The organism is Chitinophaga sp. ARDCPP14, from assembly GCF_051362515.1.
Classification (GTDB): Bacteria; Bacteroidota; Bacteroidia; order Chitinophagales; family Chitinophagaceae; genus Chitinophaga.
Map to the genome: position 1 here is coordinate 57672 of NZ_JBKIXB010000008.1, position 115343 is coordinate 173014.

The window sequence follows — 115343 nt, forward strand, 5'->3', positions numbered from 1 at the left end:
GCGCTTTGTTCCTGGTGGGCCTCCATTTGTTCGCTCACCAGTTTCTGCAACCTGGCGTTTTTAGCGGCCAGCTTGAAGAAGTCCATCGCTTTATTGTAAGCCACCTTGAACAGGAACGCGTCCATATTTTGGATATGGGTGATCAGCTCCCTGCCCGTCCACAACTTCAGGAATACGTCAATCACAATTTCCTCCGCTACCTCCCTTGATTTGGTAACAGCCAGCACATAGTGATAGAGCTTCTTTCTATGGTGTTCGAAAAGTTGTTTGAAGGCAGCTTCATCTCCTGCCGCGATGTTGGTCAGTAATTCAGTTTCATTATACATGGAATTCTTCTCTTAGTTGATATCCGGAACGTGGTTCGACAAATATATTTTTTTTCCGGAGAATAATTTTTAAAATCTCGGGGAGATGGCCGCGTCGCCTTCGGCGACTTTAAAATTGTCTTGGAGCAGGATTACACTGATTATGCTGATTTTTCGGATTTGATCATTTGGATTTTATAAATGATTTTGGGAGATATCAGCGAAAATATCCGCTTATACCTCCCAAAATCATTTATAAAATCCAAAAAGTAAAATCAACGTAATCAGTAAAATCAGTGTAATCCTGCTCCGAGACAATTTAGAATCGCCGAAGGCGATATCAGGAGAATCCGCTTAATTTGCAAGCCAATGAACAATACTTATATGACACAACCGATAAAACTACTGGCTATCTGTGGAAGCACCCGGCAATCTTCTTCCAATCACCATCTTATAAAAGCGATCACGGAACTGGGCAAGGGCACCTTTACGGTACAACTGGTGGAAAGTCTCACCACCATCCCGCATTTTAATCCCGACCAGGACATGGACGCCAACAGCGCACCGGAGGAAGTGCAACATTTCCGGGCACAACTGGCCGCCGCCGATGCCGTGCTGATATGCACCCCGGAATATGCAATTGGTGTGCCGGGAACACTTAAAAATGCCATCGACTGGACCGTCTCCTCCATGCACTTCTCCAAAAAGCCCGTCGCCCTGATCACCGCAGGTACTTCCGGCCATAAAGCGCACCAGTCGCTGCTCGGCACCTTACTGATCATCGAGTCAAAGATCGCTGAGGCAGCGCAACTCGTTATCTCCTCAGTAAGAACAAAAATCAACGACCAGGGCGTGATCACCGACCCACCCACGGAAATGCAGGTACGAAAACTGATCCAGACCCTGGCCGATGTGGCAACCGGCAAAGCAACAGACCTGTTGCCGGCGCCGTCGCTGCTCTGAATCACGTTCGGCGCGTAGGTTGTCTTACTCAGGATTAAACTTATTTCACTGATTACCCTGATTTGATCACTTTTGGATTTTAAAAGATTCGGGGAGATAGAAGCGGAAACGCGGATTTTGTCTTTCTCACTGATTACGCTGATTTTACTGATTATATCTTTTAAAAGATTTTGGGAGATATAAGCGAAAATATCCGCTTATATCTCCCAAAATCCATTAAAATCAAAAAGTGATCAAATCAGGGTAATCAGTGAAATAAGTTTAATCCTGAGTAAGACAACCTTCGCGTTTCCGCTTCTATCTCCCCGAATCCTTTAAAATCAAAAAGTGATCAAATCAGGGTAATCAGTGAAATAAGTTTAATCCTGAGTAAGACAACCTTCGCTGCATTATTTCACGCTGTACTTCACTTCTTCGGTCACGCCTTTCCAGGTGTCGGTGCGGAAAGGTGCTGCCGGGAAGCCTTCTTTGTTAAAGAGGTTGTCTTCCAGGTTATCATCTGCCCAGCCGTAGCGTACTGCTACCGGTGTGCTTACTTCGTCTGCATACACTACTACTTTATCGCCGTCAACGAATGCTTTGGCGTAGTGGAATTGCTTGTCGGCGCCGGCTACTTCAAATCCGCGGATATAGCCATATTTATCTTTCACCATAAGGCCGCTGCCGGTGCTGGTAAAGCTGAGGGTTGCCTTGTTGCCGTTTACCTGTATGGATTGGTATATGGGGCCGCTGAAAACGTTGTTTTGTCCGTAGGTGTCATGTAATGCTACGGCTGCCAGCCTTTTGCCTACATCCTGTTTGTTTTTTGGATGGATATCTTTGGATTCGCCGATGTCGGTAGTAACGGCCATGCCGGTATTAGGTACCTGCAGGGTGAGGGTTTGGGCTTCTCTCAGCTCCGCCCACTTGCTGCCTTTCTGGCTGGTGCCGTTGCTGGAGTTGAAGCTGGCCAGCTGTACAAAGTAAAAGGGAAAGTCGCCCTGGTGCCACAGCCGGCGCCAGTCGCTGATCATCAGCGGGAACGCTTTGCGGTACTGGTAGGCGCGGTCGGCATTGCTTTCGCCCTGGTACCAGATGGCGCCTTTAATGGCAAAAGGCAGTACCGGGTTAATCATGGCGTTAAACAGCAACGATGGGTAGCTGTTGGGGCCAACGGCGGTGCCGGGGTTCAGCGCCTTTTGGATGCGGAAGGACCAGTCGCCCGTAAGGGATTGCTTCTGGCTGCCTGTTTGCAGAAAAATATTCTCTGCATCTCCATAAAAACCACCGCCGCCGGTATTATCTTCTATGCTTACTGCAATTACATTAGTACCGGCTTTTAAAACACCGGCCGGGATGTGATAGGTACGGGCGGCATCATAGCCTTTGGTACTGCCTACCTGTGTACCGTTGATGTACGTAATATCGTTGTCGTCGATGGTGCCCAGGCTGAGTTCTGCTGGTTTGCCGGCATCTGCTGCAGATACCTGGAAGCTTTTACGGAACCATACGATACCGTCGAAGTCGGGGAGCAGCTGCTCTTCCCAGAGGCCGGGGACTTTCATTTTTTTCCAGGACTGGTCATCCGTATTGGCGGCAGACCAGGTGGCCACGGTGGCGGCATTGGGCAGGCCGCCCTGTAAATTCTGGATAAGCTGTTGCTGCCTGTTTTTGGCGGCGATGGCAGAGGAGTCCATGTTCAGCGTGGGAATACGTTGCATCATGTCGCCGAACTCGTCGCTGCTGGTCAGCCCCTCTTTGCTGATCCAGGTTTCCACGATGGTGCCGCCCCAGGAAGTATGTATTAACCCGATAGGTACGTGTGTTTGTTCATTCAATGCTTTGGCAAAGAAGTAGCCTACTGCCGTGAAATCGGCCGTGTTTTCCGGTGAGGCCGGTAACCAGGCGCTTTTATTCACATCATCCAGCGGCGTCACCGACATCGCTTTGGGCAGGTAAAAATGCCGGATGGCAGGGTTGGCGGATTGGGCAATTTCCTTGTTGGCGTTGGTTACGCCGTTTACATGGAATTCCATGTTCGATTGCCCGCTGCAGATCCATACGTCGCCCATCAGGATGTCGTGAAAACTGATATCATTTTTGCCTTTTACGGACAGGGTATAGGGGCCGCCTGCTTTTTCCGGCTGCAGGAATACCTTCCATTTACCGTTCTTATCGGCCTTTACCGTTTTTTCCTGTTGATTGAACCGGATAGTGACCTTTTCATTCTTATCAGCCCAACCCCATACCGGGATCGGCTTGTCGCGCTGCAGCACCATGTTGTCGCCGAAAACGTTGGGTAAACGAACGTCGGCAAAACTGAAGGAACTTATCATGGTTGCCGCCAGCAATAAAACTGTTTTTTTCATAATTGTGGTATTGTCTGTATTGTGGGGTACGCCCCTGTTGAATCATGTGCGTATAAATGTAAGGAAGACAGGCATTATTTTATAATTTTTCAGGAGAAGCCGGTAAAAATGACGCATGTACCCCTGAAAGAGGCCCAGCCACGGCCATAAGAATTATGTAAAAGATAGCATGAATTGTATAACAGTCCCGCCTCCCGGGCATCGTAATTTTACATCATCAAATTAATTATTCATCACCAGATAAAAGAATCAACATGAACGCAACACAATTCAAAACCAACATCAAATGCTCCGGATGTATTGCAACGGTAACGCCTGTATTAAATAAACTGGTGGGCGCAGATAACTGGGAAGTAGACCTGGCCAGCCCCGACAAAATACTCACCGTTACAAAAGAAAACCTGGATAAAAGCGAAATCAGGGTGGCGATAGAAAAAGCCGGTTACAAGGCAGACGCCTTATCGTAATAACAGGCAGCATGGAGTATATTATCAACAAGTAAAAACTAACAGACATGAAAAAAATATTAATGGCAGGCATCGTATTGGTAGCTGCATTTATGCAACAGGGTATGGCACAGGATAAAACTGTTTCCACACAGTTATCTCCCTTACTTTCTTTATACTACAATATTAAAGATGCACTCGTGAGCAGCAATGCGGAAGTAGCAGCCGCCAAAGCAGATGAGTTTGTAAAAGCCGCCGCCCAGGTTGATATGTCATCCATGCCGCCTGCTGTTCACAATGCCTACATGCCGCTGGCAGCAAAGCTCACGGCGGATGCAAAAGCAATAGCTGAAGCAAAAGGTATCAGTAAACAACGCGAACATTTCAAAACATTCTCTGATAATTTCTATCAGCTCGCAAAAGCTACACCGCTTTCCGCACAGCCGGTATACCAGGAATACTGCCCTATGAAAAAGGCTTACTGGTTAAGCAGCAGCAATGCTGTTAAAAATCCTTACTACGGCAACCAGATGCTTACCTGTGGTAAAGTAAGCGATACCATTAAATAGTCTTTAATCATTCGTATGAAAGCAGTATTCCTGTATATAACATTGATGAGCCTGTGTAGTATGGTTGCTGCACAGGCTTCTTTAAACACTGCGCCAAAGGTAGTCCGCTACGATTTATACGTAGGCGACAGCATGGTATACTACTCCGGTAAAATGAGCCATGCACTTACTATCAACGGCACCATCCCCGGACCCGTCCTGCACTTTACAGAAGGAGACACTGCAGAGATTTATGTACACAACACATTGAAAGAAGAAACGTCTATACACTGGCATGGGCTCATCTTACCCAATCAGTACGACGGCGTTTCCTATCTGACCACGCGGCCTGTTAAAGCCGGTGAAACACACCTCTACCGCTTTCCCGTGGTACAACACGGCACCTATTGGTACCATAGCCATACGATGTTCCAGGAACAAAGCGGTATGTATGGCGCAATTGTTTTCCATGAACGGAAAGAAACTACCGCTAAAGAATATACGTTATTGCTGAGCGACTGGACCGATATGCATCCGCATACCGTAAACCGGTACCTGCACAACGCCAACGACTGGTTCGCCATCAAAAAAGGATCGGTGCAGAGCTACGCCGAAGCCATACAGCATAAGCATTTCAAAACAAAAGTGACCAATGAATGGAAACGCATGAATGCAATGGATGTGAGCGATGTATATTACGAACGCTTCCTGTCGAACGGTAAAGAAACAGATGAACAGCCGCAATTTAAAGCCGGTGATAAAGTAAGGTTACGCATCATAAACGGCAGCTCCTCCACTTATTTCTGGCTGAACTATGCCGGCGGGAAACTCACCGTAGTGGCCAATGACGGCGCCGATGTGGAACCCGTGGAAGTAGACAGGCTCCTCGTGGGCGTATCTGAAACCTACGACGTAATAGTGACCATCCCGGATAATATGCAGTATCAGTTCCTTGCTACTGCGGAAGACCGTACCCGCTCCACTTCGCTGTGGCTGGGACAGGGCATGAAGATGCCCGCTAAGCCATTACCCCGCCTGAAATATTTCGAAGGCATGAAGATGATGAATGATATGATGAAAATGGATGGCAACCTCGATACCAGCACTGGTATGCAAATGAGTAACCAGGTAATGGATATGAACACGGTCATGTATCCTGAAATCACCGGTGATGATAAGCGGGTGAAACACGCAGGTCATGATATGCAAAACATGCAAATGGATAGCACTGCCGGAGATATCGTAACCCTGAACTACGGTATGCTGCGGGCGCCGGAAAAAACAACGCTGCCGCCCGGTCCCGTTAAACTCCTGCATTTTGAACTAACGGGGAACATGAACCGTTATGTATGGAGTATCAATAACAAAGTAGTATCTGAAACAGACAAGATCTTAATAAAGAAAGGCGAAATTGTACGGATCGTGTTGTACAACAACACCATGATGCGGCATCCCATGCACCTGCACGGGCATTTCTTCCGGGTGCTGAACGGACAGGGCGAATACTCGCCGCTGAAAACCGTACTGGACATTATGCCGATGGAAGTGGATACGATTGAGTTTGCCGCTACCGAAAGCGGCGACTGGTTCTTCCACTGTCACATTTTATATCACATGATGAGTGGCATGGGACGGGTGTTTAGTTACGAAAATTCACCGTCGAATCCGGAAGTGCCGGACCCTGTTAAAGCCTACCGCATGTTGAAGAAAGACGACCGTATGTTGTACCCGATGGCGCGCGTAGGGCTGGAAAGCACCGGTAGTGATGGTGAAATCGTAGTAGCGAATAGCCGTTACCGTTTGTCTACCGAATGGCGTGTAGGATTAAACGACCGGGATGGTTATGAAAGTGAAAGCCATTTCGGGAGATATCTCGGTAAGAACCAGTGGCTGTTCCCTTACATCGGTTGGGACGTGCGTTACCGCAAAATGGATGAACCGGAGAAAAATCTCTTCAGCCAGAAAAATACAAAGGATTTCAGGCAGGTATTTCATGTGGGCGTGGAATACACTTTACCCATGCTGATCGTGGCAGATGCTTCTGTAGACACAGATGGTAAAATAAGGGTGCAGTTAACAAGAGAGGATGTGCCACTTACAAGAAGGTTACGTTTTGGTTTTATGGTGAACACCGATAAAGAATACATGGCGGGGTTCCGGTACATTGTTACAAAGAACTTTGCATTTTCTACACACTATGACAGTGACATGGGACTTGGAGCAGGTATTACATTAAGCTATTAAAATATACAGCAATGGAACATCAGCATCAGCACAACACCATGAAAATGGAGCATGCGCATGCATCCATGAATCACGGTGCACATCACGATCATCATGCCATGATGATCGCCGATTTCAGGAAACGTTTTTATGTAGTGCTGGTGCTGACGGTACCGGTGATGTTACTATCAGAAATGATTCAGCACTGGCTGGGCATTTCTTTTACATTTCTGGGAGATGGATATGTTTTGCTGGTATTATCTTCTGTTGTGTTTCTTTATGGCGGATGGCCTTTCCTGAAGGGGTGGTGGGAAGAAATGAAAAGCCGGGAGCCGGGCATGATGACGCTCATCGGCTTTGCTATTACAGTAGCCTATGTGTACAGCGTGGCTACCGTATTCGGTTTGCCCGGCATGGATTTTTTCTGGGAGCTTACCACCCTGATTCTCATCATGCTGCTGGGACACTGGATTGAAATGAAATCGGTGATGGGCGCCTCGCGGGAGCTGGAGCTGCTGGTGCAGCTGATGCCGGATGAAGCGCACCTGGTACATGGCGATCATGTGATGGATGTAAAAACCGCGGAACTGAAAGCGGGAGATGTTATCCTGGTAAAGCCCGGGGAGAAAGTGGCGGCAGATGGTACCATCCTGGAAGGCAACACGTCGTTGAATGAAAGTATGCTTACCGGCGAATCCAAACCGGTGGAAAAGCAGGCGAACGATAAAGTAATTGCCGGTTCTATCAACGGCAATGGCGCTATCAGGGTCACTGTTACGCATGGTGTGGCCGACTCCTATCTTTCGCAGGTAGTGAAGCTGGTGCAGGATGCGCAGCAATCCCGTTCGAAAACCCAGCTGCTGGCCGACAAAGCCGCGCGCTGGCTTACAGTAATTGCCATTTTATCCGGTATTGCCACTTTCTTATACTGGTGGTTGAGCGGCCGGGAGTTGTCGTTTGCCATAGAGCGCATGGTAACGGTGATCGTGATCTGTTGCCCGCATGCGCTGGGCCTGGCGGTGCCGCTGGTAATTGCGAAATCCACCGCTTTATCCGCACGGCATGGGTTGCTCATAAAAAACCGCACCGACTTTGAGAATTCGAGGAAGATTACCACTATTGTTTTTGATAAGACAGGTACCCTCACCGTAGGCCGTTTTGAAGTGGTGAGGTTTGATTCATTGCAGCAGGGTATTTCCAAAGAAGAGATCCTGGAAATGGCGGCTGCGCTGGAAGGCAGTTCCGAACATCCCATTGCTGCGGGGATTACAGGTAAAGCAAAAGAAATGCAGCTTACCCCGCCGGCGGCGGAAAATGTAACGGCCATCACCGGGAAAGGTATCACCGGCAATATTGCCGGGAAAGAAGTGCAGGTGGTGAGTCCTGGTTATGTGGCCGAACAGTTCAGGGATGCCGCTACCGCCTCCATTGAGCCGGGAGAAACCCTGGTATATGTGATAAAGGACAACAAGGTAGCGGGCTTTATTGCGCTGGCGGACCAGATCCGGCCGGAATCGGCAGGCGCCATTGCCACGCTGAAGGAAAACCGGATCAAAACGGTGCTGCTCACCGGCGATAACAAAGTGGTAGCAGAAAGCGTAAGTAAGACGCTTGGTATGGACAGCTATATTGCTGAAGTGCTGCCGCACCAGAAACTGGATAAGATTAAAGCATTGCAGCAACAGGGCGAATTTGTAGCCATGACCGGCGACGGTATCAACGACGCCCCCGCGCTGGCGCAGGCCAACGTGGGTATTGCCATCGGCAGCGGCAGCGATGTGGCGGCAGAAACGGCCGGCATCGTACTGGTGAACAGCAACCCGCAAGACGTAGTAAACCTGATTTTATTTGGTAAGGCCACTTTCCGGAAAATGATCCAGAACCTCGCCTGGGCAACGGGTTATAATATTGTGGCGCTGCCATTGGCCGCCGGCGTGCTTTATAAAGAGGGAATTATGCTGAGCCCCGCTGCAGGAGCGGTGTTGATGACAGTAAGCACCGTGGTGGTAGCCATTAATGCCAGCCTGTTGAAAGTGAAAGGTTCCGGGAAATAAATAATCACTAAATTGCAATAGGATTATGAATGTGATATAACTGATTTTACAACTGTATTGCTTTGTCAGCTATCCCGCGAATGCCTCTCAAAATATAGCCATATGAACATCGGTCAACTTTTTCACCGTGTTGTAAATACCGGAACCTTCCGCCAGGAGGAATCGCTGGCAAAGGTGACCAGGATGGTTAATACTTTTTCTGTTGTTACCACCACGCTTTGCCTTTTATTCGGCATCCTTGCTTACATGGGTACCGGGAAATTTGACCTGCTGATCCCTGCTTATATAGAAGCCGGACTTTTCCTCGGCGTATTTTTCCTTAACGCTGTAAATAAACCCGTTTTAGCCAGCATCGCCTTCATTGCCATTAACAATATCGCCATCGTTTATTTCAGCGCCGTAATGGGCATGTTAACGGAAGTACACCTGTTATTCCTGTTCCTGCTCGGGGCGTCGCTCATGATTTTCAGAACACGCGCGCTGGTGGTGGCCAGTATTGTGGTGGCGGTGGTGTCGGTAACGGCCTGCGAAATCAATTATTACTATACACTGATCACTCCCATGGAAATGGGGCATAGCCAGCAATTTATGATCCGCTGGATAACGCTACCGGCGATCCTCCTGCTGGATGTAGCTACTATCTTCCTGTATGTAAGAAAACTAAAAACGCTCAATATAAAACTGGCAAAAGCAACGGATGAGAAAACGATCTTTGTCAGGGAAACCAGCCATGAAATCCGGAACCCGCTGAATGCCATTTATGGTATCAGCCAGGACCTGATGATGAAAGCGCAGAAAGAGGAACGTTATAGTGATATCCGCCCGGAAATAGAGCACCTGTATTCCGCTACGCATAATGTTTTACAGATCATCAATAATGTGCTGGCCATTTCTAAAATAGAAGACGGCGCAGCCCATGCTATTCACCCCGAATCATTTAATATCCGCGAACTGATTTCCGACAAGATCATCGTATACCAATACATTGCTGATCTGCGGGGAATAAAGATCAGGGCAGATATTGCAGAAGATATGCCCTGCTATATACTGGCAGATAAAAACAAGCTCGCACAGGTGCTGAATAACCTGCTGTTTAACGCCATCAAATTTACCCGCACCAACAGCCTGATTTCAGTTGGCGTTTTGTGCGAAGAAGCACAGTGGCAGTTCATGGTAAAGGACCAGGGCCAGGGTATTCCAGCAGCGGACCTGGTGACCCTGTTCACACCGTTTAAATCAGGTAAAAGCGATTTTGAAGGAACGGGTCTTGGATTACCGATCACAAAAAAATATGTGGAAATGATGAGTGGAAAGATTACTGTTACCAGTATACCGGAAGAAGGAGCCACCTTTATTGTGCGGTTACCATTAACGGTGAGTTCGGCGCCGTCGCCTGCCCAGGGAGGCTGGATGGAGTTAACGCTCCATAAAGGGCTGAAAAGCCTGGTAATTGATGATAATGAGATGAGCCAGCTGGTATTGTCCAGCTTTCTGCGCAGGCTCGGCTTCACTACCATAGTGGCCGGCAGCGGGGCAGAAGGTATTAACAAAGCAATGGATGAAAAACCGGATCTTATTTTCATAGATAGTTATATGCCGGGACTTAGCGGGAAAGATACCCTTCAACTGCTCGGTGATATACCTGCTTTAAAAAATATTCCGGTGATCGCCGTATCGGGCGATGCATTCCAGGAGTCGATCGATGATATGCTTGGCGCGGGCGCCAGGGAATATATCTCTAAACCTATTGATCTTAAACTGTTGAACAGCACCGTAAATAAAGTGTTGTTCCAATAGTTACGCATATACGTACTGATAGCGGGTAGTATCTTTACCACTCCAGTCGATGTTGCCTTTCATCATTTGTCCCAACGTTAAAATATACTTTTCCAGTACCGGCCGTACGCCAGCTGCGCATACAGCGGTGAGCACATCGGCGGTGTTGTTGAACAATGCAACTTCGGAGTTGTGGATCTTCACGGCCTGTTCTACCGCCTGGTCCAGCGTAAGCTGCTGGTGATGTTTCAGCAGCATAACCAGGTTCAGTTCATCGCCGAGTTCTGATTCTTTCGAGAAGGAGTAGAGATCGTTGGCCCAGCAAATGGTACGGCTGCAATATAATCCCATGTTTTTTACCTGCGGGTTGGCGCGCAGATCGGCGGGCAGATGGATGGCGCCCATCAGGGTAGCCAGTTCCAGGAAAAAGTTGGCGCCGCCGATCTGGGGGCGGAAGCGCATATAATCTTTCAGGGAAATATTGCGGGCATGATCTACGTGTTGCATACGCCACAAATTGGCCGTAAAGGCATCTTTCAGGCTGCGGGCGAAACGCGTCTGCCAGGCCCGGTTGCTGATCCGGCACATCCGCTGCCAGATATCGCTCATGGCAGCCAGCAGGGGACCGCCGCTTTCCAGCGTAAACGTCCGGCCGGTTTGCAGTATCTGCATCATGTGATGCGCCATACGCTCAAAGCCGGTGTTGAATTCATTAGGCGCCAGCGCATCGAGATGATCATCCCACAAAAAAAGAAGCGTGTTAAAATCGCTCGCAATACATAAAGAAAAGAAAGGTGCATCCGGGAACATCCTGGCTACCATCCAGGTGAACTTCTGATCATGATAAGCATTCCAGGAGCTTTCGTCTGTAGCAAGATGAAAAGTATGCACCCAACCAGTGGTATGCGCATCCGCTTCATGTACCTGCGGGTGCAGGCGCTGAGGATAGGGACAATAAAGGTCCGGACGGGAAATAGTTGTAAACATGACACATTGTATTTAAAAGTGAATAGATAAAAGTTGACGTTGATAGCTGGCTTTCGATTACTTTTACAAAAATCTCAATGTACCTGGCGACGTGTGAAAAAATAGCAGGAACGCTTCTGCAACAATGAACAATTGACCAATTCAGCCGTTATAGTTATAAGCAAATTATCAACCGTTACTGTAATCAACCATCATAAGCAAGTGAACAAATCGCGCAATTCAAATCAGTCAATAGCATAAGTATTATCAACCTTAAAACTCACATGTATGTGGACTTGTTTACGTTCCTGCAAACGCGGAACATTTTCTTTATACCTCATGCTCTGCTGTACTGCTGCAGCCTTTGCCCAAAACATTAAAGTCACCGGAACAATTACTTCCACCAAAAAGGAAGTGATACCTGGCGTTTCTGTATTACTGAAAGGTACTAAAACAGGCAGCGTTTCCGATGCAGCCGGTAACTATTCCATCAACGCACCGGCCAACGGCGTACTGGTCTTTAATGCCATCGGCTACCTGCGCCAGGAAATTCCCATTAACAACCAAACCACTATCAACGTCACCGTAGTGGAAGACAACAAACAGCTGGGAGAAGTAGTAGTCACCGCTTTGGGTATCACCAAAGCTAAAAAGAGCCTGGGCTTTTCGGCCACTGAAATTAAAGGCGGCGACCTGGCCATGACCAATGAAGTAAACCCGGTGAATGCCCTGCAGGGAAAAGTAGCCGGCGTGCAGATCGACCAGGGCGCAGGCGGACTTTTTGGAAGCACCAAGATAGTGATCCGCGGTAACTCCACCCTCCGTAGTAACAACCAGCCCATTTTTGTGATCGATGGCGTAATCGTGGATAATGGCACGTTCAGCGGTACGGGCCGCGACTTTGGTAATGACCTGAAGAACCTGAACATGGAAGACTTTGAGTCGGTTACCGTGCTGAAAGGATCATCCGCTGCCGCATTATACGGTTCCCGCGCTATCAACGGGGTCATCCTCATCACTACCAAAAAAGGGCATGAAAGAAAAGGTTTAGGCATTAACGTTAGTCAGACGTTTAATGTATTCAAACCTTACTCCGGCCCCGACTTCCAGAATGAATTCGGCGGTGGCACCGTAGGCAATTTTTTTACTGATAACCGCGATCCCAATTACAAACCGAACGAACAATGGAGAACAAAAGTGTTCCCCACAGACCCGGCCACCGGTAAGCCGTATATCGACCGGCAGATAGGACGGGAACTGGAGAACTGGGGACCCCGCTTTGCCGGCCAGGACGTTATCAACTACGACGGCACCCCCACAAAATATGTAGCGCAACCCAATAATTTCCTCGACGCATTTCAAACCGGTCATGGTTCCGCTACCAACGTGTCGCTAGATGGCGGTAACGACCGCTCCACCTTCCGCGTGTCTTACACCCGCGACCAGAGCGAAGGTATTGTAGCTAAAAACAGCCTGCTCAAAAACAGCGTGGAAGCACGCGTTACCCATGTGATCAATAAATTCCTGAGCGCTGATGTAAGCACCAACTACACCTACTTCACCGGAAGGAACCCGCCACGGCTGGGTGGCCTGGATGCCTTTGCTTCCTATAACTTCGGTAAACTGTTTACCTGGATCCTGCCACGTAACTATGATACCAGGTACTGGATGCAAAAACAACATTACACCAGCGCACTCGGCGGCGCTCCCAACCCGGCAGATCCTAATGAAACGAACAAGTCGCCGGAATCCCGCTTCTGGTTTAATTTATATGAAAACGATTATTTCCAGAATGAGCAAACCATCCGCGGGCGTGTAGCCATTACCGCTAAGCTCACCCCCTGGGCTAACCTGGTACTGGAAGGCAACGTAAATAACCTGTACACCAAAAATGAAAACAAGGAACTGGGACAGGGACAGAATTTCACCGGTGGCTTATACGGTCTCGGACATACGAGCAAAGAAAGTTATTTCTTTAAATGGATGGGAACCATTAATAAAACCCTCACCAAAGATCTTGACCTCAGCGGTTACATAGGCGGTGAAACCCAACGTTTCCAAACTACCTACAATTACAGCGAAACAGTAGGCGGACTCAGTTACCCCGGCAATTACTTCCTGGCAAACTCTGTAGAGAAGCCAAGAGCAGAAGGCGGGCTGAAAAGTAAGAAAGCCTTTAACTCTATTTATGCAAGCGTGGACCTGGCCTGGAAAAACCAGCTGTTTGTACAGGGTACCTTCCGCGGCGACTGGTCATCCGCACTTACCTATACCGATGGCAGCGGTAATTTCTTTTACCAGTACCCGGCTGTCAGCGTTTCCTGGCTGTTCTCCGAAACCTTTAAACTGCCTGCATGGATTTCCTATGGTAAGTTAAGAGGTAATATCGCCGGACTGGGTAATGACACCGATCCTTTTAATATCAACCCCGGATTTGCGTTTAACGGTTACACTTCTTCCGGCGGCCTGGATCTGCCCATCTCTACTTACAGCCGGTACCCCGATCCGCTTACCGGTAAATTTATTGCACTGGTACCCGATCTGAAACCCGAAAGAAAAGTAGCAAAGGAACTGGGTGCGGAAATGCGTTTTCTCAAAAACAGGGTAGGCTTTGATGTATCTGTTTACCAGGATAATACCAAAAACCAGATCCTCGATATTGGCACTCCGCCGGAATCCGGACTGGAAGGCATTATCATCAACGCCGGAAATATCCAGAACAGGGGACTGGAAGTGATGATCGATGGAACACCGGTGAAAATAAACAGCTTTGAATGGAACACCAGCGTGAACTACTCCCTTAACAGGAACCTCATTAAATCGCTGTACCCCGGCAGAACAGAGTACGACCTGAAAGCCAATGTAGGAGAAATCAGTACCTGGGCTATTGTAGGTAAATCCTACGGTACCCTCCGTACTACCATCCATTCAAAAGCATACCAGGCCACCGACGCCAATGGCAACCCGGTAGCCGATCCCAATAACGGCAAACCTGAACTGGCCTGGCGCTCCGATGCACGCGCCGGATTTCCTGCCCGCAGCAATACCCTGCAGGATGTAGGTGATATCAATGCAAAGTTCCGTGCAGGATGGAGCAATACTTTCCGGTTTAAAAATCTTTCGCTGAATGTATTACTGGATGGCAAATTTGGCGGCGACTTTGTACTGCTTACCTACCGTTATGGCACACATACCGGTGTATTGCCCAACACGCTCCAGGGAAGGGATGCAGAACATGGCGGCATCACCTGGACGAGCAAGTATGATCAGCAAACCTACGACGACGGACTTATTCCAGACGGCGTATTTGCCAAAGGCCAGATGGTGACCATGCCCGATGGCTCTCAGGTAAATGTAGGCGGCATGACCTATCAGCAGGCTTATGAAAAAGGTTTTGTAGAACCTACGCACGCCCCGCAGTTTTATTATCGCTATGGTTCTTCTTCCACCGGTGTTTCCGATTACTGGATCAAAAAGAATTCCTGGATTTCATTAAGACAGGTGTCTTTAGCATACCAGTTTTCACCGGCACTGTGCAAGAAGCTGATGCTGAATAATCTCAGCGTGGCGATTATTGGCCGCGACTTACTATACCTGTACAATTCATTGCCTTTTAATTACAATCCTGCTTCCAACAACTCCAATAACACGGCCTTCTCCGGTGAAGAAGGATTTCTGCCGATGGTACGCTCCATTGCAGGCACTATCAGGGTTGGGTTCTAAGGGGAATTAAATTGTACAAACAAAAAATCAAGATCATGAAAAATACATTTCAATATATAAGAACCGGTTTGTTGCTGGCACTGCTGGGCGTTAGTTCGTGCTCTAAAAATTTCGGGGATATCAATACCAACCCCAGTCTCGTTTCCAAGCCGGATGTGAAGTTCCTTTTAAGTTATTCGCAGGATAAGATCATTACCTACCAGGGTACAGAATGGGTGTGGGAAAGCATGGAACAGCTGATGCGTTTTACGCAGCATGTTACTTCCAGTCCGTACGAAATCACCAACAATGTAAATACCCGCTATAATAACTACTACCTGCAAATCTTACCTAATCTTTTTGAGATAAGAAAGCAGGTAGAGGCGATGCCGAATAAAGATGCGTACCAGAAGGTTGCTATGGCCACCTACGTATTACAGGTGCTCCACGGGATTAAAGTAACGGATATGAACGGCTCCATTCCTTATTCACAAGCCATTGAAGGCCGTTACCAGGCGCAATACGGACCGGTATACGATGAGCAGCCCGCCCTGTTCAATAACTGGCTTTCACAACTCGATGCGGCCATTGCGGTGCTGTCCAATAATTCACTGCCTGCGCAGGTAGGCTACGGTCAATCGGACATTTTTTACCAGAGCGACTGGACTAAATGGGTGAAGCTGGCCAACACGCTTAAACTTCGTATAGCCGCCAGGTTAGAGAACGCTGATAAAGCAAAATGCCAGGCCATTTTTCAGCAGGTATTAAAAGACGCTACCGGGCCTATTGATGGTGACGATTCACAGGTGAAGTATCTCAACAGCACCTATACGCCCTTTGGCAACGGGGGAGACATAGATTACCGCAGCCGCCGCTATGCCACCACTTCCATCATGGCGTTCCTGAAAAAGAGCCAGGACCCGCGTTTACCGGTATATTTTGAAAAGAACGACCTGGTAGGCGGTTATAAAGATTCGCTGACAAAATACAATGTTACATTGCCTGCTTTCATTAATCCCAACGATCCGCTGATCATGTACCAGGGCGGTCCGGCCGACTGGACCACCAATCCCGCTGTGGCAGCGTATATCGGGAATGGATTTATTGTGAGTCAGTATACCAAATACAACCTGATATCGCCCATCAACCGCAGGTTCTTTTCTCCCAAACTGAACTCGGCTACGGGCAATTTCCTCGATGTACCGGTTACCTACGCCGAAACCTGTTTTTATATAGCAGAGTTTATACAGAAAGGATATGCCGGTGGAGCGGATACCAAAGGAACGGCGGAAGACTGGTATAAGAAAGGTATTACATCTTCCATTCAAACTATGAATGCGATTGCGGTGGCAGCCGGTTCTACTACCGCCTACACGGGCACCGGTTTAACTGAAATCAATGCCTATCTGAATAATGCGCAGGTGAAATTCAATGGCGTTAATAACCTCGAACGGATCTACATACAGGCTTACCTGAGTATGTACCGGCAGGCTAATGAAGCGTATGTATTTTGCAGGCGCACCGGGTATCCTAAAACGGGCTCTGCTTACTATGGCAGGGAAACTTTTAATGAGCTGATACCGCGCCGGTTCTGGTTAACAGATCCAGGCGAAGTAAACAGGGCCAACTGGAATACGGCGATGCAGCAGCAGGGCTTTACGCCCAATGCGCAGGATTTGCCTACACTGAGTTCGCAAAGGATCTGGTATGATAAACAGGCGCCGGATTTTGGAAAGGGATTGTAGAGAAGTGGTGTTACCCAAAGGAGCTGCCTCATTTATAAATGAGGCAGTTTTTTTATTTTGCGGTTGAAAGAGAATTAATATGGTAAATTTGAATTTCAGTGGCCGATTAATAAGTCTCTTTATTACTTCTCCAATACTTCTCGGATACATCTCCAATACTTCTCAGATACTTAGGACTCGTCTATGTGTCGTATTCCCCATACAGTCCCCATACAGTCCCGATACAGTTCCCATACTCTCACAATACTCTCATGATACACTCCCCATACACTCCCCATACACTGGGACTATTTCTGACCGCAACAGATTCCGGCATAATCCGGCAAAAAGCGGCAAAACCGGCAGGTTTATTTTTATGCATTTATGCAGAAGAGTAACTTCGAATCTCAAACTTTCGGCAGGGTACTATAACGTGGCGGCTATCCTGTTAACGGTTTCTTTCAGCGCTGTTAAAGAAGAGGTACTCGTCACCTTATTGACTTTCATCCGGATAATTTTATCCTTCTTTCTTACCATGATCAGCTGGAAGTTATCGCTGTCGGTTTGAAAGAAGCCTTCATCGCCGGTGTTATCGAGTAGCTGGATGTTGCCATTGCGGCGGTTGTCGTCCAATATACCGGTGTAGGTTTTTTGTGCAGCAGCTACTGAACGGTACTTTTCATAGTTGTAGTACACATTACCGGTTTTCCCGGAAACGGGGTCCGATTCCACGGCTGTAAAAGCGCAGCGGTACTTCAGTGCATCGCGTTCCTGTTTTTCTGATTTCAGGGTGAGTAATGCAGGCTGGCCCAGTATTTTGGCGGCGTCTGCGGGAGTGAGGTAGAAGTAGGGAACAGTATCTGTGGCAAAGCCTGATGAAATCAGGGGAAGCAGCAGGAATAGAAAGAGCAGTGTTTTCATAACAGTATCAGTTAAGAGGAATTTTACACGGTTGCTACTTTTCTTGTATCACAATGTCTTATTGCTAAAGCGTCTTGTTGTATTGTTAATGAAGTTACAACTTCCTGTTTGATAAGACTAATAAGTTTCCCGGTAAGTCAGAAGCCGGATACATCAATCCGGCACGGCGTGAAAATTCTTAATGCTTTCTTTTTTTGCTGGACGCTTCGGTGTTGATTTTTTCTTTCTGCCCCACCAGATGAGAAAACCTGTAACAGGTAAAGAAGCGGCAATCAGGGCGGCGAAGAACATCAGGAGCCGGCCCGGGAGTCCGGCGATGCTGCCCACATGGATGTCGTAATTCATGCGTACCGCTTTCTCTGCCACGGTGGCGTCTTTATACTTACCGAGATAGGAAGGCGTAATTTCCCGGCCGGTATGCTGATCGAAATAGAGGTAGTCGGCATCATAAAACTGGTGGCGACCAGGGTAGGCCCTGGCAATGATGGCTGCGGAATCGTTGGCGGGCAGGGAAATGCTGTAGCCTGCGGCCTGCGGATAATGGTCCATAAAGGATCCAAATACCTGGTTAATGAGGGTGCTGTCTTTCACCGGCGCATGATTACCGGATTTCACCGGCACGGCACCCGGCCTTTTCTGGCCGCCGCTGAATACCCAGAATTCAGCCTGCGCCATCCAGGTGAAGCTCCATACCAGGCCGGTTAAGGCGGCGAAAATAACGATCCAGCTGGCATAAAATCCCAGCACATTATGGAGATCATAGTTCAGTCTTTTTGGTGAAGCATCCAGCTTAACGCGGAAGCTGACTTTCCGGCGGGCCTTGTTGCGCGGCCACCACAGCACGATGCCGGTTACCAGCATCAGGAAGAACACCAATGTACTGCATCCGACTATAACGCCGCCGGTTTCCTGCGGGAGCCACAGGTGCATATGGCCTTGCAGGATAAAATGAAAGAACTCATCGTCGCGGTTAAGCACCTTCTGCACTTTGGCCGTATAGGGATTTACGTATACGTTGTAGTAGTGATAGGGTTTCTTTTGGAAGAACTGAACCACGGCCGCTTTGTCTTTCCCCTGGTACAGGATGCGGAATGCCTTTTCGCCACCCATGCTGGCTTCTCCCGCTGTACGGATGGCGGTTACAGGCTGAAAGGGCTGGTCCTGCGGAGTTACGTGCTGATAGGAAGCCGTGTATTCAGACAATTCCGGTTCCCAGGCGTAAATGGCGCCGGTGATGGAAATGATGAATACAATGATCCCGGAAACGAGTCCCAGCCAGAGATGCAGCCAACCGAATATTTTTTTGATGCGCATGTGTTAAAATGTAAAATGAAAGCACAGCGAACCGTGCTTTCATGGATGTATGAATGGCGAAAACCCTATAGTTTGATCACGAGGTTCACCGCATAGTTACGTGGCGGCTGCGGCTCGCCCCATGGACCCCAATACATCGTATTTGAAACATTATCCAGTTTTATACCGATGCGGTAACCAGGCCGGTCGTAGAACACGGTGCTGTTTACGAGTGCATAGGCAGGGAAGAACAAGGTATTGGCATCGTCAAAAGGCGTTTCGCTGTTGTAAAACAATCCGCCGCCAATGCCGAGGCCCTGTAGTTTCCCTTTCACCAGCCGGTAGCTGATCCAGGTGTTGGCCATATGCTTACCGCCGGAGCGCGCAGGTCGTTTCCCTACGTTAGCATTGGCTTTGGTGATCTCGCTTTCATTGAACCCGTAACCGGCTGTAATGTTAAGTCCAGGGAAAGGATTGGCGATCACTTCGGCTTCAAAGCCTTTGCTTTTCTGCGATCCATCCTGTATTGAAAAGGCCGGGTCTTCGGGATTTGAGCGCAGCTTGTCGGTCACGTTAATGTCGTATGCGCTGAGGGTAACGTTTAATTTGCGCTCAAACAGTTCTGCTTTCACGCCGCCTTCCCATTGGTTGGCCTGTTCCGGCTTGAAGAGGTTACCCTGTTTATCTGTTTGGGCGCTGTAAGTAAAGCCGTTCTGGTAGTTGGCGAAAACAGACAGCTGGTCTTTGATCAGCTGGTATACTACGCCGAATTTTGGAGAGAAAGATGATTTGCTGTAGCTGCCGGTTACATTGCCGTTCAGCAGGTTGGTGGTGCCCTGGTTATCTACTTTATCCCAACGGAGACTTAACATCAACAGCAGGCGATCCGTAAAATTGATCACATCTGAAGCATAGATGCCGTAGCGGTCAAGATGGCTTTTATAGAAGTTATTCGCCTGTGCAGTAGGAGTAGGGAACATAGGATAAATTTTTTCCATCATCAGGAACCTGGTAGGTGCTGAAGCGCTCACCGTATCGAGGATGAAGCGGGAAGTATAAGTTGGCTGCGTGATATCAGCCAGGTAATCCAGACCCACCAGTATACGGTGTTTGATGGAACCGGTATGGAAAGTACCATTCAGGTTCTGCTGGAGCTGAATAGTATTGTAGTTGTGACTATACTTCTGAAGCTGACGGGTGATGCTATCTTTTCCCGGCAGCCAGTTGCCGGAGAACTGGTACTGTTCGCGGGCGTTCACACCGCCGGTGGAGAATACGGTGGTGGTGTTCCAGTTACTGTTGATCTTATAATTCATTTGTGCGAATACGTTATATCCGGGGAAAGTAGATATAAGATCATTGGTATAAAAGGTCCGCTTATAGTATTTACCCATTGCCTCTTTGTAATCAGTAACACCGGCTGCCGGGTTCAGATAGGCGATGGACGGTGTTCCGCGGTTACGGAACGTTTCGAGGTCTACGAGGAAGCTCAGTCGCTCATTAGCCTGGTAAGAGAAGGCGGCAGACAGGAAATAGTTTCTTTTGAAGCCTGCTTCCTGGAAGCTTTCCTGGGCATGCCTGCCGAAGTTTACGCGCAGCAGTGCTGTTTTTTCCTTATTCAGTGGTGCATTCAGATCGATGGTAATGCGATTCAGGTTGTAACTTCCTGCGGTCAGGCTAACATCTGTTTTGAAGGTATCGAAAGGTTTTTTGGTCACACGGTTTACCAGCCCGCCATAAGATACGGCGCCGGTGCCAAATAATGTGCCGGAAGGACCTTTGATCACTTCAATCCTTTCCAGGTTGGATACGTCTACCGTTACCAGCTGGTTGGCCATCATACCATTTCGTATATAGTTCTGCGTGCGGAAGCCACGGATAATAGTAGAGGTACGGCCATTGCTCACCGTTTCAGTGGAATTCACGCCGGCTACATTCTTGATCGCATCTTTATAATCCACGATAACCTGCTCCTGCATCAACTCGGATCCTACAATGCTGTATACCTGGGGATTTTCCAGGTTCTTCAACGGCATGCGGGCTACGTAATCTGTTTCTTTTTTTGCAAATTTATTACGACCGCTTGCTACAATCACTTCCTGCAAAGTTTGTTTGGAAGCACTGAGTTGGAAATCGGCTTCCGCAGTTTCTCCTGCTGTTACGGTCACTGAACGGCTGATCACATCACGGCCGGTTATAAAAACCTCCACGGTATATGTGCCGGGAGTAATATTGCGGAGTGTATACGTTCCATTTTCGTTGGAGGTAGTTTGTTTGCGGGAATCTTTCAAACGGAGTCCCACACCAGGAACCGGTGTGCCGTCTTCCACTGTAACGCGGCCTTTGATGGCGCCGTGTGCCGGATGCTGCGCTTTAACAGCCGTGCTTAACAAGGCCAGTAACGCGCATGCCATTGCCAATGCAATAACTCTCATGATCAGTTTTTAAGATTTAGGGAATAGTGGGAATGCTACAACAGACGAACATAGTATTTATGTTCGCAAAGGTAGGAGGCAGGAGGGGCACAAAGGAATCGGATCGGGAATTTGGTTTACTCAATCGGGAAAAAAAAGATAGCAGGAATCAGGTCCATATAAAAAGAGGGTTTACTTCTTTATAAGGACCTTTAGTTTAGCGGTATAAAGGATGCTGTACTACCGTTGCGACTGGGTTCTTCCCACAACAATTTACAAAGTTTACATTTTAAGTTACAATCAGGATCCTTGAAGTTAAAAGGATTAAAGTAGGTTCGCTGTATCAAGCTTTAATAGGATATGAAAAATAAAGGAACCTTTTTGAATAGCCTGCTCACTATGCCCGCTGAACTAATTCACTCTTCTGTACAGGCTCAACAGAAACATGGCGCTAAGGATGTCGTTAACTGGCTACATGTCTATGAAAGCAATGCAGCGATGTTTCTGTTCCCGATAATTAAATAGAAAAAATTATGAAATATGCACACGTATATGTCCTCTTCCGGATGCTTGTTTTTCATACTTCCTGCGGACAAAACCAAACAAACGTACCACAGGATAATTTCAGTAAAGAACATAATGGCTACTCCGAGTCTCAACTTAAAGAGTTGGCTACCTCCAAGGTACCTATGAGTCAGGTTCGGCATGTAAAGCAGGCCAGAACATTTTACAACCAGGGAGGGGCTTGCCAATAACATGGTTATGTCTATTTATGAAGATAAAGGAGGTAATATCTGGTTCGGCGGAAATGGGCTAAGCCGTTACGACGGGAAATCCTTTCAAAATTTTACAACGAAAGACGGACTTCCCAATAATGGTATTAAGGCTATCATGGAAGACAAAACAGGGAAATTATGGATTGCCACATGGGACGGGCCTTGTTTTTATGATGGAAAAACATTTACCGTTTTAAAAGACAAAGATGGCAAAGTGTTTAAAAACGTTTGGTCAATAATCGAAGATGAAAAAGGAAACATCTGGACTACAGGTAGCATAAATCCTCCTGGTGGGTCAGTCTGGGCGCTTTCACGTTATGATGCAAAGTCCTTGTACAACAAAAAACCTGCTGTAACCGAAATCTTGTCAAGACCACCAGCTTTTTTGGGACTTTTAGAAGCTAACGATGGAAGTATTTGGTTTGGATCCGGAGGCGGGGTGCATCGTTATGATGGAAAGACCTTTACAGACTTTAAAAAGTAAAGAAAGTCAGAAATAAAGTAATAGCCAGCCATTTTAAGATGGAATTGTGCTTCAGGCGGCACATTTTTCAGCATCGGCAAGTGGCTGACTAGTATTTATCTCTGACTTAGAATACCTTTATTGCTACTCCAGTCCTTCAAATATTTTTCCTGCGGCCACACTCAACGCATCTTGTGCAGTGCGGTCGGCTTCATTCGTTAATATCACAATACCGGTATTCCGTTCAGGGTAAACGACGCAGTAACTGGAAAATCCAAACGTGCCGCCGCTTTGCCAGATCCTTCTTATACCGTTGCTGGTTTTATTCATCTGCCAGCTTAACCCCATCGCATAGCTATTGATATCGCCCCAGGCAGGTTGGTGTGTTAATTTTACTACCGGGTTGTTTTCATCGGTTTGCAGGCGGACATATTGCAGCATATCGGCCACGGAAGAATAGATGCCGCCGGCAGCCAGCAACAGCGGGGGATTGTATGGCATGATCCGTCCCTGTTGATTATAGCCTTTCGCCGCATTATCAGGAAGTGCCGCAGTGGTGTATTTCATCTGCTGCGGACGGGTAATATATTTTCTTACCAGTTGGGCGTACGGCATGCCGTATATGCGTTCCAGTATGAACCCAAGTAGTTGTGCCCCTGCATTGGAATATTTGAAATGATAACCGGGAATGGTATCCAGTTGTACCTGGTGAAGATCATTGAGGAAAGCAGCCATGGAATAGTCGTGCTGCAAACTATCGATCACGCCTGGGATGGAATCATCAGGGCGCTGGAAAAGATCGCGACGGTCGGGCAGCATGAAGGGTAAGCCGGAAACGTGTGCAATCAGGTGTTTCAGCTGGATAGCATGTGCTTTGTATTGCAGGTTGGGATAGTCGCCGTTCAGGTAAAAGCGGATGTCATCATCCAGTTTCACTTTTTTATCTGTTACTGCTTTGGCCAGTAAATAGCCGGTAAATGTTTTGGAAACGGAACCTATTTCGTAGGGTGTGTTGGGAGCGGGGAGGTTTGTTTTACTGTAACGGTAGATATAGGTCTGTCCGCCGGTATATACCCCTACTTCTGCACTAACGCGGGCGTTGTCCTGCATAAAAATGGTGAGCGCAGATTGAACAAGACTGTCCACTTTTGTTTTATGAAGATTATCTGTTGTTACCTGCGCCTGCGAAAGAAGCGTTGATAAGCATAAAAGAAATGCGGGGATAAAATGTTTCATGTTGGTTTTTTGAAAACACTTATCCTAAGAGAATGCCATTTGGCACAGCCTTCACTGTTATCTTCTTATATATTTTAAAATAAAAATACCTGTATCGAAAATGAACACCGGGTGTACGCAGGCGCACTACACTACGGGTGCAGTGGCCCTTTACTTACTTCTTCGCCTGCTTTGTATACCGCTGCTATTTTCCGGGTATTCTTAATATCCTGTGCAGGGTTGGCGTCCAGGATGATCAGGTCGGCCGTTTTACCTTTTTCTATAGTGCCATAGTGCTGATCTATTTTCAGCGCAGCCGCTGCATTTTTAGTGGCAATGGTAATGGCCTGTAAGGGAGTCAGGCCGGCCTGTACGAGCAGTTCCATTTCCAGGTGTTCGGAGAATCCCTGTGTGCGCACCGGTTGCGCGCCGGAGTCGGTACCCAGTGCTACGATGATGCCGGCATCCGCTATTCTCTTTACATTTTTCATCGCTGTTTCAAATGCATGGACATTCCGTTGGTAGGAGGGGGAGTTCTTTAACTTATCCTGATAGGCAGGCGAAGTAATCATTTCATATACGCCTGGTTCTAACGACGCTTTGAAGAAAGGATCATTGATCCACTCCGGCTTACGGGCATAGATATACGCATATTCATCCAGTGAAAGGGTGGGGATGTAAATGACTCCCTTGGCTTTCATCTGTTGTAGTAATGCTGCGTCAATTTCCTGGTCACGGATGCTGTGGGCAATGATGTCCAGCCCGCTGGCAACAAGACCTTTCGCATCTTCCAGATAGTAAAGATGTGAGGCCACAGGGATATGATGTGCATGGGCACGGGTGATGAGCGCCTTGTAAATAGCAGGGTCCATTTTAGGAGCAGAACCGCCAAAATCATCTACCCACATTTTTATTACCGTTGGCTTTACCAGCGCCACGCTATCCAGTTGTGTAGTAGCCTGTGCCACCGTAGCGGGGTGATATACATACTTCATCGGCGGACCCCCCTGTGTACCGGCAAATCCATAACCGGCTGAAAACAGGCGGGCGCCTGGCAGCAAGCCGTTTACAGAGGAGTCGCGTAACCCGGATGCAAACAGCATCGGCTGATCAGATCCCATCACGAGGATGTTGGTGATGCCATAGTCCGCGTACTTTTTCAGTTGTGATAATATGTTTTCGCGGGTATACGGATCGGTGCTGTTATCGTTGCCTTTCATCATGCCAATATGCACATGGCCGCTGGTGATAGCGGGCATAACGGTTTTGCCGGTGCCATCAATTATTGTGGCACCACCGGCTGGTAAATCCTTTCCGGTTGCAGCAATTTTTCCATCTTTGATGAATATATCTGTATGTTCCGTTGGTACGCCACCGTTACCATCGATCAATGTCACGTTCTTCAACAGGATGGCTTTAACAGGTGGTGTTGGCTGAAAGGCAGCCAGCGGTAACAAAGCGAGGAGGAGTAACAGATAATTTTTCATATCGTTGGGCTTTATGGAGAAATAAAGATAGGAAAATCTCGCTACCCCACTATCCCCATTATAAAACCAATCGCCTCTTCCGAATGCAATGCCGCCGTCGACTCCATCGTCATCCTCGCCGTTTCACCCGCTCTGGCGCGCATTTGTTTTTCATACGCGGCGATGGCAGCATGCACATCCGGGAAGTTTTCCCCGGTAAGCAATTGTCCTAATTCAAGGGCATCCAGCATCGCCATGTTTACGCCTTCGCCGGCATAGGGAGGCATCAGGTGTGCAGCATCGCCAAGCATAGTAAGGTTTGGTAATGCTTCCCAGGTTTGATCAAACGGCATGCAGTATTGCGGGCGTACTATAAAATTAGCATTGGCATTTTCAAACAGTTCCAGCCAGACGGGATCCCAGCCGGTAAAGGTGGCTTTAAACCAGGCCAGTACCTGTGTTTTATCTGAAAAATTGAGGCCACTGGTTTTATACCAGTTTTCGGCGGTGTTTATCCCGGTATAAAATACAAGGCTGCCGTCGCCTTTGGAACTTACGATTAAAGATTGCGCGTCACCCAGTGCAAATACTTTTCCTCCTTTTACCAGTGCATGGATGTTAGGGCAGGTGGTTGCTGCATCATATACGGCGCCTTCCACGATGGTAACGCCTGCATAAAAAGGCTGAATGGGCGTGATATACGGACGGATCTTTGAGTTGGCGCCGTCTGCTGCAATCACGATGTCGGCCGTGGCAGTGCTGCCGTTTTTAAATACCAGCTGCCAGCCGTGGAGGTGTGGCGACATAGACACAAACTGGCTGTCCCATACAACGGTGTCGGGTTCCAGCGAATCCAGCAGTATTTCTTTGAGCGGACCACGGTCAATTTCGGGACGCGACCTGTCCTCTCCGCCATTTTCATGGTCATCCAGGATAATGGCGGCGTGTTTGTCCACAATGCGTAGCCGGTCGGCGCCGGGGCGGTAGTTGGCCCTGAATGCTTCCGTCAGCCCCGCTTCTTCCAGTGCCTTTAATCCTGATTCCTCGTGGAGATCCAGTGTAGCGCCCTGTACCCGTGCTTCCCTGTTAATATCCCGCTCGTATACTTTTACGTCTGCATGGTTCATCTGCAGTATCCTGGCCAGTGTTAATCCACCCGGACCTCCGCCTACAATGGCTATTTTTTTGTGTTGAATGATGCTCATGTTGTTGTTTAATTTATTTCAGCATTCCTTTGATCACTGCGTTGCAGCATTCCAGTATCACTTTTTCTGTGATGAGTTGTTTGGGTCTTTGGGTATAATCAAAATATTCATTTACCAGGTCCAGCAGCGGGGCAAATAATAGGGCACGGAGAATATCGGGATGAAAATTCGGGATCACGCCTTGTTTTACCTGTTGCTTAAAAAACTGGTGGATGGGTTTAAAATACTGTCCCTGTTGTATGTTAGCCTGCTGGTATGCTTTATTCAGCAGGGGGGAGGTTTTCCCGTTTTGAAGCAATGCAAAATGCGTCCTGTTAAGGGTCAGGTACCGGAAGCTGTTTTGCCAGAGCTTTTTTACGCCGGTCGCAAAGTCCATACCCGCGTGAAAGTTTTCCAGCACGGCTTTTTCATACGTCTCCAGTACTTCTTCTATATAAAGTTTTACCAGGAGATCTTCTTTATCCCTATACTTTATATAAATCGTTCTGGGCGATATGTTGGCCGCTTTTGCCAGCTTCTGCATGGTGAGGTTTTCCAGTCCCTCTTCAGCAATGATCTGCAATGCAATGGTGCGGATGGCTTCCTCCTTCTCCAGGTTTTTAGGTCTCATGCAATAAATGTTACTGCAAAGTAAGTAAATGTTTGTTTACTTACGAAATCTTTCTTCCTGGAGATAATAAAAAAAGCTGCCCCGGAACATGCTTGTTCCGGAACAGCCTTGTCTTTCAGGTGCCACTATTAATTTTTTATTTCGCCGGGAATTACTTCCACTACCTGCTTCCTGCCACCCCGCAGTATGTCTACCGGGATCTTCCTGCCGATCTGTTTGTCGGATAATAGAAGATGCAGGTCATCAACTGAAGTAACCGGTTTATTGTCGAATGCAATAATGATATCGCCGATATGCAGTTCGCTGTTGTAGAAATTACCATCGGGAACGGTTTCAAACACGTATACACCCGTGTGAATATTGAGTTTGTTGGCGGCAATCATCCTGCTGCTCAGGTTTACCGGCTGTGCGGCAATACCCAGCTGCGCCCTGCGGATCTTCCCGTGCAGGATCAGCTGACCGGCAATCTGCGCTGCCAGGTTGGAAGAAATGGCAAAGCAAAGTCCCTGTGCGGAAGCGATAACTGCTGTATTCACGCCAATTACCTGCCCCAGGGAGTTGACCAGCGGTCCGCCGCTGTTGCCCGGATTAAGGGCGGCATCGGTCTGGATCACATTGTCGATCAGCCGGCCATTGCTGGCCCGCAGCGTACGCCCCAATGCGCTCACCACACCAGCGGTAACGGTATATTGCAATCCCATCGGGTTACCAATGGCAATCGCAATCTGCCCTACCTGCAGCGTGGAGGAGTCTGCCAGCGGCATCGCTTTCAACCCCGTTTCGTCGATCTTCAATACGGCAATATCCGTGGAAGGGTCGGCCCCCTTAATTTCTGCGTTTACGCGCCTGCCGTCAACAAACGACACCTTAATACTGTCGGCGTTTTCTACGACGTGGTTATTGGTAATAATAAAACCATCGGAAGAAATAATGAAGCCGGAACCAGTGCCTCCCTGCGTTCGCCTTTCCCGCGTTCGCTGGTCGCTTACTTTTTTCTGTACTTCTATATGTACCACCGATTCGGCTACAGTACCCACTACGCCGGTAACGGTTTGAGAATAGGCATCCAATAAACTCTTATCGTCCGACACCTGTTGTGTGAGAAATGAAATTGAGTTATCCATAATGTACAGGTGGCTCAAATATATCTCCAGTTTATTCCGGATGCCGTTTTGACATTTGATGAACCGGCTTTATGCCATCTTTACTTTTTCTGCACTTGAAAATTATAATTATTTGGCTATTTTGACGGGGAATGTTTTTCGTCTAATAAGGAACTATGCCACAGGCACAACCGGATGCCAATCCCAACCCGGGGCAGAACCCGGGTTACAAATTATAAATCATACCGCGGAGGGAAAGCGATTTCCCTCCGCTACTCAAACCATAATGTAATACAGTTGCCGATAGCATCAATCAGCTTCTTGTCTTTTACAAGATCCATTTTCCACCCGCTTTTCGCGCAACGTATAATGCCAATGGCTTCATCATTGAGCATCACTTCTGCTTCATAGCACACCCCTTTGGCACAGGTTTCCGATATAGGCACCGCTTCTCCTTTATAGCTTTTACCATTCAATTCAAATTCAATCGGGATCACCGTGCTCTCCAGCTGTGCCACAAATTTTTTCAGGAAGGCAATCAGGTGCTTTCGTTGTGTAGGTCCCGAAGTGCTCCATTTGCCTTTATCCGCACGCTTGTGCGCAATCTTGAATTTGAGGCCCGTCATGGTAGTGGCATAGTCGTTGGCATCAAGCTTCACCGCACTTTGATGGGCAAGGATATACCAGTGATACGCCGTACCCACCGGCACACCGGATCCTTCCGGCGCCTTTCCTGTTCTGCGCTTGGTAACAGCATAAGATATTTCCCAGAGATCGGGTGTGATCTTCGTTTCTTTCCAGTCGCCCTGGTCATAGTGCCAGTGATGTCCCCGGCCTATCTGAACGCCTGTATATTGTTTATCGCCAAAGGTTTTGAATTTATCGAAAGAAGTGACCTTACTCTTTTTAGCGATGCTGCCTGTTTTTTTGGCTGCCGCTTTTTTGGGCGCTGCTTTCTTTGTGGCAGCAGTACGTGTACTTTTTCGTGTATTTGTTTTCGTGGTTTGCATAGTAGCCATTGTACTGAATTTATAAGTAACAAAAGTTGAGTATACATAAGAGGGCGTCCAAAAAACAAACCATGTTGTGCGCATGGCATAGCGTTTGGTTTTTACTTCATCTACCAAATACCAGCAGCTATGGCAAATCTTAACGGACACATGGTTTTTGAGGCCGCGGTGCACAGCAGTGAAGCACACGCCTTTTATAAAGAGGCCTTGCTGCACTTAGAGGAGAGTGGGGCAGAATTTATGCTGGGTGGCGCTTTTGCCATGTTTCATTATACCGGCATTTACCGCGATACCAAAGATCTTGATATCTTTTGTAAGTGGACAGAATACCCCAAAATATTGAAATACTTCGGCAAACTGGAAGGATATACAGTAGAATTAACCGATGTGCGTTGGCTGGCTAAAGTATTCAAGGGAGAATATTTTATAGATATCATTTTTGATACAGTCAATAACATTTGCCGGGTAGATGATACCTGGTATGAACACGCTGTGCCGGCCATTTTTGAAGGGGTGCCGGTAAAACTGATATCTCCTGAAGAACTGATCTGGTGCAAGATATACGTACAGAACAGGGAGCGGTACGACGGCGCGGATGTTAACCACGTGATCCTGCGGCATAATCCACTCAACTGGAAGCGGATCTTATTCCGGCTGGATCAACACTGGCATTTGTTACTGCAGCAGCTGATCAATTTTCAGTTTGTATACCCGGCAGATTTTCACCGCATCATTCCCCGCTGGCTTTTCGCCGAGTTAATGCAACGGGCGCTGGAACAGTATGAGCTGCCACCGCCAACAGAAAGGGTTTGCCGGGGACCTGTGATTGATCAGACACAGTATGCCACTGATATAAAAGAATGGAATTATAAATCATCTACCATAAAAACGGTTTGATTATGGCAGCAGCTACACAACCAACGAGGATAGCAGCGGTAGGCGATCTGCATATAGGCGCCAACGACAAAGGGAAGTGGACGGATTATTTCAAAGCCATCTCCGCTAAGGCAGATGTATTGCTCATTGCGGGCGATCTGACCGATACCGGTGATGAATCAGAAGCACAGGTATTGGCCGGAGAACTGGCTGCCTGCACCATCCCCGTTGTAGCCGTATTAGGCAATCATGATTACGAGAAAGGGCGGCACAAACTGATCCGGCAAATCATCCAGGAAACCCACGATGTACATATCCTGGATGGCGAATGCACGATCATCAACGGGATAGGATTTGCCGGCGTAAAGGGTTTCGGCGGTGGATTCGATGGTCATATGCTCTCTATGTTCGGAGAAGATGAAATGAAAGCTTTCGTGCAAACGGGGGTGGATGAGGCTTTGCGGCTCGACAGGGCGCTGGCGCGGCTGGACCAGGAACATCCCGATATCCGGAAAATTGCACTGATGCATTATTCTCCTGTATTGGAAACGGTAGTGGGAGAATCACAGGAGATCTACCCATTCCTGGGCTGCTCCCGCCTGGCAGAACCCTTAACAAGACGTAAGGTAGTGGCGGCCTTCCATGGGCATGCCCATGTGGGGAAGCTCGAAGGCCAGATCAACGGCCTGAAAGTGTTTAATGTAGCGAAACCCATTCTGTCTGAGGCCGGTTATTCACCCGCCTTTTTTTTATATGAAGCATAGGTTTGTAGAGATATTTACAGGTATTGTGCATTTTATTCTATAGTGTATGAACGAACAATTTACCAGCTACAGTCAGCTGATCTTTGATAAACTGCATAACTGGTTTATTACCGCGGTTAAAATGACGCCCAATTTTATACTGGCGGTGATCATCTTTACGCTGTTTTTATTGCTGGCGCGTTTTACCCGTAAAATCACCTACCGGTTTTCGCAACGGTTGTCTGAAACACCCGCCATCTCCAACCTGGTATCCAGCTTATTCTATATCCTGTTTTTATTGCTGGGCTTATTTATTTCGCTGAATGTATTGCGGTTGGATAAAGCCGTTACCTCATTGCTGGCAGGCGCTGGTATTATCGGACTGGCACTTGGCTTTGCTTTCCAGGACCTGACCGCCAATTTTATTTCCGGTATTTTTATCACTTTCAAAAAGCCGTTTGAGGTAGGTCATATTATTGAAACCAACGGTTTTACCGGCAGGGTAGATGCCATCCAGCTAAGATCCACTACCATGATCACCGCAGATGGCCTGCATGTCATTATTCCGAATAAGGAAATTTTCCAGAAACCTATTATCAATCATTCACTCACACCACTGCGGCGCATTGCACTCACCTTCTCTATTCCATTGTCGGATAAACTGAAGGAGGCGGAAAGGATCATGACAGATATTGTAGTGCAGATGAAAGAGGTAGTGCCGGATAAACCCAAAACAGTTTGGTACAGCGGTATTGATGGAGGCGCGGTGAAAGTGATCCTGAGTTGCTGGGTGAGCAACGAATCGGATGATGCGTATGAACGCACTACCCACGAATTGATCACAAAAGTAACCACGTCGTTAAAAGCGGCAGGTTTGATGTAAAAAGCAGGACCGGCAATAGAGCCGGTCCTGCTGGTTTTTACGGACGTACAATGGTTGTTTTTTCCTCATGCCCGCGGTGGCACCCGGGATCATTATTCCAATGACGTATAGCCATCCGGGTGAGCAGCACATTGGCCGCAATAAATAATACAATCACCAGTATGGAAGCTACTTTAGTGATAGTGCGAAGGGCCGGTTTTTTTGAAAATCCGCCAAAAACATAACCGATAATAAATACCATGCTGGCCGCAAACAGCACACGCAGCACGATAACAATTCCAAGTCCCATAATCATTCTTTTTAAAGGTTATTTAATTTTACCCAGCAATTGCTGATCATCTGTCCGGCCCCAGTGCGGGTACACATCTGTGCCGGGGTTGCCCAGCTTTTGCAGGCTTTCTGTAGCCAGTTTTTTTGCCTGTTCCTTATCGCCGCCCCACATTTTCGGGGTGTAGTATTTTACCCACGCCGCCACATACAATGCGCGTGGATTACCAGGGTCCAATGCCAGCGCTTTCTGAAGCATCTGTCCGGACAGTACGCCGTATTTACGGCCGTAGGTCATCGGATTGATGAACACCCTGGTACGGTATACCATACTTAGTACGGTGTATACTTCCGCCAGTTCTTTTTTCTGCTTAGTGCTGTCCAGCAAGGAGAGCGCTTTTTGCGCCATTGCTTCCCCGCGGTCGGCGAAGGGTTCTATCTTTTCGCCGTCGTCCTGCAGGAGGAACCCGGTCTTTGCATTACACAGCGCCGCATAGTAGGGCGGCAGCCAGGCCGGTTGTTCGCTGATACCGGAAAATGTTTTCTCCAGCGCCGCATAATCCTTCACCGTTTGGGCCTGGTCCAGTTGGTTAACGGCTTGCTGTAATGCATTGGATTGCGCCATGCTGCTGTAGCCTGATACTAACATAAGGGCGCAGATAAATAACTTTTTCATGTTGATGTGTTTAGTGTTTTATAAATTATTATTAAGAAAGTCGTCGGTACGGTCTATACCGAAACTCATAAATACGCCGATGAAATAACCACGTGTAGCCGGCAGCGTTACCGGCTCCCTGAATTGCCCGTTTGCGCTGTATTGATAACCGAACACCTGTTTGGTTCCAAAGAGGTTGTTAACACCCATCGCAAAGCCGGAGAAGTCTTTCCACTTCCGGTTTTTAAAGAAGGAGCAGAGGTAAGCCACGTGCAGGTTGGCGATGTTATATGCCTTAGTGGTGCCCTGGTCCGTAATACCGTGGGTACTGATATTATAGTAGGGCCGTCCTGCTGCCAGCGCCCAGGAAACATTCACGTTGGTGCTGATCTCCCGGAAAAACTTTTTAACAGCCACCGTGGTGGTATGCGGCGCCGTGAAGGAAGGCCGGAGGGCATAAGGATAATCAAGATAGTTACGTTTGGTATCCAGGTAGGTATACGTTATCCAATAGTCCAGGTCTTTGATACTTTTTTTATCCCGCCAGAAAAGTTCAACTCCCTGCGCATAGCCGTTCCCGTTATTGCTCAATGCGGGTATTATTTTAACCAGGTTGCGGTATTTTTTATAATACAACTCTGCCCGGAAGAAACGGTTGTTGGCTTTTTTGGTGTAGTTCAGCACATAGTGGGTAGCGCTGGAAAAATTGAGATCACGGAACTGGTAAAGAAATTCGTTGGCCGGCTCCTGGTAAAAGATGCCATAGGCCAGGTTAAACTGGCTGGCATCAGGGAGGCGGTAAGCAAGGCTTATCCTGGGCGCTGCCACCAGCTTGCGGAGCACGGTAGCATATTCCATGCGTACACCGGCTTTGGCGGCGAGGTTGGGGGCGAGGTAAATATCGCCTTCGGCAAAAGCGGCCGACAGGTGATCCGTTAAGGCAATAGCGCTGTCGTTGGAGAAGCCTTTATCGCGGGTATAAAAATGTTCAGCGCCAAAGCGCAGTGCTTGTCCTTTGGAAAAGAAGCGGGTGAATACAACCCTGGCCTGCGCAAAATCAGTGCGGATGGTGTGGCTGCCTGTTTTATAAGGGAGAGATGAAACAGCGGTATTACCTTTTGCATCCGTGAGGCTGTTGGCCGTAGCTTCGCGGTTATAGCTGTACACGGCGCCGAGGTCCATCTTCCAGTTGTTGTCCAGGTAGCTGCGGAAGCTGAGATTATTGTAGCTGTTCCAGCCGCGCACCTGGTACCCTGCATTGAGCACGGCACTGTCGATGTCTGGTTTGCGCATACCCACATTACTGTAGCTCCAGTTGCTGTACAGTTTGAGCATACCTGTTTTGCCGGTACGTATCCTGAAGTTGAAGTTGCCATCTGCATATGCCGGTCCTGCGAAATAATCAGGTACCTGCGGCACTACGCTGTTGTACAGCGATTGATTGCTGTAATTAAGGTTCACGCCATAACTGCTTTTATTATCCTGGGCGAGGTGCTGGAAACCCGCGCCCAGGTTGGCGGGGAACACGCTGAAGCTGGCGGACGTTTTTTCCGGCAGGTCGGTGCTTTCCATGATGAGCGCGCTGCTCATGGCGGAGCCGTATAAAGCAGAGTATCCTCCTGAGCTGAACAGGATGCCTTTGAACAGGAAGGGGTTGATGCGGGCATACTGCGGCACGCCGGGAACAGCGGGGTAGTTGGGTGTTTTGAGCAGGGTACCGTCGATGAACTGCCGCGTTTCATCACCGGTGCCACCGCGTACAAAAAGCCCTGATTGTTCACCGATCTGCTGGGCGCCGGGCAGGGAGCGCAGCGCCTGTGCAATATCAGCATTACTGCCGGCTACCGTTACGGCGTCGATAGGAGTGAGCGAGGCGCCTTTGGCGCGGTCGCTGGCTTCAAAGCTGCCGGCGCTTACTACAACTTCCTGCAAGGGACGTTTACTTTTTATAGTGGTATCCTGTTTGCTCTGCGCGTAGGCGGCAAAGGGAAGGAGTGCGATGAAAAATAACCCTGTTTTCATGACGGTTAGTATTATAACCGCAAAGCTACCGGGAGGAGTGACTGTTATTTTGGAGAGTAGACGGGAAGGGAAAGTGTAGCGACAAAACAGGAACGGTTCAGGATTGCAGCATCCGGGTGACGTTCTCTTTATAGAATTCACTCACCGGTATTTCAATATTGCCGATGCATACAAGGTCGCGTTTCACTGTAGTGATTTTCTTCACGGCCACAAGGTAGGATTTATGCGTGCGGATAAAAGCGCCGGCAGGAAGTTTTTCCTCCATCGCTTTCATGGTCATGCGGGTGAGCACGGGTTTGGCCGTACCGGACAGGTGGATCTTGATATAATCTTTTAATCCTTCTATATAGGTAATGTCGGCGGTGAGGATCTTTACCTGGGTATATTCCACGTTTACAAAAAAGGAATGGTCTTCTGCAATCGCCGGCCTTTTCAGGCGGAACAACTCACTGGCACGGTTACACGCTTTCAGAAAACGTTCAAAGGAGAATGGTTTAAGCAGGTAGTCTACTACCTGGAGGTTAAATCCTTGCAGTGCGTATTCTTCATAGGCGGTAACAAGAATCACCATGGGAGGTTGCTGCAGCGATTGCAATAGCTGCAGGCCATTCAGCCGGGGCATCTGTATGTCCAGGAAAATAAGGTCAATGGGTTCCTGCTGTAATACCTCCAGTGCTTCCATGGCATTGCGACAGGTTTTTACCAGTTGCAGGAAGGGCACCTGCCGGATATTATCTTCCAGCAATTCCCTTACCAGTTGTTCATCATCTACGGCTATACAACGTATCATGTGAGCTTCAGTGTTAGGGTAATATGAAACAGCGGTGGTTCGTCCCTGATCTGCAGCTGATGCCGTCCGGGGTACAGCAGTTGCAGTCTTGTTTTTACATTTGCCAAACCAATACCAGAGTTTTCGTCTTTGCTGGCATTGGGATCGTTATCGTATTCATTCAGTACTTCAAAGATAAGCACATCCTCTTTCATGGCCAGTTGTATATCAATAGCAGGATGCGGCGTATAGCCGGTACCGTGTTTGAAAGCATTTTCCACAAATGGAATCAGCAGCATAGGTTCTATGTTGTTGTTGCCGGCAGCCTGACTGGCGGCCATTTTCACGTTAATGGCCACTTCGTTGCCGAAGCGCAGCTTTTGCAGGGCAATGTAACTGTTGAGGTACAGGATCTCCTGGGAAAGCAGCACCTTTTTCCCCGTATCGTACAGCATATAACGCATCAGGTCGGATAGCATGAGAAGCGCCGGTTCCAGCTGGTCGGATTTTTTCCTGGCGAGCGATACCAGGTTGGTTAACACATTAAACAGGAAATGCGGACTCACCTGCGAACGCAGGAATTTCAGTTCCGAACTGAGTTGCTCCGCCTGTTGTTCCTTCTGCCGTCTTTCAGCGCGCAGCATATCTGTTACCCGGCAGTATACCAGGCTGATAAAATATACCGCCACCGACGGGCCGAACACAAATTTATACGCTGCCAGGTCCCGCGCAACATCCGGGAACCAATGTGCCATGATCGTATATTTTAACGGGAACGACAGTCCTATCAGCAGTATAACCGCAGGGAAATAAAGCCACCAATACCGCCTGTTCCACAACCTGGGATACAGCACCAGGGCATGGATATAGAAGATAGCCATATGGATAACACCGGAAAGGGTAAAGAACAAGCCAGGCAGGCTGCCTATCCGGTAGCCACTGGCTGCACTGGAAACGATATAGGGCAGCAACAGTATTACGCTCCATATCACTATATGCAGCGCGATCGTAATTTTTTTCAGGGAGATATTTTTTTTCATCTGCTGTCCGGATAAAGCTACTGATTTTTATAAAGCTAGCCGCATTAACGGCGTTCATTAAGGAAGAATAGACGTCCGGGGTAAATGTGCAGACAACACCGGCAGGCAGCGCGACAGGGAAGTATTTATCATATTCAGAGAAAATACCATTATTATAGCTGAATGCATTGATTAATTTTGATGGCCATTAAGATCTAAATTTCCTGTTATGATAAAACGCAGTATCGGGATGCTCATTTTATTGATGAGCGCTTCCCTGGTTTTTGCCCAGCAATATGAAGCCAACTGGAATTCCCTCAACAAGCGGGGCATTCCTGCCTGGTTCAGCAATGCCAAGTTCGGCATCTTTATTCACTGGGGTGTGTATGCAGTGCCGTCTTATGCCGTGGTAGGCCCCGGTGGTTATTCCGAATGGTACTGGTACAACCTGAGAGGCACTAAAGAAGGTTCCCATCAGCAGGTACAGGCTTTTCATGATAAGAATTACGGAAAGGATACGCCGTATGAAAATTTTGAAAGCCAGTTCACCGCTTCGTTGTATAACCCCCAGCAGTGGGCATCAATATTCCGCCGCTCCGGCGCTAAATACGTAGTACTTACTTCCAAACACCATGAAGGCTATTGCCTGTGGGACAATAAACAGGCAAACGAATCCTGGGGTCATTCCTGGAACGCTGTTACGGGAACGCCTAAACGCGATTTGCTGGGTGATCTCACAGACGCTGTGCGCAAGGAAGGGCTGAAGATGGGCTACTATTATTCCCTGTACGAATGGTTTAACCCGCTCTGGTTAAAAGATAAACAACGGTATGTAAAGGAAGTAATGACGCCGCAGTTTAAAGACCTGGTAACCCGTTACAAACCTTCCGTTATATTTTCGGATGGAGAATGGGAACTGACCGATACGGCCTGGCAAAGCCCGTCGCTGCTGGCCTGGCTGTTTAATGAGTCGCCGGTAAAAAATGAAGTAGTGGTAGATGACCGCTGGGGCAGTAATACCCGTGGTAAAAACAACGGCGCTACCTATCTTACTTCTGAGTATGGCAGCGGCATGCAGCCCGGCGTCATCTGGGAAGAGAGCCAGGGCATCGGGCAATCGTACGGCTATAACCGTATGGAAACGGCGGACGACTACAAGAAAAGCGCGGACCTGGTACTGATGCTGGTAGATATTGTATCCCGGGGCGGTAACCTCCTCCTGGACATAGGACCCACCGCAGATGGCCGTATTCCGGTGATCATGCAGCAAAAGCTGCTGGACATCGGCAAATGGCTGGAAGTAAACGGGGAAGCCATCTACGACTCCAAACCCTGGAAGGTAAGCCAGCAGTGGAGCACCGGTAAACGCCCCGAAACGAAGGAAGCCAGCTATATGTCTGGTTACAACATTTCGCAGCTGGTGAAAAAATCAGATCAGCATGCCAACGTGGAATTGTTTTTCACCCGGAAGCCGGGCGCTTTGTATTGCTTTGTTCCGGCTTACCGTCAGCAGGTGGTGATCCGCGATTATACGCCGGCAAAAGGCGCTGTGGCCACTGTGCTGGGCAGCACTAAAGCTGTCAGGTGGCAGCAGAAAGGAAAGGACTGCCTGGTAGACCTCTCGGGCCTCCGCCCTGGGGATGTGCCGGATGGGCTGCTGGTGGTGAAAATGAAAGGATAATATTAATGGCATACGGAATAACAGAGAGAAGGCGCCATGCCTTCTCTTTGTTATTTTTACCATTGCCGTAGTTTTATTAAAAAATAATTTTAAAAAGTATATTTTTAAAGGAACAGAAAATCACTTTCGTTCCCATGCTCCTGAAATTCAGTTACGGGTTGATAGTTTCCACGTTATTACTATCCTGCACCTCAAAAAACACTGCGCACCGCACCTGGCAGGTATACGGCGGCAGTAAGGAAAACATTCACTACAGCGCCTTAACGGAACTGGATACCAGTAATGTATCACAATTAAAGATCGCCTGGGCATACCGTACCGGCGACACCGCAGAACGCACACAGATCCAGGTGAACCCCATCGTGGTAGGAGAATGGCTGTACGGCGTTTCCCCACAGCTGAAACTATTTGCCGTGCAGGCGGCTACGGGAAAGCCGTACTGGACATTTGACCCTGTAAAAACCGGCGAAAAGAATGCTTTCCAGTTTAATCCCTGCAGGGGCATTACCTATTATGAAAACGGCGGCAAAGAACAACGCATTTTTTATACGGCCGGCAGCCGGCTGTATTGTATAGATGCCCAGAGCGGGGTGCCTGTTAAAGCCTTTGGCGACAGCGGGTATGTGGATCTTCACCGCGATATGGGCCGTAACATGGATCAACTCGATATTACCTCCACTACACCAGGCATCATCTATAAAAACCTGCTGATCGTAGGCACCCGCGTAGGAGAAGCCGCCGGCGCAGCTCCGGGCTACATCCGCGCTTACGATGTGCACAACGGCCGGTTGAAATGGATTTTTCATACCATCCCGCAACCGGGAGAAGAAGGCTATGATTCGTGGAACGACAAAGACGCATGGCAACATACCGGCGGGGCCAACTCCTGGGCAGGATTCAGCCTGGATGAAGAGAAAGGTATCGTGTATGCCCCGGTGGGATCGGCTACAGATGACTTCTACGGCGGCAAAAGACCCGGCAACAACCTCTTCGCCAATTGCGTGCTGGCGCTGGATGCGGCCACCGGCAAAAGGATCTGGCATTTCCAAACAGTGCACCACGACCTGTGGGACCGGGACCTTCCTACCGCGCCCATGCTAATAACCGTGAAGAAAGACGGCCGGCAAGTAGAAGCAGCCGTGCAGGTGACGAAAACGGGATTCATTTTCCTGCTGGACCGCCGCACCGGCCAGCCGCTATACCCCGTAACGGAAACGCCTATACCGGCAGATACCACCTTACCCGGGGAATGGGCATCGCCCACGCAGCCCATGCCTACCTTTTTTAAACCATTTGTGCGGCAATCGCTGTCGGAGAAGGACCTGAACACCCTGGTGCCGGATTCGTCCCATGCCGATATCAAAGCGCGGCTGGCATCGTATAAAACCGGCCACATTTTCCTGTCGCCCTCCAGGCAAGGCACCGTGATCTTTCCGGGCTTTGATGGCGGCGCCGAGTGGGGCGGACCCGCAGCAGATCCTGAAACCGGCATCCTGTACGTAAACGCCAGTGAAATGCCCTGGGTGCTCACCATGGTGGAGGCAAAGGATCAGCACCCTTCCGCTACGGAAACACAACTCCAGGCAGGGAAACGGTTGTATACCGCCAATTGTATGTCGTGCCACGGACCGGAGCGCAAAGGCGGCGGTAATTTTCCATCTCTCTTAAATATCCAGGCAAAGTATACGGAAACAGCATTGGAACAACTGGTGAATACCGGCCGCAGAATGATGCCGGCTTTCAAACAGCTGGACAGCAGCGAGAAAAAAGCATTAGCCGTTTTTTTACTGGATGTAAAGTCGAAACAACAACAACCTTTTACTGCACCGCGGAAAAACGTAGATGCATATACGAATTTACCTTACCGCACCACCGGCTATAATAAATTTTTAACGAAAGAAGGATACCCGGCCGTAATGCCGCCCTGGGGCACACTGAGCGCCATTGACCTTAACACGGGAAAAGTGCTGTGGAAAGACACCCTGGGCGATTACCCCGAACTGAAAGCAAAAGGCATTCACAGTGGCACGGAAAATTACGGAGGACCAGTGGTAACCGCCGGCGGCCTGCTGTTCATTGCCGCTACGGCCGACAGCAAGTTCAGGGCTTTTAATAAAAGAACAGGTCAGCTGCTGTGGGAAACCGACCTGCCCGCCTGCGGCTTTGCCACACCTGCGGTGTACGAAGTGGAAGGAAAACAATTTGTGGTGATCGCCTGCGGTGGCGGTAAGCTGGGAAAGAAATCAGGAGATACTTACCTGGCATTTGCACTTTAACAGTCATCATTCAACATTCAAAATATCTTTTACTATGAGTATTTCAAGAAGAAATTTCCTGTTGAAAGGGAGCCTGGCGATCGCCGGTACCGCGCTGCTGTCAAACGATCTGCTGGCAGCCACAGTACGTAAGCCCGTGCTGGGTATACAACTATATTCTATCCGCGATGATATGAAGAAAGACCCGTTGGGTACGCTCAAACAACTGGCCGCCATGGGATACAAAAATGTGGAACATGCAGGGTACAGCCAGCGGAAATTTTATGGCTATTCCGCCAAAGAGTTTAAAAAACTCCTGGATGATCTCGGCCTGCTGATGCCAAGCGGACATACAGTAATGGGCAAACAGCATTGGGATGCAGCAAAAAATGATTTCACCGACGAATGGAAATATACCGTGGAAGATGCCGCCATCGTAGGACAGCACTATGTGATCAGCCCTTGGCTGGATGAAAGTCTCCGTAAAAATTACGACGACTTTAAAGCCTATATGGACGTATTCAATAAAAGCGGCGCTTTGTGTAAAAAATCAGGTATGAAGTTCGGCTACCATAACCATGATTTTGAATTCAGCCAGCAGCTGAACGGGCAAAAGATCTTCGACCTCATCCTGCAAAACACAGATCCTTCCCTGGTGGCGCAACAGCTGGATATTGGCAATATGTACCATGCCGGCGGTATCGCATTGGATATTATTAAGCAATACCCTGGCCGCTTTGAGCTGATGCACGTAAAGGATGAAATTAAAACAGACAAGGGAGAAATGGGCGGTAAATACGAAAGCACCGTATTAGGCAAAGGCATCATACCGGTGAAGGAAGTGATTGATCTCGGTAAAAAATCCGGTGGCACCAAACACTTTATTATTGAGCAGGAGTCCTACCAGGGACAGGCGCCGCTGGATGCTGTGCGCGACGACCTGGCCGTAATGAAAAAGTGGGGCTACTAGCTGCTTCCCGTCTCCACTAAAATATAATCACTATAATCAGCGTAATCAGTGAGAAAGACAAAATTCGCGTATGTTATGAAGATGAAAATGATGCCCGTCACCGCCGCACTGTTACTGTTCGCCGGTATGTGCTTTGGACAAACACCCCGTGTTTTTAAAACATGGACACCGGCCACTACCGACAGCGTTTATGCGCTGGAAGGACAGGGATGGAAAACAGGATTGAAAAGCTATTACGACCGCCTGCCCGCGAAATCAGAAAAAGAAGTGCGGCCACCGGTCTGGAACTTGTCGAACAACAGCGCAGGGCTTAGTCTCCGCTTCAGAACAGACGCCGACGAAATAGTCATCAAGTACACCGTTTCCGGACCGGTAGCCATGCCGCACATGCCTGCTACCGGCGTAAGCGGGGTAGACCTCTACGCCAAAAGCATAGACGGACAATGGATGTGGTGCGCCGGGAAATACGACTTCCGGGATACCATCGTATACCGGTTCACCCGGCTGAAGAAATACGATCACCATGTAAAGAATATCGATTATACACTTTATCTCCCGTTGTATAATTCCGTAAAATGGTTATCTGTAGATGTTCCGGAAGAAAGCGTGTTCAAGCCCCTGCCGGTCCGGAAAGCTGCGCCTATCGTGGTATATGGCACCTCCATTGCACAGGGCGCCTGCGCATCGCGGCCGGGTATGGCCTGGACAAACATCCTTTCCCGGCAGCTGGAAACGCCGGTAATCAATCTCGCCTTCTCCGGCAACGGTCGCCTCGAGAAGGAAGTGCTCGACCGGGTAGCCGAACTGGATGCCCGTCTCTTTGTGCTGGATTGCCTGCCTAATCTCACCGGCGCACAATATGCCGGCGCGGAACTCAAAAAACGTATAACCGCCGCCGTAACATTCCTGCAACAGCAGCGGCCCGGTACCCCCATCCTGCTAACGGAACACGACGGCTACACCGATGGTGAAATGGATTCCACCCGCAAAGCTGCCTATACGCAGGTGAACATCACCCTACGGGAAGTAAGGGACTCCCTGCTGAAAGCCGGCGTGAAAAACATCAGCCTGCTCACAAAAGAAGAAATAGGCCAGGACATTGAAAGCATGGTAGATGGCACCCATCCCAACGATATTGGTATGATGCACTACGCCAATGCCTATGCGAAAAAGATCCGGGAAATCTTTCATGAGGAAGGCGGCAACACAGCTACCACCACACCGATCACCCAACGCCGCGATGCGGCTAACTACGACTGGGAAACCAGGCATGAGGAAGTAATGGCCTGGAATAAAGCACACCAGCCGAAAGTAGTGTTCATGGGTAATTCCATCACGCATTTCTGGGGCGGCAACCCCGTCGCCACAGTACGCCGGGGAACCAGCTCATGGGATAAATACTTTGAGCCTAAACAGGCCGTGAATATGGGCTTCGGCTGGGACCGGGTAGAAAATGTATTATGGCGCGTACAACACGGCGAACTGGATGGTATTACTCCCCGCTATATTGTACTGATGATTGGCACCAACAACCTGCAGGTAAACACTGATGAAGAAATTGTTGGCGGCATTAAGTTCCTGCTGCAACAAATACAGGCCAAACAAGGCAGCACTAAAATCATACTGATGGGCATTCTGCCTCGTCGCAATATGGAAAGCAGGGTAGTGCGCATTAACCAGCTGATCGCAAAACACACTGCCGGTAAAAACATACAATACGTAGATGCCGGAAAACTCTTCCTTCAACCATCCAGGAAAATTGACGAGCAACTATTTACCGATGGCCTGCATCCCAACGAAACAGGCTACGAAAAATTAGGCGCCCTGATTAACAGATATTTAAAGGTGGGGGACAATTAACATTTAACGGCAAGTAATAAAAATTGGCAGCCGGTTATTATTTCCTACATTAGATGAAATATAACCGGCATTTAACAGTGGTCTCATCAGAATAGGAAGAGAAGTCGACTTAAATATTTTGCATGAGTACTCATTATAACCAGGAGCCACATTTTATTATTGCCATAGGCGCTTCCGCAGGTGGTTTGGAAGAGCTACAGTCTTTTTTTGACCATACTCCACTGGCACAAGCTTCTTATGTGATTATACAGCACCTTTCTGCTGATTATAAAAGCCGGATGGCGGAAATATTGTCCCGGCACAGTCAGCTGAAGGTCACGGAAGCAGCCAATAATATGCTGGTAGAACCTAACCAGGTGTACCTGATCCCCAGCCAGCAATGCATGACCATACAGGATGGCCGCTTGTTGCTGAAAGACAAGAACAGCAGTCCGGCTCCCCACAAAACTATCAATACCTTTTTCAACTCACTCGCATTAGACAGCGAATATCAGATCATAGCCGTCATACTTTCCGGCTCCGGTGATGATGGCAGTGAAGGAATTGTGAATATCAGCAGGGCGGGAGGATTGATTATAGTGCAGGATCCGGATACTGCCCAGTATAGCAGTATGCCTCTGGAGGCAATTGCCACCGGTGCGGCAGATCATATACTGGCCCCCGCAGATATGCCAATGGTGATCACCCAATATGTAAACAAGGCGAAGAGAAGTATTTTGCCCCCTGTTACGCAGGTAATGGAAGATAAAAGTGTGATCGCTATTATTGACCTCATCCGGGAGCGTTTGCCTTTTGACTTTTCAGAATATAAGCCCACTACCATTCTGCGGCGTATCAGACGGCGTATGGTATATCTCGCTTTAGATAAGGTGGAAGCTTATTATCAACACCTGCTGGCGCATCCCCGCGAAGTGGAAACATTGGCCCAGAGCTTTATGATCAGTGTATCTGCTTTCTTCAGGAATCCGGAGGCATTTGAAGTAATGGCTGAAACAGTGCTGCCGGAAATTGTACAACGAAAAAAGAACGGGGAAGAAATAAAGATCTGGATAGCAGGATGTGCCACAGGGGAAGAAGCCTATACCATGGCGATCCTGTTACATGAAGAGGTAGAAAAAGCCGGTAAAGATATTCAGGTAAAAGTATTTGCCACCGATATAGATAAGCCTGCACTGGAGTTCGCCGGTAAAGGTTTGTATGGAGAGCATATCCGGAATGAGCTGTCGGCAGAAAGACTGGAGAAATATTTTAGCCGCGAAGGTAATGGCTACCGTATCAGGCAACATATCCGCAGAATGCTGATCTTCGCACAGCATAATATTGTAAAGAATCCGCCCTACTGTAACATGGACCTGATCAGTTGCCGCAATCTGCTCATTTACATGAACATATCCCTGCAGAAGAAGGCGCTTTCAATGCTGCATTTCGGGCTTGGCCAGAAAGGATACCTGTTTCTCGGTTCCAGTGAAAATCCTGGGATGTTACTGTCCTATCTCACAGAAATTAGTAAGAAATGGAAAATATACCGTAACCAGGAATCGGCCAGGTCTGTAAGGTTCGATATATTTACACCTGTGATGATAGCCGATAGTAATATGGCGCCTTTGATTCCATCAAAAAAAACCGGTAGTGCCGGTAAGAGAAGCATTATGTTGGACGAGGTAAATGAAATGTTGCTGGAAGAAGTAAATGTTGCAGGAATATGTGTGGACCAGGATAACCAGGTAATTAAATATTTGGGCAAGGTAGAGCACTTCCTGTTGCAGCAAATCTTCAGTTTCGACCTGGTAGAGCTGCTGCCAAAATCGCTTGGGGTAGTATATGTAACAGCCGCCCGGCAAGCCAGAAAGGACAATGAGCGGGTAATTGTAAGTGGTATCCCGGTGGCAGATTACAACCCGGTAAAGATTGTTAACCTTACGATCTGTCCGCTTCACGCGAGGGAAGGAGAACGTTCCCTCTTGCTGGTGCTTTTCAGCGAAAGCAAGGAAGAACAAAAGAAGGAGGTACCACCTTTTGATGTACAAACATATCTCAATGCAGGCCTGCAAAGCCTGGAAGAAGAATTGAAAGATACCCGCGAACGGTTGCAGGACGCCACAGAGAAGCTGGAAGCCTCCAATGAAAATATGCAGTCGTTTAACGAAGAACTGGTTTCTGCCAACGAAGAAATGCAAAGTGCCAATGAAGAAATGCAGTCGGTAAATGAAGAGTTGCAAACGATTAACACCGACTACCAGCTGAAAATAAAAGAACTCATTGTGCTGAACGATGATATGGATAATTATTTCAGGAGTAACCTCAACGGGCAATTGTTTGTAGACAATGACCTGAAGCTGAAAAAGTTTTCTCCTGCCGCCGTAAAACATATCAATCTTCAGGAAGGTGATATCGGCAGACCCATCCAGAATATTACCGTCAATTTTAAGAATAATTCCCTGGAAGATGATCTTCGTATGGTAATTAAAAATGGTACAGTGCTGTCGAAGGTCGTGGAATCACTAAATGGTAACTGGTACCAGATGATGATAATGCCTTATATCCGGCAGCTGGACCAGAAACAGGATGGCGCCATTGTTTCGTTTAACGATATTACCCTGCTAAATAAAGCCCAGCTGGAATTACATCGTTCCAACCTGAGCCTGCAACGTATCAATGATGACCTGGATAATTTTGTATACGCTGCCTCCCATGATTTGTTAGGACCACTTACGAATATAGAAGGATTGATGAGATTGTTGAGTGAAAAACTGGATATGCAGGACAAGGAAACTGTCAGATATACAGATATGATCCAGTCTTCTATTGTCAGGTTTAAAGAAAACCTGCGGGAGCTGGCGGAGGTAGGGAAAATTGAAAGCGAATCACTCAAGGAAGTACAGGAGGTTGATATTAACGCCATACTGGATGAAGTACTTTTTAGTATACAGGACAAAGTACAGGATGCCAGGGCCTTAATTACAAAGAACCTGGAAGAAAGCCATCTGGTGTTTTCCAGGAAAAACATCCGTAGCATTATCTACAATCTTCTCACCAATGCCCTTAAATTCAGGTCGCCGGACCGGCCGCTGCAAATTCAAATCAATACCCGTAAGGAAAACGGATTCCTGTTGCTGGAAGTAAAAGACAATGGTATCGGGATAGAACAGGATAAACTCCAGACAGTCTTCAATATGTATAAGCGCCTGCATCCGGAAATGGAAGGATTAGGCATCGGATTGTTCCTTGTCCGGAAAATTGTGGATGCTTCCGGCGGCATGACGGAGGTGAACAGCAAGTTGCACGAAGGAAGCGTCTTTAAAATCTTCTTCAATTCTAAATAAGAAGGTGATCGGAGCGGATTTTGTCTTACTCAGGATTACGCTGATTATACTGATTACCTGGATTTTTACTTTTGGATTTTTTTAGATTTCTTTGATTTTTTAATAATAATTAAGGGAGATAAGAGCGAATATATCCGCTTATATCTCCCTTACTTCTTTATAAAATCTAAAAAATCTAAAAAAAATCCAAAAGTAAAAATCCAGGTAATCAGTATAATCAGCGTAATCCTGAGTAAGACAAAATTCGCTCTAATCACGCATTCTCACTCTTCCCTTCGAGCCAGTTTTTGAATTCAGAAACCCTTTCACGGCTAATAATAACATCAGTATCAACATCGGGCGCTAATTGAAGAATTAACCTGCTATTGTAATAAGTGGTGATCTTTTTAATGGCATCTATCTGGATAATAAACTGCCGGTTGATGCGGAAAAACTGGTGCTTGTCCAGCAACTGTTCAATCTGGTCAAGGGAGTAGTCCAGCGGCACCCGCTGATTGGTGACGGTGGTGGCCCAGGTGGCGCCCCGTGCAAACTGCAGCCAGGCAATGTCTTTCGCTTTTACATAGATCAGCTGGTTGTTGATCCGGCCGATAAAACGGGCGCTGTCGCGGCGCAGGAATTCTTCTGCAATCCTGCTGATGTCTACGGTATAGTTATTGGCTGGCCTGAACTGTTCGTATTTTTTCAGCGCATTCTTTAAATCGTCAAGGTCGATAGGTTTTAACAGGTAATCGATACTGTTTACCTTAAAAGCCTGCAAGGCAAAGCCATCATACGCGGTGGTGAAAATGATAGGCGTGCGTACTTTTGTTTTGCTGAATATTTCAAAGCAGTTGCCGTCGGACAGCTGGATATCCATCAGCATCAGGTCTACCGGCTGCTGCTGTTCCAGCCAGCGGATGCCTTCTTCCACGGAAGTAATAACGGCAGCGATCTCTATCGCGGCATTACACTTGTGCAGCAACTGGGTAAGCCGCTCGGCATTATGCATTTCATCTTCAAAAATAACGATTCTCATGAGCCACTGATAATGGGTAATTTTACAATAAACATCTCTGCTGTTTCGCTGATTTCAATATTGCTGTTGCTGATCAGCGCATATCTTTTCTGAATATTTTCGAGTCCTATACCGGAAGATATTTCCGGGTGAACTTTTGGCCGCTTGTGATTGGACACGACCAGGAAATGGCCGTCACTTTTAATCGTGATCAGCAGTGGGTCCTGCGCGGAAAACCGGTTATGCTTGATGGCGTTTTCGATCAGCATCTGCAGGGTTACCGGGGGAATCATGCCTTTGGTCTTTATCTTGTCAGGAATGTCAGCGCTAAACTGTATGCTTTGCTGGTGGCGGATCTGGATCAGGAAAAGATAGGCGTCAAGAAAATCCAGTTCTGTTTGCACCGGCACCAGGTTTTCAAATTTTTTATCAAGAATATACCGGTAGGTTTTTGCCAGCTGCGTAATATAATCAGCGGAAAGGTCCGCGCTTTTATATACCAGGTTGGTCAGCACACTGAGCGAATTAAAAAAGAAGTGCGGGTCTATCTGGTTGCGCAATGCGTCATATCTCGCCTGGATGTTTTCCCGCATCAGTCTTTCTGTTTGCAGCTGGTATTCCTTCCAGCCGGAATAGTAAAAGATGATGCCGTTAAATGCCAGTATCAGCAGGTAAAACATAAACGTGCCGAAGTTGAGGTCGTAGCTGAAATGCCGGAAGCTATCCCATGCTTCATAGCGGTTAAATAGCAGGATGTCGGTCACTGAATAGAAAAAGCCAAACAGGAAGGCTACCAGCATACCGTACACCACGAGGACCGCCGACAGGAACACCAGTTTGCCGGAAGTATGTTTGTTCGCTGTTTTTCTCTCTGTGGTGCGGGCCAGCCAGGTCGCGCCTTCCCAGGCAATAAGACCAAAAATTACATAGAACAGGCTGAACATCTGCCCCCTGTAATCCAGTATCCGTAAACCTTTCACGAAGGTATGGTCAAAGGATTTGAAGATGATGCTGAAGGTATACAGTATCAGTATCCTGGAAAGATACAGGAATAGTTTACTGGAGAACAATTTTTCATTTTCCTGGAAGTTCATCTGATGGGTTGTATAGTACTAAATGTAGTTATTTTCCTTAAACCACGTAAATGCGCCAGTAACAGCTGCTTCTACGGGGGTGTAACTGAGTTGCAGTTCCCGCTCTGATTTCTTGCCGGAATAGTAATTGTCCAGGCACAGCATATAAGCCGTGGTATAATTTAATTTTCCGGAGATGCCTGGCAGGGAACCTATGATACCCGCTGCTTTCAGGATAAAGGCAGGTATCGGAATGAGCAGCTGCCGCTTACCGGAAATCTTTTTCAAGAGCCGGAAGAATTCTGCATAGCTGAGGTTCTGACCGGCCAGCAGGTAGCAGTCGCCCGTTTTGCCTTTTTCAATAGCGTTGATAATACCGCGGCATACATCTTTGATATGCACAAAGTTTTTGCCTCCCGGCGGATAGAACAGCAGCCGGTGTTTTAGTCCGTACAGGATCAGTTTACCGGAGCTGGGCTTCACATCATGCGGCCCTATCATAAAGGTGGGGTTTACCACGATGCCCGGGAGTTGCCTGCTGGCCACCTGTTCAAGCACGTATTGCTGCGCGAGGTACTTGGTGTTGATGTAGCCGGAGTTGGCGTTGAACAGGGTAAAGCCATTCAGTTCGTTACCCGGACTGTTTTTATCGCCCGGCCCGATAGTGTTGGCGGTGCTGACATAAATGAATTTCTGTACCCGGTGCTCGAGGCAGGCCGCGGTAATATACCTGGTGGCGGTAAAGTTGGTATGTTCATATTCGGCAAACGAAACGCCCCATTGTGCGGTAATACAGGCGGCATGGATCACAATGTCACAGCCCTTCACGGCTTCATGTACATCGTCGTTGTTGCTGATACTCCCGTAAAAGATTTCACAGGGAATGTCCTCGATGCCTTTCATATCGGCCGAAGGCCGGATTAAAATTTTTATGTCAAACCCCATGCGATATAGTTCCCGTGTTAAATTGGAACCCAGGAAGCCGTTGGCGCCGGTGATCAGTACTTTTTTCATGAATTTTTTTTAGACAGATAAACTATAGGGGATCTCTTTTTTCACTTCCCTGGATACGATCCTCATCCTGAAGGAGAGTGGCAGCAACTGCATCAGTATGTGATTGAGCTTATTCATCCAGCCGGGTATGATCACCGGGTGCCCGGCAAGCGTTCCTCTCAGCGCAATGTCTGCAATGTCGGGTGTAGACAACAGGCCCATCTTTCCTTTCAATCCCTGGCTGATGATCCGCCGCGACGTGTGCGAGTTGGTCATAATAGGGCCGGGGTATACTACGCTCACGGATACACTGGTATCTGCCAGTTCTTCTTTTAGTCCAAGAAAGAAAGACGAGATAAACGCTTTGGACGCCGGGTATACCGTTTTATAGGCAATGGGCGTGAAAGCCGCCATGCTGGCAATGTTCATAATATAGCTCTGCGGATGCTTCAGCAGGTGCGGGATCAGCAGGTGGGTAAGTAAAACGGTGCTTCTTACATTGAGCATCATAATTTCGTCTATCCGTTCCAGTGAGGTATGGGTGATGGAAGAGGTACCACCGATGCCCGCATTATTAATGAGGAAATTAATGGGATAGTCGCGGATAATAAGCTGCAGTTGCTGCTTCAGTACATCGCTGTCGGACAGGTCAAATTCAAACACTTTTACGCAGATGCGGTATTCCAGTTCCAGGTTCTCCGCCATGGATTGAAGGCGGCTGCCCGGCAGGGCAATGAGAATGATGTTCATGCCTTTCCTGGCGCATTGAATGGCGAATTCTTTGCCCAAACCGGAGCTGGCGCCGGTGATGAGCGTGTATTTATTGTCTGGCATATGTTTTATTTTCAAGCAGGCTTTTAAATTTTGTCATTGTTTTGAACAGGTTATCATGAATGATGGGATCGGATACCCAGCGGGGAATTTTCCTGCTACGGTCGGTGGTGACCATATAAGTGATCCGCAGCTGCCCGTTCCCCGAAGGCGCCATGATCCATTTTCCCCGCGTGCCGGTAATCCGTGTTGTTTTATTGTATAGAGGGAAGCGATGATCCGTGATACTTTCAAACACCACTTCTGCAGCGTCGTCGGAAATTTCCTGGTAGCGGTATAACAGGCAGCAGTCCTGGTCGTCGACCGGCCAGGGAATATCATATTTAATATAAGTAATCCAGTGGCGGGGATCTGGCGCCGCCGCGATCCTGTATTCGCTGGCATTGGTATTCCAGTCGCGGCCATGCGCCTGGTCCTTGAACAGCCCGATCACCGCCGGTACGGCGCATTTCACCAGGAAGACGGCTTTGATCTCCCTTACATTTTCACCATCTGCGCCGGGTATCCACCTTTCATACAGCGAAATGGCGTTATCCTGTTTTACCAGCTTAAATTCACTGGTATCACCAAATAATGACCGGACGAACATCATACTGCTGATCACTAAAACGGAGAGCTGTTGCATACATCATCATTTACAGCAAATATGCCACTGGTAAATGGACTGGCCATTGATTACCTGCTGAACTGTAGGATTAAGCTGTTGACCTGTCACTAAACCGGGGATCTGAATAATGGAGAAATATTTATATATTATTTTATGGAGAAGTACTGGTGATATTTTATTATTTTGGCTGCCGGTGCCCTGGTTAAGACAGGGCCACGCCTAAAAATCAGCTTTGAACATGAAAAAATACCTGCTGGCCATCGCCATTGTATTAACTGCTATTCCCGTTGCCGCACAGCAAATCTGCCCGGTGATTCCATTGCCGGTAAAAGCAGACAAAGGTCGCGGCACATTTGAAATCAGCGCACAATCCGTTATTAGCTGGGAAGACACTTCCCTGGTTCAGCTGGGCACCTGGCTGCAGCAGGAACTGCTTCGCCGTTATCATATCCAGGTACCGTTGCAACGGAAATCAGGCAGCACCGTTATCCTGCTGAAAAAAATAACCGGTACTAACATGGATGCATATACGCTTACCATGAATAAGCAAACGGCTACTATCTCGGCAGGCGCACGGGAAGGGGTGTTTAATGGCATCATCAGCCTGTTGCAGCTCACTGCACAGGCGCCGGCACCGGGGAAAGTGTTACAGGTGCCTTGCTGGAACATCACGGATGCTCCGCAATACGCCTGGCGCGGCGTAATGCTGGATGAGTCGCGGTATTTTTTTGGTAAAGAGAAGGTGAAGTCAATGCTCGACTGGATGGCTTTTTATAAACTGAACCGCTTTCACTGGCATTTGACTGACATGCCCGGATGGCGGCTGGAAATTAAAAAGTATCCTTTGCTCACCACCGTTGGCGGTATCAGCAACATCGCCGACCCCAAAGCACCGGCAGCCTATTACACGCAAGATGATATCCGGGAAATAGTGGCCTATGCCAAAGCGCGTTGCATCGATATTATTCCGGAAATAGATATGCCGGGGCATGCCGGCGCCGCCAACAGGGCTTACCCTGCATTCGACGGCGGCGGTACTGCAAAGTACCCGCAGTTCACCTTCAACCCCGGCAGGGAAGGCACTTACTCGTACCTGGCGGATATACTAACGGAAACGGCTCAACTGTTTCCCGCGCAGCTCATTCACCTCGGCGGCGACGAAGTTACCTTTGGCAATGCGGGCTGGGACCAGGATACCGGCATCATCCGGTTAAAGCAGGCCCACGGCCTGAAAGACCGCAAACAGGTAGAGGACTATTTTATTCAACGCATGGCCGACACCGTTTTGCAGCTGCATAATAAAGTAATGGCCTGGGATGAAATAGCCACGGCGTCCCTGCCGGCCGACAGCACCATCGTATGCTGGTGGCGCCATGATAAACCGGAAAACCTGGCCATGGCATTTCAGAAAGGATACTCCGTAGTGTTATGCCCGCGGCTGCCGTTTTATTTCGACTTTGTACAGGACAGCACCCACAAAATCGGGCGCCGGTGGAAAGATGGTGAATTCAATCCCTTGGAAGCAGTGTATAATTTCTCTGCCGCCGCCATTCCGGCCACACAGGGGCATGAATCCCTCATACTCGGTGTGCAGGCCTGCCTGTGGTCAGAAACCATTCACAGCAACAACCGGCTCGATTTCCTGCTTTTCCCCCGCATTGCGGCGCTGGCGGAAACTGCCTGGACGTCAACCCAGGCAAAGGACTTTAATGGCTTTAAAACCCGTTTAAAAGCGCAGTTGCCGCTATATGCAAAGGAGCATCTTTATTACTTTGATATCTTCCAGCCGGGCAGGCACCAGGAGTCGGGTAAAGCGGCCGCCAACTATATCGACTGATGTGTCGGTTTTGTTCTATTTCCGGAAAGGGAAGGGAGGTAATATTGCAATGGGATTAAAAATACCCGGAACATCATGAAGAATTTTGTACTGGCGCTTGCCACTATCACCACGGCCCTGGTAGCGGGTTTGTTCTATGCGTTTGCTGTTTCCGTTAATGTAGCTTTTGCGCAATTACCGGATGCCGCTTATATAACGGCTACCCAGGCCATCAACGTTGCCATTGTGAACCCTGCCTTCCTGGTATGTTTTTTAGGCGCACCGGTGTTATTGCCGCTGGCCACCTGGCTCAGCGCCCGACCGGTTTTTACCCGCCGCAGCTGGTACCTGCTGGCTGGGACCGTGGTATTTGTGGTTGGCTCATTTGGGGTTACGATAATCGCCAATATTCCGCTCAATGACAAGCTGGCGGCCTTCCAGGTAAACGGGGCTTCGGCGGAGCAACTGCACAGCATGCGGGTGGCATTTGCCACGCCGTGGAATAACTGGCACACTGTGCGCACCCTGGCAGGCATTATGGCCCTGGCATTGCTGGTAATGGCCTGTTTGCAACGCGATACCAAAAGCGAATCACGTAAAGCTTAAATGCTTTTTGTAAATTTAGGATCATGCGTTACCAGACAATTCCACCACCGCCTCATCTTGCGCACGTCATCCGGTTCTTCTGGGTGCTGGAAGGAGAGGTGGGTTACACGCATTACAATATGGCGGATGCCTGCGTAGAGCTGGTGTTTCATTATCATGGGCTGTTCGGCGAAATAGCAGATAACGGCCATACAGATACATCGTTTACCGCCGGTGTGCAGGGCGTTACACACACCCTCAGGAAGTATACTGTTGATACAGGCTTCGGTATTTTTGGCGTATATTTTTACCCACAGGCAGTTCCATTGTTGTTTAATATTTCCGCGGCCGATCTGACCAATACTGCCGCCGAATTAAGGTACCTGCTGAAAGGCGAAGGCACCATCCTCGAAGAAAAAATCATGCTGGCGAAAAATAACCGGGAGCGTTGTGAGATTCTCTGCCGGTTTACGGAGCAGCGGCTGGCAGCCAGCCGTGTGGCGGATTTGCCGGTGTTTGCGGCGATCAGGGACATCATTCATCACAAACCCTCCATGAATATACGGTCCCTTTCACAGGCATACTATTTGTCGGAACGGCAGTTTGAGCGGCAGTTCAAACAGTATGCAGGACTATCCCCTAAATTGTTTTCACGGATTGTCCGTTTCCAGTCGGCTACCGCCTTTTATAACCGGCAGGTAATGAGCCTGGGACGCCTGGCACTGGAGTGCGGGTATTATGATCAGTCGCATTTTATCAGCGACTTCCGCGCATTTTCAGGTATGCATCCCAAACAGTATTTCTCTGGCCGCTCCGGGGCCACCGACTGGCGCGACTAACAAGAATGTCGGTTTCTTCCAATTTTATCAGGGCATACTGTTGCAATTTTGTGCAAGAGACGTTTAACCTAAAAATAAAAATGTTATGAAATTACCAGAAAAACATCAGCAGGTAATGCCCTATCTGATCCTGAAAAATGCAGAAGGCTTTTTCGATTTTACCAGCAAAGTATTTGGGGCAAAAGAAAACCACCGGACCTACCGGGAAGGCAGCAAAGAGCTGATGCATGGCGAAATCAGCATCGGCGGCAGCGTCATTATGTTTGGCCAGTCAAATGACAATTGGGGCGCCGACAACGCAGGACTATTCATTTACGTGGAAGATGCCGACGCCACTTTTAAAAAGGCCCTGGCCGAAGGCGCTACAGAAGTAATGCCCGTAACACAACAATCCTACGGCAAGTCCGGCGGCGTAAGAGATCCGTTTGGAAATACGTGGTGGATTACAACACCTTAACGCGGAGGTTGTCTTACTCAGGATTACGCTGATTTTAATGATTAGCTTGATTTTTACTCTTGGATTTTTTTTAGATTTTTAGATTTTTTTAAAATAATAATTAAGGGAGATAAAAGCGAATATATCCGCTTCTATCTCCCTTAATCCTTTATAAAATCCAAAAAGTAAAAATCAAGCTAATCATTAAAATCAGCGTAATCCTGAGTAAGACAAAATTCGCGCTATTCCCAATACTTCTCGCCTTTCTTCATTTTCTCCAGCGTGGTCTCGTAGTTTTTCTTTTCGTCGCCACTGGCTTTGTTCAGGGCTTTTTCTTCCCATGCGAGGGCATCGTCTTTTTTACCGGATTTATACAGCAGGTTGGCGTAAGTGTCCATGAATGCAGGTACTTCGTTGTCTTTGAAAGAGCGTTTGCTCCATTCCAGCGCCTGTTCTATGCATTGCATGTCGTTGCATTTTTCGAAGATGGTCCAAGCATATTCATTCAATGCCTGCGGATCTGCTTTGTGGCCATATTTTTTCATATAGGCAACAATGTTAGCCACTGCGTTATCGGCATCTTTTACGTAGCTGAAGTACTGTACTTTTGTTTTCAGGAGCAGTTCTTCCGCGAAAGCAGGATATTTTTTGGTCAGGCCGCTTTCAAGGGTAGCCCAGTCGGGTTTGCTGCCGTCTTTCTTCATCAGCTCCGGATATACTTCTTCCTGTGCCACAATGCCCATTACTTTTTCTTCGGCCTTACCGGTGCCCAGTACTTTATTTACTTTATCGGCATGGTGCAGGAACATATCAAATCCTACATCTTTACTGCTGTTGGTAAATTTGGCGATGAACTGGAGGTTTACAGGTGTGTAAAGATCTTTTTGCTTGGCAAGATATTCTTTGGAAATAAGAGACGCATTTTCCTGGTCATATTTATTCAGAGCCAGCAGTGCCATTTCGCGGAGGAAAGCAGTATCCTTTTTTCCTTTTTTATAAAGGTCCAGCTGTGTGTAATACTGTGTGGCCGGGTTCAGGGAAGCAGCGCATCTTTCAATGAACTGGTCTGCTTCGGCGCCGCCTATCTGGCGGTCAACGATATGGCCGTCGGGTGCAAACACCAGGAAGGTAGGATAGGCACGGATGGCATAGTCCTTTTCAATTTGTTTGGCGGCAGCGTACCAGCTTTTCACTTCTTCATTGTCTTTGTCCGTTTGGTCCATCTGCACCTTTACGCTGATATATTTATCATTCATAAAGCTGCCTACTTTTTCCTGCGGGAAAATATTGGCCGACATAAACTTGCAGGGACCACACCAGGTAGTGAAGCAGTCCATAAAGATGTATTTGTTTTCAGCTTTGGCTTTGGCCTGCACATCGGCCCAGCTGCTGCCATGCTCGAAATGAATGCCTTTGTCCTGCGCTGCCGCCAGCAATGGCAACAGGAAGGCGAGGAGGAGTAATTTTTTCATAATGCTGTTTGTTGGTTTTGATTAGTAGGCTCTAATTTAATGCAGTTCAGGAACAAAACCGGGAGGGATGCCAATTAATTTAACAGGATAAGTTGGTGTAACGGCGCGTTTGCACAAAAAAAGCCATCCGGTGGGACGGCCTTTTTTGTGCAATTAGTACTTAACCTGGTGGATGTTATTTGAGGGAAAAAAGATGGTTTCCGTCCACGAAAACCCAATATGGTGAACATTCGGCATCCAATTGCAAAATTTCGTATTTATCTTTAGCACATTCGTACCTGTTTTTCTGAGTTCGGTTAAATTATACTAACTTGTTGTAGCTAAAAACATTAGCCATGCCGGTAAAACATTTTGTACAGCCGATAGACCTTACACATCCGAAGCAACTACAACGCCTGGTGGAGAACAGGCGGGTCTATAACCTGAATAGCTGTGAACTGAATATATTTGAAAGTTATCAGCAGGATTACCGGGTGCCCCTTACTTTCGGAGATTTCGTTATTACCAGCATGGTGCAGGGAAAAAAGATCATGCATCTTTTCGATCAGCCCTCCTTTGAATACCAGCCCGGGGAAACCGTGATTGTACCGGCCAACGAAACCATGGTGATTGACTTCCCCGAAGCCTCTGCAGAAAACCCGACACAGTGTATTGCGCTGTCGGTCGATGAAACTTATATCCGCAGCACCCTGCAATATCTCAATGAATACTATAACAGCCAGTATGCCGATAAAAACGACTGGCGGCTGCAATTCAACCAGTACCACTTTAATAATGATGCAGATCTCACAGACCTGATCAATAAGTTAGTCCGCATCTGCCGCAGCACCGATCTTTCCAGGGATATTTACGCCGATCTCAGTATAAAGGAACTGCTGGTCCGCATCCTGCAAAGCCAGCACCTGCAGCTGGTGGCAGAGGAAAAAGATACCAACAGCAACAGCAGCAGGCTTCATTTTGTGCTGCATTACATCAATGAGCACCTTACTGAAAATATTTCAGTAGATACGCTTTGCCGGAAGGCTTACCTGAGCCGCAATGTCTTCTTCAAATGGTTTAAAGACCAGTTTGGCATTACCCCCCTCCAGTATATTAACCGGGAAAGGTTAAAGCTGGCAAAGCAACTGCTGGCGGACCGCAACAACAGCGTGGGCCAGGTGAGTATGCTTTGCGGTTTTAATGATACCAACTATTTCATCCGCCTTTTCAGGAGCGCGGAAGGAATTACCCCCGGTACCTACCAGCTGATCTGCTCCCGCTGATATTTTCTTTTTAGAAAGATACCTTTCCCTTCCTGACCAGGACGAAACCTTATGCGTCTACCAGCGGATAAATAAATGCGAGGGAAACAATTCCCCCGCTAAAAACTAATAAAAAACAGGCGGTGGATTCAGCGTGAGGTTTTGCTGCTGATGCCAGTAAGGATAAATGGTAGGTATATCACTCGCGGCATCCAGCTTTTTAAGCTGATCGGTAGTGAGGTTCCAACCTGTAGCGCCGAGGTTTTGTATCAGCTGTTCTTCATTGCGGGCGCCAATAATGATGCTGGACACCGTGGGGCGTTGCAGCAGCCAGTTCAGGGAGATCTGCGCCACCGTTTTGCCGGTTTCAGCTGCTATTTCATCCAATGCATCGATGATGTTGTAAAAAACTTCTTCCTTTACCACGGCCTCCGGTACAGGGCTGCCTCCCTGCGCTACGCGGCCGTTTTGTGGCGGCGGACTGTTACGACGGTATTTACCTCCCAGCCTGCCTGCCGCCAGCGGCGACCATACAATGGCGCCCACTTGCTGGTCCAGGCCCAGTGGCATTAGCTCCCATTCATATTCGCGGTTGGCCAGTGAATAATATACCTGGTGGGCCACGTAACGGTTCCACCCATATTTTTCCGCGATGGCCTGCGATTTCATCAGGTGCCAGCCGGAAAAGTTGGAGGCGGCGATATAACGCACCTTGCCGCTTTGCACGAGATCATCCAGCGTACGCATGGTTTCTTCCACGGGCGTGTTGCCGTCGAACCCATGCATGTGATAAATATCGATATAGTCGGTTTGCAGCCGCTTCAAACTTCCTTCTATCTGCCGCAGCAGGTGAAACCGCGAAGAACCCTGGTTATTGGGACCCTTTCCGAAAGGGAAAGTGGCTTTGGTGGAGATCAGCAACTGCTCCCGCTTGCCGGCAATGGCTTTTCCGAGAATTTCTTCCGAAAGACCGTCAGAATAAATGTCGGCAGTGTCGAAGAGGTTTACGCCTGCATCAAGACAAAGATTCACCATGCGCGTGGCTTCATCCGCCAGTGTGCTGCCCCAGGCTTTAAAGAAATCATTACCGCCGCCAAAAGTGGCAGTACCGAAACTCAGCACCGGTACCTGTAAACCGGATGCGCCTAATTGTCTGTATTCCATCAGCTAAATTTTATGACCGTTTGTTATAAAAATATAAAGATCGGGGAAAAGCCGCAGGCTTTATTTGTATTTTCATCAGTATTTTCTATATTTGCGTAACTGATTACGTAATTTATTACAATATGGAATTCTTCAATAAAACAGGCAAGGTAGCGCTCGGAAGCAGGCTGCGCATGCTCACAGAAAAGATCACAGAAGATGCCGCAAAGATTTACCAGTTGTATAACATCGACATGCAACCGAAGTGGTTCCCGGTATTTTATGTATTATCTGTAGGAGAGGAGAAAACAATTACAGCCGTCGCAAAAGAAATTGGTCATTCCCATCCCTCGGTAAGTAAAATTATCGGTGAAATGGGGAAGAAAGGACTGGTAGTAGAGAAAAAAGACAAAACAGATGGCCGTCGTAATATCGTCAGTCTCACTAAAAAAGGACTGGACATCACCCTCAAAATACAGGACCAGCTCACAGACGTGAACACCGCTATAGAAGCCATTTCTGCCCAAACCACACACGACCTGTGGAAAGCAATGGAAGAATGGGAATACCTGCTGGAACAGCAGTCGCTGCTCAGCCGTGTAGTGGAAGCACATAAAAAAAGAGAAGCAGGTAAAGTAACCATCGTGGATTACCAGCCCAAGTATAAAGCGGCCTTTAAAGCATTGAATGAGGAATGGATCTCCAGGTGGTTTAAACTGGAAGCAGCAGACCATAAATCACTCGATCACCCGGAAGAAAATATTCTCAAAAAGAACGGCCATATTTTCGTTGCGCTTTACAACGATGAACCGGTAGGGGTTTGTGCATTAATAAAAATGGACGACCCGGACTATGATTACGAATTGGCTAAAATGGCGGTATCTCCCAAAGCCCAGGGAAAAAGTATTGGGTTTTTGTTGGGACAGGCTATCATCGCAAAAGCAATATCACTCGGGGCCCGGAATATTTACCTCGAAAGCAATACCATCCTGAAACCGGCTATCAGCCTGTATAATAAGCTGGGATTTAAAAAGATAGCCGGCAGGGCAACGCCATACGAGCGTTGCAATATCCAGATGGAGCTGATATTACCCGCCTGATTTAACCGGCAGAGGATTGGAGTTTATAAAAATGGAAATGTATATTAGAGCTTCGGATGCATGCTCAAACCATCATTCCACGTTATAAATAAAATTTAAAAACTCTGATCATGATATCACCTGACTCCCTGGAACAGGAAGCCTTAGAAACCACTAAAAATACCGCGTCCACACCCGCAAAATTCACAGAGAATAAATATGTCATCACCCTCATATTCGTGACTTCCCTGTTCATGTGCTGGGGGATTGCATTAACAATGGGCGATGTACTGAATAAACATTTCCAGAATGTACTTGGATTATCCAAATCCCAATCCGGCCTGGTACAGTTTTCTATCTTCGGCGCCTACGCGCTGATGGGCATCCCGGCAGGGTTGTTTATTAAAAAGATGGGATATAAAAACGGCGTGTTACTGGGGCTCACCCTGTATGCCCTGGGTGCCTTTCTCTTTGTGCCTGCAGCCAATGCCGCCTCGTTTGGTATTTTCCGCATCGCCCTTTTTGTACTGGCCTGCGGGATGGCTACACTGGAAACAGTGGCGCACCCTTTCATGGCTGCTTTGGGAGACCAGCGCACCAGTGATCAGCGTATCAATTTTGCACAGTCGTTTAATGCGGTAGGCGCCATAGTAGGACCAACGCTTGGTTCCTACTTCCTCCTCAGCGCAGGCCACGATGCAGGCAGCGAATTGCTGTCTGTAAAACAATTATACATTTATATCGGGGCAGTGATCGCAGCCATCGCTATTGCATTTGCCATGGTAAAAGTACCGGCGCTCACCGATCCGCACGATGGCCCTTCAAATGCAGGTGGCGTGGCTGGTGTCCGCAAAAAATTATTCCAGCAGAAACATTTTGTGTTCGCCGTGGTGGCACAGTTTTTTAACGTAGCCGCACAGGCAGGTACCTGGGCCTTCTTCATCAACTACGGACATGAAGTGATGGGCTTCTCTGATCAGAAAGCGGGTTACTTTATGACGGTGTTTATGGGTATGATGCTGGCCGGAAGGTTTGTTGGCACGGCACTGATGCGTTACATCGCGCCCAATAAACTGCTCGCTGCTTTCGCACTCGGCAACATCCTCATGTGTATCCTGGTGGCGCAGGGCTGGGGCTGGACCTCCTTCATCGCCTTGCTGATGATCAACTTCTTCTTCAGCATCATGTATCCTACTATTTTCAGTCTTGGTTTAAAAGACCTGGGCCCGCAAACACAACAGGCTTCTTCTTTCATCGTAATGGGAATGTTTGGCGGCGCCATATTCCCTTTTATCATGGGACGTATTGCAGATACGAATATCGCTACTGCCTACTACCTGCCCATCGTATGCTACGTGGTTATTTTCCTGTTTGGATATAAATTATATAAGCTCAGGTAACGGATATCCGTTACCGTTATACATTACCCGGGCTGCTGGTTATTCAGCAGCCCTTCTTTTTGCCCGCAAGTGCGATTATTGTTCTGCTTTCATATAATCAAACGCTCCTTTTCTCAGGTTAATATTATACTCGAGGTAAGCCTTCAAACAGGCAAGAAAATTAGCCCAGCCTTCCGTATTGCCTTTCAGCCATTTAATTCCTTCTTCATTATTTTCCATACTGCCTTCAGTAACCTTTACCAGGGTGGTATGCCCAAATCTTTCGGAAAACAGGATGTCCACCTGCAGCTGATGATCTTTGACCCCTTCCCACTGGAAGGAGATGAGCGCGTCCTTTTTCACCTGCAATACACTTACAGGAACAACCGTATCAAACTCCGGGAATTTCCAGATCACCTGCTTTCCTTCTTCCATGGGACCTGAGCCGGTGGCGATAAAATAGTTGGACATTTTCAGCGGGTCAATAACAGCATCAAAAACTTCGGAGATGGGTTTAGAGATCTGTATTGTTGCGTTGGTTTGTAATGGTGCCATAAGCTGCGGTTTTGAGTGAAGAAATGGATAATAAAGTTACAAAAAAGAGGCCATCCGGGCCGGGTTGCGGCGTTGCAGCCCGCTACGGTAGCCGGTTGCTGAGATAGCCTGTAATGCGCCTCCCTCCCTTGTACTGCATTGCCCCCTTTGCCGTGGCCTCATCCCAAAATCCAATCCACGCAAATGGGTGCTTTTTCGTAATATTAGTTTGTCCAATTTAGCTTTTTGGACCAATCTTCAACGTCAGGTAACATCATAATATAATTCCGGGCTTTGTCTGTAGAACATGGTAATATTTGCAAACTGGTTGTTGTATCCGCACTGAATAACCATTACTACGCTTAAATATTAGATCATCAATCTTTTATTCACTTTAAAAATTAACATTTATGTCAAATGCTTTAACTTCCTGCGTCACTATCCCGGGAAAGTCTAAGATTAATTCCTGTTTTCAGGATGTTCAGAATGATACCTTGAAGTGGGTACAGCAATTTGATATTGCCCCAAAATTTAAACCCCTTAGTTGGTACTCCAAAGCCCGTTTCGGGTTCCAGGCAGCCAGGGAATACCCTGATGCCACCTATGCCCAGGTAAGTCTCGCCGGAGATTTGCTGTCCTGGCTCTTCACAGTAGACGACAGCTGCGACCGCGGCTCTGCCGACGCAGCAACTGCATTGGAAATGAGACGTCAGCTGGAAATATTCATCGCTATCCTTAATGATGAATATATTGAGGACGATAATAGTCTTAGTATGGCCCTGAAAGATATCCTGCATCGTTTCAGCGACATCAGCAGCCCCTTCTTATACCGCAGATACTGCATGCACATGACCGACTATCTCAATGAATGTTTCTTTGAGATCGATATGCAGATAGATGGACTCATGCCGTCCATCGACCGGTATTATAAAGAACGGCCCTACACAGGATTCTATATCATGTTTCCATTGGTAGCCATTTTTGAAAAACTGAACCTGCCGGATGAAGTATATGATCACAGTATTATCCGCGAAATAGAACTCATCTTAAATCTGCTCGGTTGCCTTTCCAATGATTTACATTCGATTGTCCGTGAAGCAAAACTGGAGAAGCCGGGGTTTAACCTCATCTTTATCGCCCAAAAGGAACTGGACCTGGGCAGGGACGAAGCGGTGCAATATGTAATCAATGAACATAAAGCGCACCTGCTCCGGTTTGAACAACTCCGTGCGCAACTTCCCTATTGGGGCAGGGCCGTTAATGAGCAGGTAGACCGCTACATACAGGGCTTATATACCATCGTAAGAGGTTACGACGACTGGGCCGTGATTGATACCGGCCGCTATGAAAATATATGATGAGGCAAATACTTTGCTAATTCGAGATGTAGGTCGCTGATGAAAACCGGTTTCGTTATGAAACCGCAGGCGCCTGTCGCTAACATCTCATCTTTCAAAAAGGCATCTCCTGAAATGATCAGTACGGGGATGCCTTTTAATTCAGGATCATTTTTTATGTACTGCAACAAGTCCCTGCCATCAAAGCCTGGCATATTCAGATCAGAAATAACCAGGTTGGGCTTTTCTGTATGGATAACAGCAGTCACAGACGCATGATCCTTACATAACACCGGGTCTATTCCCATTTCCTTCAGGAATTTGATCAGCAATTCAGCGCTCAGCAGGTCATCTTCAATGATCACCACTTTCCCGCCTATAAAGCAGCCATTCATAAATTTAGGAGGTAGCTGTTGCCTGGTTTTTCCCACGCCTGCTTCATAAGGGATATTGAAGGTAATGGTAGTGGTAAAAGGAGAGGAGGGATCAATAGGGGCCAGCGCAATTTGTCCGCCGAAAAGACTGATCAGGTGCTTGGTAATAGACAGGCCCAACCCGGTGCCTTCAAACTGTTCGCGTTTTGATACAAACCTGTCGAACATTTTGCCGGCAATGTCCGGATCTACCACCCCCTGGTTGGTTACCTTAAAAATGATCTGGTCCGCATCTTTCGTACAACTCAGATGGATCAGGGAGTTACCGCTGGCAAACTTCACCGCATTCGAAAGGATATTATTCAGGATCTTGGTTAATAAAAGAGGGTCGCTGTTAATGGGCTCACCCAGCTGCCTGTCGAACGCCATCTCAATTTTTATCCCCCTGGATGCTGCCAGGTAGCTATTCACCGCTATACAATGGGATATACAGTCTTTTAAACTGATGGCCTCCTTCATAACGGAATAAAAATTTCCCGATTCAATCCTCGACATTTCCAGCACATGATTAATGACATTGCGGGCCAGGTAACAGGAGGCAAACAATTGGTTAATTTCCTTTCTTTCGGCCATAGAATATTTGGACTTCCGCAGTTCAAACAACTGGCCGATAGAGAAAATGGCATTCATCGGCGTACGGATCTCGTGAAATACCTCCCGTAAAAAAATGCTTTTCCTTTCAGATGCCTCCCGGAGTTGCTGTGCAGAAGCAATCAAACTCCTGATCTGCGCCACATAAGACATCATAACGCATAATATAAATACCAGCAGCGCCACGGTGGTCGACCACTTCATGGTTAATGATACGTCAGGCGAAAGCTGTATCGGCTGGATGAAGTTATAATGGGAATTGGCCACCATCCACGCGGCAAATACCACCGTTGCGGCTATACAGCCCAGCAGCGCCCCGCTTCTTTTGTACAGGAAAAAGGCAGAACTTAAATGGAATATAATGATGGTATTGAATGCCAGCAGTAGCTCCAGGGAAATACTTGACCCCAGTACGGTAGACCAGTAAGCAATAAAGATAGCATTGGTACTCAGCATGAGTAAGTTGGCATTAAAATATTGCCGGACCTGGTTTAACCGGATAACTGCCAGAAAGCTAAGCGTCTCCAGCGGAATCCCGATTAAAAAGAACACCGAATTCTTAAGAAAATAAAAATAACTGCCAACCCCGACAACCAGCGCGCTTAACACAATGGCCATCGCGTTGATGATAATAACAGGACGTTTTTCTTCCGCTTTATCAAAATGCTGGGTTCCGGCAAAAACAGGTTTGATGAGTGTGGCTGTAATGGTAGCAGCTGTAGGATAGATACCAGTTCTCATGTATAGTTATTTAGAGGATTAGGCAGTAGATTTCTTTGGGTTAAGGTAAATCTAGCCAGATATGCATCGGAATGAGTTAATTGAATGTTAATATAAGCATATTTTTTTTTGAAAAAAAGAATATCACGTTATATAAAGTGAAAATATGTTTGGTCCGGGCCTGGTAAGATATATAAACCCTAAAACCTGGAAAGCCTTCCGCTAAAACATTTTTACAGACTTTTGTCGTAGTGTATTCGCTCATCCTTGCCGGCTGACCCGCGTACTATACTCAATATCTGAATGTCAACCATTTATCCATTTTGATGCCCTTATCCCGGTAAAACCCGGCGGGTTCCGTATGCAGATTCTTTTCACTTAATAAACATTAAAAAACATGGAAACACACACCCTCTACATTCCTGCCCTGGAATTTCCAACCCCTTCTGCCATAAGCCCGCTTGCAGAAGATGTACAGGTACACACTTATAAATGGGCCCATGAATTCCGCCTGGAGTCGCCCGAAAAGCTCAAACGGTTTAACAAAGGTAAATTCGGCTGGTATGCCGCCCGGGAGTATCCCGCTGCAAACTATGAAGAACTATGCCTGGTAGGCGATCTGATCACCTGGCTGTTTACCATCGACGACAAATGCGACCGCTTTTCTTCTGGCACCCTGGAAGGCGCCTGGCTGCGCAGCATGTTGAACGGCTTTATCGCTATTATGGAACACCGGGAAAGCACGGTAGAAACACCCCTGAATGATGCGCTCATCAACATCCGCACCCGCTTCCAACATCTCAGCCCGCCATTTCTCTATTCCTTGTTCTGCAAAGAGATGGTGTCCTATTTTGAAGAATGCCTGTGGGAAACAGAAATGCAGGAAGGAGAATATAGCCCCAGTATCCGGGAATATCTCCAGTGGAGACCCAAAACCGGCTTCTATATTATGTTCCCACTGGTAAGCATCTTCGGTAAAATTGATTTGCCGGAAGAAGTATATGAACACTGGCTGGTAAAAAAAATAGAGCTGCTGCTGAACCTCACCGCCAACCTGGCCAACGACCTTCACTCCCTGGAACGGGAAAGGGAACTGAAAACGAAGGGACTGAACCTCGTACTGATCTATGAACAGGAGCTGAATATTTCCCTGGAAGAAGCCATTCAGCAGATCTCGGATGAATACCACCGCAATTTGCTTACACTGGAGGAGCACCGCGCCAGCTTGCCTTTCTGGAGCGGGGAGATCAATGCGCAGCTGGATGTGTACATCGACGGATTGTACATCGCTATCAAGGCTTATTTCGACTGGGCGCTCATCGATACCGAACGATACAAAGGTAAAGTTTAGGCTTTTACAGATTTAGCCGGGAGATGCTTCATCATTTCAGCATACAGGTCCTCAAAAGAAAAGGGCTTATTAAAGAAAGCGTTCGCGCCTGCCTTTAAAAGCTCCTCGGATTCATTACTGTACTTGTTGAAAGCATCTCCCGATATAACGATAAACGGTGTATCAGCAAACGAAGGAATGGCCCGCAACTGCAGCAGGAATTCCCGGCCATTCATCACCGGCATCTGCGAGTCAGTGATAATGATGTCCGGCTTTTCCGCCAGTGTAGCTTCCAGCGCCTCTTGCCCGTTGCTGCATAACAACGCCCTTGCACCTCCTCTGGTCACAAATTTTTCGATTACATACCGGTTCATCTCGTTGTCATCCACAATCAACACCTTCATCCCCTCAAATTCGTCTTTGCTGATGTCAAATTTCTTTTCGATGGCCGCCTCCGGATGCGCAGCGCGGAAGGGAATAAAAAACTCGAAGATGGTATGATGATCTTCACTGAACACCCGGATACTACCCTCCAGTAAAGTGATCAGCTGCTGTGTCAGGTGCAGGCCAATGCCGGTTCCCGATGTAATGTGGTTCCGCTCCGACTCATAAGGAAGAAACAATTTTTCCTGCCGCTCAGGAGATATCTCCCCTTCATTTTTAACACGGAAACAAATCTGGTGATCATCCCGGAAAACGCTGATCACCACCTGCCCGCCGGGGGAAGAAAATTTCACGGCATTGGAAGTCAGGTTATTGATGATTTTAATCAGCACGATTTCATCACTCTCTATAAATTGCTGCGGTAACTGGTAGTTTAATACAATACGGACATTCTGCAGGGCGCCGGTATACTGGTTCATTGCCATACACTGCTCAATACAATCCCGCAGGTGAACAGCCCCCAGCTTGATTTCAAAAAATTTGCCGGCCTCGATCCGTTTCAGATCCAGTACATTGTTTACAATGTCCCGCGATAGCTGTCCCGCACCCAGTAAATTCTTCAGGTCCGGTCCTATTTCCTCCATGATGGGCGCCTGCTTATTTTCCTTCCGCACCATATCCAGCAACTGTGCAATACCGTAAATGCTGTTCAGCGGCGTTTTCAGCTCGTGAAATGTTTCCCGTAGGAAAGCAGCATTTGTTGCCAGCACTTTGTTCGATTTGCTGAGATCCTCCATCAGCCGGATGATCTCCTTCATAAACTCGAAGATGACAAACAAAATGAAAGTAATCATACCACCGGTGGTACAAAGCCGCATAATATAAGCAGAAGTAGGATGGAGGTCTATCGGTTTAATGAATCCAAAAAAGGTATTCACCTGGGTTACCACCAGCAACACTACAATTGCCAGCAATAAACCTATTCTTGCCTTGTGACGCTTATATACCAGGAAAGAACCGCAAATAAGGAAGATCAGTAAAAAAACAATCACCACTTCAATCGGGATGGCATTGCCTAATAAAATTGTCCAGTAACCCGCCGCTATGTAATGGATGGCAAACATGCTGAAGTTGGCGCTGTCCCTTTTACCCATACCGTTTAATACAATAACCGCAAGCATTCCGATACCCTCCAGCAATAGCGGCAGCAGGATCAGTAAACTGTGGACCAGCAGGTAAAAGACTCCTCCAAGTATAAAAACAAGCATACTGGTTAGAAATGCCAGGGAATTAATAATGAGGATGGTACGCTTTTCTGGCTCCGTGGAATATTGGGTGCCAGCGTTTTTAATAATATTCAAAATATGCATGCGTCATTTTTGAGGGTAGTAGGCGTAGAAAAGGTGTTCATTCTGGTGTGTCTTCCGTGGTAAATTCAAACCAATATACGAATTACTGGTAACATACGTGAAAGACGCGGTATAGCAGGGGATATCCTGTGGCGCCCCTGGGTCAGATTGTGGCGGAAAACCCGTTTTATCCCTCTAAAAAGCGCTGGTGCAAAAGTTGTATGGGAAAAGAAGAGAAACCAAACAGTCCGATGTTATGAAAGCGCTTACCGACAAAAAACCTAAAACCAATTTCTTTGAAACAATGGCCACAAAGGTCATCGCCGCCACCGGTAGCCCCTGGGCCTTTTTTATAGCCCTGGGAGTGATCATTATATGGGCAGTCAGCGGGCCCGTATTCGGCTACTCCGATACCTGGCAGCTCGTTATCAATACCGGTACCACCATCATTACTTTCCTGATGGTATTTATTATCCAGAAGTCGCAGAATAAAGACGCCAAATCAGTTCAGCTGAAACTCAATGAACTCATTGCAGCCAACAAGGCAGCCAGTAACCGGCTGATTGACGTGGAAAATTTATCGGAAGAAGAACTGGACGTGCTGCACAAATACTATTGCGTGATGGTGGAAGAAACGAGGAAAAGAATGAGCATGACAGAATCCCACTCGGTGGAAGAAGCGATCGGAGATGCATTGAGCAAACATGAGGAAGACCTCCTGACCCGGAAAACCACCAAAAAGAAAGCGCCGCGGAAATAAAATGACAGGTGTTTTGGTGTTATTCTTGATGGCCTTCATAAAAAAAAACTTATGCACCATGTCGCTGAAAAACTGAGAATATTTACCTGGCATGTACACGGCAGCTACCTGTACTACCTGTCCCAGGGCAACTACGAACTGTATATTCCTGTAAAGGAAAACAAAGAGGAAGGGTATTATGGCCGGGGAGCCACTTTTCCCTTCGGCAATAATGTACACGAAATTCCTTTCGATGAAGTAAAACATTACACGTTCGATTGTATCCTGTTCCAGTCGGAAAAGAATTACCTCACTGATCAGTTTGATGTGTTATCCGCTACGCAGCAGCGGCTGCCGCGTATTTACCTGGAACACAACACGCCCTCGCTCCACCCCGTGAACCAGTCGCACGTAGTGGATGACCCGATGGTGCTGCTGGTACACGTCACGCATTTCAATAAACTGATGTGGAATAATAATCGTACACCCGTTACCGTTATCTCGCACGGGGTTACGGATTCTCCTTATCCTTATTGCGGCGATCTTCCTTGCGGACTGGTAACCATTAATCACCTCCGGCAACGCGGCCGCACCCTCGGATGGGATATTTACGACCAGGTAAGCAGGCTGGTGCCGCTGGACCTCGCCGGCATGGGTAACCAGGAAGGGGTGGGAGAAGTGCTGCACCCCGATCTGCCTGCTTTCCGGAGCAGGTACCGGTTCTATTTTCACCCGGTAAGACACACCAGTTTAGCGCTGGCAGTTTGTGAAGCCATGATGCAGGGAATGCCGGTGGTAGCGCTGGCTACCACGGAACTGGTAACGGTTATTAAAGATGGTGAAAATGGTTATATCCATACAGATGTGAACTACCTCACTGAAAAAATGCAACTCCTGTTAAACGATCCCGAACATGCGATGCGGCTGGGAGCGCGCGCAAAGGAAACGGCCAATGCACTGTTTAACATCACCCGCTTCACAACAGAATGGGAGCAGGTGTTCCGGCAGGTTACCGGCGTGGCGTGGCAACCTGAAAGCCTTTTTTCCGCCACGCCTGCACTGGACGGACACTAAGCCCGGTGATACACCCGGTCATCTGTACGCGCCAGCAGCTGATCTGCTTTTATCAGCATCCGGTCAAAATCATTGTGCCGTGTCCAGTCGGTGGTGCAATGAAGATGCGTATTCAACGGCGCCCAGCGATGCGGTTCGCCATCCATGCTGATGATCACGCTGGGAGTCGCCGTGGCGGCTGCAATATGAGATACGCCGGTGCAGTTGGATACCAGCGCCCTCGATTTTTTTATCAGCACCGCCATGCCTCCTAAACTCAGTTCCCCGGCGGTATCCACTGCAGGAAACCGCATATAACTTTTTACGGCCAGCGTCAATTCCCGCTCCTCATTACTGCCAGTGAGCACTATTTTCCAACCCTGTTCTGCCAGGTGATCGGCAATGGCGGCAAAATAAGGCGGAGGCCACTGCCGCCACGCTGCCCGTGAGCCGGGATGCACACAAATATATTGGTAGTCCTCGCACGGCAATTGCAGGCTCCGGAACGAATCGCGGTCGGCGGTAGTCAGCGGAAATTCAAGATGAGTGCCTGCCGCCGGTATACCCAGCTGCTTCAGCAGGTAGAGGTGCCGCTCAATTTCATGAAGGTCCTCCGGGTACGGAACAAACATTCCGCTTTCAGGAACAGTACCTTTTGGTGAAAAACCACCGGTGTATTTCGCTTCCATAGCCAACACCAGCGGGTTCACCAGCGTGCCGTTACCCTGCATCTGTAGTACCAGGTCATACGATCGCTTCCTCATAAGATTCATAAACTCGCTGAAAGCGACCGGGTCATGCGGTTGCTCCGGCAACCCGGGGTAACCGGGAAACACCACCATCTCATCTATATAGTGAGAGAACCGCTGCCGGAAAGTGCTGGCCCACGGTAAGCCTATCAGCGTGATATGTGCGTTGGGGAACGTCGCCCTGAGCGCACGGAAAGCCGGTACTGCACATAAAAGATCGCCCAGCTGTAAGGCCCTTAAAATAGCGATGCGTTGAATATGGCTGGTTATCATGACGTAAAAATTAGCTGTAACAATTGTTGGACGCTGCTGCGCTCAAGATCTTGTATCAATGCCGTAATCCGCTCACCGGTGCTTTCAGATATCCGCCCCTGCGTAAGCCTTTTGAACTTTTCCTTTGGATCGTCCCAGGTGAAAGGTGTTGTGTAAAATCCTTTGTATGCTTCTTTTTCCGCTTTAAATATTGTACCATCTTTCATACGGATGGCTACACTACTTTTCAGCTTATCAGGATAGGCGGCTGTGTAAGGATCCAGCAAACCCGCCACTTTCACCGGTTTATGCAAAGGAAATGCAGTATGGGTGGTTACATTTTGCAATAATTGCTGTACGTCCGTCCGGGTGATCCGTTCAGGCGAAAATTGTTCCGGCGTTACTTCACCATCCAGCAGGGCCACGGCAATTACATAAGCCATACTGTGATCTGCCTGTTCTTTGGTATGTACCAGCGTACGGTTGCCATACTCGCCGCCACCAACAATATGATACGCCGTAAGAAAAGTGGTTACTTCCACGTGCCGGATGTCCGCCGGGTTGATCCGGTGCTGTTCCCTTAATTCCACAGCTGCGGCTATAGCAGATTGGGTATGTACTTCCGCATTGTAGGTTTTCAGGCAGCAGCGCGGAATCAGCTCAAATTGATCTTTGGACCAGTCATACTCCAGCTTCATCCCGTAAATAGCATTGAATCCTTTTTCGGGAATCTCAAACAATTGCACCGGTCCGGTAATATCTTCCTGTGCCAGCACACATATGTTCATACAACCTTCATTAACAAGAGAAGAAGCCAGCCCTTTCCATTGGGTAGTATAAGAGGCACGCGAGGTCACCAATGGATGATAGCTGCAGCCGGCAATGCCTAAAGCATTCATCATTTGTGGCACCGGCATTTCCAGCAGCTTCGCAATTCCCGCGGTGGCGGAAAACGCCAGCAGCGTGGTATGGTCATGCCCGCTGATCATTACCGGCAGCTGCTCAGTAAGCCGGCATTCCATTTCATAGGCTAAAGCCATGGCAGCGAGGAAGTCGGCGCCGCTAATCTCTTTCACATGGGAGGCGGCTAACAAGGCGCCAATATTATCACTGGGGTGACAGGTAGATTCCTTGGACAGGAAGTTATCCATAAAATCAGGATACCTGATCAGCGTGGTGTAATACTGCGCAGCGAGGTTCGGAGGCAGTTGTAACGGGAAGTCGGCCGCTTGTATACCGGATAACCTGCCGAGTCCCTGCGCTACTTTTTGTGGAAGATCTTCCCGGGTGGAGAATATAAAAGAAGCCATGCTGTCGAGTAAATGTATCTTCAGCTGTTTTGTGATCGCCGCGGGCAAGGAATTGAATCGGATGCTGTCCGCGTATTCCGCCATCATTTTGATCTGGTTGCTCATACAACTTTTTAATGGATGCTGACGACCAGAAACATGCCAGTTGTACTGGTGCAATACTTGTGGTTACTTCACAAATCTTTTGTTATGATACAGCATCTAAATGCCACTGTAAATGGTCATTCGTATTCGCTGGACATCCAGCCGGATACTTACAACGGTCATTCCGTGTACTACTTACTAAACGATAACCTGGGTGAACTGTTTCATCATGCTGTGCCTGATAACCTCATGCTGATGGAAAACGGCGACGGCTTTACCTGTTCTCCCCGGCTTACGGAAATGGAAGGCGGGTACATTGTTCAGCAGATATGGGAGGCCATAAAACAGAACAACAAATCGTAGCAAAAAAAATGGATGCTTAAATATGCATCCATTTTTTTTGATAACCGTTTTGAAACGTTGTAGAGATTAATGCTTGTTGTGTGAATTTTATTCTATCCCGGAAACGCCCCAATGCCCGCTCTTGCTATGTTCTACGCCAGCAGGCTATTTTTCTTTGAAGCGCTTTACAAAACAGGCGTTTGAATCAGGCTCAGGAAATCCGCTTATCATGCCGCTGAAAACGCTAACCTGTTCACTTTATCCGGTTGGTGCTATTATTGATTTTTTGAAAGTAGCATTCAACTAATTCCTTGATAAAATCTAATAGTATGAAAAGGATAGCATTTATCAGCGAGCATGCTTCTCCTCTGGCCATATTGGGCGGAGTAGATGCAGGCGGACAAAACGTGTACGTAGCGGAACTGGCAAGACAGCTTACACAGAAAGGCTATGCGGTAGATATTTTCACCCGCAGGGAAAACCGCGATTATCCCCGCTGTTTACAATGGCGGCAGGGGATCAGGATCATTCATGTAGATGCAGGTCCGCCGGAAGTGATCGAAAAGGAAAAGCTGCTGCCATATATGGCTGCTTTCAGAGAGGACATGCTGAGATTTATGAAGGAAGAAGAAATCGACTACCAGCTTATTCACGCCAATTTCTTTATGTCTGCCCTCGTAGCAATGGAAATAAAAGGTTTATTACGTATTCCTTATGTAGTTACTTTCCATGCCTTAGGTCATATCCGGCAACTATTCCAGGGAGAAAACGACCGGTTCCCGCCGGAACGGCTGGCGATAGAAGAACAAGCCATGCTGATGGCAGATGGTATTGTGGCGGAATGTCCGCAGGACCGGGAAGATCTGCTCAAATACTACGATGCACCGGCAGATAAGATTGCCGTCATTCCATGTGGCGTAAACCTCGAAGAACTGTTTCCTATTGATAAGCAACTGGCCCGCATTATGTTGCGGTTACCCAAAGAGGAAAAAATATTGCTGCAGCTTGGCCGTATTGTTCCCCGGAAGGGAATCGACAATGTCATCCAGGCGTTATCAAAACTGAGCTGCCGCCAGCATAATGTCCGGCTCATTGTAGTGGGCGGCGACGCCAACCCTACACAACATAATCATGAAGCCCAACGGCTGAAAATGCTGGCCAAGGAACTGGGCGTAACCGCGGGCATCCAGTTTGCAGGGCACAAAAACAGGGATGAACTGAAGTATTATTATTCGGCGGCAGATCTCTTTATCACCACACCCTGGTACGAACCCTTTGGTATCACCCCACTGGAATCCATGGCCTGCGGAACGCCTGTAGTAGGCGCTAACGTAGGTGGTATCAAATATAGTGTAGCCGACGGCGTTACTGGTAAACTGGTGCCCCCGAAAGACCCGGACGCATTGGCTGCCGCCGTAAGCCAGCTGTTACAGGCGCCTGAGAAATTAAATGAAATGGGAGAGCAGGCAGTAAGAAGAGTACGCAAATTGTTTACCTGGCAACAGGTAGCTTCCAGGATGCACAAACTTTATGGTGAGGTGTTGGCGCGAAGCAGCAGGAGAAGTGAAGCAGATACCATAAAAAGAGCAGTATGAAGAAAGCCATATTCATTGATAAAGACGGCACATTGATCCATGATGAACCGTACAACGTAAACCCTGAAAAGATAGCGCTGGAACCTTTTGCGGGAGAGTCTCTCCGGAGGTTACGGGAAGCGGGCTTTGCACTGATCCTGGTTTCCAACCAGGCCGGTGTGGCACACGGTTACTTCCGCGAAATTATGCTGGTAGGTGTTTTCAACCACATCAACAGCCTGCTCCGCGATGAAGGCGCCTGGCTCGACGGATGTTATTATTGCCCGCATCATCCCGAAGCCACACTTAAACAATACCGGGTCAACTGCGAGTGCAGGAAACCCAACGCCGGTATGATCCTGGGCGCGGCCAAAGATCATAACATCCACTTGCCCTCGTCCTGGATGATAGGTGATATCCTCAACGATATAGAAGCGGGCAACCGGGCGGGATGTAAAACCGTGTTACTGGATAATGGCAATGAAACCGAATGGCGGATGGATGTCAACAGAACACCGTTATACCGGGCAAACTCCTGGCCGGCGGCCACGGATATTATTATCGAACACTCAAAGAACCCCGTTTATGGACTTACTTATTAAGCAGATTTGTGCAGCGGAGAAAAAACTATCCGTACTGGTGATAGGCGACCTGCTGCTTGATGTATATATGAAAGGAGAAAGCCATCGTCTTTGCCCGGAAGCCACTGCACCGGTGGTGGAAGTCAACAGCCGGCAATATGCTCCCGGCGGCGCCGGCAATACGGCTATCAACCTGGCTGGCTTTGGCGTAAACGTTACCTGCCTCGGCATCACCGGAAACGATGCCGCAGGCCGGCAGCTACAACAACTGCTTAGCAGGCATCACATCAATCCTTTACTGTTTTCACCGCCTGAACGGCGCACGATCTGCAAAACCCGCCTGTTGGCAGGCACACAGCTGATCGCCCGGTATGATACCGGCACGGAAACCAATATCAGCCGGGAAACCGAAGACCAGGTAATTGACCAACTGGAACGGATATACGCTGATTTCGACGCCGTACTGCTGGCAGATTACCAGAAAGGGTTGTTGACGCCCCGCATCATCAGCGCCCTGGAACGCCTGCAACAACGCTACCAGCCATTCCTTGCAGTAGACGCAAAAAACCTCAGCGCTTACCGCGACCTGCATCCATCACTGGTAAAACCTAACAGCGATGAAATTGCGCGGTTGCTGCAACTCCGCCTCAACGGAACAAACCGGCTGGAAATCCTGCAACAGGCCGGGGAAGAAATATTCAGCGCCACCGGCGCTGGCATCACCGCTGTAACGCTGGACGAAGCTGGTGCCCTGATCTTTGAAAGGGATCAACTCTTGCTGCATACGCCTGCTCAAAAAATATTGCATCCGCAGGTATCCGGGGCCGGCGATAGTTATATCAGCGCATTTACAGTAGCGTGCCTGCATGGGGCAGATGCTGCTAAAGCAGCCTCAGTAGCTGGTATGGCCGCTGCCATTGCCGTTAGCAAAGCTACTACCGCTTTCTGTACCTCCAAAGAATTGCTGGCGGCCGCAGCGCTCAACGGTAAGGTTCTCACGGATACGGATACACTGGAAGCGCTGGGGAATTTCTACCGCAACAACGGCAGCAAAATAGTATTTACAAATGGCTGTTTCGATATCCTCCACAGTGGTCATGTTAATTACCTCTGCCGCGCAAGGGAGCTGGGCGATGTACTCATCGTAGGGATTAATACCGATGAAAGCATCCGCCGCCTGAAAGGGAGCGACAGACCCGTTAACACCCTCGCAGAACGGATGCAGGTGTTGTCGGGTCTCGGAGCAGTAACGCACATTATACCTTTCGGGGATATAACAGACGACACACCCGCCGCACTGATTGCAGCTTTGCGGCCACAGGTGTTTGTAAAAGGAGGAGATTATTCACTGGAAGATTTGCCGGAAGCCAGGCTGGTGGAAGAGCTACACGGGGAGGTAGTACTGCTGCCATTGGTGAAAGACCGCTCTACTACTGCTATTATCAGGAAAATATCTACCCGGCAATTATCACATCCCGCTTAATAATTATGAATATAAACTGGAACGACTGTAAAAAAATCCTGTGCATCCGCCTCGACAATATGGGCGACTTGCTGATGAGCACACCGGCTTTCCGGGCATTGAAAGAGTCCTTTCAATGTCACCTGACCCTGCTCACTTCCGCGGCTGCCGCACCGGTAACAGCCGACATACCGGAAATAGACCAGGTGATTGTATTTAATGCGCCTTGGGTAAAACACGATCATGTGGCTACACCGGAAACCTACCAGCAACTGGTGGAAACCCTGCGCAAAGAACATTTTGATGCGGCGATTATATTCACAGTGTACAGCCAGAATCCATTGCCTACGGCCATGCTGGCTTTTGAGGCAGGCATTCCTTTAAGACTCGCCTATTGCCGCGAAAATCCCTACCAGCTGCTTACGCACTGGATTCCGGACGAAGAACCGCTGCATACCATCCATCACCAGGTGGAACGCGATATCAACCTGGTAGCGTTTACCGGCGCTAAAGTGGTCAGCACAAAACTTTCCCTGCAAACACATGAAACACACTGGCCGGCCATCATCAAAAAAATGAGACTATACGGCGCTGACCACCTCAAACCCTGGATCGTAATGCATCCGATGGTGCAGGACGCAAAACGCCAGTATAACTTTTATAAGTGGGTGGAAATAGGTAAGCAGATCATTGCACACCACCAGTGCCAGTTACTGATTACCGGCAACACCGGCGAAGAAGCAGATGCGGAAGCGCTGAAAGAAGCCATTGGCGAAGGCGCTATCAACCTGGCAGGCGCATTGTCGGTCGCTGAATTTGCGTTGCTGATCCGCAAAAGCCCTTTGGTGATTTCTGTAAATACCGGTACTATCCATATCGCGGCAGCTACGGCTACGCCGGTGATTGTACTGTATGCGTTAACAAATTTGCAGCACACGCCCTGGCGGGTAAGAAGTGAAGTGTTATATTTTGATGTTCCCCCGTCGCTGCAAAGTAAAAATGTATTGTTGCAATATGCTTATCAACAGATCCCTAAGCATCAACTGAAAAAAGCAACCGTGGAAAATGTGTTGAAAGCGGTGAACAAGCTGCTGCAGCCGGTTTAATTACTCACAGGAAGAAAGCCCGGTATTTAATGCTGCCGTAAAAATGCCAGTAAATAGACAGTATGGGAATGAAGGCAGAAGTATAAAGCATCTCCAGCATATGCGATGGCTGCCGGCTGGTGTGTAATAACCGCTGACCCGTAAAATATAACCACGTTGCTATCCAGCAACCCAGCCACAGCGCCGCTGCAGGTAAATTCTCCAATAACAAACAAATCACAAATGCCACCAGGCTGCCGGCCATAATATAATACTTCAGCGGGGGCGCTTGTTTGATCCGGGTTTTATAAAGGGAGGGGTATTTCCTGAAGAGCAGCGCATTGAAAATTCCTTTGCGCTGGTCCCATAAGCTGCTTCCCCACGAACTTTTACGAACGGGATGAACCACCCGCGCCACCGGCAGGTAACGGATAGGAATGCCATGCCGGAGAAAATTAAACTCCAGGTCGCTGTCTTCCCGCCATGCCATGGTGAACCGTTCATCAAACCCTCCCGTCAACTCCAGCGCTCTTTTAGTGCAGGCGCAATTGGCCGTAATAAATTCAGCTTCGGACAAATGAGCGGTATTGTACGCGTGGTCCGTGATCTCGCCGGGTTCGGGCATGGGCACCACCACTTTGCCGGTGTAGGCCACCAGGTCTTCGTCCTGCCGGTGATGCTGCCAGATGCGGTTCAGCCATTCAGGGTCGGGCCGGCAGTCGTCATCAGTAAAGGCAATGATTTTTCCCGCGGCATTTTTCCATCCCTTGTTCCGGGCAGCCGCAGGGCCTCCTTTATGCTGCAAACTCAGGTACTTCAACTGCAGCAGGCCGGTGGCCTTCCACGACGATACCACTTTTTTGGTGGCAGCATCCGGGCCATCACTTACCACGAGTACTTCAAAATCCGCCCGGTCGAAATGCTGCCGGGCCAGCGCATGAATACATTCCATCAGCAGCTCCGGTCTGCGATAGGTGGGAATCACCACGGAGATCTTCATTTCTTTCTTCATCGTATTATTTATTTTTCAACCAGGAAAGAGCCTATCACCAGCGCATCAAAAGGCGATGACCAGAAACATTCCAGTGCATCCCGGGGCGTACATACAATAGGCTTACCCAATGTGTTAAAAGAAGTATTGATTAATACCGGCACACCTGTTTTCTTTTTGAATGCCTGTAAAAGCTGGTAATAAGCCGGATGCTGGGCTTCATTTACGGTTTGGATACGTGCGGTGCCGTCCACATGCGTAACGGCCGGAATAAGGGCCTGCTTGTCTTTTCTTACCGGGTATACAAACAACATGTAAGGCGACTGCCTGGCTCCCTCAAACCATTCAGCGGCATCTTCTTCGGTCACCACCGGCGCTACCGGCCGGAAATCTTCCCGGTCTTTCACTTCGTTCAGGCGGGCCTGCATATCCTCATGCAGGGGAGAAGCCAGGATGGAGCGGCTGCCCAGCGCCCTGGGACCGAATTCCATCCGTCCCTGGAACCAGCCGATGATCTTATCATCTGCCAGTAATTGCGCGGTTTCCTCTGCAATATTATCCAGCTTACGGTAGGATGTTTTCGTCCATTTTAAAAATTGTTCAATTTCCGCATCCGCATAAGCCGGGCCCCAGTAGGCGTGATCCATTACAAAGTCCTTTCCTTCCGGATGCCGCATCCGTGCATCCAGCCACAGGGCAGCGCCCAGCGCAGTGCCTGCATCGCCGGCGGCCGGCTGTACCCACATGTTTTTAAAGATACCTGCATCGCGGATGGTGGCATTCAGCACACAGTTTAAGGCTACCCCGCCGGCAAAGCACAACGTGTCGCTTTGTGTTTCCCGTTTCAGCCAGGAAGCCAGCGAAAGCACGCTCTCCTGCAACACCTGCTGCATGGAATGCGCAATGTCGAAATGATGCGCCGTGAACGGATCATTTTTCCGCCGCTTCGGACCCAGGATCTCTGCCAGGTCCACATCATCAATCTGGTACTGCCCATTATCAGACAGCGAAATAATATCGCGTAACACATTTACATAAACAGGTTTGCCGTATGATGCCAGCGCCATCACCTTGTATTCATCAGAAGAATGAAGAAAACCAAGATGAGTAGTAATTTTTTCGTACAGCAGTCCCAGTGAGTGCGGCATATTTACCTGGCTGATCCTCTCCAGCACATTGCCGGACCCGGTACTGAAAGTAGTGGTAGCCCTTTCCCCGCGGCCGTCTATCGTCATTACAGCGGCCTCGTGATAAGGAGAGGGAAGGAAAGCGCTGGCAGCATGGCAGAGGTGGTGGTCGATATGGTGCCACTGCCCGGGGTTACTGTTACCCTGATAAAAACTTGGCTGCAGGTGATGCGGATAACCATCATTCAATTGTCCCCTGGCATTAACAATCGCCTGCAGAAATAAAGGATCCCAGGGCGATTGCCACTTCTCTGCGGTAAGCGTTCCCGCCGGAAATAAAGGCAGCTTTATCTCTTCCTTGCTGGCAACTTCCGGTTCCATCAACTGGTACGGATCAAAAGAATAGGCAAAGTGATCTACATCGTTGATATGAATGCCGGCGGTACGCAAACAATAATCAATGGCATGAAAAGGCAGCTCATATGCTGCAAAAGGAATGGGTCTTTTTCCATGTTTGATATGGGTAAACCGCTCGTCTTCTGCCGCTGCGATCAGCTGCCCGTCTTTTACCAGGCAGGCGGCTGAATCATGAAAAGCGGCATTAATACCTAATGTATACATCTCCAGAAATTAAAATGAAAATAAAAAACGGGTTAGTAAGGGAAGCAATAATATCAGCTGCCGGACTCTTTGTCCTCGTCCCATTCAATATTATCTGCTTCTTCATCTGAAAGATCATTTTCTTCCAGGTCATTCTCATCTAATGGCGGATCGGTGTCTTCTATTTCCAGATCCGCGTCTTCATCTGACGTTAACCCGCTGTCAAGATCCTCTTCTTCACGGGCATTTTGTGCGGCAGTACTTTGCGTATTGGCATGACTGCTGAATCCTCCGCTAACCTGTTTGTTAGGAGTGCTTTGTTTTGATGCTTGCTTTTCCATAGTCTGAGTTTTTTTTAAAATCGTTCAAAGACTACGCCATGTGCCGGAGCAGCGCTTCCACATCGCTGCCGTTATGCAGTTGCGGAACACTTTACCCATTCAATGGGAAATCCGGTTACAGAGTGGGAGTAATTTTTCAGCATGTAACCGCTTGTATTATTTTTTTACGGGAGAATAAGGAAGATGTAAAGCATCTTTAAAAAGTAATAATAATTCGTGGGTATAATATTGCCGTATCGCTGCCGGATCTCCGTTATCTTCCGCTTTTAATCTGCCCTGCGACATGGGCTGGCCTTTGAAGCTGAAAGCATAATAGGCAAACAGTTCGGTGATGCCCAGCTCAGGCACAGGCGAAGCATACCCGGTGATAGCGATGCCCCAGTCGGCCGAGAATAAAGGCCCCACTGCTATTGCCATCTCCAGCGCTACTTTCTCCGATACACAATCACACTTTTGTCCATGTATAGGGTCAATGTTCAGGTGCTTCGTTTTCTGACCAATATTATAAGTGGTAATACCTCCCTGGAAAAAATCCATCGCTTTTTCAGCCAGTGAAAGCGCTACTTGTAAATGCCCGGCCGTTACGCTTTCTGCTACCGCCAGGGTTTGCTGGTTGCTGGTAAGTAATTGCCGGATATCACGCAGTAATTCAGTATCAGATACAAATGGGTCCATGGTTCATTGCTTTTTTTTATAAATCACTAAAGCTGTGCCATTCAGCAACACCCGGCCCCGTCTTTGCTGCCATTTTTAAAAATCATTCTATACACACTTAATTCATTTGCTATGACAACCGTTAATGTTAACAACAGAAATGAATACGCATTAATTACCGGCGCTACCAGCGGTATTGGTTATGAACTGGCTAAACTACTGGCGGCAGACAGTTACAATCTCATCCTCGTGGCACGGAACCCCGACCGGCTGCAGGAAGTAACGGATGAACTGAAAGCGGCCTATGGGGTGGAAGTAACGCCCATTACAAAAGACCTGTTCATGCCATCTGCAGCGGCTGAAATTTATGCGGAAACAAAAGACATGGGTATCAGCATCGATGTGCTGGTAAATGACGCAGGACAGGGAGAATGGGGGCCTTTCCTAGAAACTGACCTGAACAGGGATATTGATATCATCCAGTTAAACATCATTGCGTTAATGTCGCTCACCAAATTTTACCTGAGAGACATGCATAAACGGAACATGGGCCGCATCCTGCTGCTGGGATCAGAAGCAGGAACCACGCCGATGCCGCTGTTGTCCGTATACGCAGCCACCAAAGCCTTTGTTATTTCCTTTGGCGCCGCCCTGGCAGAAGAACTGCGTGACACCGATGTAACCGTTACGGTATTGTTGCCCGGCGCTACAGATACCGATTTCTTCCACAAGGCACACCAGGAAGACACTGTTACCTATCGTGAAAAATCCCTGGCTCCTCCGGAAGAAGTGGCGAAAGACGGCTATGATGCACTGATGAAAGGAGAACGCAAAATTATTTCCGGCTCAAAAACAAAAATGCATGTGTGGATGAGCGACCTGCTCGGAACTTCCAAAGCAGCCGCCAACGCCCGCAAACTGAACGAACCCAGTACAGAAGCCCTCGGCGAAAAGAAGCCGGGACATGCAGCTTCCCGCAAGGAACGGGAATATATTAACGAAGATAGCCGTCGCAGTGATGGTGATCTGAACCAGGACGTAAACTGATTCCATTAACTTTAAAAAGACACAACTTATGAAGGCTGCAGTATTTCACCGCCCGGGCAATATCAGCGTAGATACGGTTGACGACCCCAAACTGGAAAAAGACACAGACCTTATCCTGAAGGTAACGTCAACGGCTATATGTGGTTCCGACCTGCACATCTACGACGGCTTTTTTCCACAACCCAAACCACAGGTACTGGGACATGAATTTATGGGCATTGTGGAGGAAACAGGAAAGGCCATCACCCATTTAAAAAAAGGAGACAGGGTAGTGGTGCCCTTTCCCATTTCATGTGGCAGCTGCTATTTTTGCCAGCATAGTATGCCCGTGCATTGCGAGCACTCCAACCCCGAACACTACGGCCCGGAAGGAGATATGATGAAAGGAAAAGGCGGCGGCCTTTACGGGTATACGGATCTTTACGGCGGCTACAGCGGCGGCCAGGCAGAGTATGTGCGCGTAATGTACGGCAACATAAATCCACGCAAGGTGCCGGATCATTTATCTGACGAACAGGTATTATTCCTCACGGATATTTTTCCTACAGGCTGGTCGGCGATCGACTGGGGCCGGCTGCAGGGCGGGGAAACAGTAGCCATATTCGGCTCCGGCCCCGTAGGTCTCATGGCACAAAAGGCCGCCTGGCTGCAGGGCGCCGGCAGGGTGATTGCGGTAGATCCGCTGAACTACCGCCTCGATAAAGCCCGGCTGGTAAACAAAGTGGAAACCATCAACCCGCATGAAACAGATGCAGTGGAAGCCATTCGCGCCATGACGGGTGGCCGCGGCGCCGATGTATGCGTGGACGCCGTAGGCACAGAAGCGGAACGTTCTTTCTTTGACAAAGTGAAAGCAGTGATCAATGTAGAGAAAGGCACCGCCAAAGTAATGGAACAATGCTTTGAAGCCGTGCGCAGAGGCGGCGTGGTATCGGTAGTAGGTGTATACGGCAGTCCATATGATAATTTTCCCATTCACCGGATCTTCGACAAAGGTCTGATCCTGCAATTCGGACAGGCGCCGGTACAAAAGTATATCGATAAACTGCTCGGCCTCATAGAGCAGGAACAGGTGGTCCTGGATGATATTATAAGCCATCAGCTGCCTTTATCCGAAGCAGCACATGCTTATGATATCTTTAAACACAAAGAAGACGATTGTGTGAAAGTAATCCTGAAACCCTGATAAGTAAGGTGGCCCGTATAACATGCGGGCCACCTTATAATAAACGCTGTAATTTGTTCAGCACCGTTTTCATATTAATGCCTTTTCCCAGCAAACCTTTCAGCAGATCGCCTTCCGTCGCTATCCGCTCCGGCATATTATAAATATTAAAGTCCGACGTTTTCAAACCCTTCTTCACTTCCTCCCACCGCAAAGGCGCCGACACGGTGGCTCCCGGCTTCGGCCGCAGCGAATAAGCCACCGCCATCGTTTGTATTTGCCGGTTCTGCATAAAGTCGAGATAGATCTGTCCCTTCCTTTTGGCCGGTGTTCTCAGCACGCTGGTGTTATCCGGCAGTTGTTTGTTGGCAATATTTACAATCAGCTCGGCCAGCATCCTTGATTGCTCAAAGCTGTATTTCGCGCCCAGCGGAATAAGTATATGCATGCCCGTAGACCCCGAAGTTTTTACAAAAGAAGGCGCACCAATTTCATCTAAAATATCTTTGATCACCAACGCGGTGTCAACTACCTCGTTAAAAGAATTGGTATCAGGATCCAGGTCTATCAGGCAATAGTCCGGTTCATCAGGATGCTGTATCCTGCTGTGCCAGGGATTTAATTCAATACATCCCAGGTTAGCCATGTACAACAGTGTGGCCCTGTCTTTACAAACAAGAAATGATTTTGTTTCCCCATCCGATTCGCTGGTGTAAGGAAAAGTTGGAATCCAGTCGGCAACCTTATCTTCCACATTCTTCTGGTAAAAATTAAATCCTTTGATGCCTTCGGGAAACCTGTTGAGCGACTGTGGCCGGTCTTTCAGATAGGGTAGTATATAGTCGGCAATGGCTGCATAGTAATTGATCATATCCCGCTTGGTAATGCCTTCATCCGGCCAGTATAATTTATCAAGATTCGTAAATTTCAGCAACTTCCCGTCTACCTTCATTTCTACCTGTTTCTCATCGCCGGGTAAAAATATCCCTGTATTCTTTTTACGGGAAGGTATTTTTTTCCCGGCAGGAGGGGAAACAACTTTCACCTCTTTTTCATCTGCTGCTTTTTTATCTTCCCGTAATCCCATAAATACCGGCTGACGAAGAATGCCTTCCCGCGTTACCTCAGCAAACTTTACTTCACATACCAGCACCGGTTTTAGCCAGGTAGCCGGCATATTGGTTTGTGGCTTGGTTTTAAATGGGTGCTTTGGTGCCAGGAGCGGCTGGAACTTTGCAAAAAGTTCTTTCAGTAGTTTATCATTAAAGCCGCCACCGGTATGACCAATATATTTCAGTTCCTTTCCTTCGTACTTTCCGAGGATAATGGCCCCGAAATGCTTGCGGCTGTTCCTGCCGGCGGTATAGCCGCAGATGATGGCCTCCATCCGGTGACTGTTTTTAATTTTCAGCCAGCTCTCCGTTCTGCGGCCCATAATGTAGGTGCTGCCGGCAGCTTTGGCCATCACGCCTTCCAGCCCTTTGTCAATGGCCGCCTCATAAAATGCGGTGCCCTGCCCGCTGATATGATTGCTGTAGCGGATGATGTCATGATCCGCCGGTATGATCTCCGCCAGGATCGCTTTCCGTTCTTCCAGTGATAAGTGCGTAAGATCTTTGCCGTTATACCACGGTAAATCAAAAACGTAGTAAACAAGCTGCGCACTTTTGCCGTGCTTAAAATAATTTTGCAGCGCCTGGAAGTCGGGGTTGCCTTTTTCATCTACCGCCACAATTTCGCCATCTGTTACTGCCTTTACTTTCCATTGTTGCAGCGCTTCTGTGATCACCCTGAATTTTTCGTTGAAAGAAAGCTGGTTGCGGGAAAGCAGGTCCACCTTGCCATTGTTGAGATACCCGATGGCGCGGTAGCCATCCCATTTTATTTCATAGAGCCAGTCTTCTTTATCAAACGGTTTGGAAGTAACTGTTGCCAGCATAGGCTTCATCTCTTTGGGCATAGGAGCGGTTTTCCCTTTTTTCAACAGCGCGGTAAAATCGTCTGCTGCTGCCGGTACCGCGGCGGCCTTTTTCTTGGCGACAGTTTTAGTAACGGTGGGTTCCCGGTTGCTTTTCCATACTTTATGTGGATTTTTTGCGATCTGCTCAATGGTTTTACCGGAAATCACCGATTTGTTTTTAGCGGTAATATCCGTTTTTGAAGCGTAACGGTCTTTTACTTTCATCAGCAGCCAGGCGTTTTCTCCTCTGCCTGCGGCCTTCACCAGTGCAAAGCTGCCTTTGAGCTTTTTTCCCTTGAGCACAAATTTTAGTTTGCCGCTGTGCAATTGATGCAGGAGGTCTTTTGTTTGTTGTTTTTTATCTGCGTCATTATCGTCCGCCGGTTCATAAACGCCTTCATCCCAAACGATCACGGTGCCGGCGCCGTAGTTGCCTTCGGGAATAATACCTTCAAAGTCCTTATAGTTATACGGATGATCTTCTACCATCATGGCCAGCCGTTTTATTTCCGGGTCCATAGACGGTCCCTTGGGTACTGCCCAGCTTTTCAGCACACCCCGCATTTCCAGGCGGAAATCGTAGTGCAGGTGAGAGGCATCGTGCTTTTGTACAACAAAGTGTAGCAGCTGATCCTCACCTTTCCCGCCGGTAGGCTCAGGGGTTTTACTAAAGGTTCTTTTCTGACGGTATTTTTCCAGACTCATAGCCAACCTGTTTTGGATATTATATATAACGCTTTCAGGAGATATCCAGTTGTTCCAGTCCCTGATCTGCCGGGGTATTCAGCACCTGGCCATCGATACCATAACGGGCGCCGTGGCAGGGGCAGTCCCAGGAATGCTCTGCGTTATTCCAGCTTACATCACATTTCATATGCGTACAGGCAGGTTTCAACGCATGCAACTTACCTTCTTCATCTTTATACAAAGCTATTTTCTGATCTTCATACTCTACCACTTTGCCTTCACCGGGAGCAATACCTGCCAGCACTTCCAGCTGTTCGCCGGAAAACAATTTACCCATAAATTGTTTCACTACATCCGCATTGTGGGAAATAAACTGGCTGAATCCTGCCACAGGTTTAATCCGGTTGGGATCAAAAAGCGCTTCGTTTTTGGGCTTCTGTTCCAGCAGTATCCGCTTCAGTAATAAAGCGGCCACACTGCTGTACACCATCCCGTTTCCGCCATAGCCGGCTGCTACAAAAATATTATCCTCCACGCCGGGAAGCCGTCCGATATAAGGTAATCCATCTACCGGCTCATAATACTGTGACGACCATTGGTATTTTATTTCCTTCACTTTAAAATGTTGCCGCACATAGCTTTCCAGCCGGAGAAAACATTGCGTGGTATTTTCTTCCTGACCGGTTTTATGATCTTCCCCACCTGCAATGAGGTACTTTTGTCCGTCTACTTCCTGCGTACGGTAGTAGTGGTAAGGATCATACATATCATAGATCAGTTCATCCGGGTAACGGTCGTCTTCCAGCGTGACGGCCATTGCATAGCTGCGGTAAGGTGTGCACCGCAGGTGCAGCAGGTTGATGCCTGGCGGAATATGTGTGGCGTAAATCACCGCCCTGGCTTTAAAAGTACCGGCATTGGTGGTAACGGTAACGGTTTCGTTATTGTCCACACTGGTTACGCGGCATTGCTGCCGGATGGTACCGCCTGCTGTTTCAAAGGCGCGCGCGATGCCCTGTATATACTGCAGGGGATTGAACTTTGCCTGTTCGCCCGCTTTCATGGCTTTTGTAAAAGGAATGGATACGGGTATAGTGCCTACCGGCGTCATTTCAAGCCCCGCTTCGGCAGAGGCTTCTGCAATCTGCTCCAGCTCTTTGTCCTGTTCCTCATTTTGTGCAAACAGGATAGCATCTGCGTCACTGAATCCACACTCAATTCCCCATCTGCTGATGTTATGTTTTATCAGCGCAATGGCCTCTGAAACACTGGCATATACCTGTTGGGCGGCTTCCTTGCCAAAGTTTTTACGGATCACGGAATAAGGAACGTCCAGCAAAGTATTTAAATGTGCAGTAGTGCCGCCGGAAGTGCCATAGCCAATGTTTTCCGCTTCCAGCAGCAAACAGTTTTTGCCTTCATCCTGTAAAAGAAAGGCGGTGCTTACACCGGTAATTCCCCCGCCAATAATGATCACATCGTATAGTGTGTCCGGGTCAGCCGTTTTACTCCCTTCAAAGGGCATTGCGTGATCCTGCCAGAGGCTGATGGAATATGCATCTCTTGATATCATAGCTATTGGTTTAGTATTTAAATCACATCTAAATACTATGCCACGGTAGAGGAGGACTCCTTACATACGGCTCATGCCGCTGTTTATACTGGCATGATTTTGCCGAAATTTTAAGCAGGAACATTTGATTTTTTAATGTTTTAAAAAGACAGGTTATGGAACAGCACGATCAGAATAAGCAACCGGCACAAAAACCTTTTTCAAAAAATGACCTGTTGGGAAAACAGGAACAGTCCGAGCCGGCGGAGATCCAATCTGCGGAGGATGCGGAAGAAGAGAACACGGAAGAGATAGATGGAGAGAAAAAGGATACCAGCGGAGAACAGTAAAATTATTTTATGCAGATACAAGACCTGAAAAAATCCCGTGGCGTTAAAAATACATGGATGTTATTCATGGCTACGGTTTTATTTGCCTGCAATAATCAACAAAAGAGAGCGCCCGCGTCGGATAGCCTCGCGGCCCAGCAAAATGTGCCGGGCGATACCCTTCCGGAGCCGGATACGACTAAGTCTGTGAAAAATTTCAGTCGTGTTATCGGGTGGCCGGGAAACAAAACTCCGGTAGCGCCGAAAGGATTTACCGTCACTAAATTTGCCGATGGTCTCAAAAATCCGCGCTGGATCTATGTGGCCCCGGATGGCGATATCTTCGTGGCAGAGTCAAATGCCACCCGCGCATTTGTACAGAAAGTAGGCGATGTAGTATCCGGAAAGGCCGCATCAGAGAATGAACAGAAAAGCGCCGACCGTATCACCCTGCTGAGAGATACCAATAAAGATGGTAAACCCGACCAGCGGTTTACGTTCCTGCAAAAGCTTGACCAGCCCTTCGGGATGCTCATCCTCGGCAACAGCTTTTACGTAGCTAATACCAACGGTCTCGTACAGTTCCCCTATAAAAAAGGCGATAACAAAATTACCGCAGCCGGTAAAACCATACTGGCATTGCCGGCCGGCGGCTATAACAATCACTGGACCCGTAATGTGATCGCTACGCCGGATGGCGCAAAGCTCTATGTGTCCGTGGGCTCCGGCAGCAATGTGGCGGAGCATGGCATGGAAAACGAAAAGCGCAGGGCTAATATCCTGCAGGTCAATCCTGATGGCAGCGATGAAAAGATATATGCGGGTGGTCTCCGCAACCCCGTTGGCATGGACTGGGCGCCCGGCTCCAATACCCTGTGGACCGTGGTCAATGAACGGGATGAACTGGGCGATGAGCTGGTGCCGGACTACCTGACCGGCGTAAAGGAAGGCGGCTTTTATGGCTGGCCCTATTCTTATTTCGGTCAGCATGAAGACCCACGCCTGAAAGGAACGCAGCCTGACTCCGTAAAAAAGGCGATCGTACCTGATTTTCCGCTGGGCGCACATACGGCCTCATTAGGACTTGTTTTTTACCGCGGCAGCGCTTTCCCTGGCAAATACCAGCAAGGCGCTTTTATAGGGCAGCATGGCTCCTGGAACCGCTCACAACTGGCAGGGTATAAGGTGGTGTTTGTGCCCTTTCAAAAAGGGCAACCGTCAGGGCCTGCGGAAGACTTTCTCACCGGCTTCATCGCAGATGCAGCAACAAGCGACGTATATGGCCGGCCGGTAGGAGTGGCCGTAGCGGCAGATGGCGCCCTGCTGGTAGCAGATGATGCTGCCAACACCATCTGGCGCATAGCCGCTGAATAATTATTTTTTAACCTTTTAAAACGGAATGTTATGCCACTAAAAGACAAAACGATCGGCGGACATGGCGAAACCAGTCCGGATCTGGGAAATGACTACAGCCGCGATATTACCCGCGAAGTAACATCGGATGATACATTGAAAAATGTAGTACCCGATAAGGAAAAGAAAAAAGAAGAAAAAAAACAGGAAGAAGAAAAGCATACAAAAGACACGGATAACGTATCAGAGTAGTTACAGGTAAAGAAAAGCCCTGATTTGCCATTGGCGCATCAGGGCTTTTTCTTAGGCGGCTGCACTATTTTTCTTTGACGAAGTTTCCTGCGTTGTCAAAGAATAGTCTTTTTTTATCACTGCCTTTATGAACGCCCACTTCTATTTGTTGCTCTGTTTTATCAGGCCGGATAGTCCTTTTAATTTTGTCCGAATCAATCAGGTATCCCTTATAGTGCTGCACAATATAAGTGGATACATTTTGCGGTAACCGGGAATTGATGATCAGCTCTTTGGCTTCAATCAGGTGACCGCTTTCATCATAAGAGGCTTCCAGGTTGCCGCCTCTTTTACCGGTAATATTGAGTACATACACGTTGAAATCGCCCCTGCTTACCTCGCTGATGTTGTTTTCCGTTACTTCCCAGTTCGACTTATACGTTTTCAACGGCATTTTTAATACTTGTCTCAGGGTCATGTTGGGGAAGTTCTTTCTCAGGGAGTCCCGTACAGATTTGGGAACGGCATTGTTGTTGATCTTTTTGGCATCAACAATTACTTCCTCGTCCTGTGCGCGGAGGGTACCTGTAGTACAAAATAAAAATAGCAGCATAAATGAGAGGTGAAGTGCTTTCATGATATTTGATTTATGTGAGAAATGTGGATGGTGTCCTGGTTATTTTTTTTCAAACGATTTCAGGTTGTACGCAAGGGTAAGCATAAATGTATTGCCCTGTATCCTGTTCTGTGCGCCCATTTCAGCTACCCAGCGCAGGTTGAATAACATCCGGATGTGCGGTGCATAATAACTGCCTTCCAGGCCGGCGCCAAAGATCTGGTCTTTGTCGGGGTCCAATGCATAGCTGCCCGCCAGCGGAATTTTATCTGTAGTGGTTTTGAATTGCATATAATACACTACGCCCGCATTGATAATACGTGGAACCGGACCGGCAGCGGCTTTTTTATACCATGTTTTTCCCAAGCCGCCTTCAATACTGAGGTTATCGCCTGTTTTAACATCGGAATCTTTCTTTTCGGAGTTGAATGCGTAGGACAATAACGCAGAGAAATGAATAAGCTTTGTTTTATCAAAGAAAACAGTACTGCCGGCAGAAAGCTCATTTGCCAGTTGCCCCAGCCCACTGTTATCGTCACCTCCCATTTCATACTTCCCACTGGGAAAATACAACGCATAGCCAAAAAGGAAATCGGCATGCTTCGTATGCCATCCCAGTTGCACCGGCTGAAAATAAATGTCACTGAAAGCAAAGGGCGATTTGGTAGTCGTTATAGTAGACTCCAGCCGGTTACTGGCAAACGGAAACAATACCGATCCGCCGTAGTTGGCGCCCAGTATTTTAAAATTGGTTACCCAGCTGCCGCCGATACCGGTAACAAACATATTAAGATCAAGATTGTCTGACACCACATCTCCCTTGCTGTTCTTTAATTTGGAAGCAGCATAAAAATAGGTGGGTACCAGCAATGCAAAGCCCGGAGGCGCTTGTGTACCTGATTGCAAACCGGCATCACCAAGCAAATGGTCGCCTTTTAGCTGGGCGGAAAGCGGTTGTGCAGTAATTACACATAACAGAACCAGTAAAGCAATAAGGAGAGGAATGCGCATAATCTCTTTGTTCATCATCTTGCAGAAGTTTAAGAAATGCAATAAAAGAGATGAGAGAGATTTGTATATGCCTGGAGAGGAAAAATTCTACCTGTAAATTAAGCAGATATTTTTAAAGTGCCATAAATTTTTTTATAAAAAAAGAATAGAATTGTATAACTTTTTTAAGCATCGTGATGTTAATAGAAATACAAGCTTACAACAGTTCCTTCCTCGGCATACTCCATACTTGGCAAATCATCTTCACTGTGGCAAATCCTTTGCTCCGCTGATGCAAATGAAAAAAAACACTTATGAAGAAAACTGTATTCATCCTGATGTTCTGCTGGTACGGTCACACCACTTTCGGACAAGCTGCTAATGAAGACCTGTCGGTTATTCAAACAGTATTTGGTAAAGAAAAGAAAGCCGTGGTAGAACAATATATGCAACTGGAGAATAGCCAGTCAAATGCATTCTGGCAACTGTATGGCGCGTATGAGTCCAACAGGCGGGAACTTTCCCGTGAGCGGCTGGTCATCCTGAACGATTATGCAAAAGCATATAACCAGCTGGATGACAAAACAGCCCTGTCACTCGCCAACAGAACTATTACAAATGATATGGCCTACGATAAATTCCACAAACGATACCTGAAAAAATTTACGAAGATCATTGGCGGAAAGAATGCAGTTAAATTCTTTCAGCTGGAACTTTATTTCCAGAACGCTGTAAGGTCCTTTATCCTTGATGAAGTACCTTTTATAGATGAACTGGAAAAGAGTAAAAAGTCTACACGTAGTTAATATACAGCCATCACGAAGTAACCTAAGCATGTCAAAGCAACGGATGGCCGGTCAGCAACTTAGGAACAGTTGCCATCGCCTGAGATAATTAATCAACAATACAGGCAGAGCCGGTCCGGAAGATCACGGATGGTAGTGGGGTTGTATAAATCGTGCAGGCTCCGGGCCGACACTCTGCCCATTTTTAACACAGATCAGATATTTAAACGGTATATAAAATGATTATTTCATCACGATATAAGCTCTTTACAACCCGCCATCGTGATTCATTCCTGTACGGTTTCTCAATAGTACACTAGCGTGGAATCTACAGGCGATGAAGATTGCGGGGTGTTCTCACCCTGCATGTTTTTTTAAATACCGGTTAATGTATGGATATCACTTTTATACCTGAGTAATTATAATAGTTTAACGGTTGAGTGAATGAAAACGGCAGGGAATTTTTCCCCTGCCGTTATTTTTATGTTTATATAAGAAGAAGATCAGTAATAATAAAAAGGCTGCGTCTTAGACAAGACACAGCCGTTCCTAAGCATAAACAAATTAGCAATCATCAATTCTTAAGTATCATTATAAGCTTTTTAGTTGTTCAGGAATAATCCGATATTGAAGTTGAAGCTCTTAAGATTGTCGTTTTGAAACAGGTCATTTTTATTGGTCGCATAAGAATAAGCTGCGCCCAGTAAAATGCCCCAGTTGCCACCGTTAGGACGTATCAGCACACCTATTTCAGGGCGTACGGCAAATCCCCAGTTGTTTTGCGTATCCTCAAATATATTGTAGTAAATATTCTGCTCTGCATACTGCGTACCTATACCCAGTCCCACATAAGGCATCGCTTTTTTACCATAGTTAAAGTAGTAATGCGCAGTAGCCATAATAGGTACGGTATAAATCACCCGGTCCATGTCTGTTGTGATAGCCGAATTACCGTCCTTGTAAGTGATCGTTTGTGTGGGGATATATTGCTCGAAAGAATTCCAGCTTACGGCAACACCAAATGACACCGGCGCCTGCTTCAGAAAATAACGGTACTCCGCTTTGCCGCCGGCAAAACTGGTTTTGTCGAGGAACTCGTTGTTGGTGGGAATTGCTATTTCCCAGGATAAACCAAACAGGTTATTGATCCTGCCCTGGGCAAAGCTGCTCCCGGCACCCAGCGTAAACAATAATCCCAGTATAATATACTTTTTCATAATTTTCTTTTTAATGGTAAAACTATTGGGCACTCAGGTAAGGCGACTGGGCAAATGCCTGATCAATACCATCCAGCGCACGTTGCAGGTTGGTGGATGCGGAACTGCCTAAGGCGCCGTTCAGGTTCATCGTCCACGCAACATCCAGCTTCTGGTTAGCCTGCGCATTTTTTACATCAATGATCTCTGCTATTACACTGCCGGTAGTAACAGAGTAGGTAGTGGCCCATGGGTAATAATAAGGGTAATACCAACCCCAGTCCCAGGGATCCCAATAGCCCGGATATCCCCACCAGTAACCAGGATAAACAATACCCACGGTTACATCTTTCACAGCTACGGTATTAATGCCGAGATCCGGGTTCCTGTTTCGGCCTACATAAGTATAACCTCTTGCTTCCATGTTCTTCCTGATCTGTGCTACCAGCGACTTTGCAGTATTGTCCGTGAGGATACTGTCTTTTGGATTGGAGCTGATATAAGCAACGGTATCTGAAATGTAGAACGTTTTATAAGTATTGAACTGAGCAGCCGGGTCCTTGTCCGTTTGCACAACAAAGTTGCCCGAAAGATCTGATAGATCCGGCTCTTTGCGGCAAGCCGAAAGTATTACCAGCGCAGTTAACAGTAGATAATTAAATCTTTTCATTGCGGTTATTTTTGAGTCATTACAATAACTATCCCTTCGGATGTTGTTGATCCGTTACCTGTAGAAATACCTGCTATCGTTGTGTGCACAGGTATGCCACTGTAATTATGGTCCCTGATGGATGGAAGAAGTAAAGGTATTTGCATTCATAGTTATGCTTTGAGTTGTGAAAAATACATCAGTCATTTTTTTATCCGGAAGAATGGTCGATACGTTACCGTATCTTATCCTTTAGGATAAAAGCCCGTGTTCTACAGATGGCCATAACGGCTACACCCTGATTAAGGCGATGCTTGATGATGCTACATAACTATGCTTAGGGATAATGCTACTTATTGCTTTGAACTCGTTCCGTCATTCTTTTCGATGGTTAAGTGCATTTAGTAATCTGGTTAGTGCCTTTGGTAATTTCGTTAATAGTACTTTGGTGACAGTACTTCCACTCTAACTAACATTGCGAATCGCGGAAATGTTCAAACATATTGATTTTTATTTTTTAGAAATAATTTCGGTGATTTGGATACCCATAGAAACAGTAGCAGTAACAGAATTGTTTAGTTGATGTTTAATATTTTTATTTTTTGGCAGATATAAAAGAAGCGATTATCTTGCAGCTGTTACCTCGTTTATTTTTCTCCTGAGCATTCCGCATAACAGCAACTCATCTTCCTTTTTAATTAGTGTTTATTTACAGTAATGATTCCATTCCGTAGGTGGCTGATTGCCTTGTATTATCGATTGGGTGGGCATTACAGGTAAATCTGAAAATACTTCTTTTTTCGTAACGTGGAATTTAAAAGGTACACATGCGGCGTGTTCACACGCTGCATTATTTTTCTCTCTTTGCGGATTTTCCCGGGCATAAGCGATACATCATCTTACCGTATGTTCCTACAAATGAGTCATCATTTTCCGGACATGAAAAGCTTTTTTCTTTTAACATAAAACGAAAGCAAAAGCATATGATGTTACACCGCATATTTTTATTGATGTCCTGCCTTTGCGGCCTCGCCTTTTCTGCAACTGCGCAGCAATGGCCGTATCATATTACTACTCAGCAAGGTACCATCGTGGTGTATCAGCCACAGCCGCAATCATTCAGTAACAATAACCTGTCGGCCATCGCAGCCGTGTCCTTTCAGAAAGCCGGCGCAGACCCGGTGTTTGGCGCTGCATGGCTGGATGCAAAAGTGGAAACAAACAGGGATACCCGCATCGTTACCATGCAGGAACTGAAAGTGGCAAACGTGAAGTTTCCAGGTAATGCAGATACCACAAAAGTGTTACAACTAAAACATTTATTGGAACAGGAATTACCAAAGCATGATCTCCACGTAACACTGGACGAGCTGCTGAGCGAACTCGCTGAAAACAATCCAGGCGCCGCTGCCGATGCCGCACTGAAAAATGATCCGCCAAAGATCATCTTCAAAGAACAAAATTCTTTACTCGTTACCATCGACGGAGAACCGAAAACCCAACCCGATAAAACACTGGGAATGTTGCGTGTAATAAATTCCCCATTCCTGATAGTGCAGGAGAAAAATGGTCGCCCGTATTATTTGTTTATAGGAGGGAGATGGTTTAGCGCATCGCACCCCACCAGCAACTGGACCTTTGCCAGGAACCCGCCATCCGCTATACAGAAAGCAGGGCAAAAAATAACGGCTGATAATAAGGAAACGCCCATCCCGCTGGACTCACTACCACAGATTGTAGTCAGCACCGTACCCGCAGAACTGCTGCAAAGCAACGGTACGCCCGACTTTGCACCCGTTGCCGGTACCTCGCTGCTGTACATGAGTAATTCTCCCGATAATATCTTTATGCAGATCTCCACACAGGAGTATTATATCCTCCTGTCCGGTCGCTGGTACCTGTCGCGCAGCCTGCAAGGCCCCTGGGATTATGTGGCGCCGGACAACCTGCCAAAAGACTTTGCCAAAATACCGGAAGGCACCAAGAAAGATATTGTACTCGCCAGCGTGCCCGGAACACCCGCTGCAAAGGAAGCCGTGATGGATGCACAGGTACCGCAAACGGCCAAAGTAGACCGGAAGAAGGCCACAACTACCGTTACCTATGATGGCGCGCCAAAGTTCTCCGCGGTGTCAAATACGGGCCTGGAATACGCAGTTAATACGGCGTCTACCGTTCTGAAGGAAGGGAATACTTATTATGTGGTGGACAAGGGCGTATGGTTTACAGGCAACACCCCGAACGGTCCCTGGACCGCTGCTACCAGCAGACCTGCAGACGTGGACAAAATACCCGCCAGCTCCCCGGTGTACAATGTGAAATATGTGTATGTATACGACGTAACCCCTGAGGTAATTTACATGGGGTATACACCAGGCTATACCGGCTGCTATGTGATGGGGCCTACAGTGGTATACGGCACGGGCTACGCGTATGCACCCTGGTATGGCAGTATGTATTATCCCCGACCCGTTACCTGGGGATTCGGCATGTCGTATAATCCCTGGACCGGCTGGAGCATTGGCTTCGGCGTAAGCGTAGGATTCTTTCATTTCGGTATCGGCTACAACTTTGGCGGCGGCTGGTGGGGACCACCCATTTACCGGCCCCCGTTCTTTTATCCTTACCCGCATGTATATGGTCGCGGACCGGTAGTGATCAATAACATCCACGTCAATAACTTTTACAATCATACCAACAATATTTATAACCACCGCACCGATGTGGTAACAAGAGACCGGAACCTTTCCGGCGCTACACAAGGCCGCATTTCCCGCGCTACCCAGGGCAATTTATCAGGGGCCACCCAGGGAGCAGTATCCCGCGCGAGGAACGGCAACTTATCCGGCGCTACTCAACACCCCCATATCCAGGCCGACCGGAACGGGAACGTATTTCAAAGAAATAATGCCGGCAGCTGGCAGCAAAGGGAAGGCAATCAGTGGCGACCCGCTTCCGATGGCGCAGGCAGACAGCAAATGGAGCACCAGTTCCAGCAAAGACAACGCGGCTGGCAGCACAACGAAAACTTCCGGCAATCGTTCCAACGCCCGCAAGGCAACTTCCGCTCCGGCGGATTTCAAAGAAGACATTAACTCTAAAAACGTAGTATATGAGAACACTGATTTCCTGGTTGCTGATGATGAGCATCACGTATAGTGTTACTGCCCAGACCGCTACCGTAGTAAGTAATAACATTGTGGAAGATGACCTGGTTACAACCATCTTCGGGAAAAACAGGCTTTCCCTGCTGGCCGATAACCTGAAGATCTCCCGGCTGGAAGAAAGAGCGTTTGAAGAAGCCCTGCTGGAATATGAAACAGAGAAAAGTCCCTGGCTGTCGGAAAGGATTGCGCTGCTGAAAATGTATAATGAAGAATTCACCTCGCTCGACAATGCAAAACTAAATAGCCTTACCAAACAAATGATCAACAACGATCTTGAGTTTGGCCGGCTGCAGATGCGCTACTTCCGCAAAATGAATAAGGTGCTGGGCGCCACCCGCGCAGCCAAATTCTTTCAACTGGATAACTATATAGAGCAATCTACCCGGGTGTATCTGCAACGGCAACTGCCGTTTATCAAAGAGCTGGAATCAGACAAGGCAGGAACGGTGCAACATTTAAAAAGTCTCACCCGCAGGTAACGGGCATTGTCCGGCTAAAATGAAAGGCATGCATACAACATCTTCCTTCATAAAAATCAAATGGCTGATCTTCCTCTGGCTGGTGGCAGGAATTTCCCTGTCCGCAAGGGCGCAGGACTCTCTTTCAAAAAAAATGAAACCACCCAAAAAAAAGATCAGCCTCCACGATTCATTGGATCATGCCATTGATTTCAGCGATTTTATGATCGATGCAAATGGATTCATCCCCATTCCCATCCTGATCACAGAACCGGCCATCGGCATCGGTGGCGCTATCGCCCCCGTACTCCTGAGAAAAAGACAACAGCCGGCCAGTTACAAAAAGCATAAGAACATGGCCGCTATCCCCCCGGATATAACAGGCGGATTCGCTTTTTATACGGCCAATAAAAGCTGGGGCGCCGGCGCTGGCAGAAGTGGTACCATCATTCCCTGGGGAATGCGTTATAAAGCATTTGCCGCTTATATTAATTTGAACATGGACTTCTACAAAACACTCCCCGTAAAAGGAGAAACAGAGTTCGGCGTTAACCTGAAAAGTATCCCGGTTTTTCTGCAGGTACAGAAACAACTCGGCTTCTCCAACTGGCACGCGGGCATACGGTACATGTTTATCAAAACGACCGCGAAACTGGAAAAGTCCATCCTGCCGGATTCATTATTCAAACCAAAGGAAATGGATAACCTCAGCAGCATTGCGGGAGTACTGGTGGAATATGATAAAAGGGACAATGAGTTTACACCCGGTAAAGGCACCAAGATGCATGTAGGCGCTAATTTCTCCAGCCATATTTTCGGAAGTGATTTCGATTATACCAACATAGAAGCATACGCTTACCACTACATTCCCATCGGCAATAAAAAGAAATGGGTATGCGGCCTCCGGGCGGATATGCAGCAGGTGTTCGGCGACATCCCTTTCTATTTTAAACCATCCATCGATTTAAGAGGCATTCCCAAAGGGCGCTACCAGGGAAACGTAAACATGCTCATAGAAACAGAGCAGCGCTGGAATATTGTGAGGCGATGGAGCGCCGTATTCTTTACCGGCGTGGGCAAAGCGTTCGACGAATATGCAGATTTCGGATCGGCCTCCTGGGATTACAGCTATGGTACCGGTTTCAGGTACCTGCTGGCGCGAAAATTCGGCGTGTACATGGGCGCGGATATCGCCCGGGGACCGGAACAATGGGGCTTTTATATACAGTTTGGCAGCGCATGGTTGAAATGACCGCTTAAATTTTTTATATGTCTTACCTGAAAAAATACAGCCTCGTAGTATTCCTGCTATTAATAGGAGGGCAGACCCTGAAAGGCCAGGCACTGATCGCATTACTGTTTGGAAAAAAAATCACAAACGACCGCCTGAAGCTGGGAATTATACTGGGCGCCTCTTCCAGCTGGCTGGAAAATGCCACCGGGCAACGCCCCCGCGTCGGGTTCGCTATCGGCGCCTATACCAGTTATGATCTCAACGACAAATGGCAGGTGGTGATGGATATCGTGATGAAATCACCCAAAGGCGCAAAAGACATCCGGTACGAAAATACATTTATCACCCCCGATGATCCGCAGCTGATTGGAACGGAAATAGACCGCAACATTACTTACCTCACCGTGGCGCCGCTGATCCGCTATAAGTTCAGTCCCTCCTTCGGAATAGCGATAGGACCACACCTGGGCGCAAGGACAAACGCAAAGGACATCTATCAGAAATCAATGGACCAGGGCGATCTTTCGTATCGGTATAACAGCAAAGACCATACGCACCTCGCCGATGCAGGCGCCACCTTCGATGTGCAGTACGTACTAATGAAAGGCAAAGGTCTGCGGCTGAATGCACAATTCAACCTCGGGTTCGTGAATGCTTATAAAGATACTGACATGAGCGCATATAACAGGCAGGTACTGCTGGCGGTTGGAATACCCATTGGTGGTGGCAATAAATCAGGAACGAAATAAAACATCTCATATGCTAAACAACATCGTAGGACTGATCTTACTGGTATTGATCTTTCAGGGTTGCAAACCTAAAGAGGATCATGTACCCACCGATAAAGAAATTAATGACGCATATACGTATATGCTTGGTCGTTATATAGTACTAAGACAGGAGAACAACGACATCAATGTAGAAAAAGTGGGCTATAATAAGATCAAATATAATCCGCTTGGCTCTGCACAGTTCGTAAATCCGAACATGGATGTTGCCTACCTGGAATGTTGGCTGGCGGTGGATAGCAGTCATGCTGTAATTTTAAATGTACCGGAAGTAAAAGACCGTTACTATACCGCTCAGCTGCTCGATGGCTGGGGAGAAGTAATCACCAATATCAATGAACGCAATTATCCGGATCACCCTTTCGGAAAGTTTGCACTGGTGATTAAAGGCACCAATCCCCCAAACATTGGTGATGCGGTAAAGATAGAACTCCCTTCTGCCAAAGCAAAAATGCTGGCAAGGGTGGAACTTAAAGGCTCCCCCCAGGAAGCCGTAAAGCTGCAACAGGCATTCACACTTAACGTACCGGAAGGTATTAAAATTGATCCGCCGGTAAAAGTACCGGAATTTACCAACGCTAAACTGATAGGCGCAGCCATCTTTGATAAGCCGGATGCCATATTGAATTCTTATCCGGATCCAATGCCGGAAGCTGCCAGGTATCAGGCACTCACAAAAAGGGTAGCAGCGTATATGCTTACGAGTGACTCTGCTGCTGCACATGTGGAAGAAGTTGTGCAAAAACAGGCCATTCCGGCTTTCATGGAAGGTGCTAAAGGATTTGGTACCCAAAAAGGTGGCTGGTCAGTGTCTTACGTGGCAGGTAAATTCGGCAACGATATCATGGCCCGCGATATAATCAACTACGGCGGCCTGTGGGCCAACGTAATCACAGAAGCAATTTATTTCGTGGGGCTCACGGATAGCGGTAAACAATTGCTGCATGGCGATAATGTATATGAAATTCGTTTCCCAAAAGGGGAGTGGCCCGATGCTGCTGTGAATGCGTTTTGGTCGGTAACATTATACAGCGTACCGGATTATCATGTAGTTAACAATAGTTTAATGCGCTACAGCATCAACAATGTATCCGGCCTCAAACCCAATCCTGATGGATCAAAAAGTATCTGGCTCGGATCAACAAAACCACCTGGTAGTGATGACGTCAACTGGCTGCCCACACCTGCAGGGAAAGGTTTTGCACTCACGTTCAGAATGTATGTATCCAAACCCGAAGTACTCGACGGAAAATGGTTCCCGGCGCCAATACAAAAAAAATAAACAAAAAGAAACATTCTGGTGTTTATAACACAAAGATCCCCTTCTTAAGTATAAACCAAATTGCATCATCTCATCTTTTTATTCCATGCTATGGGTAACCCTGTTTTATCCCATGCGACGGAGATTTTGTGTACTTAAACAAAGGTTTATATGAAACGCTTCCCAATCTTTAACCGGCTACTTTTTGGTGTAGGCCTGTTTTCAGCGATGCTCTCGTTCCAGGATGCATCTGCGCAGAAGAAACCAAATATCCTCGTCATCTTCGGCGATGATATCGGGTTCTGGAACCTCAGCTGCTGGAACCGTGGTATGATGGGATTTAAAACCCCTAACATCGACCGTATTGCCACCGAAGGAGCCATGTTTACGGATTATTATGGCCAGCAAAGCTGCACCGCAGGAAGGGCCGCATTTATTACCGGCCAATGTCCTTTCCGTACCGGGTTAACTAAAGTAGGTTTACCCGGCGCCGATGTGGGATTGCAGAAAGAAGATCCTACCATTGCTGAGTTTCTGAAACCTTTGGGATATGCTACGGGCCAGTTCGGGAAGAATCACCTGGGCGATAAAGATAAATTCCTGCCTACGGCACACGGCTTTGATGAATTCTTTGGCAACCTGTATCACCTGAACGCAGAAGAAGAACCGGAAAATAAGGATTATCCGAAAGATCCTGCCTTCAAGAAAAAATTCGGTCCACGCGGCGTACTTAAATCTACTGCCGATGGTAAAATAGAAGATACCGGTCCGTTAACCAAGAAGCGGATGGAAACAGTTGATCAGGAATTCCTGGCCGCTGCCGTTGATTTTATGAAGCGGCAGAAGGACGCCTCAAAACCCTTCTTTGTTTGGTTTAACTCTACCCGTATGCACGTAAATACCCACCTGAAGCCATCTTCCGATGGTCGAACCGGTTTGGGTTTACAGGCCGACGGTATGGTGGAACACGACGATATGGTGGGAGACCTGCTGAAGTTTCTCGACGATAATGGGCTCACAGAAAATACCATCGTTATTTACTCTACTGATAACGGCGCCATGAAATTAGAATGGCCCGACGGCGGCGCTTCTCCTTTCAAAGGTGAAAAAGACATGAACTGGGAAGGCGCTTTCCGTGTTCCATGCGTGGTTCGCTGGCCCGGTCATATTAAACCCGGTACCGTGTTTAATGATATCTTCTCTGCAGAAGACTGGTTGCCTACACTCGTAGCCGCCGCCGGTGGAGAAGCAGATCTGCCGGCTAAAGTACGGAATGGCTTCTCCGCAGGAAGTAAAAACTTCCGCGTACACCTCGATGGCTATAACATGGTGCCCTACCTCACCGGCCAGGTGAAAGAAGGCCCCCGTACCCAGTTCTTTTATTTCAGTGATGATGGCGACCTGATGGCTTACCGGAAAGATCGCTGGAAGTTTAACTACATGCTGCAGGAAGCAAAAGGAATGAAGGTATGGCGTGAACCAATGGATAATTTGCGCGCGCCTGTATTGGAGGACCTGAGAGCTGATCCATTTGAGTATGCATATGATCACGCATCGAACTATTATGAAAAATGGTTTATGGACCACGCCTTCCTGGTTTTACCATCAGCAGAAGAAGTGGGCGCTTACCTCGCTACCTACAAGCAATTTCCACCCCGGCAACGGCCAGCCTCTTTCAATGTAGAGGAGTTTACCAATGCGTTGAAGGCCGGTACAAAATAAGTGTGTTGTTCGTTAATGTCAAAAAAAGAGGTTGTTCCATTACCCCGGAACAACCTCTTAATTACTTTCAAAGATGACTACATTAGAACAGGTAAAGGAACTCAGAAAGCGTATAGGCGACGACGTGATTGGCCAGCCTGACGTCATAGATAAAATACTCATCGGCTTACTCACCGACGGCAACGTATTGCTGGAAGGACTGCCCGGCCTGGCGAAAACACGCGCTGTGAAAAGCCTGGCAAAACACCTCGACAGTAAACTAAGCCGTATCCAGTTTACGCCGGATCTGCTGCCGGCAGATGTTACCGGCACCGAGATCTATCAGCCCGAAGCCACCGAGAAATTTATTTTCCAGCCCGGACCCATTTTCAGCAACCTGGTACTGGCCGATGAAATAAACCGGGCGCCCGCCAAAGTACAATCCGCACTGCTGGAAGCAATGGAAGAACGGCAGGTATCCGTGGCCGGCAAAACCCATAAAATGGAGCCCCTTTTTATGGTGCTCGCTACCCAGAACCCGATCGAACAGGAAGGGACTTACCCGCTGCCGGAAGCCCAGCTGGACCGGTTTGTGATCAAGATCAACATCACGTACCCCGACCAGGAAAGTGAAATCAGTATCGTCAAACTGGTACGCGAAGAATCAAAAGGAAAGGAAGCGGCAACAGCAGCCATCCCGCAACAGGTGATCTTCGACGCCCGTAAAGAAATCAACGAAGTAAAAGTATCCGATGCCGCGGCTAACTACATTTCCGACCTGGTAAACGGTACCCGCTACCCGGAAAAACTCAGCGATGGTTTAGCCAAATGGCTCAACTATGGCGCCAGCCCCAGGGCCAGTATTGGGCTCGACCGCTGCGCCCGCGCGGTCGCCTGGCTCAACGCCCGCGATTATGTTACGCCCGACGACATCCGGTTTATTGTGCACGATGTACTCCGCCACCGCATAATTCTCAGCTATGAGGCCAATGTAGCCCGCATGAATGCAGATAAAGTAATTGATGAACTGTTAAAAATAGTGGCCGTTCCATAATGGAGAAAAAGAAAAAACATATCGCCGCCGCATATCCTCCGGGAGTAGTCATTACCCTCGATGAAATGATGCGTTTTGAATATTATGTGCAGGATATCCCATTGCTGCCACAACACCCGGTGTATAGCATCCTGGCCGGACGGCATGCCTCCCGGCTCAGGGGAAGGGGACTGGATTTTGAAGAGGTACGTATATACGTTCCCGGTGATGATATCCGGAACATCGACTGGCGCGTAACCGCCCGCACCGGCGTTACCCATTCCAAAGTATTCAATGAAGAAAAAGAAAGACCCACCTTCATCGTGGTGGATCAGACCAGCACCCTGTTCTTCGGATCACAGGAACGGATGAAGTCCGTGGTAGCTGCACAGGTAGCCGCCCTCAGCGCATTCTATACCGTTCGGCGCGGCGACAGGGTAGGGGGCATCATTTTTAATGAAGATGACAACGAATATATTCCATCTGCCAGAAGCAAATCGCATGTGCAATATTTACTGACCTGTATTGCGAAGATGAACGCACAACTGCCGCTGCGCACCAACATAAGGCCGCATACGCCCGCGCTCAATGAAATCCTGCACAGGACCGGCACGCTGGTCACACACGATTACGTAGTAACCGTGATCAGCGACTTTTCTCAAATCGATGATGATACGGTCCGGCATCTCCGGCATATTGCCGCACACAATGATGTAATGCTGGTACACCTCACCGATCCGCTGGATGCACAACTGCCCGCCGGCAGGCTGGTACTCGCCAACGGTAGTAAACAGTTATTATGGAATAATGAATATAAACACAACGGTAACAGGTATACGGAGAACTTTGAAACCATGAAAGCCACGCTAACAGAACGGTTCAGGAATTATCGTATACCAGTAATATTTATGGATACGGCATTGCCCGTAACCAGCCAGATCATGCACTTTTTTGGAAAAACCAATAACTGACAAGTTATGCAACAACCTTTACAACAATTCGGAGACCTGATAGAACCGGCGCCGGTGCCGTTCAGTTTTCATACGCCGGGATGGTATGTGACAGAAGTAGTGTTCATCCTGCTGCTCTTAATGGGCGCATACCTGTTTGCCAGGTACCGGCGGCGCAACAGGTATCGCCGGTATGCCCTGCTGTGGCTGGGCGAACGGATGATTACCCTTCATGCCCAACAGGAATACATGCAGCAGGTATACGAGGCAGATATGCTGATGAAACGCATTGCCATGAAAGTATACGGACGTGAAGAAGTAGCCGGCCTGCGCGGAAATGAATGGGTTACTTTCCTGAACCAGCGCAACCGTCGCCGGGATCAGTTTTCTGCGGAAGAGGGTCAACTGCTGGCAGAAACGTTATACAGTCATTCCAAAACGGTGGACAAAACAGAAACGGATCGCTTTATTTCAAAAACCAATAACTGGATACGCTATCATAAAAATGCACCTGGAAATCGCATATAAATGGGTATGGTTGCTGTTGCCACTGCCGCTGCTGGTATTTGCACTGCTGCCGCCACTGCGCAGGCGGCGAACGGCCCTGATAGCCCCGTTCTTTCAGCGGGCAGCAGAAGTGTCCGGTGAAAAGCCCCGGAAGGCTGCCTGGATCACCGGCAAAAGTATCTGGATGTACATGGTGTTGATAGGCTGCTGGATTTGCCTGCTGGCCGCAGCTTCTTCTCCGCGGTATGTAAGCAAACCCGGCAAACGTCCTAAAACAGTGCGCAGCTTTTTAATCGCCGCAGATATTTCTTTCAGCATGGCACAAACCGATTGGGTGGTAAATGGTAAACGCATGACCCGCTGGGAAGCCGTGAAATCACTCATGAAAGAATTTATCGCACAAAGAAAAAGTGACCAGATGGCATTGGTGGTATTTGGCAGCAACGCATATATCCAGGCGCCGCTTACGACCGACCTGCCCATGATCAACTGGCTGCTCGATCAAACAGAAGTAGGCATGGCCGGGCAAATGACCAATATAGGCGATGCCATCGCCTACAGCGTGAAGATATTAAAACAGGATACACTCAAACAAAAAGTCATGCTGCTCATCACCGATGGTGTGGACACCGGCACAGACCTGCTGCCCCAGGACGCAGCCAGCATGGCCGGTAAAGATTCGATTGCCATCTATACACTCGGCATCGGCAAAGCCTCCGGCAGCGGAGGCTACGACCTCGATGAACATACCCTGCAAGCCATTGCCCGCACTACCGGCGGCAGGTACTTCAACGCCCTGGATGAAAAAGGACTCAGTGGCGTATACAAAGCACTGGACCAGCTCACACCAGTGGAATACCAGGAAGACAACTACGAGCCCGTAACCCTGCTGTATTATTATCCACTGGCAGCCGGCGTTATACTTGCGCTGGTATTCCAGTTTATTGCCGGCAGCTATCACCTCACCCGTAAATGGCTGCCCTATGCATGAGGCGCTTGAACATACGCACTGGCCCATCAACTGGCAGCAGTTCCATTTCCTGCGGCCGGCAGCACTGTACCTGTTCATACCCTTGCTGCTCATTGTCATCATACTCATCATCGGCAACCACGAACCACAGAAATGGAAACAATTCATCTCACCGGTATTACGTCCCTATCTTTTTTCACCGGGTAGCAGCCGCGCTATGTGGTTACCGCTTATTATTTTTTCACTGGGAATAAGTATGGCCATCATCGGTATCGCAGGACCCACCTGGCACCGCACGGTGATCCCCGGGCAAAAAGTACAGGCAGTGGTACTGGTGGCAATGGACCTTTCGGCTTCTATGGACGCCACAGATATTCCTCCCAGCCGGCTGGAAAGAGCAAAACTCAAACTCAGCGATTTCCTGGACGCACATCCAGGCGCAAAGGCCGGCATATTGGCATATGCAGGCACGCCGCACCTGGTAATGCCTTTTACAACAGATTATAGCCTGGTGAAACTGCAGGCCGGCGCACTCCGCACCAATGAAATGCCCGTGCCGGGCAGCAACACAACCCTGCTCATGAAGTACATCGATACGCTCATGAACCCCGTGCTGGCGCCCAGCAACATATTGCTCCTCACCGATGAGGTGACCGCTGCCGACGCCGCACTCTTCACCAATTACATCAACAGCTCCATTCATCACCTCGAAATATTACTGATGTCGTCGCCGGCAGGCGCAAAGGTGCCGGGCTTCCCACAGGCCACCTCCCGGCAGGATGAAGGCGTATTGCAATCACTCGCCGCCAACCCGGGTATCCGGGTGAACCGCCTAACCCTCGACACCACAGATGTAGGCAGTATCGCCAAACGCATCCGCGAACACCTCATCTTTGAAAAAGATACTAAAACGGATGAAAAAGCCTGGGATGATATGGGGTACCTGGTCATCATCCCGGTAGGATTGCTCTCACTGCTTTGGTTCCGGAAAGGCTGGACCATTCAATGGTGCATGCTTCCCCTTGGCCTGCTGTTCACCAGCTGCAGCGTGAACAGCCGCGAAGCCGATTGGTGGTACACAAAAGATTACCAGGGACAGGTATTGTATAAAAATCATGACTACGCCCAGGCGGCGGAACGGTTCACGGATCTTACGCACAAAGCCGCAGCGGCTTATAAGGCGGGCGACTATGAAGCGGCAGCGGCTTTATTTGCACTCGACAGCTCCGCGGCAGGGCATTATAACCACGGCCTCGCACTCGCCAGACTGGGCCGCTACGACGAAGCGATGAATGCCTTTACAGACGCGGCTTCGCTCGACTCGTCCCTGAAAGCAAAAGCTGGCAACAGTATCAGCAAAGTAAGCAAACAAAAAATGCAGGTGGATTCCATCATCAACATGGATCAGCCGGATAAAAAAATAAAGGAAGATAAAAAGAATGGCCCCCTCAAGGAACGCAAACGCGAAGCAGAAGATCCCAGCCTCTCCGCCGACACCAAAGTGAAAGACATGCCCAAAACCGGCGAACGCATGACCGATGAAGTAAAATCCAATATCCACCAGGCACAGGAAGGTCAATCCGGCGAACCCGGCAAAGATACCAGCGGCAATAACACCATGAAAAACATCATTCTCCGCCGGCCACCGGCCGACCCCGGGGAATTTCTGCATAAAAGATTTGAACTGCAGCGGAAACGTGATTATCAACAGGTAAAACCAGGTACACAACGATGGTGAAATATTATATAACGGTCATGTATATACTGTGCAGCAACATGCTGCATGCCCAGCTGAAATGCTTTGCCAAAGTAGAGCTGGACCGGAATAATGTCTATATCCAGCAGCCGTTTAAGGTTACCTGCACAGTGCTCACTGCCACCTGGTACACACAGCCGCCGGAGTTCGATAATATCCAGATCCCCGGCACATTTGTGGTGCCTTTCACGCATTCGCAAACCGGCAGGTTCACAGATCAGGGTATCGAATACTCCGGTATCCAGTTTTATTATATCGTTTTCCCTTATAAGGAAGGCATGTTCAGCGTGCCATCCATCACCATCACCGTAGCTACGCCGCTGGAAGCCGGTGCCGCCAGCAGCAAAGTGGTATTGCATACCACGCCGGTATCTTTTGTGGTGAAGCCGGTGCCTGAAAGTTTTCCGCATAATGAAGAATGGCTGGTGGCCGGCGATGTAAAGCTCGCCGACCACTGGAGCAAACCATTAAGTACCCTGAAAGTAGGTGATGTGATTGAAAGAACGGTAACCACAGATGCTTCCGGCACCCTCCCGCAGTTTATTCCCTCACTGCCCACAGGCAAAGTATCATGGGCAGAAGTGTACCCGGGCAAGGTAACGCTGAAGGATACACGCGATGAGTATACTGCCAATGGTGAACGCGTGCAGTCATCCACCTGGCTGCTCACAAAAGCAGGCACTTTTGAACTGCCGCCGGAAAAAGTTTCCTGGTGGAATCCATACGCTGCCCGCCTGTATACACGTACATTGCCCGCTGTGAAATTACAGGTGGCAGATAATCCGCAGCTGGGGATGCTCACCACCCTGGAAGATAGCCTTGCTAAAGCCAGCACACCTTTGAAACCAGCTAAGAAAGGCCCGCGCATGATAGCAGGCATGATCTGGTATAAGGCCTGTTTATATGCACTCGCCGTGTTGTTGCTGATGTGGCTGCTGTATAGAACCGGCCGCTATCTCACAAAAAAAATAAAATACCTTTTGCAGCAATACCACCAAAGTGAAAGCTTCTGGTTCCGGCAATTTATGAAAGCGCCGGCAATGACTTCCCTCTATCAGTGGTGGGACCGCTGGCGGAAAAATGGTGAGTCCCCCGCTGTAGCCGCTACGCTCCTTCAGCAACAGGAAACAGACACCTTAAAGGATCTTATCAGCTATGATATGGCCGTATATGGTAATAAACAAGAGAACAATGTCACCATCACGCAACTGAAACATCGTTTCCGCAGTTACCGGAACAAATGGAAACACAAAAAAGATAATTTCATACAGCCCGGTAACCGTCAATGGACAGGAAACTGAAGTATTATTTTTCTGTATCAGAACATTTTTCTTTTATGAGATGTTAATATTCAGACAAGGGAAACTGGTTCTCTTCCACGCTGTAGAAATCCGTTATTAAACCAGTCAACATACCCGTTGTATCCTGAGCATAGCAAGCAAGCATCATCCTGACATTGATTCCTTTTAGTGCAGTTATTTGCCGAACCGGCATGCCCTGTCATGCCATAAACGCCAGGATGTCCATGAAAAATTTTTCTATCGTCATAATAATAAAATCAAAGGATACAATAGTTGGCAAAACCTATGTAGCCGGCAGGGAGTTCTCTCCCTGCCATTCACTTTAATTCATACCAGCCATGTGGAAATACGCACTCATATCATTTTCATTCATGCTGCTGGAAGCTACGGCAATGGCCCAGGCAGGAGCCGGTATGAAAATAGGTAACAACGACAAGCACTATAAAGATAGCCTGCGCAGGGCCGGATATCCCTACCGCTTCCCCATCCTGGGAAGCAAGGTGGTGGAAAAAGGGTTTAGCATCCAATACCCGGTAGGCGCCATGCTCAATTTTATGGGCGGGCAACAGGAAGTGAATATCACCGACCTGAAGGTGGGCTTCAACGATGTGGAGCCGGTACCGCTCGACTTTATACAGTTTGGCGATGTAAAAGCCCATATGCAAAGCGCCACCACCAGGCTGGATCTCTGGATACTGCCATTCGTGGATCTCTATGGTATTGTTGGATTGGTACAGGCAAAAACCAATGTAAATATTGTTGACCCTTTCCAGTTTTCCAGCGAAGCCGATTTCAAGGGATATACAATGGGACTTGGAACTACCTTGGCCGGTGGTTATCATGGTATCATCACCATCACAGATATTAACTATACCTGGACGCATCTGAACAAACTGGATAACGTAGTAAAATCACTTATGATAAGTCCCAGGCTGGGGTATAACTTTCAGTTCCGGGAAAATCCCGGAAAGTCGATAGCAGCATGGATAGGCACCACCGGTTTTTTTGTAAACAAAGGCACCAGCGGGTCTATTGATCTGGCAGATTTAGCACCTACGATGGACCCCAACCAGGCGCAAAAGATCATCGACGAAACAGAGCAATGGTACAAGGAATTGCCCCGCGCTCAACAAGTGGTGGTAAAACGTATAGCCCAGGCCGTAAAAAACAAAATGGATAATCTTCCGGATGATATCACAATCAATTATTCCCTGAAGAAAAACCCGGTATCTAACTGGAGCCTTATGGTAGGCGCCCAATACCAGTTCAGTAAACGGTGGCAGGTAAGATCGGAAGTAGGATTTCTCGGTGGGCGAAAGTCGCTTTTATTATCAGGAAACTACCGGTGGCGCTGGTGAGATGGATCGGTATCATATTATTGCTGACAGGCATGCTGCCTGTTGTCGTATATGCACAGACGTTACACCCGGAAGAAAGCGATGTGATTGAATTTATGGATGGAGATCAGATCCGGGGTAAGGTGAAAAAAATCCAGCGTGGCGAACTGATATTGGACCCGGATAAGCTGGAAGACATGGTAACAATTAAACTGAGAAATATAAAATCAATTACCGCCCGCAGAAAATTGTACCGGATAGAAAGTGTGGCGAACATCAAATACCTGGGCATCCTGGAACCCGGGCGTGGCCCGGGATGGGTAAAGCTCATAGAAGAACACGATACCACGGAACTGTTCATTGAAGACCTGGATAACATAGAAAACATGGATGATGATTTCTGGAGACGGCTCGATGGATCAGCCAGTCTTGGTTTTTCGTACTCCCGTTCCAGTAATATAGGCCGTGTGAATGAGAGTCATAATATGACCTACAGTACGAAGAACTGGTTGTTTCTAACATCGGGAGATCTGATGTATACCATCGATAACGAGTTTAAAGGAATAGAAAAGGCTGATTTGGGGGTGCAGGCATATATCGAATTCTGGAAGCGATGGTTCGCCATAACGTCTGTTCAGTTCCAGCGCAGCACGGAATTAGGGTTAAGTGCACGTATGCAGCTGGCAGAAGGCGCGGGTCCTATATTCATGAAAACCAGGAGGAACGACTTAAGGGCAGCCACGGGATTTTCTATCCAGAAGGAATACAGCACAGACAGTATCAACGCCGGCCGTGCCGTGTCTGCTGAAATTCCGCTGTTCGTGAATTACTACCTGTACGAGCTGGGCACACCCTATCTCACCCTGCAGGCCACGAATTCACTGTTTTTTAGCTTGTCGCAGAAAGGCCGCTGGCGCGTGGACCAGAGCATTACACTGTACTGGAAAATTGTAACGCACCTGAACCTGAACGTGCAGTTTTATTTCGATTACGATAGTAAACCACCGGATGTAAGCGCACAGAAAGTGGATTTTGGAACGGTGTTCAGCATAGGATATTCATGGTAATACTTAACTCAATTCAAATGAAATGCATTAAACCACTGGTGATCTGCAGCATGCTGCTTACACCTTCCCTGGTCAGGGCACAGCAGGCACCTGTACCTGGTGCAGGCCTGTCGCAGGAAGAAATTGCGAAATCCAATAATCCTCTCGCGGAGCTGAACCAGATTAGCTTTCACGACTTTATTACCATGCACCAGCGCGGTACTACGGAAGTATCCAACACCATGAACCTGAGAGGGGTAATGGTGGCGGGCCGGCAGATTATCCGTGCCACAGTTCCGTTTACCACGCTGCCGGCAGATAATAAGATGGGCTATAATTCAGGCCTCGGTGATATCCAGATCTTTGACGCGATCCGCTTTTCTAAAAACGGCGCATCCACCGATCTGGCAATAGGCCCGATGATCGTATTTCCCACCGGCAGCAACGATTATCTCGGCACCGGTAAATGGCAGGCGGGTGGCGCGTTGGTCGCCATACATCACATCCCCGGCGGACATGTACTGGGTTCCCTGGTTACGTACCAACACTCGTTTGCAGGCCAGTCCGATCGCGCAGAAGTAAGCGTACTGGCTGTTCAGCCAACGCTTACGTTCAACATCGCAGCAGGATTGTATGGACGTAGTGCCGGCGCTGTCTGGACATTTGACTTTGAAAATCAACGTACCCTCATCCCATTCGGCCTTGGTGTGGGTAAAGTGTTCAAGGCAAACAATATGATGGTAAACATCTTTATTGAACCACAACTCACCGTATACAGCGAAGGCGCCGGTCAGCCTGCATACCAGGTGTTTTTTGGAATGAACCTGCAGTGGGCAAAAAAAGCTAAATAATTCTTTACAACCTCATATAAACTGAATATTATGAAAAAATCACTCCTCTATTCTGCCTTTGCACTCCTGATGCTGGCCGCCTGCGGACCCACGTTGAAGGTAACCTCAGACGTGAACAAACAAGCCAGTTTTGCCGGGTACAAAACTTTTGCCCTCTATAATCCCGCCGGTCAGAAAAGTCCCATCAGCGAATTAAACAGGGACCGTATCAACAACGGTGTCATCGCCGCTATGGTGGCAAAGGGCTATACACAATCTGATACCACCAGCGCTGATCTGCTGGTAAATCCAATCACCATTGCCAAACAAGGCCAAAACGTAACGGCTAATACCGATTATTATGGCTACGGTGGTTTCTACAGACCTTACTACTGGGGTGGCGGCATGGGCATGGGTTCCAGCAACACCACCTTCTCTGTAGATAAATACATCGACGGTTCCCTCATCATTGACGTGATAGACCGCGAAAAAAGATCCCTGTTATGGCAAGGCGTAGGCAATAGCCAGATCGATGGTCCGATCAAAGACCCGGATACAAAGATCCCTGCCGCCGTAACAAAGATCATGGCGAGCTTCCCGGCAAAAATGTAGTAGCATTTTAGATACAGCAATAAATTAACTGTTATGTTGACAACCCACATGAGAACATGTTGGTGTTTATCTGTCGCATGGTTCTTTTCCCTCCATCTGTCGGCCCGGGAGGGCGCTTGCCCTCCTGGAACGACGGTGCCGTAAAGAAGTGAGTATTGTCTTTTTTGTTATCTGTTAAAGAGATGTACAATGATGATTAAAAAAAGGTATTTGCCGTTATTGATAATAGCTGTGTCCTGCAACCAGCAACAACCGCAGCAGCAGGCCGCGGATAAATCAGGAAAGGCTGTTTGCTGCGCCGTTCCCTCAAGGTATGCAACCGCCGCTGATAAGAAAGATCCGGGTAACATGGTGTGGATCGCCGGCGGACAATTTATGATGGGCACCGATGAAAAAGAAGCATACGACCAGGAAAGACCTGCACATCCCGTTAAAGTAGATGGCTTCTGGATAGATAAAACGGAAGTCACCAACGAAGAATTCAAAGCGTTTACCGACGCTACCCAATATATCACCGTAGCTGAACGGAAACCCCTATGGGAAGATATCAGCAAACAATTGCCCCCCGGAACGCCTAAACCCGACGACGACTTGCTGGTGCCCGGCGCACTGGTATTTGTGGCCCCGGATCACCCGGTAAACACCGGCGATATTTCCAACTGGTGGAAATGGGTGGCCGGCGCCGACTGGAAACACCCGGAAGGTCCGGGCAGTAACCTCGAGGGCCGCTGGAAACACCCCGTAGTACAAATTGCCTGGGAAGATGCCAACGCCTACGCTAAATGGGCCGGCAAACGCCTGCCCACGGAAGCAGAATGGGAATACGCCGCAAGAGGCGGACAGGCAGAAAAACGCTATGCCTGGGGAAATGATTTTAAACCCGGCGGCCGGTATATGGCCAATACCTACCAGGGGCATTTCCCGGATAAGAACCTGGGAGAAGATGGATTTAAAGGAACCGCGCCGGTAGCCAGTTTTCCCGCCAATCCCTACGGACTGTTTGACATGACCGGCAACGTATGGGAGTGGACCGCCGACTGGTACGACGCTTCCTTCTATAAAAAAATGAATGTCCACGCCGTACAGGTCGACCCGCAAGGCCCGGCCGGCACCTATGATCCGGAAGATCAATATGCCATAAAAAGAGTGACCAAAGGCGGCTCCTTTCTATGCGCCAATGATTACTGCGTAAACTACCGCCCCAGCGCGAGAAGAGGTACTTCCTTTGACTCCGGCGCCTCGCACATCGGCTTCCGCTGCGTGAAAGATAAAGACAACGGGAAAGAGAAAACTATATTGGTGCAGAATAAATAATACTAAAATACCCATCATGAAAAATGTATTAAGTGGCCTGCTAATGGGCCTGGTCATATTTTCCTGCAACTCTCAGAAAAACACTGCGCCGGCATCGGACAACAAGCAGGATAATGTGGCCATCAGCGATCCGGATACAGCTGCTGTATACGTAGACAAGGATATTCCCGCCAGAAAATCCATCAATACCCTGTTTGATAAAATGGACTACCAACAAGCAGTACAGTGCTACCTGTGGGGACTACCCATCGTTGCTTTTGCGGAATGGCAACATGTGCATTATGATGTATTCGGGGCAAACAGCAACGACCTCGTATTTTATAATACCTATGAAGATAAGCTGGGTATCTTAACAGCAAATGCTACCACACCATATATCATGGATTTTATAGACCTGGCCGGAAATGGTCCCACCGTTATTGAAATGCCCCAAGGTCATACAGCCGGTGGATTAGCCGATTTCTGGCAACGCGAACAGGCGGTCATTGGTGAAATGGGCCCTGACAAGGGAAAGGGTGGTAAATATGTTTTAGTGCCACCCGGACAAAAAGATTTTAAAGCCCCCGGATTTTTTATCGTTCCCTGTAATACCATGAATGTGTTCTTTGGTTTCCGGGCACTCGACCCCGATCCCCAAAAGGCAGAAGCATTGGTACACGCCGTTAAAATATATCCTTATGCTCAACGAGCAACCCCTACACCGACAAAAGTAGTAAGCCCCTCCGGTAAAAAATATTTTGGCGGACAACCGGATGGATTGGCCTACTGGGAACGGCTACACGCTATCATCCAGGAAGAACCGGTAGAGGAACGCGACCGCTTTTTTATGGCCTGGCTGGATAACCTGGGTGTAAAGAAGGGTAAACCATTTGCCCCCACAGAAAGGCAAAAAACAATATTGATCGCTGCGGCAGAAAGAGGAAAACAAATGGCCATGGTAAATTCATTTGCAAAACGTTTCGATAGTGTGTATCACTGGCCAGACCGGAAATGGGATTATGTGATGATCATCGGCGACCCCTCCCAGCGCGCAGCCAGTTATGATGAGTTCTTCCAGCGTACTTCCTATTTTTTTGAAGCCGTTACCTACTCAAAAGCGATGATCACCAAAATAGCCAATGTTGGGCAGGCTTACCTCGGCGCCTATGAAGATAAAGATGGCGAATGGCTACTCGGTGACCTTAACTATACATTACATGTACCCGCTAACCCGCCGGCAGTAAACTTCTGGTCGCTCACCGTGTATGATTCCAATACCCGCTGCCTGATAGATAACCCCCAACGAAATGCAGACCTCTCGTCCAGGAAAAACCTGATCAAAAATAACGACGGCTCGGTAGACCTCTATTTTGGTCCAAAAGCGCCGGAAGGAAAAGAAAAGAATTGGGTACAAACCTTACCCGGTAAACACTGGTTTGCCTATATGCGCTTTTATGGCCCAACCGCCGCATATTTCGATAAGAGCTGGAAGATGGAGGATATTACAAGAGTGAAAAAGTAAATAACATCTCAGGTATATAAAACAAAAAAGCTCCGTCATAACAACGGAG

General features: G+C 48.1%; 96 protein-coding genes and 1 pseudogene (1 of these 97 only partly in view). 58 read left to right on the plus strand and 39 right to left on the minus strand.

Annotation, left to right across the window (positions count from 1 at the left end; genetic code table 11):
• Positions 1 to 326: the 5' portion of an RNA polymerase sigma factor gene (locus ACLHR0_RS21510; RefSeq protein WP_429046844.1), read on the minus strand. Its footprint begins 265 nt before the window's first position; only the first 326 of its 591 coding nucleotides appear in the window; its start codon is at positions 324 to 326; its stop codon lies off the left edge, out of view.
• Between the two features lie 348 nt (positions 327 to 674).
• On the opposite strand from ACLHR0_RS21510, the gene ACLHR0_RS21515 reads away from it, so the two are divergent.
• On the plus strand, positions 675 to 1268 hold the full coding sequence (locus ACLHR0_RS21515; RefSeq protein WP_436489377.1) for an NADPH-dependent FMN reductase: 594 nt from the start codon (positions 675 to 677) through the stop codon (positions 1266 to 1268).
• A gap of 389 nt (positions 1269 to 1657) precedes the next feature.
• On the opposite strand, the gene ACLHR0_RS21520 is transcribed toward ACLHR0_RS21515, so the two are convergent.
• Positions 1658 to 3616 carry a sialate O-acetylesterase gene (locus ACLHR0_RS21520; RefSeq protein WP_436489379.1) on the minus strand — a complete coding sequence of 653 codons (1959 nt, stop codon included), beginning with the start codon at positions 3614 to 3616 and terminating at the stop codon, positions 1658 to 1660.
• 254 nt (positions 3617 to 3870) lie between these two features.
• Between ACLHR0_RS21520 and ACLHR0_RS21525 the strand changes: the two genes are divergently transcribed.
• The 5 genes from ACLHR0_RS21525 to ACLHR0_RS21545 all read left to right on the plus strand — a co-directional run bounded on the left by ACLHR0_RS21525 (position 3871) and on the right by ACLHR0_RS21545 (position 10684).
• Entirely contained in the window at positions 3871 to 4083 is a 213-nt protein-coding gene (locus ACLHR0_RS21525; RefSeq protein WP_370911476.1) for a heavy-metal-associated domain-containing protein, read from the plus strand.
• A gap of 47 nt (positions 4084 to 4130) precedes the next feature.
• Positions 4131 to 4631 carry a DUF3347 domain-containing protein gene (locus ACLHR0_RS21530; protein WP_436489381.1) on the plus strand — a complete coding sequence of 167 codons (501 nt, stop codon included), beginning with the start codon at positions 4131 to 4133 and terminating at the stop codon, positions 4629 to 4631.
• A gap of 15 nt (positions 4632 to 4646) precedes the next feature.
• The gene (locus ACLHR0_RS21535; protein ID WP_436489383.1) at positions 4647 to 6854 is read left to right on the plus strand and encodes a multicopper oxidase domain-containing protein; all 2208 of its coding nucleotides are present in this window, start codon (positions 4647 to 4649) and stop codon (positions 6852 to 6854) included.
• 11 nt (positions 6855 to 6865) lie between these two features.
• Positions 6866 to 8887 (plus strand): copper-translocating P-type ATPase, encoded by a 2022-nt coding sequence (locus tag ACLHR0_RS21540; RefSeq protein WP_436489385.1) that lies wholly within the window; start codon positions 6866 to 6868, stop codon positions 8885 to 8887.
• A gap of 102 nt (positions 8888 to 8989) precedes the next feature.
• Entirely contained in the window at positions 8990 to 10684 is a 1695-nt protein-coding gene (locus ACLHR0_RS21545; protein ID WP_436489387.1) for an ATP-binding response regulator, read from the plus strand.
• Here ACLHR0_RS21545 and ACLHR0_RS21550 read toward each other — a convergent pair whose 3' ends face one another.
• On the minus strand, positions 10685 to 11650 hold the full coding sequence (locus ACLHR0_RS21550) for a terpene synthase family protein (protein ID WP_436489389.1): 966 nt from the start codon (positions 11648 to 11650) through the stop codon (positions 10685 to 10687). It abuts the gene before it with no gap.
• 267 nt (positions 11651 to 11917) lie between these two features.
• Between ACLHR0_RS21550 and ACLHR0_RS21555 the strand changes: the two genes are divergently transcribed.
• Both ACLHR0_RS21555 and ACLHR0_RS21560 read left to right on the plus strand, forming a co-directional pair.
• Positions 11918 to 15352, plus strand: a complete 3435-nt coding sequence (locus ACLHR0_RS21555) for a SusC/RagA family TonB-linked outer membrane protein (RefSeq protein WP_436489391.1) — start codon at positions 11918 to 11920, stop codon at positions 15350 to 15352.
• A gap of 35 nt (positions 15353 to 15387) precedes the next feature.
• Complete coding sequence (locus ACLHR0_RS21560; protein ID WP_436489393.1) at positions 15388 to 17076, plus strand: SusD/RagB family nutrient-binding outer membrane lipoprotein; 1689 nt, start codon at positions 15388 to 15390, stop codon at positions 17074 to 17076.
• 405 nt (positions 17077 to 17481) lie between these two features.
• Here ACLHR0_RS21560 and ACLHR0_RS21565 read toward each other — a convergent pair whose 3' ends face one another.
• The 3 genes from ACLHR0_RS21565 to ACLHR0_RS21575 form a co-directional block, all read right to left on the minus strand.
• A complete protein-coding gene (locus ACLHR0_RS21565) occupies positions 17482 to 17976 on the minus strand; it encodes a hypothetical protein (protein WP_436489394.1) in 495 nt (164 codons plus the stop codon).
• A gap of 153 nt (positions 17977 to 18129) precedes the next feature.
• Positions 18130 to 19290: a PepSY-associated TM helix domain-containing protein gene (locus tag ACLHR0_RS21570; protein WP_436489396.1), complete on the minus strand. Its 1161-nt coding sequence runs from the start codon at positions 19288 to 19290 to the stop codon at positions 18130 to 18132.
• Between the two features lie 65 nt (positions 19291 to 19355).
• Positions 19356 to 21704, minus strand: coding sequence for a TonB-dependent siderophore receptor (locus ACLHR0_RS21575; RefSeq protein WP_436489397.1), 2349 nt, complete (start codon positions 21702 to 21704; stop codon positions 19356 to 19358).
• Positions 21705 to 22433: 729 nt separating this feature from the next.
• Here ACLHR0_RS21575 and ACLHR0_RS21580 point away from each other — a divergent pair.
• Both ACLHR0_RS21580 and ACLHR0_RS21585 read left to right on the plus strand, forming a co-directional pair.
• A pseudogene (locus tag ACLHR0_RS21580) lies at positions 22434 to 22487 on the plus strand (two-component regulator propeller domain-containing protein); the annotation flags it as partial.
• A complete protein-coding gene (locus tag ACLHR0_RS21585) occupies positions 22476 to 22943 on the plus strand; it encodes a two-component regulator propeller domain-containing protein (protein WP_436489776.1) in 468 nt (155 codons plus the stop codon). The pseudogene ACLHR0_RS21580 and the gene ACLHR0_RS21585, both read left to right, overlap by 12 nt.
• 123 nt (positions 22944 to 23066) lie before the next feature.
• Here the strand turns inward: ACLHR0_RS21585 and ACLHR0_RS21590 are convergent, their stop codons facing one another.
• The 6 genes from ACLHR0_RS21590 to ACLHR0_RS21615 all read right to left on the minus strand — a co-directional run bounded on the left by ACLHR0_RS21590 (position 23067) and on the right by ACLHR0_RS21615 (position 29540).
• Entirely contained in the window at positions 23067 to 24158 is a 1092-nt protein-coding gene (locus ACLHR0_RS21590; RefSeq protein ID WP_429046858.1) for a serine hydrolase domain-containing protein, read from the minus strand.
• A gap of 131 nt (positions 24159 to 24289) precedes the next feature.
• Complete coding sequence (locus ACLHR0_RS21595; protein WP_436489399.1) at positions 24290 to 25624, minus strand: amidohydrolase family protein; 1335 nt, start codon at positions 25622 to 25624, stop codon at positions 24290 to 24292.
• Between the two features lie 41 nt (positions 25625 to 25665).
• The gene (locus tag ACLHR0_RS21600; RefSeq protein ID WP_436489401.1) at positions 25666 to 26808 is read right to left on the minus strand and encodes an FAD-dependent oxidoreductase; all 1143 of its coding nucleotides are present in this window, start codon (positions 26806 to 26808) and stop codon (positions 25666 to 25668) included.
• A gap of 13 nt (positions 26809 to 26821) precedes the next feature.
• Complete coding sequence (locus ACLHR0_RS21605; RefSeq protein WP_436489403.1) at positions 26822 to 27418, minus strand: TetR/AcrR family transcriptional regulator; 597 nt, start codon at positions 27416 to 27418, stop codon at positions 26822 to 26824.
• A 128-nt stretch (positions 27419 to 27546) separates the two neighbouring features.
• Entirely contained in the window at positions 27547 to 28542 is a 996-nt protein-coding gene (locus ACLHR0_RS21610; protein WP_370911493.1) for a S1C family serine protease, read from the minus strand.
• Positions 28543 to 28793: 251 nt separating this feature from the next.
• Positions 28794 to 29540, minus strand: a complete 747-nt coding sequence (locus ACLHR0_RS21615) for a hypothetical protein (protein ID WP_436489405.1) — start codon at positions 29538 to 29540, stop codon at positions 28794 to 28796.
• Between the two features lie 120 nt (positions 29541 to 29660).
• Between ACLHR0_RS21615 and ACLHR0_RS21620 the strand changes: the two genes are divergently transcribed.
• Genes ACLHR0_RS21620 through ACLHR0_RS21630 form a run of 3 tightly spaced genes read left to right on the plus strand, consistent with a single transcriptional unit; the run spans position 29661 to position 32033 of the window.
• Positions 29661 to 30428 (plus strand): nucleotidyltransferase, encoded by a 768-nt coding sequence (locus tag ACLHR0_RS21620; RefSeq protein WP_429046867.1) that lies wholly within the window; start codon positions 29661 to 29663, stop codon positions 30426 to 30428.
• Positions 30429 to 30430: 2 nt separating this feature from the next.
• Complete coding sequence (locus ACLHR0_RS21625) at positions 30431 to 31171, plus strand: metallophosphoesterase family protein (RefSeq protein ID WP_429046868.1); 741 nt, start codon at positions 30431 to 30433, stop codon at positions 31169 to 31171.
• Positions 31172 to 31217: 46 nt separating this feature from the next.
• Positions 31218 to 32033 carry a mechanosensitive ion channel family protein gene (locus tag ACLHR0_RS21630; protein ID WP_436489407.1) on the plus strand — a complete coding sequence of 272 codons (816 nt, stop codon included), beginning with the start codon at positions 31218 to 31220 and terminating at the stop codon, positions 32031 to 32033.
• Between the two features lie 37 nt (positions 32034 to 32070).
• Here the strand turns inward: ACLHR0_RS21630 and ACLHR0_RS21635 are convergent, their stop codons facing one another.
• The 5 genes from ACLHR0_RS21635 to ACLHR0_RS21655 form a co-directional block, all read right to left on the minus strand.
• Positions 32071 to 32322, minus strand: coding sequence for a hypothetical protein (locus tag ACLHR0_RS21635; RefSeq protein WP_436489408.1), 252 nt, complete (start codon positions 32320 to 32322; stop codon positions 32071 to 32073).
• An 18-nt stretch (positions 32323 to 32340) separates the two neighbouring features.
• Positions 32341 to 32976, minus strand: a complete 636-nt coding sequence (locus tag ACLHR0_RS21640) for a hypothetical protein (RefSeq protein WP_436489410.1) — start codon at positions 32974 to 32976, stop codon at positions 32341 to 32343.
• 18 nt (positions 32977 to 32994) lie between these two features.
• Positions 32995 to 34977 (minus strand): TonB-dependent receptor plug domain-containing protein, encoded by a 1983-nt coding sequence (locus tag ACLHR0_RS21645; protein ID WP_436489412.1) that lies wholly within the window; start codon positions 34975 to 34977, stop codon positions 32995 to 32997.
• Between the two features lie 97 nt (positions 34978 to 35074).
• A complete protein-coding gene (locus ACLHR0_RS21650) occupies positions 35075 to 35767 on the minus strand; it encodes a LytR/AlgR family response regulator transcription factor (protein ID WP_429046873.1) in 693 nt (230 codons plus the stop codon).
• Entirely contained in the window at positions 35764 to 36786 is a 1023-nt protein-coding gene (locus ACLHR0_RS21655) for a sensor histidine kinase (RefSeq protein WP_436489414.1), read from the minus strand. Before ACLHR0_RS21655 ends, ACLHR0_RS21650 begins: the two co-directional genes overlap by 4 nt.
• Positions 36787 to 36994: 208 nt before the next feature.
• On the opposite strand from ACLHR0_RS21655, the gene ACLHR0_RS21660 reads away from it, so the two are divergent.
• From ACLHR0_RS21660 to ACLHR0_RS21680, 5 genes are all read left to right on the plus strand, one after another.
• Entirely contained in the window at positions 36995 to 38446 is a 1452-nt protein-coding gene (locus tag ACLHR0_RS21660; protein WP_436489416.1) for an alpha-L-fucosidase, read from the plus strand.
• 134 nt (positions 38447 to 38580) lie between these two features.
• A complete protein-coding gene (locus tag ACLHR0_RS21665; RefSeq protein WP_436489418.1) occupies positions 38581 to 40722 on the plus strand; it encodes an outer membrane protein assembly factor BamB family protein in 2142 nt (713 codons plus the stop codon).
• Between the two features lie 34 nt (positions 40723 to 40756).
• Complete coding sequence (locus tag ACLHR0_RS21670; protein ID WP_429046879.1) at positions 40757 to 41671, plus strand: sugar phosphate isomerase/epimerase family protein; 915 nt, start codon at positions 40757 to 40759, stop codon at positions 41669 to 41671.
• A 75-nt stretch (positions 41672 to 41746) separates the two neighbouring features.
• Positions 41747 to 43531 carry an SGNH/GDSL hydrolase family protein gene (locus ACLHR0_RS21675; RefSeq protein ID WP_436489420.1) on the plus strand — a complete coding sequence of 595 codons (1785 nt, stop codon included), beginning with the start codon at positions 41747 to 41749 and terminating at the stop codon, positions 43529 to 43531.
• A gap of 122 nt (positions 43532 to 43653) precedes the next feature.
• On the plus strand, positions 43654 to 46854 hold the full coding sequence (locus ACLHR0_RS21680) for a chemotaxis protein CheB (RefSeq protein WP_436489422.1): 3201 nt from the start codon (positions 43654 to 43656) through the stop codon (positions 46852 to 46854).
• A gap of 253 nt (positions 46855 to 47107) precedes the next feature.
• Here the strand turns inward: ACLHR0_RS21680 and ACLHR0_RS21685 are convergent, their stop codons facing one another.
• From ACLHR0_RS21685 to ACLHR0_RS21705, 5 genes are read right to left on the minus strand one after another with little or no spacing between them, the layout of a single operon-like run.
• The gene (locus ACLHR0_RS21685; protein WP_436489424.1) at positions 47108 to 47872 is read right to left on the minus strand and encodes a LytR/AlgR family response regulator transcription factor; all 765 of its coding nucleotides are present in this window, start codon (positions 47870 to 47872) and stop codon (positions 47108 to 47110) included.
• Positions 47869 to 48945: a sensor histidine kinase gene (locus ACLHR0_RS21690; RefSeq protein ID WP_436489426.1), complete on the minus strand. Its 1077-nt coding sequence runs from the start codon at positions 48943 to 48945 to the stop codon at positions 47869 to 47871. Before ACLHR0_RS21690 ends, ACLHR0_RS21685 begins: the two co-directional genes overlap by 4 nt.
• Positions 48946 to 48963: 18 nt before the next feature.
• Positions 48964 to 49938: an NAD-dependent epimerase/dehydratase family protein gene (locus tag ACLHR0_RS21695; RefSeq protein ID WP_429046888.1), complete on the minus strand. Its 975-nt coding sequence runs from the start codon at positions 49936 to 49938 to the stop codon at positions 48964 to 48966.
• Between the two features lie 9 nt (positions 49939 to 49947).
• Positions 49948 to 50751 (minus strand): SDR family NAD(P)-dependent oxidoreductase, encoded by an 804-nt coding sequence (locus ACLHR0_RS21700; RefSeq protein ID WP_436489428.1) that lies wholly within the window; start codon positions 50749 to 50751, stop codon positions 49948 to 49950.
• Positions 50738 to 51373 carry an START domain-containing protein gene (locus ACLHR0_RS21705; protein ID WP_436489430.1) on the minus strand — a complete coding sequence of 212 codons (636 nt, stop codon included), beginning with the start codon at positions 51371 to 51373 and terminating at the stop codon, positions 50738 to 50740. The genes ACLHR0_RS21700 and ACLHR0_RS21705 overlap by 14 nt, the downstream gene beginning before the upstream one ends.
• 220 nt (positions 51374 to 51593) lie before the next feature.
• Here ACLHR0_RS21705 and ACLHR0_RS21710 point away from each other — a divergent pair, with 220 nt between their 5' ends.
• The 4 genes from ACLHR0_RS21710 to ACLHR0_RS21725 all read left to right on the plus strand — a co-directional run bounded on the left by ACLHR0_RS21710 (position 51594) and on the right by ACLHR0_RS21725 (position 55052).
• Positions 51594 to 53192: a beta-N-acetylhexosaminidase gene (locus tag ACLHR0_RS21710; protein ID WP_436489432.1), complete on the plus strand. Its 1599-nt coding sequence runs from the start codon at positions 51594 to 51596 to the stop codon at positions 53190 to 53192.
• A 75-nt stretch (positions 53193 to 53267) separates the two neighbouring features.
• On the plus strand, positions 53268 to 53777 hold the full coding sequence (locus ACLHR0_RS21715; RefSeq protein WP_436489434.1) for a DUF1772 domain-containing protein: 510 nt from the start codon (positions 53268 to 53270) through the stop codon (positions 53775 to 53777).
• Positions 53778 to 53800: 23 nt separating this feature from the next.
• On the plus strand, positions 53801 to 54595 hold the full coding sequence (locus tag ACLHR0_RS21720; protein ID WP_436489436.1) for a DUF6597 domain-containing transcriptional factor: 795 nt from the start codon (positions 53801 to 53803) through the stop codon (positions 54593 to 54595).
• Between the two features lie 85 nt (positions 54596 to 54680).
• Positions 54681 to 55052: a VOC family protein gene (locus ACLHR0_RS21725; RefSeq protein WP_370911520.1), complete on the plus strand. Its 372-nt coding sequence runs from the start codon at positions 54681 to 54683 to the stop codon at positions 55050 to 55052.
• Positions 55053 to 55273: 221 nt separating this feature from the next.
• Here the strand turns inward: ACLHR0_RS21725 and ACLHR0_RS21730 are convergent, their stop codons facing one another.
• The gene (locus tag ACLHR0_RS21730; RefSeq protein ID WP_436489439.1) at positions 55274 to 56503 is read right to left on the minus strand and encodes a DUF255 domain-containing protein; all 1230 of its coding nucleotides are present in this window, start codon (positions 56501 to 56503) and stop codon (positions 55274 to 55276) included.
• A gap of 335 nt (positions 56504 to 56838) precedes the next feature.
• Here ACLHR0_RS21730 and ACLHR0_RS21735 point away from each other — a divergent pair, with 335 nt between their 5' ends.
• Entirely contained in the window at positions 56839 to 57765 is a 927-nt protein-coding gene (locus tag ACLHR0_RS21735; RefSeq protein WP_370911522.1) for an AraC family transcriptional regulator, read from the plus strand.
• Positions 57766 to 57870: 105 nt separating this feature from the next.
• On the opposite strand, the gene ACLHR0_RS21740 is transcribed toward ACLHR0_RS21735, so the two are convergent.
• Positions 57871 to 58908 carry an aldo/keto reductase gene (locus ACLHR0_RS21740; RefSeq protein ID WP_436489441.1) on the minus strand — a complete coding sequence of 346 codons (1038 nt, stop codon included), beginning with the start codon at positions 58906 to 58908 and terminating at the stop codon, positions 57871 to 57873.
• A gap of 122 nt (positions 58909 to 59030) precedes the next feature.
• Between ACLHR0_RS21740 and ACLHR0_RS21745 the strand changes: the two genes are divergently transcribed.
• Together ACLHR0_RS21745 and fucP are read left to right on the plus strand one after the other, a co-directional pair.
• Positions 59031 to 59987, plus strand: a complete 957-nt coding sequence (locus ACLHR0_RS21745) for a bifunctional helix-turn-helix transcriptional regulator/GNAT family N-acetyltransferase (protein WP_436489443.1) — start codon at positions 59031 to 59033, stop codon at positions 59985 to 59987.
• Between the two features lie 110 nt (positions 59988 to 60097).
• On the plus strand, positions 60098 to 61366 hold the full coding sequence (gene fucP, locus ACLHR0_RS21750) for an L-fucose:H+ symporter permease (protein ID WP_436489445.1): 1269 nt from the start codon (positions 60098 to 60100) through the stop codon (positions 61364 to 61366).
• A gap of 75 nt (positions 61367 to 61441) precedes the next feature.
• Here fucP and ACLHR0_RS21755 read toward each other — a convergent pair whose 3' ends face one another.
• Positions 61442 to 61900 (minus strand): SRPBCC domain-containing protein, encoded by a 459-nt coding sequence (locus ACLHR0_RS21755; protein ID WP_429065284.1) that lies wholly within the window; start codon positions 61898 to 61900, stop codon positions 61442 to 61444.
• Between the two features lie 389 nt (positions 61901 to 62289).
• Between ACLHR0_RS21755 and ACLHR0_RS21760 the strand changes: the two genes are divergently transcribed.
• On the plus strand, positions 62290 to 63237 hold the full coding sequence (locus tag ACLHR0_RS21760; protein ID WP_436489447.1) for a terpene synthase family protein: 948 nt from the start codon (positions 62290 to 62292) through the stop codon (positions 63235 to 63237).
• On the opposite strand, the gene ACLHR0_RS21765 is transcribed toward ACLHR0_RS21760, so the two are convergent.
• Positions 63222 to 64982, minus strand: coding sequence for a hybrid sensor histidine kinase/response regulator (locus ACLHR0_RS21765; protein WP_436489449.1), 1761 nt, complete (start codon positions 64980 to 64982; stop codon positions 63222 to 63224). The genes ACLHR0_RS21760 and ACLHR0_RS21765 overlap by 16 nt on opposite strands.
• A gap of 376 nt (positions 64983 to 65358) precedes the next feature.
• Here ACLHR0_RS21765 and ACLHR0_RS21770 point away from each other — a divergent pair, with 376 nt between their 5' ends.
• Positions 65359 to 66312, plus strand: coding sequence for a terpene synthase family protein (locus ACLHR0_RS21770; protein WP_436489451.1), 954 nt, complete (start codon positions 65359 to 65361; stop codon positions 66310 to 66312).
• On the opposite strand, the gene ACLHR0_RS21775 is transcribed toward ACLHR0_RS21770, so the two are convergent.
• On the minus strand, positions 66309 to 68045 hold the full coding sequence (locus ACLHR0_RS21775) for a hybrid sensor histidine kinase/response regulator (RefSeq protein ID WP_436489452.1): 1737 nt from the start codon (positions 68043 to 68045) through the stop codon (positions 66309 to 66311). The two genes, ACLHR0_RS21770 and ACLHR0_RS21775, sit on opposite strands and share 4 nt — an antisense overlap.
• A 235-nt stretch (positions 68046 to 68280) precedes the next feature.
• On the opposite strand from ACLHR0_RS21775, the gene ACLHR0_RS21780 reads away from it, so the two are divergent.
• Positions 68281 to 68784: a low affinity iron permease family protein gene (locus ACLHR0_RS21780; protein ID WP_436489454.1), complete on the plus strand. Its 504-nt coding sequence runs from the start codon at positions 68281 to 68283 to the stop codon at positions 68782 to 68784.
• Between the two features lie 51 nt (positions 68785 to 68835).
• Positions 68836 to 69837, plus strand: a complete 1002-nt coding sequence (locus ACLHR0_RS21785; protein ID WP_436489456.1) for a glycosyltransferase family 4 protein — start codon at positions 68836 to 68838, stop codon at positions 69835 to 69837.
• Here ACLHR0_RS21785 and ACLHR0_RS21790 read toward each other — a convergent pair.
• Complete coding sequence (locus ACLHR0_RS21790) at positions 69834 to 70838, minus strand: glycosyltransferase family 9 protein (RefSeq protein ID WP_436489458.1); 1005 nt, start codon at positions 70836 to 70838, stop codon at positions 69834 to 69836. The two genes, ACLHR0_RS21785 and ACLHR0_RS21790, sit on opposite strands and share 4 nt — an antisense overlap.
• Complete coding sequence (locus ACLHR0_RS21795; protein WP_436489459.1) at positions 70835 to 72232, minus strand: MmgE/PrpD family protein; 1398 nt, start codon at positions 72230 to 72232, stop codon at positions 70835 to 70837. The genes ACLHR0_RS21790 and ACLHR0_RS21795 overlap by 4 nt, the downstream gene beginning before the upstream one ends.
• A gap of 84 nt (positions 72233 to 72316) precedes the next feature.
• Between ACLHR0_RS21795 and ACLHR0_RS21800 the strand changes: the two genes are divergently transcribed.
• The 5 genes from ACLHR0_RS21800 (at position 72317) to ACLHR0_RS21820 (ending at position 77276) form a co-directional block, all read left to right on the plus strand.
• Entirely contained in the window at positions 72317 to 72574 is a 258-nt protein-coding gene (locus tag ACLHR0_RS21800) for a hypothetical protein (RefSeq protein WP_370911535.1), read from the plus strand.
• 308 nt (positions 72575 to 72882) lie between these two features.
• Positions 72883 to 74148, plus strand: coding sequence for a glycosyltransferase family 4 protein (locus ACLHR0_RS21805; protein ID WP_436489461.1), 1266 nt, complete (start codon positions 72883 to 72885; stop codon positions 74146 to 74148).
• A complete protein-coding gene (locus ACLHR0_RS21810; RefSeq protein ID WP_436489463.1) occupies positions 74145 to 74729 on the plus strand; it encodes a D-glycero-alpha-D-manno-heptose-1,7-bisphosphate 7-phosphatase in 585 nt (194 codons plus the stop codon). Before ACLHR0_RS21805 ends, ACLHR0_RS21810 begins: the two co-directional genes overlap by 4 nt.
• On the plus strand, positions 74713 to 76191 hold the full coding sequence (gene rfaE2 / locus ACLHR0_RS21815; protein WP_436489465.1) for a D-glycero-beta-D-manno-heptose 1-phosphate adenylyltransferase: 1479 nt from the start codon (positions 74713 to 74715) through the stop codon (positions 76189 to 76191). Before ACLHR0_RS21810 ends, rfaE2 begins: the two co-directional genes overlap by 17 nt.
• Positions 76192 to 76196: 5 nt before the next feature.
• Positions 76197 to 77276: a glycosyltransferase family 9 protein gene (locus ACLHR0_RS21820; RefSeq protein WP_436489467.1), complete on the plus strand. Its 1080-nt coding sequence runs from the start codon at positions 76197 to 76199 to the stop codon at positions 77274 to 77276.
• 4 nt (positions 77277 to 77280) lie between these two features.
• On the opposite strand, the gene ACLHR0_RS21825 is transcribed toward ACLHR0_RS21820, so the two are convergent.
• From ACLHR0_RS21825 to ACLHR0_RS21840, 4 genes are all read right to left on the minus strand, one after another.
• Positions 77281 to 78267, minus strand: coding sequence for a glycosyltransferase family 2 protein (locus ACLHR0_RS21825; protein WP_436489469.1), 987 nt, complete (start codon positions 78265 to 78267; stop codon positions 77281 to 77283).
• Positions 78268 to 78275: 8 nt separating this feature from the next.
• Positions 78276 to 79994: a carbamoyltransferase family protein gene (locus tag ACLHR0_RS21830; RefSeq protein WP_436489471.1), complete on the minus strand. Its 1719-nt coding sequence runs from the start codon at positions 79992 to 79994 to the stop codon at positions 78276 to 78278.
• Positions 79995 to 80047: 53 nt separating this feature from the next.
• Positions 80048 to 80314, minus strand: a complete 267-nt coding sequence (locus ACLHR0_RS21835; protein WP_436489472.1) for a hypothetical protein — start codon at positions 80312 to 80314, stop codon at positions 80048 to 80050.
• A gap of 156 nt (positions 80315 to 80470) precedes the next feature.
• Positions 80471 to 80989, minus strand: a complete 519-nt coding sequence (locus ACLHR0_RS21840) for a CinA family protein (protein WP_436489474.1) — start codon at positions 80987 to 80989, stop codon at positions 80471 to 80473.
• Between the two features lie 111 nt (positions 80990 to 81100).
• On the opposite strand from ACLHR0_RS21840, the gene ACLHR0_RS21845 reads away from it, so the two are divergent.
• Entirely contained in the window at positions 81101 to 82015 is a 915-nt protein-coding gene (locus tag ACLHR0_RS21845; RefSeq protein WP_436489475.1) for an SDR family NAD(P)-dependent oxidoreductase, read from the plus strand.
• Positions 82016 to 82043: 28 nt separating this feature from the next.
• On the plus strand, positions 82044 to 83201 hold the full coding sequence (locus ACLHR0_RS21850; protein WP_436489477.1) for an alcohol dehydrogenase catalytic domain-containing protein: 1158 nt from the start codon (positions 82044 to 82046) through the stop codon (positions 83199 to 83201).
• Between the two features lie 34 nt (positions 83202 to 83235).
• On the opposite strand, the gene ligD is transcribed toward ACLHR0_RS21850, so the two are convergent.
• Positions 83236 to 85845, minus strand: coding sequence for a DNA ligase D (ligD, locus tag ACLHR0_RS21855; RefSeq protein ID WP_436489479.1), 2610 nt, complete (start codon positions 85843 to 85845; stop codon positions 83236 to 83238).
• 34 nt (positions 85846 to 85879) lie between these two features.
• Positions 85880 to 87400: an FAD-dependent oxidoreductase gene (locus tag ACLHR0_RS21860; RefSeq protein WP_436489480.1), complete on the minus strand. Its 1521-nt coding sequence runs from the start codon at positions 87398 to 87400 to the stop codon at positions 85880 to 85882.
• 155 nt (positions 87401 to 87555) lie between these two features.
• Here ACLHR0_RS21860 and ACLHR0_RS21865 point away from each other — a divergent pair, with 155 nt between their 5' ends.
• From ACLHR0_RS21865 to ACLHR0_RS21875, 3 genes are read left to right on the plus strand one after another with little or no spacing between them, the layout of a single operon-like run.
• Positions 87556 to 87729, plus strand: coding sequence for a hypothetical protein (locus ACLHR0_RS21865; RefSeq protein WP_436489481.1), 174 nt, complete (start codon positions 87556 to 87558; stop codon positions 87727 to 87729).
• Between the two features lie 9 nt (positions 87730 to 87738).
• The gene (locus ACLHR0_RS21870) at positions 87739 to 89082 is read left to right on the plus strand and encodes a PQQ-dependent sugar dehydrogenase (protein ID WP_436489483.1); all 1344 of its coding nucleotides are present in this window, start codon (positions 87739 to 87741) and stop codon (positions 89080 to 89082) included.
• A gap of 30 nt (positions 89083 to 89112) precedes the next feature.
• Positions 89113 to 89313 (plus strand): hypothetical protein, encoded by a 201-nt coding sequence (locus ACLHR0_RS21875; protein ID WP_370911550.1) that lies wholly within the window; start codon positions 89113 to 89115, stop codon positions 89311 to 89313.
• A 64-nt stretch (positions 89314 to 89377) separates the two neighbouring features.
• Here ACLHR0_RS21875 and ACLHR0_RS21880 read toward each other — a convergent pair whose 3' ends face one another.
• Positions 89378 to 89929, minus strand: coding sequence for a hypothetical protein (locus tag ACLHR0_RS21880; RefSeq protein ID WP_436489485.1), 552 nt, complete (start codon positions 89927 to 89929; stop codon positions 89378 to 89380).
• Between the two features lie 39 nt (positions 89930 to 89968).
• Positions 89969 to 90937, minus strand: a complete 969-nt coding sequence (locus tag ACLHR0_RS21885; RefSeq protein ID WP_436489487.1) for a SphA family protein — start codon at positions 90935 to 90937, stop codon at positions 89969 to 89971.
• A gap of 275 nt (positions 90938 to 91212) precedes the next feature.
• Here ACLHR0_RS21885 and ACLHR0_RS21890 point away from each other — a divergent pair, with 275 nt between their 5' ends.
• Positions 91213 to 91704, plus strand: coding sequence for a hypothetical protein (locus ACLHR0_RS21890; protein WP_436489489.1), 492 nt, complete (start codon positions 91213 to 91215; stop codon positions 91702 to 91704).
• Between the two features lie 581 nt (positions 91705 to 92285).
• On the opposite strand, the gene ACLHR0_RS21895 is transcribed toward ACLHR0_RS21890, so the two are convergent.
• Positions 92286 to 92900 carry an outer membrane beta-barrel protein gene (locus tag ACLHR0_RS21895; protein ID WP_436489491.1) on the minus strand — a complete coding sequence of 205 codons (615 nt, stop codon included), beginning with the start codon at positions 92898 to 92900 and terminating at the stop codon, positions 92286 to 92288.
• A 22-nt stretch (positions 92901 to 92922) separates the two neighbouring features.
• Entirely contained in the window at positions 92923 to 93549 is a 627-nt protein-coding gene (locus tag ACLHR0_RS21900; RefSeq protein ID WP_436489493.1) for a DUF4136 domain-containing protein, read from the minus strand.
• A gap of 962 nt (positions 93550 to 94511) precedes the next feature.
• Here ACLHR0_RS21900 and ACLHR0_RS21905 point away from each other — a divergent pair.
• The 18 genes from ACLHR0_RS21905 (at position 94512) to ACLHR0_RS21990 (ending at position 115294) form a co-directional block, all read left to right on the plus strand.
• Positions 94512 to 96623, plus strand: a complete 2112-nt coding sequence (locus ACLHR0_RS21905; RefSeq protein ID WP_436489495.1) for a hypothetical protein — start codon at positions 94512 to 94514, stop codon at positions 96621 to 96623.
• 17 nt (positions 96624 to 96640) lie between these two features.
• Positions 96641 to 97174 carry a hypothetical protein gene (locus ACLHR0_RS21910; protein WP_436489497.1) on the plus strand — a complete coding sequence of 178 codons (534 nt, stop codon included), beginning with the start codon at positions 96641 to 96643 and terminating at the stop codon, positions 97172 to 97174.
• A 28-nt stretch (positions 97175 to 97202) separates the two neighbouring features.
• Positions 97203 to 98405 carry a BamA/TamA family outer membrane protein gene (locus ACLHR0_RS21915; protein WP_436489498.1) on the plus strand — a complete coding sequence of 401 codons (1203 nt, stop codon included), beginning with the start codon at positions 97203 to 97205 and terminating at the stop codon, positions 98403 to 98405.
• A 17-nt stretch (positions 98406 to 98422) separates the two neighbouring features.
• Entirely contained in the window at positions 98423 to 99136 is a 714-nt protein-coding gene (locus tag ACLHR0_RS21920) for an outer membrane beta-barrel protein (protein WP_436489500.1), read from the plus strand.
• A 10-nt stretch (positions 99137 to 99146) separates the two neighbouring features.
• Positions 99147 to 100457, plus strand: a complete 1311-nt coding sequence (locus ACLHR0_RS21925) for a DUF1214 domain-containing protein (RefSeq protein ID WP_436489501.1) — start codon at positions 99147 to 99149, stop codon at positions 100455 to 100457.
• Between the two features lie 150 nt (positions 100458 to 100607).
• On the plus strand, positions 100608 to 102158 hold the full coding sequence (locus tag ACLHR0_RS21930) for an arylsulfatase (protein WP_370912859.1): 1551 nt from the start codon (positions 100608 to 100610) through the stop codon (positions 102156 to 102158).
• 73 nt (positions 102159 to 102231) lie between these two features.
• The gene (locus tag ACLHR0_RS21935; protein WP_370912860.1) at positions 102232 to 103191 is read left to right on the plus strand and encodes an AAA family ATPase; all 960 of its coding nucleotides are present in this window, start codon (positions 102232 to 102234) and stop codon (positions 103189 to 103191) included.
• Positions 103191 to 104141 carry a DUF58 domain-containing protein gene (locus ACLHR0_RS21940; RefSeq protein WP_370912861.1) on the plus strand — a complete coding sequence of 317 codons (951 nt, stop codon included), beginning with the start codon at positions 103191 to 103193 and terminating at the stop codon, positions 104139 to 104141. The genes ACLHR0_RS21935 and ACLHR0_RS21940 overlap by 1 nt, the downstream gene beginning before the upstream one ends.
• A 6-nt stretch (positions 104142 to 104147) precedes the next feature.
• On the plus strand, positions 104148 to 104648 hold the full coding sequence (locus ACLHR0_RS21945) for a DUF4381 domain-containing protein (protein ID WP_436489504.1): 501 nt from the start codon (positions 104148 to 104150) through the stop codon (positions 104646 to 104648).
• Complete coding sequence (locus ACLHR0_RS21950; protein ID WP_436489506.1) at positions 104626 to 105618, plus strand: VWA domain-containing protein; 993 nt, start codon at positions 104626 to 104628, stop codon at positions 105616 to 105618. Before ACLHR0_RS21945 ends, ACLHR0_RS21950 begins: the two co-directional genes overlap by 23 nt.
• Entirely contained in the window at positions 105611 to 107335 is a 1725-nt protein-coding gene (locus ACLHR0_RS21955) for a VWA domain-containing protein (RefSeq protein WP_436489508.1), read from the plus strand. Before ACLHR0_RS21950 ends, ACLHR0_RS21955 begins: the two co-directional genes overlap by 8 nt.
• A 17-nt stretch (positions 107336 to 107352) precedes the next feature.
• Entirely contained in the window at positions 107353 to 108654 is a 1302-nt protein-coding gene (locus tag ACLHR0_RS21960) for a BatD family protein (protein ID WP_436489509.1), read from the plus strand.
• 338 nt (positions 108655 to 108992) lie between these two features.
• Positions 108993 to 110012, plus strand: coding sequence for a hypothetical protein (locus tag ACLHR0_RS21965; protein WP_436489511.1), 1020 nt, complete (start codon positions 108993 to 108995; stop codon positions 110010 to 110012).
• Positions 110009 to 111058: a DUF481 domain-containing protein gene (locus ACLHR0_RS21970; protein ID WP_436489513.1), complete on the plus strand. Its 1050-nt coding sequence runs from the start codon at positions 110009 to 110011 to the stop codon at positions 111056 to 111058. The genes ACLHR0_RS21965 and ACLHR0_RS21970 overlap by 4 nt, the downstream gene beginning before the upstream one ends.
• A gap of 17 nt (positions 111059 to 111075) precedes the next feature.
• Complete coding sequence (locus ACLHR0_RS21975; protein WP_436489515.1) at positions 111076 to 111888, plus strand: hypothetical protein; 813 nt, start codon at positions 111076 to 111078, stop codon at positions 111886 to 111888.
• A gap of 30 nt (positions 111889 to 111918) precedes the next feature.
• Entirely contained in the window at positions 111919 to 112479 is a 561-nt protein-coding gene (locus ACLHR0_RS21980; protein ID WP_436489516.1) for a DUF4136 domain-containing protein, read from the plus strand.
• A gap of 189 nt (positions 112480 to 112668) precedes the next feature.
• Positions 112669 to 113793, plus strand: a complete 1125-nt coding sequence (locus ACLHR0_RS21985) for a formylglycine-generating enzyme family protein (RefSeq protein ID WP_436489518.1) — start codon at positions 112669 to 112671, stop codon at positions 113791 to 113793.
• A gap of 16 nt (positions 113794 to 113809) precedes the next feature.
• Positions 113810 to 115294, plus strand: coding sequence for a DUF1254 domain-containing protein (locus ACLHR0_RS21990; RefSeq protein ID WP_436489520.1), 1485 nt, complete (start codon positions 113810 to 113812; stop codon positions 115292 to 115294).
• Positions 115295 to 115343 lie beyond the last annotated feature (49 nt).

Coding starts and splice junctions, on each gene's coding strand:
- ACLHR0_RS21730 (WP_436489439.1), bottom strand. CDS start 56,503: ATGAAAAAATTACTCCTCCTCGCCTTCCTGTTGCCATTGCTGGCGGCA.
- ACLHR0_RS21625 (WP_429046868.1), top strand. CDS start 30,431: ATGGCAGCAGCTACACAACCAACGAGGATAGCAGCGGTAGGCGATCTG.
- ACLHR0_RS21835 (WP_436489472.1), bottom strand. CDS start 80,314: ATGGAAAAGCAAGCATCAAAACAAAGCACTCCTAACAAACAGGTTAGC.
- ACLHR0_RS21605 (WP_436489403.1), bottom strand. CDS start 27,418: ATGAGACCTAAAAACCTGGAGAAGGAGGAAGCCATCCGCACCATTGCA.
- ACLHR0_RS21650 (WP_429046873.1), bottom strand. CDS start 35,767: ATGATACGTTGTATAGCCGTAGATGATGAACAACTGGTAAGGGAATTG.
- ACLHR0_RS21980 (WP_436489516.1), top strand. CDS start 111,919: ATGAAAAAATCACTCCTCTATTCTGCCTTTGCACTCCTGATGCTGGCC.
- ACLHR0_RS21810 (WP_436489463.1), top strand. CDS start 74,145: ATGAAGAAAGCCATATTCATTGATAAAGACGGCACATTGATCCATGAT.
- ACLHR0_RS21865 (WP_436489481.1), top strand. CDS start 87,556: ATGGAACAGCACGATCAGAATAAGCAACCGGCACAAAAACCTTTTTCA.
- ACLHR0_RS21790 (WP_436489458.1), bottom strand. CDS start 70,838: ATGATAACCAGCCATATTCAACGCATCGCTATTTTAAGGGCCTTACAG.
- ACLHR0_RS21515 (WP_436489377.1), top strand. CDS start 675: ATGAACAATACTTATATGACACAACCGATAAAACTACTGGCTATCTGT.
- ACLHR0_RS21770 (WP_436489451.1), top strand. CDS start 65,359: ATGGAAACACACACCCTCTACATTCCTGCCCTGGAATTTCCAACCCCT.
- ACLHR0_RS21705 (WP_436489430.1), bottom strand. CDS start 51,373: ATGCAACAGCTCTCCGTTTTAGTGATCAGCAGTATGATGTTCGTCCGG.
- ACLHR0_RS21755 (WP_429065284.1), bottom strand. CDS start 61,900: ATGGCACCATTACAAACCAACGCAACAATACAGATCTCTAAACCCATC.
- ACLHR0_RS21905 (WP_436489495.1), top strand. CDS start 94,512: ATGATGTTACACCGCATATTTTTATTGATGTCCTGCCTTTGCGGCCTC.
- ACLHR0_RS21950 (WP_436489506.1), top strand. CDS start 104,626: ATGCACCTGGAAATCGCATATAAATGGGTATGGTTGCTGTTGCCACTG.
- ACLHR0_RS21775 (WP_436489452.1), bottom strand. CDS start 68,045: ATGCATATTTTGAATATTATTAAAAACGCTGGCACCCAATATTCCACG.
- ACLHR0_RS21700 (WP_436489428.1), bottom strand. CDS start 50,751: ATGCCAGACAATAAATACACGCTCATCACCGGCGCCAGCTCCGGTTTG.
- ACLHR0_RS21895 (WP_436489491.1), bottom strand. CDS start 92,900: ATGAAAAAGTATATTATACTGGGATTATTGTTTACGCTGGGTGCCGGG.
- ACLHR0_RS21710 (WP_436489432.1), top strand. CDS start 51,594: ATGAAAAAATACCTGCTGGCCATCGCCATTGTATTAACTGCTATTCCC.
- ACLHR0_RS21575 (WP_436489397.1), bottom strand. CDS start 21,704: ATGAGAGTTATTGCATTGGCAATGGCATGCGCGTTACTGGCCTTGTTA.
- ACLHR0_RS21930 (WP_370912859.1), top strand. CDS start 100,608: ATGAAACGCTTCCCAATCTTTAACCGGCTACTTTTTGGTGTAGGCCTG.
- ACLHR0_RS21645 (WP_436489412.1), bottom strand. CDS start 34,977: ATGAAAACAGGGTTATTTTTCATCGCACTCCTTCCCTTTGCCGCCTAC.
- ACLHR0_RS21785 (WP_436489456.1), top strand. CDS start 68,836: ATGCACCATGTCGCTGAAAAACTGAGAATATTTACCTGGCATGTACAC.
- ACLHR0_RS21960 (WP_436489509.1), top strand. CDS start 107,353: ATGTATATACTGTGCAGCAACATGCTGCATGCCCAGCTGAAATGCTTT.
- ACLHR0_RS21570 (WP_436489396.1), bottom strand. CDS start 19,290: ATGCGCATCAAAAAAATATTCGGTTGGCTGCATCTCTGGCTGGGACTC.
- ACLHR0_RS21640 (WP_436489410.1), bottom strand. CDS start 32,976: ATGAAAAAGTTATTTATCTGCGCCCTTATGTTAGTATCAGGCTACAGC.
- ACLHR0_RS21725 (WP_370911520.1), top strand. CDS start 54,681: ATGAAATTACCAGAAAAACATCAGCAGGTAATGCCCTATCTGATCCTG.
- ACLHR0_RS21820 (WP_436489467.1), top strand. CDS start 76,197: ATGAATATAAACTGGAACGACTGTAAAAAAATCCTGTGCATCCGCCTC.
- ACLHR0_RS21550 (WP_436489389.1), bottom strand. CDS start 11,650: ATGTTTACAACTATTTCCCGTCCGGACCTTTATTGTCCCTATCCTCAG.
- ACLHR0_RS21615 (WP_436489405.1), bottom strand. CDS start 29,540: ATGGCTACTATGCAAACCACGAAAACAAATACACGAAAAAGTACACGT.
- ACLHR0_RS21870 (WP_436489483.1), top strand. CDS start 87,739: ATGCAGATACAAGACCTGAAAAAATCCCGTGGCGTTAAAAATACATGG.
- ACLHR0_RS21920 (WP_436489500.1), top strand. CDS start 98,423: ATGTCTTACCTGAAAAAATACAGCCTCGTAGTATTCCTGCTATTAATA.
- ACLHR0_RS21670 (WP_429046879.1), top strand. CDS start 40,757: ATGAGTATTTCAAGAAGAAATTTCCTGTTGAAAGGGAGCCTGGCGATC.
- ACLHR0_RS21715 (WP_436489434.1), top strand. CDS start 53,268: ATGAAGAATTTTGTACTGGCGCTTGCCACTATCACCACGGCCCTGGTA.
- ACLHR0_RS21540 (WP_436489385.1), top strand. CDS start 6,866: ATGGAACATCAGCATCAGCACAACACCATGAAAATGGAGCATGCGCAT.
- ACLHR0_RS21900 (WP_436489493.1), bottom strand. CDS start 93,549: ATGAAAAGATTTAATTATCTACTGTTAACTGCGCTGGTAATACTTTCG.
- ACLHR0_RS21925 (WP_436489501.1), top strand. CDS start 99,147: ATGCTAAACAACATCGTAGGACTGATCTTACTGGTATTGATCTTTCAG.
- ACLHR0_RS21830 (WP_436489471.1), bottom strand. CDS start 79,994: ATGTATACATTAGGTATTAATGCCGCTTTTCATGATTCAGCCGCCTGC.
- ACLHR0_RS21620 (WP_429046867.1), top strand. CDS start 29,661: ATGGCAAATCTTAACGGACACATGGTTTTTGAGGCCGCGGTGCACAGC.
- ACLHR0_RS21535 (WP_436489383.1), top strand. CDS start 4,647: ATGAAAGCAGTATTCCTGTATATAACATTGATGAGCCTGTGTAGTATG.
- ACLHR0_RS21975 (WP_436489515.1), top strand. CDS start 111,076: ATGAAATGCATTAAACCACTGGTGATCTGCAGCATGCTGCTTACACCT.
- ACLHR0_RS21685 (WP_436489424.1), bottom strand. CDS start 47,872: ATGAGAATCGTTATTTTTGAAGATGAAATGCATAATGCCGAGCGGCTT.
- ACLHR0_RS21635 (WP_436489408.1), bottom strand. CDS start 32,322: ATGGGACTTGGAATTGTTATCGTGCTGCGTGTGCTGTTTGCGGCCAGC.
- ACLHR0_RS21965 (WP_436489511.1), top strand. CDS start 108,993: ATGTGGAAATACGCACTCATATCATTTTCATTCATGCTGCTGGAAGCT.
- ACLHR0_RS21880 (WP_436489485.1), bottom strand. CDS start 89,929: ATGAAAGCACTTCACCTCTCATTTATGCTGCTATTTTTATTTTGTACT.
- fucP (WP_436489445.1), top strand. CDS start 60,098: ATGATATCACCTGACTCCCTGGAACAGGAAGCCTTAGAAACCACTAAA.
- ACLHR0_RS21985 (WP_436489518.1), top strand. CDS start 112,669: ATGATGATTAAAAAAAGGTATTTGCCGTTATTGATAATAGCTGTGTCC.
- ACLHR0_RS21610 (WP_370911493.1), bottom strand. CDS start 28,542: ATGGATAACTCAATTTCATTTCTCACACAACAGGTGTCGGACGATAAG.
- ACLHR0_RS21735 (WP_370911522.1), top strand. CDS start 56,839: ATGCCGGTAAAACATTTTGTACAGCCGATAGACCTTACACATCCGAAG.
- ACLHR0_RS21760 (WP_436489447.1), top strand. CDS start 62,290: ATGTCAAATGCTTTAACTTCCTGCGTCACTATCCCGGGAAAGTCTAAG.
- ACLHR0_RS21595 (WP_436489399.1), bottom strand. CDS start 25,624: ATGAAAAATTATCTGTTACTCCTCCTCGCTTTGTTACCGCTGGCTGCC.
- ACLHR0_RS21860 (WP_436489480.1), bottom strand. CDS start 87,400: ATGATATCAAGAGATGCATATTCCATCAGCCTCTGGCAGGATCACGCA.
- ACLHR0_RS21890 (WP_436489489.1), top strand. CDS start 91,213: ATGAAGAAAACTGTATTCATCCTGATGTTCTGCTGGTACGGTCACACC.
- ACLHR0_RS21935 (WP_370912860.1), top strand. CDS start 102,232: ATGACTACATTAGAACAGGTAAAGGAACTCAGAAAGCGTATAGGCGAC.
- ACLHR0_RS21910 (WP_436489497.1), top strand. CDS start 96,641: ATGAGAACACTGATTTCCTGGTTGCTGATGATGAGCATCACGTATAGT.
- ACLHR0_RS21600 (WP_436489401.1), bottom strand. CDS start 26,808: ATGAGCATCATTCAACACAAAAAAATAGCCATTGTAGGCGGAGGTCCG.
- ACLHR0_RS21660 (WP_436489416.1), top strand. CDS start 36,995: ATGATAAAACGCAGTATCGGGATGCTCATTTTATTGATGAGCGCTTCC.
- ligD (WP_436489479.1), bottom strand. CDS start 85,845: ATGAGTCTGGAAAAATACCGTCAGAAAAGAACCTTTAGTAAAACCCCT.
- ACLHR0_RS21720 (WP_436489436.1), top strand. CDS start 53,801: ATGCGTTACCAGACAATTCCACCACCGCCTCATCTTGCGCACGTCATC.
- ACLHR0_RS21765 (WP_436489449.1), bottom strand. CDS start 64,982: ATGAGAACTGGTATCTATCCTACAGCTGCTACCATTACAGCCACACTC.
- ACLHR0_RS21680 (WP_436489422.1), top strand. CDS start 43,654: ATGAGTACTCATTATAACCAGGAGCCACATTTTATTATTGCCATAGGC.
- ACLHR0_RS21525 (WP_370911476.1), top strand. CDS start 3,871: ATGAACGCAACACAATTCAAAACCAACATCAAATGCTCCGGATGTATT.
- ACLHR0_RS21945 (WP_436489504.1), top strand. CDS start 104,148: ATGCAACAACCTTTACAACAATTCGGAGACCTGATAGAACCGGCGCCG.
- ACLHR0_RS21530 (WP_436489381.1), top strand. CDS start 4,131: ATGAAAAAAATATTAATGGCAGGCATCGTATTGGTAGCTGCATTTATG.
- ACLHR0_RS21845 (WP_436489475.1), top strand. CDS start 81,101: ATGACAACCGTTAATGTTAACAACAGAAATGAATACGCATTAATTACC.
- ACLHR0_RS21545 (WP_436489387.1), top strand. CDS start 8,990: ATGAACATCGGTCAACTTTTTCACCGTGTTGTAAATACCGGAACCTTC.
- ACLHR0_RS21590 (WP_429046858.1), bottom strand. CDS start 24,158: ATGAAACATTTTATCCCCGCATTTCTTTTATGCTTATCAACGCTTCTT.
- ACLHR0_RS21885 (WP_436489487.1), bottom strand. CDS start 90,937: ATGATGAACAAAGAGATTATGCGCATTCCTCTCCTTATTGCTTTACTG.
- ACLHR0_RS21665 (WP_436489418.1), top strand. CDS start 38,581: ATGCTCCTGAAATTCAGTTACGGGTTGATAGTTTCCACGTTATTACTA.
- ACLHR0_RS21955 (WP_436489508.1), top strand. CDS start 105,611: ATGCATGAGGCGCTTGAACATACGCACTGGCCCATCAACTGGCAGCAG.
- ACLHR0_RS21805 (WP_436489461.1), top strand. CDS start 72,883: ATGAAAAGGATAGCATTTATCAGCGAGCATGCTTCTCCTCTGGCCATA.
- ACLHR0_RS21555 (WP_436489391.1), top strand. CDS start 11,918: ATGTGGACTTGTTTACGTTCCTGCAAACGCGGAACATTTTCTTTATAC.
- ACLHR0_RS21875 (WP_370911550.1), top strand. CDS start 89,113: ATGCCACTAAAAGACAAAACGATCGGCGGACATGGCGAAACCAGTCCG.
- ACLHR0_RS21695 (WP_429046888.1), bottom strand. CDS start 49,938: ATGAAAAAAGTACTGATCACCGGCGCCAACGGCTTCCTGGGTTCCAAT.
- ACLHR0_RS21990 (WP_436489520.1), top strand. CDS start 113,810: ATGAAAAATGTATTAAGTGGCCTGCTAATGGGCCTGGTCATATTTTCC.
- ACLHR0_RS21690 (WP_436489426.1), bottom strand. CDS start 48,945: ATGAACTTCCAGGAAAATGAAAAATTGTTCTCCAGTAAACTATTCCTG.
- ACLHR0_RS21780 (WP_436489454.1), top strand. CDS start 68,281: ATGAAAGCGCTTACCGACAAAAAACCTAAAACCAATTTCTTTGAAACA.
- ACLHR0_RS21825 (WP_436489469.1), bottom strand. CDS start 78,267: ATGAAGAAAGAAATGAAGATCTCCGTGGTGATTCCCACCTATCGCAGA.
- ACLHR0_RS21740 (WP_436489441.1), bottom strand. CDS start 58,908: ATGGAATACAGACAATTAGGCGCATCCGGTTTACAGGTACCGGTGCTG.
- rfaE2 (WP_436489465.1), top strand. CDS start 74,713: ATGGACTTACTTATTAAGCAGATTTGTGCAGCGGAGAAAAAACTATCC.
- ACLHR0_RS21565 (WP_436489394.1), bottom strand. CDS start 17,976: ATGAAAACACTGCTCTTTCTATTCCTGCTGCTTCCCCTGATTTCATCA.
- ACLHR0_RS21800 (WP_370911535.1), top strand. CDS start 72,317: ATGATACAGCATCTAAATGCCACTGTAAATGGTCATTCGTATTCGCTG.
- ACLHR0_RS21560 (WP_436489393.1), top strand. CDS start 15,388: ATGAAAAATACATTTCAATATATAAGAACCGGTTTGTTGCTGGCACTG.
- ACLHR0_RS21745 (WP_436489443.1), top strand. CDS start 59,031: ATGGAATTCTTCAATAAAACAGGCAAGGTAGCGCTCGGAAGCAGGCTG.
- ACLHR0_RS21520 (WP_436489379.1), bottom strand. CDS start 3,616: ATGAAAAAAACAGTTTTATTGCTGGCGGCAACCATGATAAGTTCCTTC.
- ACLHR0_RS21915 (WP_436489498.1), top strand. CDS start 97,203: ATGCATACAACATCTTCCTTCATAAAAATCAAATGGCTGATCTTCCTC.
- ACLHR0_RS21675 (WP_436489420.1), top strand. CDS start 41,747: ATGAAGATGAAAATGATGCCCGTCACCGCCGCACTGTTACTGTTCGCC.
- ACLHR0_RS21655 (WP_436489414.1), bottom strand. CDS start 36,786: ATGAAAAAAAATATCTCCCTGAAAAAAATTACGATCGCGCTGCATATA.
- ACLHR0_RS21630 (WP_436489407.1), top strand. CDS start 31,218: ATGAACGAACAATTTACCAGCTACAGTCAGCTGATCTTTGATAAACTG.
- ACLHR0_RS21795 (WP_436489459.1), bottom strand. CDS start 72,232: ATGAGCAACCAGATCAAAATGATGGCGGAATACGCGGACAGCATCCGA.
- ACLHR0_RS21940 (WP_370912861.1), top strand. CDS start 103,191: ATGGAGAAAAAGAAAAAACATATCGCCGCCGCATATCCTCCGGGAGTA.
- ACLHR0_RS21840 (WP_436489474.1), bottom strand. CDS start 80,989: ATGGACCCATTTGTATCTGATACTGAATTACTGCGTGATATCCGGCAA.
- ACLHR0_RS21850 (WP_436489477.1), top strand. CDS start 82,044: ATGAAGGCTGCAGTATTTCACCGCCCGGGCAATATCAGCGTAGATACG.